The following is a 113,311-nucleotide window of genomic DNA, read 5'->3' as shown; positions in this document are numbered from 1 at the left end:
CCGATGACCCGGTCGACGTTGTTCGTCGTCCCGGGTTCGGTGGGGAGCCAGCCCTGGAGCTGCTCCTGCGAGCAGCCCGCGAGAACGAGGGCGAGGGCTCCTGCGACGGGGGCGGCTACCCACCTGCGGAGACGGCGATTCAAACGCACCGGTGACCTTTCGGAAGACTGGGGACCAGTTCACACGAAACTGTATTAGACCGTCGCTAGCCTACCTCGCCGTGTCCGGACCCCGATGCAACGACCCCGCTCTTGACGCCCGGGCCGCTCGGTGCCAAGGACGACGAACGGCGCCCGACGGCCCCTCGGGAGGGACAGTCGGGCGCCGGATCGGTGCGGTGCGCTGCTCCTAGTGGAAGCTGTCTCCGCAGGCGCAGCTGCCCTGCGCGTTGGGGTTGTCGATCGTGAAGCCCTGCTTCTGGATGGTGTCCTCGAAGTCGATCGAGGCGCCGTCGAGGTAGGGGACGCTCATCTTGTCGACCACGAGGCCGACGCCCTCGAACTCGACCACCGCGTCGGCGTCGAGCGTGCGCTCGTCGAAGTAGAGCTGGTAGATCAGGCCCGAGCAGCCGCCGGGCTGGACGGCGACGCGCAGACGCAGGTCGTCGCGGCCCTCCTGCTGCAGGAGGCTCTTGACCTTGGCGGCGGCCGTCGGGGTCATCGAGACGCCGTGCGCGCTGGTCGCGGTGGTCGTGTCGGCTGCGGCGGTCAGTGTCGTGTCGGACATGTCACTCCTCGGGGAACGGGCGGGATCGGACGCCGTGAGACTCCGATTCTACGAGAGCAACCTGGAGGCGGAGCAGGGTATTCCGGATCCGGCCCCGTCGGTCGCGAGAGGCGACCGCTCAGTCGCGGTGCGCGGCCGCCCGGAGCAGGAAGAGCGCCTCCGTCTGAGCCGCACGCTTGAAGACGCCGAGGTGCAGCGACTCGTTCGGGCTGTGCGCCCGGGAGTCGGGGTCCTCGACTCCCGTCACCAGGATCTGCGCGGCCGGGAACTCGCGGACGAGATCGGCGATGAACGGGATGCTGCCTCCCGCGCTGGTCTCGAGCGCGGCGCGGCCCCAGGCATCGGCCATGGCGTCCTTCACCAGGCCGACGGCCCAGCCGGAGGTGTCGACGAGGAACGGCTCCCCCGTGTCGACGTCGTCGATCTCGAGGTGCGCGCCGAACGGGGCGTGGGCGCGCAGGTGCCGCTCCACCGCCTCGAAGCCCTCGCGGGCGGCCTGACCGGGAGCGATCCGCGCGCTGATCTTGACCGTGATCGCGGGGCTGAGCGTGTTCGAGGCGTCGACGACGCTCGGGGCGTCGATGCCTGTCACCGTGATCGACGGCTTCGACCAGACCCGCGAGAGGATCGGCCCCTCCCCGATCAGGGAGACGCCGTCGAGAACGCCTGCGTCCCGGCGGAACTCGGCCTCGGCGACCTCTGGCACGACCCCGTCGTGCTCCTCGAGGCCGTCGACCGCGACGGCGCCGGACTCGGTCCAGAGCGTCGACAGCAGGCGGAGCGTGGCCAGCATCGCGTCGGGGACGGCGCCGCCGAGCATCCCGGAGTGCGACGCGTGGTCGAGGGTGCGGACGGTGAGCGTGAAGGTGACGTTGCCGCGCAGGCCCACGGTGAGAGAGGGAGTGTCGATGTCCCAGTTGTCGCTGTCGGCGACGACGATCACATCGGCGCGCAGCGCTTCGTGGTGCTCGCGGAGAAACGTGGGGAACGACCGCGAGCCGAACTCCTCCTCCCCCTCGATGAAGAGGACGAGGCCCAGATCGTGGTCGTCGCCCGCGACCTCGCGGAGTGCCCTGACCGCGGCGAGGTGCGAGACGACTCCCGCCTTGTCGTCGGCGGCGCCCCGGCCGTAGAGACGGTCCCCGCGCACGGTCGGCTCGAACGGAGGCGTGTCCCACGAGGACTCGGCGCCCTGCGGCTGCACGTCGTGGTGCGCGTAGAGCAGGACAGTGGGCGCGCCGTTCCGCGCGGCCCGCGTCGCGAGCACCGCCGGCTGACCGAGGACTCCGGAGTCGCCGATGGTCGACCGGCGGATCGAGACCTCCTCGAACGCCCCGGTCTCCCGCGCCAGCTCCGCGATGGCATCGGCGCTGGCGGCCACCCGGGTCGCGTCGAAGCCGTCCCACGAGACCGACGGGATGCGCACGAGCCGACCGAGCTCGCCGAGGGAGCGGGGCAGGTCGTCGCGGACGGCGGCGAGCACCGCCTCCTCATCGGCAGAGAGAGTGGACGGCGGAGTCGGAGCGTCGAGAGGCATGGAGGTAATCTTAGGAAACTCCCTCGATTCCAAGGACGTTCCCCGTGGCCAAGCCCCCGATCGCAACCGACACCCCCGACGACGCCACCCCCTCGGCGTCCGGCAAGGGGCGGCCGACGCCCACGCGGCGCGAGCAGGAGCTGGCCCGCAAGCGCCCCCTCGTCGTCACCGACCGCAAGCAGGCCGCCCGCGACGCGCGCGAGAAGGCTGCGCTCCAGCGCGAGCAGGCCCGGGTCGGCATGGCCGCCGGCGATCAGCGCTACCTGCCGCTGCGCGACAAGGGCCCGCAGCGCAAGTTCGTGCGCGACTGGGTCGACGCGCGCTTCAGCCTCGGCGAGTTCCTCATCCCGGTGATGGTCGTCGTGCTGCTGCTGAGCTTCTTCCCGCAGCCCGAGCTGCAGTACGCGACGCTCATCATCCTCTGGCTGTTCTTCCTCCTCGCCGTCATCGACTGCATCCTGCTCGGCCTCCGCCTGCGCAGGAAGCTGGCCGAGCGCTACGGAGCCGACAAGGTCGAGAAGGGCATCCGCTGGTACGCCGCGATGCGCGCCCTCCAGCTCCGCGTGATGCGCCTCCCCAAGCCCCAGGTCAAGCGCCGCGCGTACCCGAGCTGAGCGCGAAGCGCTCAGCCTGAGCCCGTCCTCGCCGGGCTCAGTGGACAGCTCCGCGGGCTCAGTGCGAGCGGAGCTCGCGGAGCTCGCGGAGCCCCCGGTTGATGGATCTGGCCCAGAGGGGGCCGAGGTAGATGAACGCGGTGTAGCCCTGGACGAGGGTGGCGCCGGCGTCGAGGCGGGCGCGGACGTCGTCCGCGGTCTCGACTCCGCCGACCGAGATCACGCAGAACGAGGCGGGGACGACGGCGCGGATGAGGCGCAGGACCTCCAGGGACCGGGCGGCGAGCGGAGCGCCCGAGAGTCCGCCGGCTCCGGCACCCTCGACGACGGCGCGGTCCGTCTGCAGGCCCTCCCGGGAGAGCGTCGTGTTGGTGGCGATGATGCCGTCGAGGCCGAGGCGCACGGCGAGCTCGGCGACGCGGGCGACCTCGTCGTCGGAGAGGTCGGGGGCGATCTTCACGAGCAGCGGAGTCGCGTCGGCCGCGTCCTTCATCGCCGCGAGCAGGGGCTCGAGCCGGTCGATCTCCTGCAGGCCGCGGAGCCCCGGGGTGTTGGGCGAGCTCACGTTGACGACGAGGTAGTCGGCGAGGGGGGCGAGCATCCGCGCGCTGACGAGGTAGTCCTCGACGGCGTCGTCGACGGAGACCACCCGGCTCTTGCCGATGTTCACGCCGATCACCGGACGACGGCGTGCAGTGCGGAGGCGCGCGAGGCGCCCCGCGGCCGCACGCGCCCCGTGGTTGTTGAATCCCATCCGGTTGACGACGGCGCGGTCGGCGATCAGGCGGAAGAGCCGGGGCCGGTCGTTGCCGGGCTGCGGCTGAGCGGTGAGGGTGCCGACCTCGACGTGCCCGAAGCCGAGGGCGCCGAGACCGAGAACGGCGGTCGCGTCCTTGTCGAAGCCCGCCGCGACTCCGAACGGCGTCTCGAAGCGCAGCCCGAGCGCCTCGACCGACAGATCGGCACGGGGAACCGTGAAGCGTCGCACGAGCGGAGCGGCGACGCCGAGAGCACGGATGACCGGGAACGCGAGATGGTGGGCGCGCTCGGGATCGATCCGGCGCAGGAGGGTCGAGAACAGCAGCGGGTACACGGCGCTCAGACCTCGTCGGCGCTCTGCGCGGCGCCCGCGCGCTCGGCGCGCAGCAGCAGGATGGCCGACTCGAAGTCGTCGAGCGAGTCGAACGCCTGGTAGACGCTCGCGAAGCGGAGGTAGGCGACCTCGTCGAGCTCGCGCAGCGGGGCGAGGATCGCGAGCCCGATGTCGTTCGCGTCGATCTGCGAGGCGCCCGTCGAGCGGATGTTCTCCTCGACGCGCTGGGCGAGCACCGCGAGATCCGAGTCGGTGACCGGGCGTCCCTGGCAGGCCTTGCGCACGCCGCTCACGATCTTCTCGCGGCTGAACGGCTCGACGACTCCGCTGCGCTTGATCACGACGAGGCTCGCGGTCTCGGTCGTCGAGAAGCGGCGCCCGCAGGCGGGGCACTGCCGACGCCTCCGGATCGAGAGGCCGTCGTCGCTGGTGCGCGAGTCGATGACGCGCGAGTCGGGGTGGCGGCAGAAGGGGCAGAACATCGGATGCCTCCCGAGGTCAGGCGAAGCGGGCGTCGACCGCGTCGCCGTGCGCGGGCAGCGCCTCGGCGTCGCTGAGCGCGCGGATGTGCGGGGCGACCCGCTCGAGTGCGGACCGGTCGTACGAGATCAGCTGCTGCGGGCGCAGGAAGGTGTACGCGCCGAGCCCGGAGGAGAAGCGCGCCTGACCGAGGGTCGGCAGCACGTGGTTCGAGCCGGCGAGGTAGTCGCCGAGGCTGACGGGTGAGGTCGGGCCGAGGAAGATCGCCCCGGCGTCGTGGATCCGCTCGGCGGTCGCCTCCGGGTCGACGGTGTGCAGCTCGAGGTGCTCGGGGCCGTAGGCGTCGCTGAAGGCGCACGCGATCTCGAGGTCGTCGACGATCACGAGCGCCGACTGGGGGCCGCCGAGGGCGATCGCGACGCGCTCGGAGTGGTGGGTCAGGGGCGCCATCGCCGCGAGCTCGCGCTCGACCGCACGGGCGAGGCCGATGTCGTCGGTGACGAGGACCGCCGAGGCCGACTCGTCGTGCTCGGCCTGGCTGATCAGATCGGCGGCGACCAGTCGCGCGTCGGCGCTCGAGTCGGCGATCACGAGGATCTCGGTGGGTCCGGCTTCGGAGTCGATGCCGACCTGTCCGAGGACCTGGCGCTTGGCGGTGGTCACCCAGATGTTGCCGGGGCCGGTGACGATGCTGACCGGCTCGAGGCCGATCGAGTCGACGCCGTAGGCGAGGGCGGCGACGGCGCCCGCTCCCCCGGCGGCGTAGACCTCGTCGATGCCGAGGAGCCCTGCGGCCGCGAGGATCGTGGGGTGCACGGCTCCGCCGAAGGCCTTCTGCGGAGGCGAGGTGATCGCGATGGAGGCGACTCCGGCCGCCTGCGCGGGGACGGCGTTCATGACGACGCTCGAGGGGTAGACGGCCTTGCCGCCGGGCACGTACAGCCCGGCGCGTGAGACCGGCTGCCAGCGCTGGGTGACGGTCGCTCCGTCGTCGAGGCGGGTGGTGCGGGCGGGCGGGATCTGCGCGGCGCTCGCCCGGCGGACCCGGTCGATCGCCTCCTCGAGGGCACGGCGGACGGCCGGATCGAGCTCGCGGACCGCGTCGGCGATCTGCACGGCCGGCACCCGCAGGTGGGGAGGGCGCACACCGTCGAGCCGTTCGGCCTGCTCGAGCAGCGCCTCGGCGCCGCGGGCCCGGACGTCGGCGATCAGCTCGGCGACCACCGGCCCCACGTTCGAGCTGGTGCCCGGATTGCGGGGCACGAGCGCGAGCAGTTCGGTCGCGGTCGGACGACGGCCCCGGAGGTCGAGAGTCTGGATCATGGCCGCCCCAGTCTACCGGCCCGCCCCCACCCCCTCCGGCCCTGCGCCGGCCCTGGCGGAGGCGGGCTCCGATCCGCCCCCGCTGGCCCGTCCAGAAGGTTCGCTGCGAGCACCCATCCTGCTGAAGCTGGTGGGTCTCGATACGCCCCTGCGGGGCTACTCGACCAGCATGCCGCGGACGCCCGCCCCCCGTCTCGGCGCAGCCGGACCTCCCCCGTCTCGGCGCAGCCGGACGCCCCCCACCAGCAGCCGACGGCGACCACCTGCGAGGCGAACGGCTGATTCGCGTCCCAGCGAATCGGCCCAGCCGTTCGCCCCCCGCTCCACCCGCGCGACCACCTCGAAGAGCCGACCGCGCGAAGCCGGGCAGGGACCGGCTTCGAATCCAACTCAATACAGGCAGTTCGGCCCGAGGAGGGACTTGAGCTCGCCGAACAGGTCCGGGGTGATCCGCACCGGGAAGGGCACCTCGAAGACGCGTGCGGTGTCGCCCTTGATGAGCTTGAGGCGCACCTCGGTGCGGCCGGAGTGCCGGATGAGCACGTCGCTGAGCTGCGAGACCGTGTCGGTCGTCGCGCGCGACTCGGGCATCGAGACGGTGAGGGGGCCCGAGTCGCCGTCCTGGTTGAGCTCGGGGGCGAAGAGGCTGAACGCGTGCAGGTTCATCCCGTCGTCGCGCATGCTCACGCGGCCCCTGACCACCACGATCGAGTCGTTCGTGAGGGCGGGGGCGAACTCCTGGTACGCCTTGCCCATGAACATGCAGGTGATCTCGCCGCCGAAGTCCTCGACCTGGATCATGCCGTACTGATTGCCCGAGGTCTTCGCCATCCGGTGCTGGACGCTGGTGACCAGCCCCGCGACGACCACGGTCTCGCCGTCGGCGATCGTGTCCGATCCGAGCAGGTCGACGATGGTCGTGCTGTAGTGCTTCGCCAGCTCGGTCTCGAGCCCCGCGAGCGGGTGGTCCGAGACGTAGAGGCCGAGCATGTCGCGCTCGAAGGCGAGCTTGTCGCGCTTGGCCCACTCGGGCCGCTCCGGCACCTGGATCGCCGCCTGCGGTTCGTCCCAGAGGCTGTCGAAGTCGAAGCCGACCTGCCCGTTCGCCTCGTTGCGCTTGTCGCCGACGGCGGCCTCGACGGCGGCCTCGTGCACCTCGACGAGGGCGCGGCGGGTCGATCCGAGCGAGTCGAACGCGCCGGCCTTGATCAGCGACTCGATCGTGCGCTTGTTCGCCACCGGCAGCGGAGCCTTGCGGAGGAAGTCGTGGAAGCTCTCGAAGCGCCCCTTCTCCTCGCGGGCCGCGCGGATCCCCTCGACCACGTTGGTGCCGACGTTCCGCACGGCGCCGAGGCCGAAGCGGATGTCGGTGCCGACGGCGGTGAAGAAGCCGATCGACTCGTTCACGTCCGGCGGGAGCACCTTGATGCCCATCCGCCGGCACTCGTTGAGGTAGGCGGCCATCTTGTCCTTGGAGTCGCCGACGCTGGTCAGCAGGGCCGCCATGTACTCGGCGGGGTAGTGCGCCTTGAGGTACGCGGTCCAGTACGAGATCACTCCGTAGGCCGCCGAGTGCGCTTTGTTGAAGGCGTAGTCGGAGAAGGGCAGCAGGATGTCCCAGAGCGTCTTCACCGCGGCCATCGAGTAGCCGTTGTCGGCCATGCCCCCCGAGAAGCCCTCGAACTGCTTGTCGAGCTCGGACTTCTTCTTCTTGCCCATCGCGCGGCGCAGCAGGTCGGCCTGCGCGAGTGTGAAGCCGGCGAGCTTCTGCGCGATCGACATCACCTGCTCCTGGTACACGATGAGGCCGTAGGTGCCGCCGAGCACCTCCGCCAGCGGCTCCTCGAGCTCCGGGTGGATCGGGGTGATCTGCTGGATGCCGTTCTTGCGCAGGGCGTAGTTGGTGTGGGAGTCGGCGCCCATCGGCCCCGGCCGGTACAGCGCGAGGACGGCCGAGATGTCCTCGAAGTTGTCGGGCTTCATCAGCCGCAGGAGGCCGCGCATCGGCCCGCCGTCGAGCTGGAACACGCCGAGCGTGTCGCCGCGGGCGAGCAGCTCGTAGGCGGCGGGGTCGTCGAGCTCGAGATCCTCGAGGACGAGGTCCTCGCCGCGGTTCGCGCGGATGTTGTCGAGCGCGTCGTCGATGATCGTGAGGTTGCGCAGCCCCAGGAAGTCCATCTTGATCAGGCCGAGCGACTCGCACGCGGGGTAGTCGAACTGCGTGACGATCTGGCCGTCCTGCTCCCGCTTCATGATCGGGATGATGTCCTTGAGCGGATCGCTCGACATGATGACGCCCGCGGCGTGCACGCCCCACTGGCGCTTGAGGTTCTCGAGCCCGAGCGCCGTGTCGAAGACGAGCTTCGCCTGCGGATCCTCGGCGATCACGTTCCGGACGTCGAGCGCCTCCTTGTAGCGGGGGTGCTCGGGGTCGTTGATCCCGGTCAGCGGGATGTCCTTGCCCATGATCGCCGGGGGCATGGCCTTGGTGAGCTTCTCGCCCATCCCGAAGGGGAAGCCGAGCACGCGCGAGGCGTCCTTGAGCGCCTGCTTCGCCTTGATCGTGCCGTAGGTGACGATCTGCGCGACGCGCTCGTCGCCGTACTTGTCGGTGACGTAGCGGATGACCTCGCCGCGGCGACGATCGTCGAAGTCGACGTCGAAGTCGGGCATCGAGACGCGGTCGGGGTTCAGGAACCGCTCGAAGATCAGGCCGTGGCGCAGCGGGTCGAGGTCGGTGATCTTCATCGCGTAGGCGGCCATCGAGCCGGCGCCCGAGCCGCGGCCCGGGCCCACCCGGATGCCGTTGCGCTTGGACCAGTTGATGAAGTCGGCGACGACGAGGAAGTAGCCGGGGAAGCCCATCTGCAGGATGACGCGAATCTCGTAGTCGGCGCGGTCGCGCACCTCCTGCGAGATGCCGTCCGGGTAGCGCTCGTTCAGCCCCGCCTCGACCTCCTTGACGAACCAGGTGTCCTCGGTCTCGCCCTCGGGCACCGGGAATCGCGGCATGTAGTTGGCGGAGGTGTCGAACTGCACGTCGCAGCGCTCGGCGATCAGCAGGGTGTTGTCGCACGCCTCCGGGTAGTCGCGGAACACCTGGCGCATCTCGCGCGGCGACTTGAGGTAGAACTCGTCCGCGTCGAACTTGAAGCGCTTCGGGTCGTCCAGCGTCGTACCCGACTGCACGCACAGCAGCGCGGCGTGCGAGGTGGCGTCGTGGGCGTGCGTGTAGTGGAGGTCGTTGGTGGCGACCAGCGGCAGGTCGAGGTCCTTCGCCAGGCGGATCACGTCGCCGATGACGCGACGCTCGATGTCGAGGCCGTGGTCCATGATCTCGGCGAAGAAGTTCTCCTTGCCGAAGATGTCGCGGTAGTCGGCGGCCGCCTGACGCGCCTCCTTGTACTGGCCCAGTCGGAGGCGCGTCTGCACCTCGCCGCTCGGGCAGCCGGTGGTCGCGATCAGGCCCTCGGAGTGCTCCGCGAGGATCTCGCGGTCCATGCGGGGCTTGAAGTAGTAGCCCTCGATCGACGCCCGCGACGAGAGCCGGAACAGGTTGTGCATCCCCGTCGTCGTCGAGCTGAGCAGCGTCATGTGGGTGTAGGCGCCCGAGCCCGAGACGTCGTCCTGGCCGCCGTCTCCCCAGCGGATGCGCGTCTTGTCCGACCGGTGCGTGCCGGGCGTCAGGTAGGCCTCGGTGCCGATGATCGGCTTGATCCCCGCGGCGGTCGCTGTGCGCCAGAAGTCGAAGGCGCCGAAGACGTTGCCGTGGTCGGTGACGGCGATCGCCGGCATGCTCTCCTCCACCGCCGCGTCGATGAGCGGCTTCACGCGGGCGGCACCGTCGAGCATCGAGTACTCGCTGTGCACGTGCAGGTGGACGAAGGAATCGTTACTCGGCAAGGATGCGCCTCCGACGGACTGCGGGCGGGGGGACCGGGGACCTGGGGAGGGTCGCGACCGGGGCGGCAGAAAGTCTAACCGCGCCGGCGGAGGCATCGGCCGGGTGCGCGGGATTCACTCCGCTCGCCCGATCGACGGGCGTGTCACTCGCCGCGCAGGACCTCGAGAGCGTGGACGAGGTCGTCGGGGTAGGACGCCTCGAACTGCACCCACTCCCCCGATCCGGGGTGCGTGAAGCCGAGCCGGACGGCGTCGAGCCACTGCCGCGTGAGGCCGAGGCGCTTCGAGAGGGTCGGGTCGGCGCCGTACATCGCGTCGCCGACGCACGGGTGGCGCTGCGCCGCCATGTGCACGCGGATCTGGTGGGTGCGCCCGGTCTCGAGGTGGATCTCGAGCAGGGAGGCGAAGGGGAACGCCTCGATCGTCTCGTAGTGGGTCACCGAGGGCTTTCCGTCGGCGCGCACCGCGAACTTCCAGTCGGAGGAGGGGTGCCGGCCGAGCGGGGCGTCGATGGTCCCCGCGAGCGGATCGGGGTGCCCCTGCACGACCGCGTGGTAGACCTTCTCGACCGTCCGGTCGTGGAAGGCGCGCTTCAGGTGCGTGTAGGCCCGCTCCGACTTGGCGACGACCATCAGCCCGCTCGTCCCGGCGTCGAGGCGGTGCACGATGCCCGCGCGCTCGGCGGCGCCGGACGTGGCGATCGTGAAGCCGGCCGCGGCGAGGGCGCCGAGGACGGTCGGGCCCTCCCAGCCGACGGCGGGGTGCGCCGCGACTCCGACCGGCTTGTCGATGACGACGATGTCGTCGTCGTCGTGCACGACCGTCAGATCGGGCACCGCGATCGGGATGATCCGCGGCTCCTCCCGCGGAGACCACTCGACGTTCAGCCACGAGCCGGCCGAGACGCGGTCGCTCTTGTCGAGGACGCGCCCGTCGGCGGTGACTCCCCCGGCCTCGGCGACCTCGGCGGCGAAGGTCCGCGAGAAGCCGAGCAGCTTGGCGACGGCGGCGTCCGCCCGGAGGCCCTCCAGCCCGTCGGGGACGGGCAGCGAGCGGGACTGGACCATCAGGCGCCGCCGCGGGGATCGGACTCGCGGGCGGGGTCCTCCTGCCCGGTCGGCTCTGCGGGGTCGTCATCGGGAGCGGAGGCCAAGGCGTCGCGGGTCGCCCGCGTGCCGTCGAGGCCGATGCCGCGCAGGCTCAGGACGACGAAGATCGCCATCGCCGAGCAGATCGCGATGTCGGCGACGTTGTAGATCGCCGGGAGCAGCCACGGAGTGAAGACGAAGTCGACGACGTGCCCGAGGCCGAACGACGGCTCGCGGAAGAGCCGGTCGAAGAGGTTGCCGAGCGTGCCGCCGAGCAGCAGCCCGAAGAAGACGGCCCAGGCGGTCGAGCGGATGCGCCGCGCGAACCAGACGAGGGCCACGACCACGCACGCGGCGATGATCGAGAAGATCCAGGTCGAGCCGCTGGCGAGCGAGAACGCGGCCCCGGGGTTCTTCACGTACTGGAAGATCAGGACGTCGCCCAGGATGTGGACGTCCTCGCCGAGGGCGAGGGTGGTCGTGACCAGGTGCTTCGCGGTCTGGTCGATCGCGAAGACCGCGAGCGCAACGAGGCCGAGGGTGACCAGCACCCTCGGCCTGACGTTCGCTGCGGTGGTGCTACGCCCCAAAACCGGGGAAGGAGGACGCCTCGGCCGACACCGGCTGGGTGTCGAGGTCGCGGAGCTGGCCCTCGATGTAGCTCTTCAGCTTCTGGCGGTACTCGCGCTCGAAGGTGCGGAGACCGTCGATGCGCTCCTCGACCGCGGCGCGCTCCTCGTCGAGCTTCGCGATCTGGGCGCGCTGCTTGGCCTCGGCCTCGGCGACGAGGCGGGCCGCCGTGGCGCGCCCCTCGGCGACCAGGGCGTCGCGCTTCTCGGCGCCCTCGCGGACGTGCTCCTCGTGGAGACGACGCGCGAGCTGAAGCAGTCCGCTGGAGCTCTCGGCCTCGTCGACCGGCGCCGCCTGCGAGGCGACGGGGGCGACGACCGGGGCGGGAGCCGGCTCGGGCTCGGGCTCGGGCTCGGGCTCCGGCGCGGGAGCCTCGTCGACGACCGGGGCCGGCGCTGCGGCTGCTCCGCCGTCGCGCTGGAGGTCGGAGAGGCGGGAGTCGCCGGCGGAGAGGCGCTGGCGCAGCTCCTCGTTCTCCTGGTTCAGGCGACGCAGCTCGACGACGACCTCGTCGAGGAAGTCGTCGACCTCGTCCTGGTCGTATCCCTCGCGGAACTTGGTCGGCTGGAACCGCTTATTGACAACATCTTCGGGAGTGAGCGCCATGGCTTTCCACCTTCGATTTCAAGTAGGTACACGTTGACAAACGTTCGACTAAAGCTAGCAACTTCGAGCGCGCGGCGCAGTGCGAGCCCCGCGGCAACGTCTGGTCGACGCCGACGTTTCCGCGCCGACGGTGCAGGGGTGCCCTGCACGACGATCGATCCTACCGGGGCGAGCGCACCAGGGGCGACACCGCCGCGGACGGCGAGGCGGAGGCGCTCCCCCGCCGGAGTGTCAGGCCGCCTGGAGCCAGGTGGCGATGTACATGCCCACGATGACGCAGAGCATGGTGAGGCTCCAGCCGAAGTCGAGCGCCACCGGTCCGATCGACACCGGCTTGATCAGGCGGCGGAAGAACGAGATCGGAGGGTCGGTGACCGTGTACACGGTCTCCGCGGCCACGAGTCCGACACCGCGGGGGCGCCAGTCGCGTCGGATCACGCGGACGAGGTCGAGGACGAACCGGGCCCACATCGCGAAGAAGTACAGCAGCAGGACGAAGTAGAGGACGCTCCCGAGGAGCGAGACGACGGAGTTCACCGCTGAACAGTGCTCCCCGGGGTCAGGACTTCGCGAAGAACGACGCGTCGGCGTCGCTCTCGGCGGAGGCCGAATCGCCGGCGACCGTGATGTGCGACGGCGAGAGCAGGAAGACCTTGCTCGTCACGCGCTCGATCCGGCCGTAGAGGCCCTGCGACAGGCCGCTCGCGAAGTCGATGAGGCGGCGGGCGTCCGCGTCGCTCATCTGCGAGAGGTTGATGATCACCGGGATGCCGTCGCGGAAGTTCTCGGCGATGACCTGGGCGTCGCGGTACTGCTTGGGGTGGACGGTGAGGATCTCGTTCATCTCGGCGTGTGCCGTCGCCTTCGGAGTCTGGGGGGTGGGCTTGCGGAGCGGGGTGACCGTCGCGCGGGGCTGGGGGGCCTGCTCGACCGGGGGGACGGGCTGGACCGGGGAGACCGGTGCGCGGTGGGCAGTGGCGGGGGCGGCCTCGACGGTCTCGGCGCGCTCGTACTCGATCTCCTCGTCGGCGAGTCCGAGGTAGACCATCGTCTTCTTGAGCGGGTTGGCCATGAGTGTCCTCCGTGTCGTCGTCACTCCCACGGGTGGATCGTGCACTGACGGTCCGTGCACAGGTGGGTCGTGACGAGATTACGTGCGAGCGGGGCGATTGCCGGTGATTGCGGAACCGATTCGCAGGTGTGTCGCGCCCTCGGCGATCGCCTCGGCGAAGTCGTTCGACATGCCGGCCGAGATGGCGGAGGCCGCCGGGTCGATGGCGCGGACGCGGTCCGAGAGCGCGCGCAGGCGCGCGAAGGCCGGTCGCGGCTCCTCGCCGAGCGGAGCGACGGCCATCACGCCGCGGAGGACCAGGCCCGGAGCCGCGACGATCGCCTCGGCGAGGGCCTCGACGTCCTCGGGAGCCGCTCCGCCCCGCCCCGGCTCACCGCTGAGGTCGACCTGCAGGAAGACGTCGAGAGGGTCGCCCTCGGCGTCGAGCAGCGGGACGAGCGCGGGACGGTCGACCGAGTGCACCGCGTCCGCGTAGCGCCTGACCTGGCGCGCCTTCTTGCTCTGCAGCTGACCGATGAAGTGCCAGCGCGCAGGAGTCTCCTCGAGGATCGCGGCCTTCTCCTGCGCCTCCTGGTGCCGGTTCTCGCCGAAGTCGACGACACCCAGCTCGAGGAGGTCGCGCAGCAGCCCGACGGGGTGGAACTTCGTGACCACGATCGTGGTGAGCTCGGCGGGATCGCGCCCAGCCGAGCGGGCCGCGTCGGCGACCCGCTCGGAGACGGCGCTCCAGCGCTCCGACAGAGCCTGGTCGACCACGGTGACTACTTGAGGAAGTCGGGGATGTCCAGGTCGCTCTCGTCGTCGTCGAACGACGGGTCGGCGACCGGGGCGGGGGCGGCGACCGGCGTGCTCGACCAGATCGAGCCGGCGGCCGGGGCGACGACCGGCGCCGGGGTGGGCTCCGCCGCGCTCTCGGCCGGCGCGCTGGCCTGCGCACGCGGTTGCGCGGTCAACGCCGGCGCCTGGGCGCCGGGCTCGCCGCCGTCGAAGCCCGCGGCGATCACCGTGACGCGCACCTCGTCGCCGAGGGTGTCGTCGATGACCGCGCCGAAGATGATGTTCGCCTCGGGGTGCACCGCCTCCTGGACCAGCCGAGCGGCGTCGTTGATCTCGAAGATGCCGAGGTTCGATCCGCCCTGGATCGAGAGGAGCACGCCGTGCGCTCCGTCGATGCTGGCCTCGAGCAGCGGTGACGCCACCGCGAGCTCGGCGGCCTTGATGGCGCGGTCGGCGCCGCGCGAGGAGCCGATGCCCATCAGCGCGGAGCCCGCGCCCTGCATGACCGACTTGACGTCGGCGAAGTCGAGGTTGATGAGGCCCGGCGTGGTGATCAGGTCGGTGATGCCCTGGACACCCGCGAGGAGGACCTGGTCGGCCGTCGCGAACGCCTCGAGCATCGAGATGCCGCGATCGCTGATCTCGAGGAGCCGGTCGTTCGGGACGACGATGAGCGTGTCGACCTCGTTCTTGAGCGTCGCGACCCCCGCCTCGGCCTGGGTCTGGCGACGGCGGCCCTCGAAGCCGAACGGCTTCGTGACCACACCGATCGTGAGGGCTCCGATCGACTTCGCGATGCGCGCGACGACCGGGGCACCGCCGGTGCCGGTTCCGCCGCCCTCGCCCGCGGTGACGAAGACCATGTCGGCGCCGGCGAGCACCTCCTCGATCTCCTCCGCGTGGTCCTCTGCGGCGCGACGGCCGACCTCGGGGTCGGCTCCCGCACCGAGGCCGCGGGTGAGCTCGCGTCCGACGTCGAGCTTCACGTCGGCGTCGCTGAGCAGGAGCGCCTGGGCGTCGGTGTTGATGGCGATGAATTCGACGCCGCGCAGGCCGAGCTCGATCATGCGGTTCACGGCGTTGACGCCGCCACCGCCGATGCCGACGACCTTGATCACGGCGAGATAGTTCTGGTTTGACGTCACGTCTCCGGCCTCCGGGCTGAACCTTAAACCTGTAGTCGAGGCTTAAAGTTATACTGAGTATGCATGTGGGGTTCGACTGACGGTAGGCGGAGTCCGGCGCAGCTCCCAGCAGACACGCCCGCATTCGGCAAAGAGCCGAGCGGATCCGCCCTCATCGGGGTGCGACGACCGCGGCCTGGGGCGACGAGACGTCGTACGTCGCGACGGCCGCCGGGTCGGTGGCCGCCATCAGCTTCTCGAGCACGACGGCCTTGAGGGCCGAGTCGTCCGACCCGCCCCACATCACGACCGAGCCGTTCGCGAGCGTCAGCGAGACGTCGTCGCCGGTCGTCGCGGAGGCCGCGGTGACCTGACCGGCGAGATTCGCGGGCACGGTGCGCAGCACCTGCGTGATCACGCGGAAGGCCGCGCCGGAGGCCCCTCCGGTCGGCGTGGTGACGATCGGGTACCCGGGCTGCGCGGCGTCGGCCGTCTCGATCACGACTCCGGCGGCGTCGACCAGGTCGAAGCGCCCGCCGTTCGCGAGGACGGCGAGCGGGGTCCGCTCGACGATCGTCACGACCAGTGTGCTCGGCGGCCGCGTCTGCACCGAGTAGCTCTGCACGAGCGGATAGGCGCCGAGGACGGCGCCGACCTCCGACCGGTCGACGAGGGTGAGCGGCACGCCGAGCTGATCGTCGAGCGAGGACTGGATCGCCTGGGCGCTCACGCGCTGCGTGCCGGCGATCTCGATCGTGCGGACCGCCATCAGCGGCGAGTAGGCCGCGATGGCGACCACGACGGCCAGCAGGACGAGCGATCCGGCCGTGACCAGCGCGATCGTGCGGCGTCGACGCGCCCGTCGGGTGAAGCGGCGCACCTCGCCGCGCTCGAACCGGCGGCGCTCCTTCGCGGCCCGGGCGATCTCCCGGCGGTCGGCGCCAGGCAGGCGGACCCGTCCGAGCCGCTCCTTCGTCCGGTCGACGAGCCCGATCGGCTCCGGCTGGCCGCGGGAGGGCTTCTGCTCCGACACCGACGGCGCCACGATGCTGATCGGCTCCGTCGGCTCGCCGCTCGACGCGGGCGGCGGCGCGACCGGAGCGCTGCGACCGGGCGGGCGAGCCGTCCGGGCGCCCTCGGGGCGCTTCACGCGCGACCCCCGAGCGCCCCGCCGAGCAGCATCGCCGTCATCGAGCGACCGCGGAGTCCTCGCTCGCGCCGAGGGACTCGAGCAGCTGCGGGATGATCCGGTAGACGTCGCCGCAGCCCAGGGTGATCACAAAGTCGCCCTCGCGCGCGATCTCGGCGGTGCGGCGGGCCGCCTCCTCCCAGTCGGCGATGAAGGACACGTGCGACGGGTCGGCGAACCTGCCGCTGACGAGCGCTCCGGTGACGCCTGGCTCCGGATCCTCGCGCGCGCCGTAGACGTCGAGCACGACGGTCTCGTCGGCGTAGCGCTCGAGCGTCTCGGCGAACTCGCGCGCGAAGAGCCGGGTGCGGCTGTAGAGGTGCGGCTGGTGGACGGCGATGATGCGCCCCTCCCCCACCACGGTGCGGGCGGCGGACAGCGCCGCCGCGACCTCGGTGGGGTGGTGCGCGTAGTCGTCGTAGACGCTCACGCCGCGCACCGAGCCGTGCAGCTCGAACCGGCGCTCCGTGCCTCCGAACTCCGCGACGGCCTCGAGCGAGGCGGCGGGCTCGAAGCCCAGCCCGACCAGCACCGCGAAGGCGCCGGCCGCGTTGATCGCGTTGTGGCGCCCCGGGATGCGCAGTCGCGCCGAGTAGCGGCGGCCCTCGTACTCGACCGAGAAGCCGACCGGGCCGACGAGCTCGAGGTCGACGACCCGGACGTCGGCGCCCTCCGCCTCGCCGAACGTGAGGACGCGCTTGCCCGAGAGTCTCTCGGTCACGCGGACCGCGCCGGGATCGTCGGACGAGACGACCACCAGTTCGCCCGCGTTCGACGCGAAGGTGACGAACGCCTCCTCGAACGCCTCGAGCGAGCCGTAGTGGTCGAGGTGGTCGGGGTCGACGTTGGTGATCAGCGTGACCGCCGCGTCGTAGAGCAGGAAGCTGCCGTCGGACTCGTCCGCCTCGACCACGAAGACCTCGCCGGAGCCGGCGGCGGAGGACGTGCCGAGGCTCTCGATGATGCCGCCGTTCACGAAGCTGGGGTCGGCGTCGACCCCGAGCAGCCCGGTCACGATCATGCCGGTGGAGGTGGTCTTGCCGTGCGCTCCGGCGACCGCGACGAGGCGGTGCCCGCGGACGAGCCAGGCGAGCGCCTGCGAGCGGTGCAGCACGGGCAGGCCGCGCTCCTTCGCGAGCACGTACTCGGGATTGTCCTGCCAGAGCGCCGAGGTGACCACGACCGCCTCCGCGTCGCCGAGGTGGGCGGCGTCGTGACCGATGGCGACCGGGATCCCGAGCTCGCGCAGCTGCTCGATGGGGTGCGACTCGCGCACGTCGGAGCCCGTGACGCGGTGGCCGGCGTGGTGGAAGAGGCGCGCGATCCCGCTCATCCCCGACCCGCCGATGCCGATGAAGTGGACCGAGCCGAGCTCGTCGGGGACGGTGATGCCGAGGTCGGGCTTGATCACGGGGCTCTCGCTTTCGGGTGGTCGACGGGGCGTGCGAGGTGCCGCGCGCCGGGCGCCGGATCAGTGTAGACGGTGGCCCGCGGTGAGTCCCCGAGCCGCGCGGAGGGACCTCAACGGCGCTGCTGCAGCGCGAGCCCGATGAGGTCGACGAGCCGCTCGGAGCCGTCGCGGACGCCGACCGTGGCCGCCCGGCGCCCCATCTCGTCGCGGCGGGAGGCGTCCTCCAGCAGCGGGAGGAGGGAGGCCTCGACCCAGGTCGGCAGGAACGCGGCATCCTCGACGAGCACGGCTCCCCCGGCGTCGACGACGCCGCGCGCGTTGAAGCGCTGCTCGCCGTTGCCGACGGGGTAGGGGATGTAGACGGCCGGGACACCCAGCGCGCTCAGCTCGCTGACGGTCGCCGCGCCGGCGCGCGAGACGGCGAGGTCGGCCGCCGAGAGGGCGAGGTCCATCCGGTCGCAGTACGGGAGGAGGTGGTAGCCCGCGATACCGGGATCGGAGATCTCGGCCTTCGACCCCGTGATGTGCAGGATCTGGAAGCCGGTCTCGACCACGGCGGCGGCCGCGGCGTGCACCGTGGCGTTGATCCGCCGAGCGCCGAGGGAGCCCCCCGTGACGAGCAGGGTAGGGCGGGCGGGATCGAGGCCGAACTCGCGCATCGCGTCGCCGCGTCGCGCCGCGCGGTCGAGATCGGCGATCTCGCGCCTGAGCGGCATGCCGACCGTCCGCGCGTGCGGGAGCGGCGTGCCGTCGAACGCGACGCCGACCCAGGGCGTGACGCGCGCGCCGAGCCGGTTGGCGAGCCCCGGTCGGGCGTTCGCCTCGTGGACCACGAAGGGGACGCGGGCACGGCGGGCCGCGAGGTACGCGGGCGCTGCCGCGTAGCCTCCGAAGCCGACCACCGCGTCGATCCGCCGCTCGCGGATCGTGCGGACGATGCCGTCGATCGTGGAGCGGAACGCGGACGGGAAGCGCAGGGCGGCGCCGTTCGGGCGGCGCGGGAAGGGCAGGCGCGGGATGACCGAGAGCTCGTAGCCCCGCAGTGGCACGAGGCGGGACTCGAGCCCCTCCGCGGTGCCGAGCACGAGGACCTCGTCGTCGGCACGACGGGCGCGGATCTCGTCGGCGGTCGCGAGCAGCGGGTTCACGTGGCCGGCGGTGCCTCCGCCGGCGAGCAGGAAGCGGGTCACTCCGCGACCGCCTCGTGGCTGCCGCGACCGGCGCCGAGCACGGGGAGGGGCGCCGTCTGCGTGCGCGCGAACGAGAGGACGACGCCGATGGCGATGAGCGAGCTGACCAGGGCGGTGCCTCCGGAGGAGATCAGCGGCAGGGGCACCCCGAGCACCGGGAGCACCCCCAGGACGACGCCGATGTTGACGAACGCCTGGCCGATCAGCCAGACCATCACCGCGCCGGTGGCGATCCGGACGAAGGGATCGGTCGACGAGTGGATCACGCGGAAGAAGGCGACGGCCAGGACGACGAAGAGGGCGAGCACCACGATCGCGCCGATCAGGCCGAGCTCCTCGCCGATGATGGCGAAGATGTAGTCGTTGTCGGCCGCGGGCAGCCACGACCACTTCGCCTTGGAGTTGCCGAGCCCGACGCCGAAGATGCCGCCGGACGCCATGGCCCAGGTGCCGTGCACGGGCTGCCAGCAGGAGTTCTGGTAGTCCTCGGTGTTCGAGCAGTCGCCGAGGAACGACATGATGCGGGTCAGCCGGTTCTCGCTCGAGATCGCGAACAGCACGGCGCCGACGGAGCCGACGACCACGATCGGGATGATCACCCGCATCCGCATGTTCGCGTAGAAGAGCGCCGCGAGCACGATGCCGGCCATGATGACCACGGTGCCGAGGTCACCGCCGAGCAGGACGAGGCCGATCGAGCCGCCGCCGACGATGCCCACCGGGATCAGCGCGTGCTTCCAGTCCTTCGGCCCTTTGTAGCGGCGCGCGAGGAGCAGGCCGAGCCAGAGCGCGAGACCGAGCTTGATGATCTCGGAGGGCTGCATCGTGAAGCCGCCGAGGCGGATCCAGTTGGTGTTGCCGCCGACCGACCAGCCCAGGGGCGTGAAGACCACCAGCACCTGGAAGAAGCAGCCGACACCGAGGATCATCGGCGTCGCCTTCTTCCAGAACGCGAGCGGCAGCCGCGAGACGACGAGCATCAGCGGCACGCCGAGCAGGGCGAACCCGCCCTGGCGGTAGAAGCCGCCGAACGAGTCGTCGCTGCTGACGTACGACGTGACCGACGACGACGACAGCACCATCGTGAGCCCGAAGAGGACGAGGAAGAGCGTCGTGCCGAAGAGCAGGTAGAAGTTGGGCGACTCGGAGGCGAAGACCCGCGAGAGGACGATCCGCGCGGTCCGCACGCGGTGGCGGTCACCCGTCTTCCGGGAGCCCTTCTCGGTGCCGGTCCTCGCGGCGTCAGTCCGGGAGCGACCCGGGAGCCTGCTCGTCGTCGGAGCGGTCATCGGCCCCTCCTCCCAGATACGTCGTCACCGCGGCCGCGAACGAACGGCCCCGTGCTGCGTAGTCGCGGAACTGGTCCATCGACGCCGCAGCGGGCGCGAGCAGCACGACATCGCCCGGCTGGGCGAGCGCCGCCGCAGCCTCGACGGCCGCCTGCATCACGGCCCCAGTCTCATCCGCGACCACCTCGGTCACGGGGAGTTCGGGCGCGTGTCGTCGGAATGCCTCGAGGACCGCGGCCCGGTCGACTCCGATGACCACGGCGCCCCGCAGACGGCCGACGTGACCGGCCACCAGGGAGCCCACGTCGACGCCCTTCAGCAGTCCGCCGACGAGCCAGACCACCGACGGGTAGGCGCGGAGGGAGGCATCGGCCGCGTGCGGATTGGTCGCCTTGGAGTCGTCGACCCAGGTCACTCCCGCCCGCTCGGCGACGACCTGGATGCGGTGGTCGTCGAGCTCGAAGCCGGCGAGGGCGCGGCGGATCGCGCCGGGCTCGATGCCGCACGCCCGCGAGAGCGCGGCGGCGGCGAGCACGTTCTGCACGATGTGCGGGGCCGCGAGGTGGCGGGCGGCCAGCTCGTCGACCGTGGTGATCTCGAGGGCGCTCGTCCGGCGGTCGTCGAGGAACGCGCGGTCGCAGAGGATGCCGTCGACGATGCCGAAGTCGCTGGGGCCGGGCACGCCGAGCCCGAAGCCGATGGCGCGCGCGCCCTCGATCACCTCGGCGTCGAGCACCATCTGCTCGGTCGCGGCGTCGGAGCGGTTGTAGACGCAGGCGACCCGGGTGTTCGCGTAGACCTTCGCCTTCGCCGCGCGGTACTCCTCGAACGAGCCGTGCCAGTCGAGGTGGTCCTCGGCGATGTTGAGGCAGGCGCTCGCGATCGGCTCGATCGCGCCCAGGTAGTGCAGCTGGTAGCTCGAGAGCTCGACGACCAGCACGTCGAAGCCCTGCGGGTCGCGGACCGCGTCGAGCACGGGCACTCCGATGTTGCCGCACGGCGCCGCACGCAGCCCGCCGGCGACCAGCATGCTCGCGGTGAGCCGGACGGTCGTGGTCTTGCCGTTCGTGCCCGTGACCGCCACCCACTCCGCGGGCGAGCCATCGGCACGGGTCACCTTGTCGCGCACGCGCCACGCCAGCTCGACGTCGCCCCACAGGGCGGTCCCCGACGCCACCGCCCACTCGACGATCGGATGCGTCGGCCGGAAGCCCGGCGACACGATCACCAGCTCGGGGTCGAACGCGGTCAGCTCCGCGGGGACGGAGTCGAGGTGCTCCGCGCGGTGCAGACGGGCGCCGATCACCTCGAGGAGGCGCTCGCGCTCCTCGTCGGCGCGGTCGGCGAGGACGAGCACGTCCGAGCCCAGCTCGGTCAGCGTGTCGGCGACCGAGAACCCGGTCACCCCGAGGCCGAGCACGGCGACGCGCAGACCGCGCCAGTCGGAGTGCCAGCTGCGGAGAGCATCGAGACGGGCGACGAGAGCGGGATCGGTCATGCCAGGGAGAGCCATTCGAGGTAGAAGAGCCCGACGCCTGCGGCGACGAGGATCCCGGCGATGATCCAGAAGCGGACCACCACCGTCACCTCGGCCCAGCCCTTGAGCTCGAAGTGGTGGTGGAGCGGACTCATCAGGAAGATCCGCTTGCCCCGGGTGATCTTGAAGTAGATCCGCTGCAGGATGACCGACCCGGTGACGATCACGAAGAGACCGCCGATCAGGATGACCAGCAGCTCGGTGCGGGTCAGGATCGCGAGGGCCGCGAGTGCGCCGCCCAGACCGAGCGAGCCGGTGTCGCCCATGAAGATCTGCGCCGGCGAGGTGTTCCACCAGAGGAAGCCGACGAGGGCCCCGGAGATCGCCGCGGCGATGATCGCGAGGTCGAAGGGATCGCTCACCTGGTAGCACTTGTCGGCCACCTCGGGGTTCAGCTGGAGGTCGTAGCACCACTGGTTGGACTGCCAGAAGCCGATGATCACGTACGAGCCGATCGCGAGGATCGACGAACCGGTCGCGAGGCCGTCGAGGCCGTCGGCGACGTTCACGCCGTTCGACGTGCTCGTGACGATCACGCAGATCCACAGCACGAAGAGCCCGATGCCGATCCAGCCGAGCGACGCGAAGTCGAGCGGGAGATCGCGGATGAACGAGATCGACGTGGACGCCGGTGTGAGGCCGTTGGAGTCGCGCACCATGATCGCGATGACGGCGAAGGCCGCCGCGACGATCACCTGGCCGGCGATCTTCGCCCAGCCGCCCAGGCCGAGACTGCGCTGGTTGCGGGTCTTGAGGAAGTCGTCGAGGAAGCCGACGAGGCCGAGCCCGACCATCATGAACAGCACGAGCAGCGCCGAGGGCGCGATCGCCCGGTTGCCGAAGAGCATCGCGAGGAAGTAGCCCGCGACCGTGGCGACGATGATGACGATGCCGCCCATCGTCGCCGTGCCGTGCTTGACGTGGTGCGACTGCGGTCCGTCCTCGCGGATGAACTGGCCCCACTTGAGGCGGTGGAAGAGCCGGATGAACAGCGGCGTCAGCAGCAGGGTGAAGGCGCCGGAGAAGGTTCCGGCCAGCAGGAGTGCTCTCATCGGTGGCGCTCCCCCAGTCGGTCGCCGAGGAATCGCAGGCCGGCGGAGTTGGACGACTTCACCAGCACGGTGTCTCCGCTCCGGAGGTAGTCCTCGAGGAGCGCGTAGGCGTCGTCGGCGGTCTCGACGAAGACGGACTCGCCGCTCCACGACCCCTCGCGCTCCGCCGCGACGTGGATGCGCCGGGCTCCGGCGCCGACCACGACGATCTGCGAGATGTTCAGGCGGACGGCCAGCAGACCCACCCGGTCGTGCTCCTCGTCGGCCCACTCCCCCAGCTCGCTCATCTCGCCGAGGACGGCGACGGTGCGCCCGCCCGGCTCGGCGATCTGGGCGAGGGTGCGCAGCGCCGCGGCCGTGGAGTCCGGGGACGCGTTGTACGCGTCGTTGATGACCTTGACGTCAGCGCCGCCGAGCACCTGCATCCGCCAGCGCTCGGCGAGCGTGACCGTGGACAGCGCCTCGACGATGCTCGCGAGCGGCACGCCCACCGAGAGCGCGGCCGCCGTCGCGGCGAGAGCGTTCATGACGTGGTGCTCTCCGAGGACGCGCAGGAGCATCTCGGCACGGGCGGCCTCGCGGCCCTCGCCCGCCGAGACCTCGATGGTGAAGCGCGTGCCGTCGGCGGACGTCTCGACGTCGACCGCGCGGACGTCGGCGCTCTCGCCTCGGCCGAACCAGAGCACGCGAGCGGCGGTGCGGCCCGCCATCGAGGCGACGCGGCCGTCGTCGACGTTGAGCACGGCGACGTCGTCGGACGTGAGGTCGGCGACCATCTCGGTCTTCGCCTCGAGGGTGCGCTCGATCCCGCCGAACTCGCCGGCGTGGGCCAGGCCCACCGCCAGGACGACGCCGACGTCGGGCTTGGCCATCCGCACGAGGCGGCGGATCTCGCCCACGGCGCTGGCGCCCATCTCGGCGACGAGGAACCTCGTCGACTCCGACACCTGGAGCATCGTGATCGGCGCCCCGACCTCGTTGTTGAACGAGCCGCGCGGAGCGACGGTCTCGCCGACCCGCTCCAGCACGGTGCGCAGCAGGTTCTTGGTCGTCGTCTTGCCGTTCGATCCGGTCACGCCGATGACGGTGAGACCGCCGAGCGCGCGCACCCGGCGGACGACCTCGGTCGCCAGGGCGCCCAGCGCCTGGACGGAGTCGTCGACGATCACCTGGGGGACGTCGAGGTCGAGCGGCCGCTCGACGATCAGCAGGGCCGCGCCGCGCTCGACCGCGACCGGCGCGAAGAGGTGGCCGTCGGTGTGCTCGCCGCGCTTGGCGACGAAGATCCCGCCGGGCGCGATCTCGCGCGAGTCGGTCTCTGTCGCGCCGTCGACGACGGTCGCGGCGTTCGAGGAGGCACCGGCGAGGTGGAGCCGGCCGGAGACGGCGGCGGCGATCTCGGTGAGGGTCATGGCGATCATCTAGAGCCAGCCCGCCTCACGCAGGGCCTGACGGACGTCGTCTCGGGCCGAATACGGCATGTGCACTCCTGCGATCTCCTGGTAGTCCTCGTGGCCCGGTCCGGCGTAGAGGATCGAATCGCCCTCGCGCGCGAGCGCGACGGCGGCGCGCACGGCGGCGCGCGGATCGGGGATCTCGTGGATCTCCCGCTCCGGGACGGCTGACGCCGCCGACTGGACGAGGACCGCGCGGATGGCGGCGGGGTCCTCCCAGCGCGGATGGAAGTCGGTCACGACGACGATGTCGGAGAGACGAGCGGCGATGGCGCCCATGTCGGCGCGCTTGGTGGCGTCGCGGTCGCCGTCGGCGCCGAACACCATGATCAGTCGGCCCGGGGTGAGGTCTCGGAGGGCCTCGAGCGCGTTCGTGAAGGCGTCGGGCGTGTGCCCGTAGTCGACGTAGACGCTCGGCCCGCGCTCTCCCGAGACCCGTTCGGCGCGCCCCGGGATGTAGACGTCGAGCCGGCTCTCCGCGAGGACATGCGCGATCGCCTCGAGGTCGAAGCCCGACTCGACGAGCATCACGATCGCCAGCGCGGCGTTCGCGGCCATGTACCAGCCGATCAGCGGGACGCTCACCTCGACCGAGCGGTTCTCGGGCCCCTCGAGGCGGAAGGTCGTGAGCTCGGACGTGCTGCGCAGCACGGTCATCGACCAGTCGGCGTCGTTCTCGGGAGCGACTCCGACGACCGGGGAGCTGGCGAGCGTCGTGACGGGGATGCGGCTGCGCTCGGCGAGCTGCCTCCCCCAGACGCTGTCGACGGTGACGACGCCGCGCCGCGCCCGCTCCGGCTGGAACAGGTCGGCCTTCGCCTCGAAGTAGTGCTCCATGTCGGCGTAGTCGTCGAGGTGGTCGTGGCTGAGGTTGGTGAAGCCGACGACGTCGAAGACCAGGCCGTCGATGCGGTGCCGGCTGAGGGCCTGCGCCGACACCTCGATCGAGACGGCGCGGACGGCCGACTCGCGCATGCGGGCGAGCAGACCGTGGAGCTCGCTGGCCTCGGGGGTGGTGAGGGAGCTGACGACGGCCACGTCACCGATGCGCCGCTCGGCGGTCGAGCTCAGGCCCGAGACGACACCGAGTCGGCGCAGCAGCGCATCGAGGAGGTAGACGACGCTGGTCTTGCCGTTCGTCCCGGTCACGCCGAAGAGGGTGGGCACGTCCTCCCCGGTCCGGTGGATCCACGAGGCGACGTCGCCGAGCGCGGCCCGCGGGTCGGGGGTCACGAGGACGGGGAGGCCGGAGGAGGCGGCAAGCGCAGCCCCCGCGGGATCGGTCAGGACGGCGACGGCTCCGGAGGCTGCGGCGTCGGCCGCGAACGCTGCCCCGTGCGCGGATCGCCCGACGACACCGACGTAGAGGTCGCCCGACTCGACGTGGCGCGAATCGAGCGTGATCCCGCTGACCTCGACGCCCTCGACACCGCGGACCGGACCGAGCGAGAACTCCGTCACCAGCTGCGACAGCGACCGGGGCACCGGGTGCTCGGGGCGGAGGGAGGTCTGCGGGCGAGTGTCGTGCAATGCCCGCTCTCTCTCTCGTTCTGGTGCGTGTGGTGCTTCTGGTGCGTGGCGTCCCGGCGCGATCACCACGTGGTGGGGTACTCCACCGGCGGCACCGTGGACGGCTCCACCCTGTTCGTCTTCAGCACCTGGGTCATGACCTGCTGGAACACGGGGGCCGTCGCCTGGGACGTGTTCATCTTAACCGGATCGGCGATCGTGACCGTCACGACGTACTCCGGGTCCTCGGCGGGCGCGAGGCCGGCGAGCGACACCGTGTAGCTCGAGGAGTAGCCGCCGTTGCCGTCGGGCTGCTGGGCCGTTCCGGTCTTCGTCGCGATGTTGTAGCCGTCGACGTGGATGTAGTCGGCGAGCCAGCCCTCGTTGTAGTGGGTCTGCAGCATGTCGACGACGTCCTTCGCGGCCGACGCAGAGACGACCTGGGTCCCCGTGGTGTCGGGCACGTCGACGACCGAGCCGTCGGCCGTCGTGCAGCCCTCGACGAGCTGTGCCGGCAGGCGGACCCCGCCGTTGCCGAGCGTCTGGTAGATCCCCGCCACCTGGACGGCGGTCGCCGAGACGCCCTGGCCGAACATCGTCGTGTAGTTCGTCTGGTTGTCCCAGTCCTGGTAGTCGGCGAGCTGGCCTCCGGTCTCGCCGGGGAAGCCGACGGCGGTCGGGCTGCCGAGCCCGAACCTCGTCATGTAGTCGTAGCGCTTCTCGGCCGAGAGCTGCGAGCCGAGCGTCGCGATGCCGACGTTCGAGGAGTCCTTGAGGATCCCCGTCAGGGTGTAGTTCGTCGGAGTGTGCGCGAAGTCGTCGCTGAACGACGCGCCGTCCTTCTCGAAGGTGTCGGGGATCACCGCATGGCTGGTCGGCGAGGCGAGGCCCTGGTCGATCAGCATAGCCGCGGTCATGGGCTTGAACGTGGATCCGGGCTCGAACGGGCTCTGGAACGCCCGCGAGCCGCGATCCTCGGCAGCGCTCGCGGACACGTTGTTCGGGTCGACCGTCGGCGTCTCGGCGACGGTGAGCAGCTTGCCGGTCTTGACCTCCTGCACGACGACGATCCCGTAGCTGCCGCCGACCTCGGCCACGCGGGCCGACAGCACCTGCTGGGCGTAGTACTGCAGGTCCGCGTCGATGGTGAGCTTCAGCTCGCCGCCGTCGACGGCCGGCGTCTCGGAGACGGTGCTGCCGGGGATCCGGACGTAGTCGGCGCTGCGCTCGTAGCTCTCGGAGCCGTTCGCGCCCGCCAGGCAGGTGTTCTCGGCGTACTCCATGCCCTCCTGGGCGGCGCCGTCGGCTCCGACGTAGCCGATCAGGTTGCCGCCGACCGCGCCGTTGGGATAGGTGCGACCCTGCTGGGTCTCGAAGTAGGTCCACGGGATGTCGAGCGCGATGAGCTTCTGGTACGCCTCGAGGTCGAGGCCCTCCGACAGGATCAGGTAGTTCGCCTTCGGGTCCTCGGCCAGCGCACCGCTCACGGCCGCCGTGATCTGCTCGACCGACTGGCCGGTGATCGCGCCGATCTCGGACGCCGCCTGCTCCACGCTGACGACGACCTCCTGGCCGTCGGGCATCTCGCGGAGGAACTCGGCGACGTTCTTCGGCGAGGTGGTCAGCCGGTAGCGGGTCGTCGTGTCGGCGAGCACGGTCCCGGAGCGGTCCACGATCGTGCCGCGGGTGCCGTAGGTGACGACGCTGTTCGACTGGTTCTGCGCCGCCTCGTCGGTCAGCTCGTTCGCCCGGACGATCTGGATGTCGACCAGCTTGCCGATGAAGAGCCCGACGATCGCGATGATGATGACGAAGGTGACGGCCGTGCGCCGCCTGCTTGACCGGTGGTGTCTCACTGCGGAGCTGTCCTTCTTCCTCCGGGCGGCTGCGCCGTCCTTCGTCGTGGCCGGATCTGGTCGCGGCGGATCGAGCGGGCGGTGGTCAGTGGGTGATCGGAGCGGGGAGCTCGCCCTGCAACGGTACGGCCGAGGTCGCCGAGGCGGCGGAGGACGCGCTCGCGTCGGCCGACGCGGGCGCGGGCTGGATCAGCGCGTTCGGCACGAGCGTAGACGCGGCCGCGGTGCCGACCTCGCTCGCCGCCGCCGAGGTCGGGTCGCCGAGCACAGCGCCGTCGGACAGCCGGAGGTAGACGGGAGCCGTGTTCGCGACCATCCCGAGGCCCTGCGCCGCCGTCGCGAGGTTCTGCGGCGAGCTGAGGGTGTCGACCGCGTCCTGCTTCTCGGCGTTGCTGCGGGTGAGCGTCTTCTGCTCGGTCTGCAGCGCCGAGATCTGGTAGGCGCCCTGCGAGAGGCCGACGCTCACGAGGAGCTGGACGACGATGATCGCGAAGAGGCCCGCGACGGCGACGATCCCGTAGACGAGCTTCGGGCGCGGGCTCCGCGCGACGGTCGGGACCGCCTCGATGCGCGGGCGCTCGGAGGGAGCACCGGGCCGGGCCGGCCGTGCGACGGTGTGCTCGGTGGCGATGACGGGTTCGATGACTGCGGTGGCGCTCATGCGGTCCTCCTGATCCTCTCGGCCGCGCGCAGGCGCACGGGTGCTGCTCGGGGGTTTCTGGCCAACTCGTCGTCGGAGGCGAGCTCTGCGCCGCGGAGGACGAGTCGGAACTCGGGTCGGTGCTCCGGCAGCTCCATCGGGAGCCCCTCCGGCGCCGTCGAGGAGGAGGCGGCCTGCAGGGCGCGCTTGACGATCCGGTCCTCGAGCGACTGGTAGGCCTCGACCACGATGCGTCCGCCGACGGCCACGCGATCGAGCGCCGCGGGGATGGCGCGCTCGAGCACCGACAGCTCCTGGTTGACCTCGATGCGCAGCGCCTGGAAGACCCGCTTCGCCGGGTGGCCGTTGCGCTGGATCGCGACCGGGGTCGCGGCCTGGATGATCTCGACGAGTCGGCCGGAGCGCTCGATCGGGGCGGCGGCCCGCGCCTCCACGATCCGCTTCGCGTAGCGCGCGGCGAGGCGCTCCTCGCCGTACTCGTGGAAGATCCGGCGGAGGGAGAGCTCGTCGTAGTCGGCGAGGATGCTCGCCGCCGTGAGCGGGGCGGTCGCGTCCATCCGCATGTCGAGCGGCGCATCCCTGGAGTAGGAGAAGCCGCGCTCGGACTCGTCCAGCTGGAGGGAGGAGACGCCGAGGTCGAAGAGAGCCCCGTCGATCTCGTCGATGCCGAGCTCGTCGAGCACGTCGGGGAGCTCGTCGTAGACGGCGTGCACGAGGTCGATGCGGGAGGCGTGCGCCGCCAGCCGCTCCCCCGCGAGCTCGAGGGCCTCGGGGTCGCGGTCGAGGCCGACGAGGTGGAGCCCCGGGAAGCGCTCGAGCAGGGCGAGCGAGTGGCCGCCCATGCCGAGGGTCGCGTCGACGAGGACGGCGCCGTCGCGCTCGATCGCCGGAGCGAGGAGCTCGATGCAGCGCTCGAGGAGCACCGGGATGTGGCGCTCCTCGGTGGGGCGCACGGTCTTGCGGTCGGAGTCTTCGGTCATGGTGGTCCCGTCGTCCTGTTCCTGCCGCCCGATCCCCATCCAGCTCACGACCGGACACCGGGGAAGGTGCGTCCGGGCGCCGAGTGGCTGGGAGTCGCGCGGCAGGAGCTAGAACAGGCCGGGGATCACCTCCTCCTGGGTGTCGGAGAACACGGACTCCTGCTCCTGCAGGTAGGTCTCCCAGGCGTCCTGGGCCCAGATCTCGGCGCGATTGCCCGCACCGATGACGGTGAGGTCGCGGTCGAGCCCCGCGTAGGCCCGCAGCGGTGCCGGGAGGGTCACGCGGTTCTGCTTGTCGGGAGTCTCGGCGCTGGCGCCGGAGAGGAAGACGCGCAGGAAGTCACGGGCCTGCTTGCTCGTGACGGGCGCCTGCCGGATCTTCTCGTGCATCACCTCGAACTCGCTCTGGCTGAACACGTAGAGGCACCGCTCCTGGCCGCGCGTGACGACGACTCCGGAGGAGAGCTCGTCGCGGAACTTGGCGGGGAGGATCACGCGGCCCTTCTCGTCGAGCTTGGGGGAATAGGTGCCGAGGAACACTGGCTGCCCCCCACTTCTTCCGGCCAAGGATGGTGTGGTCCCCACAGTACTCCACTTCCCCCCACTCACAACCCCGGCGCGGGGTGCGGCGCGCCGAAGACCGCCCCGTCATCCGCGGGATTCCGCGGAACGGCAGCGGTGGAGCGCAGTGGAGGGCGGAGTGCCTCCCGGGGAGGATCCGAGCATGGAAAAGGGGGTTTCTCGGCGAGGATCGACCCTGCTGGTGGTGCGGAGTGGGGACGGCCGCGTCCGGGCATGAAAAAAGGGCCGATCCGTGAGGATCGACCCTGTGGGTGGTGCGGAGTGGGGCTAGCTGCGACCGTCGCCGCGGTTGTCCCATCGCTCGTTCAGACGGTCCATGAACCCGGAGCCCTGGCGGTTGCCCGAGGAGCGGGGCTTCGCGGGGCGTCCGACGGTCGGCAGGCCGGGCTCGTCCGAGCCGCCCGCGGCGGGGCGCATGGCGACGACGACGCCCGCGAGCATCAGGGCGAAGCCGCCGACGCCGACGAGGGGCTGCCGGACGGCGACTCCGGTGACGAGGACGCCCAGGCCGACGATCGCGAGGAGGATGCCGAGCACGAGCGCCCGGTAGTTGGTGCCGCCGCGCCCCTTGCTGACCGCTGCCACGAAGTCGGCGTCGTTCTGATAGAGGTTGCGCTCCATCTCGTCGAGGAGCCGTTGCTCGTGTTCCGAAAGCGGCATCGGGACCCCTTCAGGGTGTGGCGTCGGCGGGTGGTGGTGTCGGCGCGGGCGGGACGGTGCCGCGGGTGACGGCGCTGTGGAGACGACCACGCGGGTAGCGCTTCACTCTAGACCGAGCGGTGCGCGGGCGCTAGGCGCCACCCGTGCGACGTCCGGTCGTGCATAGGCTGGTCGGGTGAACCACAGCACTCGTCTGGTCGATCGCGTCCAGTTCCGAATCGAAGACTTCCTCGCCGGGCGCACGCCAATTCTGCGCTCTCTCGGAGAGGACGTCCGGGCCCTCGGCGACCTTTCGCGGGACTTTCTCAGCGGGGGGAAGCGCTTCAGGGCGCGCTTCTGCGAGGCGGGCTGGACCGCCGTCTCGGCCGTCCCGAGCGAGGAGCACCCGAGCGGCTCCGACCCCGTCGCGCGGGTGGGCGCGAGCCTCGAGCTCTTCCATGCCGCCGCCCTCGTCCACGACGACGTGATCGACAACTCCGACACCCGCCGCGGAGCCCCCTCGGCGCACCGCCGGTTCGCGGCTCTGCACGGCGCCGGCGGCTGGACCGGCTCGGGGGACGAGTTCGGACGCTCCTCCGCGATCCTGCTCGGAGACCTGCTGCTGGTCTGGTCCGACGAGATCTTCGCCGACGCGGAGTGGTCCCTCGAGGACCGCCGGAGCGCCGAGCGGGCCCGTGCCGAGTTCAACCTGATGCGCACGGAGGTGACGCTCGGCCAGTACCTCGACATCCTCGAGGAGAACGCCTGGGTCGGGCATCCCGAGCACGAGCACCTCGCCCGCGCGGAGCGGGTCGTCGTCTACAAGAGCGCGAAGTACAGCATCGAGGCTCCGCTGGCGATCGGCGGCTCCCTCGGCGGAGGCGACGACGCGCAGCTCGACGCCCTGCGCCGCTTCGGCCTGCCGCTCGGCATCGCCTTCCAGCTCCGCGACGACGTGCTGGGCGTCTTCGGCGACCCGGCGGTGACCGGCAAGCCGGCCGGCGACGACCTGCGCGAGGGCAAGCGCACCATGCTGCTGGGGCTCGCGCGAGCGACGTCCTCCCCGGCCGGGAGGGACGAGCTCGACGCCGTCGTCGGCCGCGGCGACGCCTCGCCCGCCGACATCGCCCGCGCCCAGGAGATCGTCTCGACGAGCGGAGCGCTCGACCGGCTCGAGGAGCGGATCCTCCGCGAGGTCGACACCGCGCTCGGCGTGCTGCCCGACGCTCCGCTGCGCGAGGAGGGCGTGTCCGAGCTGCGCGAGCTCGCCGAGCGCGTCAGCGTGCGCGCGGCCTGATCGGAGGTTCGGTCGCGTCAGGGGGCGGTGATCAGGCGAGCGCCTGGGCGACGCGACGGACCTCGGCCTTGCGTCCCGCACGGAGTGCGAGGACGGGACTCGTGCCGAGGCTCTCCTCCGTCGAGAGCAGCCACTGCACGGCCTCGTCGTCGGAGAAGCCCGAGTCGGCGAGGAGGATGGCCGTGCCGCGGATCTCGCTCATCGGCTCGTCGTCGCGGAGGAACAGCGACGGCACCTTGAGGACGCCGTCGCGACGCGTCCCGATCAGGTGGCGCTCCTCGAGCAGCCGGCGGACCCGGCTCACGTTCAGCCCGGTCAGCTCGACGAGATCGGGGATCGTCAGCCACTCGGTGTCGGAGACGGGCGAGGAGGAGGCGGGGGCTGACGAGTCGGTCACCCGTCAAGACTGCCATGCTCCCCCGACCGCTCCAAGCGGGCGGAGCCGCTGCGGCGGGCGGTCGCGCGTTGCTCACGGGTTCGGCTGACGCTCTTGCCTAGACTCGTCGCGTGACCACCAGCCAGCTCGACCCCCTCCTCGGCCGTCTCGTCGACGGTCGGTACGAGGTGCGCTCGAGGATCGCCCGCGGCGGCATGGCGACGGTCTACCTCGCGAACGACCTGCGCCTCGATCGCCGCGTCGCGATCAAGGTCATGCACGGCCACCTCTCGGACGACCAGGTCTTCAAGAACCGGTTCGTCCAGGAGGCGCGATCGGCCGCGCGACTGGCGCACCCGAACGTCGTCAGCGTCTTCGACCAGGGCCAGGACTCCGACATGGCCTACCTGGTCATGGAGTACCTGCCCGGCATCACGCTGCGCGACCTGCTCAAGGAGCGCGGACGGCTGACCGCCCAGCAGGTCGTCGACATCATGCACTCCGTGCTGTCCGGGCTCGCCGCGGCGCACCGCGCCGGGATCCTGCACCGCGACCTCAAGCCCGAGAACGTCCTGCTCGCCGACGACGGCCGCATCAAGATCGGCGACTTCGGCCTCGCCCGCGCGGCCACCGCGAACACCGCCTCCGGCCAGGCGCTGCTCGGCACGATCGCCTACCTCTCCCCCGAGCTGGTCACCCGCGGCACCGCCGACACCCGCAGCGACATCTACGCCATCGGCATCATGATCTACGAGATGCTCACCGGCGAGCAGCCCTTCACGGGCGAGCAGCCGATGCAGATCGCCTACCAGCACGCGAACGACTCGGTGCCCTACCCCAGCGCCAAGGTGCCGTCGGTGCCCACCTCCCTCGACGAGCTCGTGCTCTGGGCGACGGAGCGCGACCCCGACATGCGCCCTCGCGACGCGGGCGTGATGCTCTCCCAGCTGCTCGAGGCCGAGCGGTTGATGGGCATCACTCCGACCGATCGGCGCGGCGACACCCAGGCCGTCACTCCGCTGCCGCCGCCCGCCACGGCCCCGGCGACTGCCGCCCTCTTCGATCCGGCCACCCCCGGGCAGACGACGGTCCTCGAGGGACCGCCCGCGGAGGAGGACGCGGACGACGAAGCCGTCGCCCGGCTCGCCGCCAAGCGACGGGTGCGTCGGCGACGCGGTGTCCTCCTCACGATCGTCATCCTCCTGCTGGCACTTCTCGGCGGAGGCACCGCCTACTGGTTCGGCGAGGGACCGGGCGCGATCAGGACCATCCCGACCGTCGTCGGGCTGAGCCAGGAGGACGCCACGGCGCTCCTCGAGGCCAGCGACCTGCAGGTCGAGCAGCAGCAGGCGCCGGACCTCACCGTGCCGATCGGGACGGTGATGAGCTCGGATCCCCCGCAGGACCAGAGCATCCACAAGGACTCGGTGGTGACCCTCGTCGTCTCGAGCGGACCGCGCCAGATGGAGGTGCCGGCGCTCACGGGCCTGACCCAGGAGGAGGCGACCGCCGCCCTCACCGGAGCGTCCCTCGTCGCCGGCGCCACCACGAGCGTGTTCGACGCCGACGTCGAGAGGGGCCGTGTGATCTCGGCGTCGCTCCCCGGCGGGGGCGAGCTGCCCGCCGTCCTGCCCGAGACCAGCGGCATCGACATGGTCGTCAGCCTCGGACCGATCCCGAACGTGGTCGGCCTCTCGCTCGAGGCCGCGACCGACGCGGCGGAGCAGGCCGGGCTCGCCCTCGACAGCAGCGGCGAGGACTGGAGCGACACCGTCCCCGCCGGCATCGTCCTCACCCAGGCCAACCCCGAGGCGCCCGCGACGACCGGCCAGACGATCAGCGTCGTGGTCTCGAAGGGACCGGAGCCCGTCGCCGTCCCGAACGTCGTCGGCATGACCCGCGACCAGGCGAAGGCGGCCCTCGACGCGGTCGACCTCACCTGGAGCTACTCGCTGTCGACGCTCGGACCCCTGATCGATGCAGCCCCCGACGAGCTCACGAAGGTCACCAACCAGTCCAACAAGGCAGGCGACCCCGTCCAGCGCGGCACCACCATCCAGCTGTCGATCACCATCACGACTTGAGCCGTTCTGTGCGGGGAGCACTTCGCGCTCCCTGCACCGCGGTCGGCTCCTCGAGGTGGTCGCGCCACGCAGAGCGTCCTGCGAACGGCGAAGGCGAATCGCTGAATCGCGATTCACCCGTTCGCCTTCACCTTCCGATCCGCTTGCTCGGATGGTCCACCTCGACCGACGGCGCGACGAGGCTCTCGGACGGCACTCGGAACGACCCATCCTCGCGGGATTCGTGCGTGTGGCCACGTCCTCGCTGGACTCCTGCGCGAGGTCCCGTCTTCCGGTACTCGTGCGGGTGGCACCGTCCTCGCTGATCGAGCCCGCAGCGCGCGGAGCGGGCGTATCGAGATCCACGTCCGTCAGAAGGCCGGGGCAGAAGCCTGATCTGTTGACGCTGGTGGGTCTCGATACGCCCCTGCGGGGCTGCGGGCTCGACCAGCATGGCGACGACAGCGGCGGGCGGCCGGCTTCTCGCCCGCGACAGGGATGCACGCTGGGCGGCAGGGCCTGACGCCCAGCGTCGGACGCGGCACGCGCCGGACGCCCCGCCGCCGGACCGGCCGGCCACATCCAAGGCGAACGGGCGAATCGCGTGCCAGCGATTCGTCCTAGCCGTTCCCACGACGCTCTGCGGATCGCGACCATCCCTGGATTCCGACCGCAGCGGAGGGGGCGCTCGCGCCGCCTCCGCGAGAGAGCGCTGCCGAACGGGCGAATCGCGTGCCAGCGATTCGTCCTAGCCGTTCCCACGACGCTCTGCGGATCGCGACCATCCCTGGATGCCGACCGCGGTGGAGGGAGCGCTCGCTCTCCCTCCACCAGACGGCACCCTCATCTCCTCGGAGCTGCGGCTGCGCCGCTCAGCGCTGCCGGAGCTCCTCGGCGACGAGGAAGGCGAGCTCCAGCGACTGCATGTGGTTGAGGCGGGGGTCGCAGACCGACTCGTAGCGGGTGGCGAGGTCGGCCTCGTCGATCTGCTCGGAGCCGCCCAGGCACTCGGTGACGTCGTCGCCGGTGAGCTCGACGTGAATGCCTCCGGGGTGCGTGCCGACGGCGCGGTGCGCCTCGAAGAAGCCCTTGACCTCGTCGACGACGTCGTCGAAGCGACGGGTCTTGTAGCCGGTGGGGGTCGTCAGGCCGTTGCCGTGCATCGGATCGGTGACCCAGAGCGGCAGGGCGTCGCTCCGCTTGACGGCCTCGAGCAGGGGCGGGAGGGCGTCGCGGATCTTCCCCGCGCCCATCCGGGTGATGAAGGTCAGGCGGCCGGGCTCGCGGTTCGGGTCGAGCTTCTCGATGAGCTCGAGCATCGTCTCGGGCGTCGTCGAGGGGCCGAGCTTCACGCCGATCGGGTTGCGGACGCGCGACAGGAAGTCGACGTGCGCGCCGTCGAGGTCGCGGGTGCGCTCGCCGATCCAGATGAAGTGGCTCGAGGTGTTGTACGGCGTGCCGGTGCGCGAGTCGATCCGCGTCATCGGGCGCTCGTAGTCCATGAGCAGGCCCTCGTGGCCCGTGTAGAACTCGGTGCGCTTCATGCCCTCGAAGTCGGCTCCGCACGCGACCATGAACTTCACCGCGCGGTCGATCTCGCGCGCGAGCTGCTCGTAGCGCTGGTTCTGCGGGTTCTCGGTGAAGCCCTTGTTCCAGTAGTGCACGAGCCGCAGGTCGGCGAAGCCGCCCTGCGTGAAGGCGCGGATGAGGTTCAGCGTCGAGGCGGCCGTGTGGTACGCCTGCACGATGCGGCGCGGGTCGGCCGCGCGCGACTCCGGAGTGAACTCGTAGCCGTTCACGATGTCGCCGCGGTAGGCGGGCAGCGTCACGTCGCCGCGGGTCTCGAGGTCGCTCGAGCGGGGCTTGGCGAACTGGCCGGCCATCCGCCCCATCTTGATGACGGGCATGCTCGCGCCGTAGGTCAGGACGACCGCCATCTGCAGCACCGTCTTGACGCGGTTGCGGATCTGGTCGGCGGTGGCGCCTGCGAAGGTCTCGGCGCAGTCGCCGCCCTGCAGGAGGAAAGCCTCGCCGCGGGCCGCGTTGCCGAGGCGCTCGCGCAGCTGGTCGACCTCGCCGGCGAAGACCAGCGGAGGCAGGCCGGCGACCTCGGCGGACGCGGCGCTCACCGCGTCGGCGTCGGGCCACTGCGGCTGCTGCTTGATCTCGAGCTCGCGCCAGTAGTCCAGGCCGGCGACCACGGAGGGGGCGGCTTGGACGTACGGTTCGTTCGGATCGATGACCACGAGGGTGTCCTGGTTCTGACGTGCGCGCCGTGCGCGCGAGCGGGCCACCGTCCGGACGGACGGCAGCGGTTGACGAGCCTATCGCCTCGGGAGGCCCTCCCCCGGGCCGGGGGCGGAGCGCTCGGCGCGCACTCAGCGGGTGAGCGCCGCGCGCTTCTCCTTGACCGAGGTGGCGTAGACGTCGAGGTACTCCTGGCCGCTCAGGGCCAGCAGCTCGTACATGATCTCGTCGGTGATCGAGCGGAGGATGAACCGGTCGCCCTCCATGCCCTCGAAGCGGCTGAAGTCGAGCGGCTCGCCGAAGACGATGCCGATGCGGCCGAGCCTGGGGAGGCGGCTGCCGATGGGCATGATCCGCGCGGTGTCGATCATCGCGACGGGGATGACGGGCACGCGCGCCTCGAGGACCATGCGCGCCACTCCGGTGCGGCCGCGGTACATGCGCCCGTCGGGGCTGCGGGTGCCCTCGGGATAGATGCCGAGGGCCTCGCCGCTGGCGAGGACCCGCAGGCCGGTGTTGAGCGACGCCTCCGACGCCTTGCCGCCCGACCGGTCGATCGGCAGCATGCCGGTCGCCGTGAAGAACAGCTTGGTCGCCCAGCCCTTCAGACCCTTGCCCGTGAAGTAGTCGCTCTTGGCGAGGAAGACCATGTTCCGCTCGATGACCAGCGGCAGGAAGACGGAGTCGATGAACGAGAGGTGGTTGCTGGCGAGGATCACGCCGCCCGTCGCCGGGACGCGGTCGGCCCCGACCACCCACGGGCGGAAGATCGTCTTGAGCAGCGGACCCGCGACGATGTGCTTCATGAACCAGTAGAACAACGGTCGACTCCTCGGCGAATCAGTGCAGGTCGGTGGATGAGCGTGGCAGCGTCTCGAGCGGCGCTCAGAGGGTGCTGGCGTGCAGGCGGGCCAGGTCGGCCGCCCCCACGACTCCCGCGTCGTTCACCAGCTCCGCGATGCGGAACTCCGGCTCGGGGTGGTAGCCCCGGGCCGGCAGGTTGTCGAGATAGGCCTGGCGGATCGGGTCGAGCAGCAGATCCCCGGCCTGGGCGACCCCGCCGCCGATCACGAACATCTGGGGGTCGAGCACGGCGCTCAGGCTGGCCGCGGCCTCGCCGAGCCAGTGGCCGAGCTGGCGCAGGGCCGCAAGGGCACCGAGGTCGCCGCTGGTGATCAGCTCCGAGATGATGCGCCCGTCGAGCGATCCGCCGTTGCGGGCGCGCGCGTCGGCGATGCCCTGGCCGATTCCGCCGGCGTCGGCGAGCTCGTTCGCGAAGCGCTGCAAGGCCCGGCCCGAGCCGTACTGCTCGATGCAGCCCCTGGCCCCGCAGCCGCACGGGAGGCCGCCCGGCACGACGCGCATGTGGCCGATCTCGGCGGCGGCTCCGAAGCCCCCGCGAAGGAGCCGGTCGTTGATCACGATGGCGCCGCCCACTCCGGTGCCGATGGTCAGCATCAGCATGTCGCTGACGAGACGACCGGAGCCGTAGCGGAACTCGGCCCAGCCCGCGGCGTTCGCGTCGTTCTCGATGATGATGGGCAGGTCGATCCGGGCCGAGAGCTTCTCGCGGAACGGCTCGTTGCGCCAGTTGATGTTGGGGGCGTAGTAGACGATCGACTGCGACGCGTCGATGAACCCTGCTGCGGCGACTCCGACCGCGGCGACGTCTCCCGCGGGCAGACCCTCGCGGAGGCGGGCGACCATCTCGACGACCACGTCGACGATGAGCTCGGGGTGACCGGCGGGAGTCGGCTGACGGTCCTCGCGGAGGATCCCGCCGAACTCGTCGACGAGCGCTCCCGCGATCTTCGTGCCGCCGATGTCGATACCGATCGCGTGCACGCGAACCGCCCTTCCCTCGCCGTCGGCGCCGGAGCGCCGTCGATCCGCCCTGTTCGGCGGCCACAACGAGTGTAGTGACCGGGTGGGCCTGCGAAGGGGTCGGGCGTCCGTGTCGGAGGAGCCTCCACGTCGGTCGCCGACCCGAGCGGACGGACCTTCCGAGTGGATCTACAGTCTGAGTGGATCTACAGCTTCGGCTCCTTCGGTAGGCTGGAGCCGACGTTCGTTCAGGTTACGAAGGAGTTGCCGTGGAACAGTTCGATTCGCCCCTCGTGGTGGCCGCAGACCCGCAAGCGAACACGACGGCACTGCTGCTCGACCGCGTGCGCGAGACTCCCGACCGCCCCCTCTTCGCCCTGCCGGACGGCGACGGCTGGCGCGACGTCACGGCGAAGGAGTTCCTCGACCAGGTGGTCGCGCTCGCCAAGGGACTGGTCGCCTCGGGCATCGAGCCCGGCGAGAAGGTCGGCCTGATCTGCAAGACGCGCTACGAGTGGACGCTGATCGACTTCGCCGTCTGGTTCGCGGGCGGCGTCCTCGTGCCGGTGTACGAGACCTCCTCCCCCGCCCAGGTGCAGTGGAACCTCGCCGACTCCGGTGCGCACGCGGTCATCGTCGAGACGGCGGACCATTTCGCCCGCTTCGACGAGATCCGCGCCGATCTACCCGACGTGCGCTCGGCCTGGCAGATCGGGCTCGGCGACCTCGAGAAGCTCGCCGCGCGAGGCGTCGACGTGCCGGACAGCGAGATCGAGCGCCGCCGCTCGCTCGCGACCGGCGCCGACATCGCGACGATCATCTACACGTCCGGATCGACCGGCCGCCCCAAGGGCTGCATCATCCGCCACTCGAACTTCGTCGAGCTGAGCCGCAACTCGGCCGTCGCGCTGACCGAGCTGATCCACCAGCCCGGCGCCTCGACGCTCCTCTTCATCACGACCGCCCACGTCTTCGCCCGCTTCATCGCGATCCTCTGCGTGCACGGCGGAGTGAAGGTCGGGCACCAGGCCGACACGAAGCAGCTGCTCCCCTCGCTCGGATCCTTCAAGCCGACGTTCCTCCTCGCGGTCCCCCGGGTCTTCGAGAAGGTCTACAACTCGGCCGAGCAGAAGGCCGAGGCCGGCGGCAAGGGCAAGATCTTCCGCAGGGCGGCCGACGTCGCCGTCGCCCACTCGATCGCCGTGGAGGCGGGATCGGTCCCGCTCGCGCTCAAGCTGCAGTTCCTGCTCTTCGACCGCCTCGTCTACTCGAAGCTGCGCACCGCCATGGGCGGCAACGTGCGCTTCGCGGTGTCCGGATCAGCTCCGCTGGGCGACAGGCTGGGGCACTTCTTCCACAGCCTCGGCATCAAGATCCTCGAGGGCTACGGGCTGACCGAGACCACCGCACCCGCGACCGTCAACCGCACCGAGCGCTTCAAGATCGGCACCGTCGGCCCTGCGATGCCCGGAGTCTCAGTCCGGATCGCGGACGACGGCGAGATCCAGGTGCGCGGGATCGACGTGTTCGGCGGCTACTGGAACAACGAGACGGCGACCGCCGAGGCGTTCGACGGCGAGTGGTTCCGCACCGGCGACCTGGGCACGCTGGACGAGGAGGGCTACCTGCGCGTCACCGGCCGCAAGAAGGAGATCATCGTCACCGCGGGCGGCAAGAACGTCGCCCCGGCCGCGCTCGAGGACCCGATCCGTGCGAACCCGCTCGTCGGCCAGGTCGTGGTCGTCGGCGACCAGCGTCCGTTCATCGCCGCACTCGTCACGCTCGACCCCGAGATGCTGCCGACCTGGCTGAAGAACAACGGCCAGAGCGCGAGCCTCTCGCTCGAGGACGCGGCGGTGAATCCGGCGGTCCTCGCCGAGGTGCAGCGGGCCGTCGACGCCGCCAATGCCACCGTGTCCCGCGCGGAGTCGATCCGCAAGTTCGTGATCCTGCCCACCGAGTTCACCGAGGCCAGCGGCCACCTCACCCCCAAGATGAGCATCAAGCGCAACGTGATCCTGGCGGACTACGCGGACACCATCGGGGCTGTGTATACAGCGGCGCCGGCTACTGAGGGCATCAGCCTGAGGTGAGCTGCGTGTCCGGCTGCTTCTGTCCGGGGTCAGCGCCGCTCTGAGCCGGTCCCTGCCCGGCTCAGCGCAGTCGGCTGCCGGTGCTCTTTCGTGAGCCGGGCCGAGCCCGACTCACCGCAGTCGGCTCCACGAATGGTCGGGTGGGGAGGAGCGTCCTGCGTTCGCCGACGTGAAAGCGCTAGGACGCGCTTTCCCGGATACGGCTCGGAGAGGTCGGCGATCTGCAGGCGCGCCTGCAGAGAAGGCCGGAGGCCGAGCGTTCTGGAGCCAGTGGATCTCGATACGCCCGCTGCGCGGGCTACTCGATCGGCGAGGCCGGCCTCAGCACCAGCACGAGGAGGCGACTCTCCCCCGCCTGCTGGTCGAGTAGCCCCGCAGGGGCGTATCGAGACCCACCACCGTCAACAGATGGCGCCATCGATCCCGCCTTCTGAAGCTGGTGGATCTCGATACGCCCGCTCCGCGGGCTACTCGATCAGCGAGGCCGGCCTCAGCACCAGCACGAGGAGGCGACTCTCCCCCGCCTGCTGGTCGAGTAGCCCCGCAGGGGCGTATCGAGACCCACCACCGTCAACAGATGGCGCCATCGATCCCGCCTTCTGGAGCTGGTGGATCTCGATACGCCCGCTCCGCGGGCTACTCGATCAGCAGGCTGCGAACCCCGCTCCTGCGACGGTCAGCCTGCAGATTCCCGGCGTCCTCGAGCCGTAGCCGGGAAAGCGCGTGTCAGCGCTTTCCCGTCGGCGAACGCCGGACGCTTTCTGGGACGCAACCATCCTCGGAAGCCGACTGCGCTGAGCCGGCCTCCGGCTCAGAAGGAGGAACCGCGTAGCCGGGAAAGCGCGTGTCAGCGCTTTCCCGTCGGCGAACGCCGGACGCTCTCTGGGACGCAACCATCCTCGGAAGCCGACCGCGCTGAGCCGCGCGGGGAGCGGCTCAGAGGTGGTTCAGAACCACGGTTGCTCTCGTACGGACTTCATCGCGCTCCGGCGGTCGTCCTTCGAGAGGCGGTCGAGGTAGAGGCGGCCGTCGAGGTGGTCGCACTCGTGCTGGAGGGCCTGGGCCATCAGCCCGTCGCCCTCGAGGACGACCTCGTTGCCGTCGAGGTCGGTGCCGCGCACCTTCGCGTGGGGGTAGCGGACCGCGGGGTACCAGAGGTTGGGGACCGAGAGGCAGCCCTCGTCGACGGGCTGGGGCTCGCCGCTGAGCTCGACGATCTCGGGGTTGAGGATGTAGCCGATGACGCCGTCCACGTTGTAGCTGAACGCACGGAGGTTCACGCCGATCTGGGGAGCCGCGACGCCGGCGCGGCCGTCGGGCCGGACGCTGTCGACGAGGTCCTCGACGAGACCGCGGATGCCGTCGTCGATCTCGCCGATCGGGTCGGACACGGTCTTCAGCACCGGGTCCCCGAAGAGTCGGATCTGGCGTTCGGTCATGTGGTGCGCTCCCTCAGGGCCTCCTCCGCCGACAGGAGGGCGTTCTCGATGACTTCGCTCGCCGCGGGGTGCGGCCAGTACTGGCTGCGGGCGAGTCCGCGGATGCCGACTCCGGCGCTGGCGGCCTGGACGAGCGGCTGAATGAGGATACTCGCCTGCGGACCCATCAGGTGGGCGCCGAGCAGCTCGCCGTCGAGTCCGACGACCAGGGTGCACACGCTCGAGTCGTCCTCGAGAGCCCAGCCGTACGCGGTCGAGCCGTACTCCTGCGTGACCGTCACGAACTCGACGCCCGTGTCCGACGCCTCCGCCGCCGTCATGCCGAAGTAGGCCAGCTGCGGATGCGCGAAGATCGCTGACGGCACCGGCGAGAGCGTGTTCGACAGCAGCTCGGCCGGGTGCAGGAGGTTGTGCGCGACGATCCGCGCCTCGTGGTTCGCGACGTGCTTCAACTGCCATTCGGACGAGATGTCGCCGAGCGCGAAGAGACCGGGCACCGGGCGACCGCCCGAGAGGACCCTCTGCTCGGTGTCGACCGCGACGCGGCCGTCGTCGTGCAGGTCGATCCCGACGGAGGCGGCCGCGATGGTGTCGCTGTTGGGCTCGCGCCCGAGGGCGACCAGCACGACGTCGGTCTCGACCTTCGAGTCGTCGTCGAAGGTCACGGTGAGGGAGTCGCCGGTCGCGTCGATGCCAGAGGTCGAGACCCCGGTCCGGACGTCCCAGCGCTCGCGCGCGAGGTCGGTGAAGCGCTGCGAGATCCCCTCGTCGAGTGCGCGGAGGAGGCGGTCGCTCCGGACGGCGACGGTCACCGCGGTGCCGAACGCCGAGAAGACGTGGGCGAACTCGACGGCGACGGCGCCGCCTCCGAGGATCACCATGCGCCGGGGCAGCTCGTCGATGCGCATGATCGACGACGAGTCGTGGATCCGCGGGTCGGGCTCGTACGCGGCCAGCAGCGGCCGCGGCCGGGACCCCGCGGCGATGACGACGGTCGGCGCGCTGATGCGCGTGCCGCTCGCGCTCGCCAGGACGTGGGGGCGGTCGCCGTCGCCGAGGGACTCGAAGCCGAAGCTCTCGCGGAAAAGGGTGACGTTCTCGGAGCGGTGCGCCCGGTAGTCGAGGCCGCCCTCGCTGATCGCGTCGGTCCGCCCGAAGACGCGGTCGCGCACCTCTGGCCAGCTCGGGCGAGCGACGGAGGAGTGCAGTCCGATCGGCGCGGCCTGGTCGACGTCGGTGACCACGTCGGCGACGTGCACGAACATCTTCGTCGGGATGCAGCCCGCGTTGAGGCACGTCCCGCCGAACCACTCGCCGTCGTCGAGCAGGGCGACGCGGGATCCGGCGAACTCGGGCCCGACGATGGAGTTGCCCGAACCTGCGCCGATGACGATCAGGTCGAACGCCTCAGGAGCGTCGATCACCTCGGCGTCGATCGGCTCTGCGACGACGGCCTCAGGCACGTCGAACCGGCATGCCCTCGACGACCAGCGCGGCGAGCCGGCGAGCGGCCTCCTTCGTCGCGGGGCGCAGCTGCTGCCACTTCACCACGGAGCCGGCGGCGAGCACCGGGTCGTAGGGGATGCGGACGATGTCGCGCACCCGCGACCGGAAGTGCGACTCGATCTCCTCGAGCTTCACCAGGCTGGCGCTGTCCGTCGCCGTGTTGAGCGCGACGACCGCGTTCTTGACCAGGTCGCCGTAGCCGTTGGCGTCGAGCCAGGTCAGCGTCTCGGAGGCGAGGCGAGCCTCGTCGATGCTGCCGCCGGAGACGATCACGACGGTGTCGGCGCGCTGCAGGGTCGGCCGCATGACCGAGTGCACGATGCCCGTGCCGCAGTCGGTGAGCATGATCGAGTAGAAGCGCTCGACGAGGTCGGCGACGACGTTGTAGTCGTCCTCGTCGAAGGCCTCGGACAGCTGCGGGTCGGTGTCGGAGGCGAGCACGTCGAGACGCGTCTCGTCACGCGACACCATCGTCGAGAAGTCGGTGAACCCGGTGACTCCGGAGGCGCGGTTGACGACGTCGCGGACGGTGGAGCGCGTCTGCTTCGGGACGCGCTCGGCGAGCGTGCCGCGGTCGGGGTTGGCGTCGACCGCGATGATGCGGTCCTCCCGCGCGTCGGCGAGGGCCATGCCGAGGAGGGTCGTCACGGTGGTCTTGCCGACGCCGCCCTTGCGGGTCATCACCGGGACGAAGCGCGTGCCGCCCTCGAACTGGCGTCCGATCCGCTCGTCCATCGCCTTCCAGGCCTGCACCTTGGCGGAGTCGCCGAGGTTGACCGTGTGGAAGGTCAGCCCGTAGACGAAGCGGTTCCAGCCTCCGGTCGGCGCGGGGCGCGTCTTGCGGTTGACCTCGAGCAGGCGGTCGGGAGTGAGCATCGACGACGACTCGGGAGCGCCGGCACCCGGACCGCCGTGCTCGGCGCGGAGGCGGTCGCGGCGGGTCTCGCCCCGGGCGGTCTCCGCCTCGGAGGGCTCGGGCTCGCGACTCTCGCCGCGGCCGCGCGGACGCTCACCCGTGTCCTCGGGGAGGACCGAGACGTCGTCGCGCGACGGGTAGCCGGCCGAGACGGGCCGGATCGCTCCCGGCACGTCCGCCGGAGCCGGCGCATCGACCGGAGCCGGGACGACGTCGACCGAGCGAGTCGTCGGGATGCCCAGCGTGCCGACGTCGATCGACTCGTCCTCGACGGGCGGGGGCGCACTCGAGCGGCGCATCGGCGGCGGATCGAGGCGGATACCGTCCGGGATGCGCGTCGGAGCCGTGTCGCTCGCCCGCGGCACGTACTGCGCCGACTCCCGAGCCGCGTCGAGCGCGGTGCGGGGCGTGGGGCCGGTGTCGGGCTGTTCGTCGTTGCGCTCATCCATGCGAACGAGCCTCCTTCCGCTTGCGGTCAGTCTACCGAGGGCCTCGTGGCGGCCCCCTGGGCTGGAGCCCGGTCGAGAAGTCCTGCTAGGACGGGTCCACGACGACGAGCAGGTCGCCCGCGTCGACCTGCTGCGTGGCGGGGACGGCCAGGCGCCGCACGACTCCGCCGACGGAGGAGGTGATCGCCGCCTCCATCTTCATCGCCTCGATCGTGGCGACCGCCGAGCCCGCCTCGATCCGGTCGCCCACCGCGACCTTGAGGGTCACGACTCCGGCGAACGGCGCCGCGACCTGCCCCGGATCGGAGCGGTCGGCCCGCTCGGCGCTGACGGTGTCGACGGTGATCGTCGCGTCCCGCACGAAGACGGGGCGGAGCTGACCGTTCAGCGTGGTCATCACGGTCCGCATGCCCCGGTCGTCGGCATCGCCGATCGCCTCCAGGCCCACGAACAGCCGCACGCCCCTGGCGATCTCGACGACGTGCTCCTCGCCCTGGCGGAGCCCGTAGAGGTAGTCGGCGGTGTCGAGCGCCGACACGTCGCCGTAGGTCTCGCGCACCTGCTCGAACTGCTTCGCCGGGCCGGGGAAGAGCAGCCGGTTGAGCGTCGCGCGACGGGCGGCGGAGTCGTCTCCGGCGAGCACGGCGGCGTCCTCGGCCGACACCTCTGTCACGCCGATCCGGATGTCGCGACCCTCGAGCACGCGCGAGCGGAACGGCTCGGGCCAGCCTCCGGGGAGCTCGCCCAGCTCGCCCGCCATGAAGCCGACGACGGAATCGGGGATGTCGTAGTTCTGCGGGTTCTCGGCGAAGGCGGCCGGGTCGGCGTCGACCGCAGCGAGGTGCAGCGCCAGGTCGCCGACGACCTTCGACGACGGAGTGACCTTCGGCACACGTCCCAGGATCCGGTCGGCCGCCGCGTAGAGGTCCTCGACGACCTCGAAGCGGTCGGCGAGCCCCAGCGCGATGGCCTGCTGACGCAGGTTCGAGAGCTGGCCGCCGGGGATCTCGTGCCGGTACACGCGGCCGGTGGGTCCGGGCAGCCCGGACTCGAACGGCCGGTACAGCGCCCGGACGGCCTCCCAGTAGGGCTCGAGGTCGGAGACGGCGGCGAGGCTCAGCCCGGTGTCGCGCGGGGTGTGCGCCAGGGCGGCCACGAGGGCCGACAGCGACGGCTGGCTGGTGGTGCCCGCCATCGGAGCGGAGGCGGCGTCGACCGCGTCGGCGCCGGCCTCGGCCGCGGCGAGGAGCGTCGCCAGCTGACCGCCGGGGGTGTCGTGCGTGTGCACGTGCACCGGGAGGTCGAAGCGCTCGCGCAGCGCCGAGACCAGCCTCGACGCGGCGTACGGCCGCAGGAGCCCCGCCATGTCCTTGACGGCGAGGACGTGCGCTCCCGCCTCGACGATCTGCTCGGCGAGCCGCAGGTAGTAGTCGAGGGTGTACAGGTCCTCGGCCGGATCGAGCAGGTCGCCCGTGTAGCAGACGGCGACCTCGGCGACCGTGCTCCCGGTCGCCAGGACGGCGTCGATGGCCGGCCGCATCTGCGACACGTCGTTGAGCGCGTCGAAGATGCGGAAGACGTCGACACCGGTCGCGGCGGCCTCGCGGACGAAGGCGTCGGTCACCTCCGTCGGGTACGGCGTGTAGCCGACCGTGTTGCGGCCGCGCAGCAGCATCTGGATCGCGACGTTCGGCAGCGCCTCGCGCAGGGAGGCCAGCCGCGCCCACGGGTCCTCGCCGAGGAAGCGCAGGGCGACGTCGTAGGTCGCGCCGCCCCAGGCCTCGACCGAGAGCAGCTCCGGCGTCAGGCGCGCGACCGCGGGTGCCACGGCGAGCAGGTCGCGCGAGCGCACCCGCGTCGCGAGCAGCGACTGGTGCGCGTCGCGGAACGTGGTGTCGGTCACCGCCAGAGCGGTCTGGGCGCGCAGCGCCGCGGCGAACCCGACCGGACCGAGCTCGAGGAGACGCTGCCGCGATCCCTCCGGAGCCGGCACCGCCGTGTCGATGAGCGGCAGCTTCTCGACCGGCGGGAGACCGTCGGGCCGCGGGCCGTTCGGCTGGTTGACCGTCACCTCGGCGAGCCAGGTGAGCAGCTTCGTCCCGCGGTCGCGCGACTCCCTGCCCGCGAGGAGCTGCGGGCGCTCGTCGATGAACGAGGTGCTCAGGTCGCCGGCGGCGAACGCAGGATCATCGAGCACGGCCTGCAGGAACGGGATGTTGGTCGACACTCCGCGGATCCGGAACTCGGCCAGTGCGCGCTTGGCACGGCCGACGGCGGCCGGGAAGTCGCGTCCGCGGCAGGTCAGCTTGGCCAGCATCGAGTCGAAGTGCGGGCTGATCTGCGCGCCCGGGTTGATCGTGCCGCCGTCGAGGCGGATGCCGCCGCCGCCGGGCGAGCGGTAGGTGGTGATCTTACCGGTGTCGGGCCGGAATCCGGCCGACGGGTCCTCGGTGGTGATGCGGCACTGCAGCGCCGCCCCGTGCAGGCGCAGCTCCCCCTGCGTCAGCCCGAGCTCGGCGAGGGTCTGACCCGAGGCGATGCGCATCTGGCTCGCGACCAGATCGACATCGGTGACCTCCTCCGTCACGGTGTGCTCGACCTGGATGCGCGGGTTCATCTCGATGAAGACGTGCTCGCCCGCCCGCTCCCCCGCGGTGTCGAGGAGGAACTCCACCGTTCCCGCGTTCTCGTAGCCGATCGAGCGGGCGAAGGCGATGGCGTCGCGGTGCATCGCCTGGCGCGTGGCCTCGTCGAGGTTCGGCGCCGGAGCGATCTCGACCACCTTCTGGTGCCGCCGCTGCACCGAGCAGTCGCGCTCGAAGAGATGAACGGTCTCGCCGGTCGCATCGGCGAGGATCTGCACCTCGATGTGGCGGGGCCGGACCACGGCCTGCTCGAGGAACATCGTCGGGTCGCCGAAGGCGCTGTCGGCCTCGCGCATGGCCGCCTCGAGCGCGGGACGCAGCTCCTCGGCCGTCGCGACCCTCCGCATGCCGCGACCGCCGCCGCCCGCGACCGCCTTGGCGAAGATCGGGAAGCCGATCGCCTCGGCGCCGGCGATCAGCTCGTCGACGTCGCGCGAGGCGGGGGTGGAGCGGAGGACGGGGACGCCGGCCGCGGTCGCATGCTCCTTCGCGGTGACCTTGTTGCCCGCCATCTCGAGCACCCGAGCGGGCGGACCGATGAAGGCGATGCCGGCCTCGGCGGCGGCGCGCGCGAGCTCGGGGTTCTCGGAGAGGAAGCCGTAGCCCGGGTAGATCGCGTCGGCGCCGCTCTCGCGGGCGACCCGGACGATCTCGGCCACATCGAGGTAGGCGCGCACCGGGTGGCCCCGCTCGCCGATCTGGTACGCCTCGTCGGCCTTCAGCCGGTGCATCGAGTTGCGGTCCTCGTAGGGGTACACGGCGACAGTGCGCGCACCCAGCTCGTACGCCGCGCGGAACGCCCGGATCGCGATCTCGCCGCGGTTGGCCACAAGGATCTTCGAGAACATGGCAGTCCTTCGGGTGGGTCCTCCGCGAGCGACGAGGGAGCCGGAGTCGCGACCGTGCGATTCCCGCCTCCGCATCCCGGGCCGGGCAGGCGCGCAGGGAACGGTTAGGTTCTCCACCCTAGTGAACGTAAAGTAGTCAGCCATGCATGTACTCAGCGTGAGCTCCCTCAAGGGCGGCGTCGGCAAGACGACGGTGACCCTCGGCCTCGCCTCCGCGGCGTTCTCGAAGGGTCTGCGAACGCTGGTCGTCGACCTCGATCCGCAGTCCGACGTCTCGACCGGCATGGACATCAACGTCGCCGGTCATCTCAACATCGCCGACGTCCTGACGTCGCCCAAGGAGAAGATCGTCCGCTCGGCGATCGCACCCTCCGGGTGGACGAAGGAGCACCACGGCACGATCGACGTCCTGATCGGCAGCCCGTCGGCGATCAACTTCGACGGCCCGCACCCCAGCATCCGCGACATCTGGAAGCTCGAGGAGGCGCTGGCGAGCGTCGAGGCCGACTACGACCTGGTGCTCATCGACTGCGCCCCGTCGCTCAACGCGCTCACCCGCACGGCCTGGGCCGCCAGCGACCGCGTCGCCGTCGTCACCGAGCCGGGACTCTTCTCGGTCGCCGCCGCCGACCGCGCGCTCCGCGCGATCGAGGAGATCCGCCGCGGACTCAGCCCGCGCCTCCAGCCGCTCGGCATCATCGTCAACCGCGCTCGCGTGCAGTCGCTCGAGCACCAGTTCCGGATCAAGGAGCTGCGCGACATGTTCGGGCCGCTCGTGCTCAGCCCGCAGCTGCCGGAGCGCACCTCACTGCAGCAGGCGCAGGGCGCTGCGAAGCCGGTGCACGTGTGGCCGGGTGAGAGCGCTCAGGAGATGGCGCATAACTTCGACCTGCTGCTCGACCGCGTCATCCGCACCGGCCGCATCGGCGAGCAGGTCCAGGCGGCGAAGTAGCCGCGGGACGGACCGAGGGAACCGCGGACCGTCGAGGCCGCCCGCAAGGGCTGGATCCCTCGACGGGCCGGGGTTCTCTCGTTGCCCATGAGGGGCTTGTGGGTGCCCGGAGTTCGTAGGGAGACGGGTCTCGATACGCCGCCTGCGGCGGCTACTCGACCAGCATGCTCGGCACGCTCGGGCCCCGCTGCAGAGGGGCTGGAGCATGCTCGGCATGCTCGAGTCCGCTGCAGAGGGGCAGGAGCATGCTCGACCCCGCTGCAGAGGGGCGGACGGTGCAGGCCGGACGGGCGGGTCAGCCGACCTTGCGGGAGGCGCGGCGCTGGGCCAGCTCGTCCAGGGGGTCGAGGGTCTGGGGGTCGAGGTCGACGAGGCTGGACTCGACCTCGCGGAGGACCTTGCCGACGGCGATGCCGAAGACGCCCTGGCCGCGGCTGAGGAGGTCGATGACCTCGTCGTTGGAGGTGCAGAGGTAGACGCTCGCTCCGTCGCTCATCAGCGTGGTCTGGGCGAGATCGTCGACGCCGGACTCGCGGAGCTGGTTGACCGCCGTGCGGATCTGCTGGAGCGAGATGCCGGTGTCGAGCAGGCGCTTGACCAGCTTGAGCACGAGGATGTCGCGGAAGCCGTAGAGGCGCTGCGTCCCCGAGCCCGAGGCACCGCGCACGGTCGGAGCGACGAGCTCGGTGCGGGCCCAGTAGTCGAGCTGGCGGTAGGTGATCCCGGCGGCCCGGGCGGCGACGGCGCCGCGGTAGCCGGCGTGCGCATCGAGATCGGGCAGCCCGTCGGTGAACAGGACGAGGTCGCGCTGGCCGCGTGAGTCGCGGCTGACTTCTCTCATTCTGTCGCCTCTCGGTTCCGATCGCCGGATCCTCCGAACGCGCTCCCTACGGTACCGACCGGGGGCTGCCGAGTAAACGACATCCGGCCGAGGGCGCAGGCGTGTCGCGTCCTTCGCGCGCATTCGCCGCTGGGCGACGGCCCGGCGCACGTCACGAGCGCGAGAGTCGGCCGAGGGCGCTGCGCACCATGGCGCCGCGGATCGTGCCGAGCTGCGAGGCGAGCGCCATCGCGTTCTCGGCGGCACCGACCGCTCCCGACGCGTCCTGGCGTCGAGCGCTCGAGGCCACGACGCTCTCGATGAGGGACATCTCGCGCTCCACCGCGACACGCAGGGGTCGGAGGTGCCGCGGCTCGATCCCCGAGCGGCCGAGCTCGACGAGCGCCTTGAGCGTCGTCACCGCCTCGTCGCCGAAGAACTCGCCGCCGCGCACGAGACCGACCGCGATCGCCTCCTGCACGAGGGCGCCGCTCGCACCCGACTCGGCCGCCAGCCGGTCGCGGGTGAGACGGGTGGCAGGGGCGAGCAGCGACGCGGGACCACCGCCGACACCGGCGGGCAGAGACGGCTCGCGACCGGCGTCGACGTCGTCGAGATAGCCGCGGATCACCTTGAGCGGCAGGTAGTGGTCGCGCTGCAGCGCGAGGATCATCCGCAGACGCTCGACGTCGGCCGAGGAGAACTTGCGGTAGCCGGAGTCGGTGCGCGCCGGGGAGACGAGGCCCTGCTCCTCGAGGAAGCGGAGCTTGGACGGCGTGACGTCGGGGAACTCGGACGTCAGCCGGGCCAGGACCTGACCGATGCCCAGCAGGGCGGTCGAGCCCGACGGGACGGCCCGCGCGGTGGAACGACCCACGGTCTACGCGTCCGGAGCGGCGACGAGGTCGGCGCGGGACGCGTAGAAGGTGAGGCGGAACTTGCCGACCTGGACCTCGGAGCCGTCGGTGAGGAGTGCGGACTCGATCCGCACTCCGTCGAAGTAGGTGCCGTTGAGCGAGCCGAGATCGCGGACCTCGAAGGACGTGCCGCGGCGGACGAACTCCGCGTGGCGGCGGGAGACGGTGACGTCGTCGAGGAAGATGCCCGCATCGGGGTGGCGGCCGACGGTCGTGGAGTCGGTGTCGAGAAGGAACCGCGCACCCGTGTTGGGACCGCGGCGGACGACCAGGAGCGCCGATCCCGAGGGCAGGGCGCCCACCGCCTCGGCCTCCTCGCGGGACGCGCGGTTGTCGAGCGCAGCGAGCTGCGCGCCGATGTCGTCGGTGAACGTGAGCGTCGTGTCGGTCGAGAGCTCGACGGACTCGGACTTCAGCGGTTCTGCGGATGACTCTCCGCGCACGGGCTCGACCAAGACGTACCTCCTACCTGTCCAGCGTATCCGAATCGGAGGGGGCGCCGGACGCCGGAATCGCTCGTCCCGCGCCGCGGACCAGATCCCGCGTCTGCACCGCGTAGACGATTCCCGCCCACCAGTAGAGGAACGCTCCCCACAGCGCGAACGCCCAGGCGATCGGCGCCGACGCGGACGCGATGGCGGGGAACGCCTGGCCGAGCATGATCAGCGGGAGGGCGTAGAAGAGGCAGAAGGTCGCGAACTTGCCCAGGTGGTGCACCGGCAGCGGTCCGTAGCCGTGGTTCGCGAGGATCACGGCGAGCACGACGAGCAGGAGGTCGCGCGCCACGAGGACCGCGACGAGCCACCAGGGCACGAGCTCGCGGAACGCCAGGCCGATGACGGTGGCGAAGATGTAGAGCCGATCGGCGGCGGGGTCGAGGATGCGGCCGAGGCGCGTCATCTGGTCGAAGCGGCGCGCGATCCAGCCGTCGAGGTAGTCGGTGAGGCTCGAGACGACGAGCGTCACCAGCGCCAGGGCGTCCTCGCCCTGCACGACGAGCACGAGGAACACCGGCACCAGTGCGAGACGCACCATGCTGAGGATGTTCGGGACCGTCCAGATGCGGTCCTCGCCCGTGCGCACCACGCCGCCTGCCCCGATCAGCGCTTGTCGCGCCAGACTCGCTCGAACGGGAGTCGCCAGGCGTGCGGGGCGATCAGCTGGTGGATGGCGTTCGGGCCCCAGGATCCGGGGGCGTAGAGGCGGACGGGCGGCGGATCCTGCAGCAGCGGCGCCGACACCTCCCAGAGGCGCTCGATGCCCTCGGCGGTGGTGAACAGCGTGTGGTCGCCGCGCATCGCATCGAGGATGAGACGCTCGTACGCCTCGAGCGCGTCGCCGGCCCGATCCGTCTCCTGCAGCGCGAACTGCATGCTCAGCTTGTCGAGGCGCATGCCCGGGCCCGGGCGCTTGCCGTAGAACGAGAGCGAGACCTTCGAGGCGTCGGCCAGGTCGAACGTGAGGTGGTCGGGGCCGTGGGCGCCGACTCCGGAGCCCTGCGGGAACATGCTCTTCGGCGGCTCGCGGAACGCGATCGAGATGATGCGCTGCCCCTCCGCCATGCGCTTGCCCGTGCGGAGGTAGAACGGCACGCCGGCCCAGCGCCAGTTGTCGATCTCGCACTTGAGCGCGACGAAGGTGTCGGTCTCGGAATCGGGGGCGACCCCCGGCTCCTCGCGGTAGCCGATGTACTGCCCGCGCACCACGTTCTCGGGGTTGAGCAGCCGCATCGAGCGGAAGACCTTGTTCTTCTCCTCGCTGATCGCCTTGGGCTCGAGGGCCGTCGGCGGCTCCATCGCCATGAAGGCGAGCACCTGGAAGAGGTGGGTGACGACCATGTCCTTGTAGGCGCCGGTCGACTCGTAGAACTCGGCACGGCGGTCGAGGGTGAGCTTCTCGGGGATGTCGATCTGCACGTGGTCGATGAAGTTGCGGTTCCAGATCGGCTCGAAGAGGCCGTTGGCGAAGCGGAAGGCGAGGATGTTCTGCGCCGGCTCCTTGCCGAGGAAGTGGTCGATCCGGAAGATCTGCTGCTCGTCGAAGGTCTCGTGCAGCTCGGCGTTGAGGATCACCGCGCTCTCGAGGTCGACGCCGAAGGGCTTCTCCATGATGATCCGAGAGCGCTCGACCAGGCCGGCCTCGGCGAGCATCCGCACCACCGAGAGCGCGGCCTTGGGCGGGACGCTGAGGTAGTGCAGCCGGCTGACGTCCGGGCCGAGCACCTTCTCGGCCTCGGTGACCGCCTCGGCCAGCGCCGCGGGGCCGGCCGACTGGGGCACGTAGCGCAGCTTCGAGGCGAACTCGTCCCACTGGGCCGGGGTCAGCGAGCGGCTGCCGAACTCGTCGTAGGCGAGCTTGGCGAACGCCCGGAACGACTCGTCGTCGTGCTCCTCGAGCGAGGTGCCGACGATCTGGAGGTCGGGCGCCAGGGACGAGAGCGCCAGATGCGCCATCCCCGGGATGAGCTTGCGCCGGGACAGATCGCCGACCGCGCCGAACAGGACGACCACGTGGGGGGCGGCCTGCTCGGTCTGGACGGTGGGTGCGGGAGGTGCAGGAGTCGCGGTCACCCCTCGATCATTCCAGGTCCGGTCTCGCGGGCGGGCGCTTCGCGGGACGGGGCGGATCATGACGCCCTCGTCATCCGCCCGATACACGGGATCGCTAAAGTCTGTCGGGTGCCTCCGATCTCCGACGCGCCAGACGCGACCGCAGCACCCGCCCCCTCCGCCGACGGAACCGTCGCGCCTGCGATGGACGACCGCATCCGCGGCGACGTCCACCTGCTGGGCGAGCTGCTCGGCCAGGTCCTCCGCGAGTCGGGTGACGCGACGCTCTACGACGACGTCGAGCACCTGCGCGCCCTGACGATCGGCGCGTACGACAGCGCGGCGCCCGAGGACATGGCGACGGCCGAGGAGTTCGTCGCCTCGCTCTCGCTCGAGCGCGCCGAGGAGGTGGCCCGCGCCTTCACCTGCTACTTCCACCTCGTGAACGTGGCCGAGGAGTTCCACCGCGTGCGGGTCCTCCGCCGCCGCGAGGCCGATGCGGGCGCCCAGTCGCCCGAGGACTCGATCACCGCCTCGATGGCGCGGCTCACCGAGGAGCTCGGCGAGGAGGAGGCGTTCGAGCGCCTCTCGCGCCTCGAGTTCCGCCCCGTCCTCACCGCGCACCCCACCGAGGCCCGCCGCCGCGCGGTCGCCTCGACGATCCGGCGCATCAGCGCCCTGCTCGAGCAGCGCGACGACCCGCGGACGGGAGGCGTGGTGCTCGTCGAGAACCGCCGCCGGCTCCTCGCCGAGGTCGACACGCTCTGGCGCACCGCGCCGCTGCGCGAGTCGAAGCCGTCGCCGCTGGACGAGGTGCGCACGGCGATGAGCGTGTTCGACGAGTCGCTCTTCTCGGTGCTGCCGCGGGTCTACCGCCGGCTCGACGACGCCCTGCTGGGCGACGCCTCCGGGACGCGCACGCCGATCGCCCCGGCGTTCGTGCGGCTGGGCACCTGGATCGGCGGCGATCGCGACGGCAACCCCTTCGTGACCGCCGCGACCACGCTCGAGGCCGTCGACATCGCCTCCGAGCACGTGCTGATCGGCCTCGAGCGCGTCGCCCGCCGAGTGGGCCGCGCGCTGACGCTGGACGCCTCGACCACTCCCCCCTCCGCCGACGCCCTGGCGCTGTGGGACGCGTGCACCGCGCTCGACGCCCGGCTCGCCTCCGTCATCGCGGAGCGCTCGCCGAGCGAGACCCACCGGCGCGTGCTGCTCTTCGCCGCCGACCGCCTCGCGGCGACCCGCTCGGGCGGCCCGCTCGCCTACGGATCGGCCGCCGAGCTGCTGGCCGATCTGCGCACGCTGCAGGAGTCGCTGGTCGCGGCGGGCGACGCTCGATCGGCGTTCGGCGAACTGCAGAACTTCATCTGGCAGGTCGAGACCTTCGGCTTCCACCTCGCCGAGATCGAGGTGCGCCAGCACTCGCAGGTGCACCGCGAGACGATCGCGGCCGTGCGGGCCGGAGGCGAGCTCGACGAGCGCAGCGTCGAGGTGCTCTCGGTGTACCGCGCGATCGCGACGGTGCAGGAGCGCTTCGGCACGGACGCGGCACGGCGCTACATCGTCTCGTTCACGCAGTCGGCCGACGATCTGCGCACGGTGTTCGAGCTGGCGGAGGCGGCCACGGACGGCCACCCGCCGATCATCGACGCGATCCCGCTCTTCGAGACGTTCGCCGACCTCGACGCCTCGGTCGACATCCTCTCCGAGATGATCCGCCTCCCCCAGGTGCGGGCGCGGCTGGAGGCGACCGGCAACCGCCTCGAGGTGATGCTCGGCTACTCCGACTCGTCGAAGGACGTCGGCCCGGTGTCGGCGACGCTGGCCCTCTACGACGCGCAGGCGCGCATCGCGAAGTGGGCCGATGACGAGGGCATCGTGCTGACGCTCTTCCACGGACGCGGCGGCGCGCTCGGCCGCGGCGGCGGACCGGCGAACCGCGCCGTGCTCGCTCAGCCGCCCGGATCGGTCGACGGCCGCTTCAAGCTCACCGAGCAGGGCGAGGTCATCTTCGCCCGCTACGGCAACCCCGACATCGCGACACGGCACATCGAGCAGGTCGCGGGGGCCACCCTGCTGGCGTCCTCGCCGTCGGTGGGCGAGCGGAACGCCTCGGCCGCCGACCGCTTCAGCGAGGTCGCGGTCACGATGGACCGGGAGTCGCGCCGCCGCTTCTTCGAGCTCGTCAAGGCGCCCGGCTTCGCACCGTGGTTCGCCCGCGTGACGCCGCAGGAGGAGGTGGGCCTGCTCGCGCTGGGCTCCCGTCCCGCCCGCCGCGGCCTCTCGGTCGAGTCGCTCGAGGATCTCCGGGCGATCCCGTGGGTCTTCGCGTGGACGCAGGCCCGGGTCAACCTGACGGGCTGGTTCGGTCTCGGCAGTGCGCTGGACGCCGTCGGCGACCTGGAGGTGCTGCGCGACGCGTACGCCTCGTGGCCGCTGTTCACGACGATGATCGACAACGTCGAGATGTCGCTCGCGAAGACCGACGAGGGCATCGCGCGCCGCTACCTCGCCCTCGACGAGCGTCGCGATCTCGCCGATCTCGTGCTGCAGGAGATGGAGCTCACCCGCCGCTGGGTGCTCTCGATCACCGGCGAGGAGAGCCTGCTGACCGGGCACCGCGTGCTCGGCCGGGCCGTGCGCCTCCGGACTCCGTACGTCAACGCGCTCTCGCTGCTGCAGCTGCGCGCCCTCCGCGCGCTGCGCACCGACCCGGGCGGATCGGGCACCGAGCAGAACCAGCGGCTGCTGCTGCTCGCCGTCAACGGCGTCGCGGCGGGGCTGCAGAACACGGGCTGATCGACGCCCCTCGAACGACGGAACCCCCGGCGGCCACTGCGGCTGCCGGGGGTTCGCTCGTTCGTGGTGCGGTGCGTCAGATCTGGGCGCCGTGGTCGAACGTCTGGGGCTCGCCCGCCTCCTGGGCGGCCTTCGCCTCGTCGTACTGCTTGCGGACCTCGACCATGTCGAGGCCGCGGACCTGCTCGATGAGGCTGTCGAGGGCCGGAGCGGGGAGCGCGCCGGGCTGCGCCATCAGCGGGATGCCGTCGCGGTAGACCACGAGGGTCGGGATCGACGAGATGCCGTAGCTCGCGGCGAGCTGCTGCTGATCCTCCGTGTCGACCTTGGCGAAGGTGACGTCGGCGTTCTTGTCGCTCGACGCCTCGAAGACGGGGGCGAACTGACGACACGGACCGCACCAGGCGGCCCAGAAGTCGATCAGGACGATGCCGTCGGAGACGGTCTGGTCGTGGGTGTCGAGAGTCATCGTGGTCGTGGCCATGGAGGATGCAACCGAGCCGCGACGCGGGCTATTCCCCGCGGTCGAGCAGGTCGAGCAGGGTGCGGGGGCCGATCGCCGAGGCGCCGATCGCCTCGATCCGCGCGATGAGGCCGCGGTCGGCGGTGACCACCCGGCAGACGGAGCCGAGAGCGGCGACCGCGGCGACGATCGCGTCGTCGCCCGATCCCTCCGCCTGCTCGACGACGAGTCGGGATCGCGGTGCGGACGCCAGCGCCCGGCCGGCGTCGGCCGCGCGGGCCTCGCCCTCGAGGACCACGACGATGCGGGGCCAGGCGGTGTCGGCGCCGAGGCCCACCGCGTCGCCGGGGAGACCCAGGGCGGCGAGGCGGCCGAGGCTCTCGAGGAGGCGCTGCGCGGCTCCGGCACGATCGCGCCACCAGCCGTCGGGCCGGGAGCCGACGACGTTCGCCGCGTCGACGACGAGCACCGGCATCTCGGAGTCGAGGTCGCGGAGCCCGGACCAGGAGGCGCCGAAGCCCGGGTGCAGCGGCAGGGAGTCGACCTCGTCGGGTGCGACCCAGCGCAGCTCGTTGCTCTCGAGGTCCATGATCCGCGGCTCGAAGTGCTCGACGGCCGAGGCGACGACGGTGGTGTAGCTCCACGGGCCGACGGTGACGACGCTGGCCAGGACGGGCAGGACCAGTTCGGGTGGGACGCCGGCCTCCTCCGCCGACTCGCGCAGGGCGGCCTCGAAGGCGGTCTCGTCGGGGTGCCTGGCGCCGCCCGGGAGACCCCAGGTATCGCCGAAGTGGCTCCAGCTGACACGGTGCTGGAGGAGGATCCGGCCGTCGGGATCGCGCAGCAGCAGTCCCGCCGCGCCGAAGCGGCCCCAGAAGCGCCGCCCGTCGCCGATCTCGACCCAGCCGTCGCCGAGGGCGGGGTCGAAGTGCGGGCGCGGAGGCACGGCGTCGCCGCCGATGTCGTCGCCCGTCATGCCCTCCAGCCTCCCACACCGGGCGGGGCGCGCCCGACGGGAGAGGCCCGTCCGGATGGCACAATCGGACGATGCGCCGCTCGAGAGTCCTCCCCCTCGCGACGCTCGCCTGGCTCGGCGTCATCGCGCTGATCACGCTGACTCCGAACCCGCGGCCGCCGGGCGAGTCCTCCGATCTGGTCCGCGCGATCATCGCGTTCCTCGGGTCCACTCCGCTGACGGCGTGGTTCGACTACGACGTCGCCGAATTCACGGCGAACGTGCTGATGTTCGTGCCGCTCGGAGCCCTGCTCGCCGCGCAGCTGCCTCCGCGCCGCCGCCTCCTCGCCGCGCTGATCGGCCTCGCCGTCTCGGTGCTGGTCGAGACGGCCCAGCTGCTGTGGCTGCCCTCGCGGGTCGCCGACGTCCGCGACCTCGTCTCGAACGGCACCGGATCGCTCCTCGGGTCACTGCTGATCGTGGTCCTGCTCCCCCGCCGCCCCCTCCGGAAGGACCGCACCGCCCATGCCCGCTGAGACCCTCGTCCGCCTCGCTCGTCCCTCCCTCGAGACCGGCGACGCACGCACCGGTGCCACCCTCGACCCGAGTGGGACCGGTGGCATCGACGCGACCGACCTCGGCTTCACCCGCGGCGACGGGGTCTTCGAGACGATCAACCTCGTCGACGGCCGCCTGCAGGCGCTCGATGCGCACCTCGACCGGTTCGCGCGATCGGCGCGGATGCTGGACCTGCCGACTCCGGACCGCGACGCCTGGCTCGAGGCGATCGCGCTCGCGGTGGCCGAGCACCCGCGGGTCCCGGAGGCGATGGTCAAGACGATCCTCACCCACGGGATCGAGGGCGAGGGGCGGCCGACAGGCCTGGTCTTCGTGCAGACGAGTCCCGACTTCGGGCCTGCTCGCCGCGACGGAGTGCGAGTCGTGCTGCTCGACCGGGGGCTGCGCTCGGACGTGCAGGAGACGTCGCCGTGGCTGCTCGCGGGAGCGAAGACGCTCTCGTACGCGGTCAACCGGGCGGCCTCGCGGGAGGCGGTGCGGCGCAGGGCGGACGACGCGCTCTTCGTCTCGAGCGACGGGTTCCTTCTCGAGGGGCCGACCTCGAACCTGGTGGTTCTGACTGCGGGGACACTGGTGACGCCCCCGCCGACCCTCGGACTGCTGCCCGGCACGACGCAGGCCGACCTGTTCGGCCTCGCCGGCGGCCTCGGGCTCGAGACGGCCTACCGGGCCCTCCGGGCCGAGGACCTCGAGGGCGCCGACGCCGCCTGGCTGGTCTCGAGCGCGCGCAACGCCGCTCCGATCCGTGCCGTCGACGGGAGGGAGCTCCGCATCGACGCGGAGCTCACCTCCCGGATCAACGCCGCTCTGCTCGCCCGCTGAGAGCGCTGGGGCCTGTTGAACACGAGACCGCCGTCGCGAGCACGGTCTGATCGTGCGAGCTGCAAGGAGCGGATCGAAGGCCAATGCGGGGCATTGGACGAGAGTCGCGACGCCGCAGATCGTGCGATCAGACCGAGCGGAGCACGCGGGATCGTGTTCAACAGGCCCTAGCGGTCAGGAGAGGCCGTCGACGTCGGCCGGGCCGCGACCGATCAGACCGCCGCGGACGTGCTCGACGGTGGGGTCGAGCTGCACGGGATCGCGCTGATCTGCGGCCTCGTCGTTGATGACGGCCGCGACGATTCCCCGCCAGTCCGTCCCCTCGGCGACGGCGTCGTCGGAGCCGACGCGACGGGTGACGAACACCGCCTCCGACTCCTCGCCCGCGTGCGAGATGACGGCGAGGAGCCCGACGGTGCGTCCGTCGGGGTGCCGGATCTGCCACTCCTCGTGCCCGGACGGCACGAGCGCGTACTCGCGGGCCGAGTGCTCGAAGGCGGTGTCGTGCATCTCGGCCGGGATGCCGCTGTGCGCGGGGGCACCGCGAGTGGGGACTCCGGGGGTGCCGTCGTCGCTCGTGCCGCTGGCGACGCTCATGCCGACGTCACCGCGGGTGCCGCCCGCGGTGCTGCCGGTGCCGTTCGCCGCGAGCATGCGGTCGTCGTCGTCGGCGCCCGTGTAGGAGCTGCCGCTGGTGATGTGGTCGTCGTTCATGGTGGACCTCCGTGCTGGGCGGCCCGGGTCGGACCGCGTGGTGGGCTTCTCGGGACCATGTCGGCGCCGGGAAGGGATTCGTAGACTGAGCGGATGCAGATTCCGGTGACCGGCTCCGTGCGAGTGGACGCGTGGCTGTGGGCGATCCGGATCTACAAGACCCGGTCGGCGGCGACCGCGGCCGCCCGGGCCGGTCACATCCGCGTGAACGGGGAGCGGGCGAAGGCCGCGCAGACCGTCCGGGTCGGTGACGAGGTGCGAGCCCGCATCGGCGGCTTCGACCGCGAGCTGGTGGTCCGCGGACTGGTCGTGAAGCGGGTCGGCGCCCCGGTGGCCGTGGAGTGCTTCGAGGACCGCACACCGCCGCCCCCGCCGCGCGAGGCCGCCCCCGCGGTCATCGTGCGCGACCGCGGGGCCGGCCGGCCGACCAAGCGCGACCGGCGCGACATCGAGCGGCTGCGCGGGTTCTGAGGCCAGGTCAGGGAGCGAGCGCGCGGACCCGCGAGAGCAGATCCTCCGCCACCTCTTCGAGGAAGCGCTGCTGGAGCGCGTCGCCGACCTGCACCAGGGCGATGTCGGTGAACCCCGCCTCGACGAAGGGCAGGACGCTCTCGGCGAGCTCGTCGAGATCGGGGCCGCACGCGATCGAGTCGGCGACGTCCTCCGGCCGGACGAACTGGCTGGCGCCGGCGAACCCGGCGGTGGTCGGGAGGTCGGCGTTGACCGACCAGCCGCCGGCGAACCAGCGGAACTGCTCGTGCGCGAGGGCGACGGCCTGCTCCTTGTCGGGAGCCCAGCAGATCGGGATCTGGCCGATCGAGCGCGAGGGGGCGGCACCGGGGCCGCGTGCGTCACTCCACTGCGTGATCAGCTCGGCCTCGGGCTCGGTGGTGATCAGGTGGTCGCCCAGGGGTGCGAAACGCTCGACGGACTTCGCGCCCGAGACGGCGAGGCCGATCTCGAGCGGCTTCCCGGGGAGATCCCAGAGGCGGGCGGAGTCGACGCGGAAGTACGCGCCCTCCCAGGTGACCAGCTCACCGGTGTGCAGTGCGCGGATGATGTGCACCGCCTCCTCGAGCATGTCCTGCCGCACCGAGACGGTCGGCCAGCCCTCGCCGACGGTGTGCTCGTTGAGGTTCTCGCCCGAGCCGAGGCCGAGGACGAAGCGGTCGTCGGACAGGATCGCCAGCGTCGCCGCCTTCTGCGCCACGACGGCGGGGTGATAGCGGATGGTCGGTGCCGTCACGTAGGTCATCAGGTCGATGGTCGAGGTGGCCTGCGCGACCGCTCCGAGCAGCGTCCAGGCGTAGGAGGCGTGACCCTGCTCGGTCAGCCAGGGCGAGTAGTGATCGCTCGAGACGGCGAAGTCGAAGCCGAGCCTCTCGGCGTCGACCGCGTAGCCCACCAGCTGCTTGGGTCCGCTCTGCTCGGTCATCAGGGTGTAGCCGAATCGCACCATGGTCCGTCCTCTGTTCCGCTCGTCGTTGGGGTACGTGCTCCATCGTGAGCTGAGTCCCGGCGGGCGGGTAGCCCCTTGCTCGGTGTGCGGGGGCGGGGTAACGCGGACGTTCCGGGGTCCGAGGCAGGGCGGGAGAGGGCCCGCAGACGTTCGAAATGAGATGGGTCTCTCAGGAGAAGTGACTTCCTGCGTGCGGTCCCCTCCTCGCTGATCGAGCCCGCAGCCCGCGCAGCGGGCGTATCGAGCGGAGGGGCGCCTTCGGCACCAGCGCAGGACGTGGAGGAGACCGCCGTTCGTAGGGAGATGGGTCTCGATACGCCCCTGCGGGGCTACTCGACCAGCATGCTTGCGGATGTCTCTTCCCACTAGATTCACCAGCATCAGAAGTACAGGTCAGAAGCACGATCTGCTGACGCTGGCGGGTCTCGATACGCCCCTGCGGGGCTACTCGACCAGCATGGAGGGGCCGGACGCCGATTTCTCCCTCCCCAGCGAGACGCGAAGCGGCGTCGCCGCTCCCCTCCTCGCTGATCGAGTAGACCGCGCAGCGGGCGTATCGAGATCCACCAGCGTCGGAGTGCACATCAGAAGCCCGACCTGCTGACGCCGGCGGGTCTCGATACGCCCCTCCGGGGCTACTCGACCAGCATGCCGGGGCGACGGGCGCCCTCTTTCCCCCATCACGGAGACGCGAAGCGGCGTCGCCGTCCATCCGCCGCCTGCGGGCTCGACCAGCAGGCCTTGGGGCGGCTGCGCGCCGTGGGTCAGACGAAGCGGACGCGGTTCTGGACGCGGGTGCGGACCTCGAAGGACTCGCCGTAGCCGCCGAGGCGGGGGTCGTCGGTGCCGGAGCGCAGCAGCTGCGGCAGGAGGGAGCGCCGGATGACGACCGCACCCTGGTGGCGGCCCCGCTCGACCTGCTCGAAGGGCTGCTCCAGGGCGTCGTCGGGCACCACGACGACGCTCGCCGAGAAGCGGACGCCGAGCTCGCGGCCGAGACGGCGGGCCGCCTTGGTGAGCGAGGCGAAGGGCTTCTCGTCCTCGGCGATGCCGGCGCCCTCGAGCTCACCCTTGCGCAGGCGGACCGGGTCGCCCCAGTCGGCCGAGGTCAGCGCGAGCAGGCCGGAGGGGCCGAGGACGAGGTGGTCGACCTTAAGCCCGCCGTCGCCCACGGCGACGTCGTTCCAGATCGTGTAGGCGATGCCGAGGGCTCCGACGAGGGAGGCGGTGGCCTCCTCGGCCTGCGCCTTCGCCAGCCACGAGCGCACCTCGCGGGGGGCCGAGCGCACGAGCGCGGGGTCGAACGGGTCGTCGATCTCGACGCCGCGACCCACCCACTCGCGAACGAGCCGCAGGTAGTACTCGCGGGCGGCGCCTCCGGGGTGCCCGTACGACCTCGCGCGGACGGCGGAGGCGCTCTGCGGGCGCGGCGAGCCGGTGTAGGGCTGCTGGGGCGACGCGTGACCCGTCGCGGGCGCGCCCCGGTCGTAGTCGCTGCGCGCGGAGGCGCTCCCGATGCGCTCCCACGCGAGCTGGACGGCGTGGAACGAGGAGGCGTCGCCTCCGGTGTCGGGATGCGTCTCGCGCAGGAGTCGCCGGTAGGCCCGGCGGAGCTCGTCGTCGGAGGCGGAGGGGGCGACGCCCAGCACCTCGTAGGGGGTGCGGGCGGCGTGGCTGTCGGGCATGGTCTCTCGGAGTGTCGGGGGCGGTGCGGACACCGGGTCCTCGAGCATATCGGCGCCCGCCGAGCGCCCGGTGGGAGCGCGCACGACGAACACTCGGAACGAGCAGGGAGCCGCGACCCGCAGGCCGCGACTCCCGAGCGGCTCAGCGAGCGGCGAGCAGCTCCCGCACGCGCGGGACGACCTGCGTGCCGTACAGCTCGAGGTTGTGCATGATCGCGGAGTGCGGCAGGGTTCCGGCGCTGTACTTCAGGTCGATGCGCTCGAGGCCGAGAGCGTCGACGGTCTTCGCGATCTTCTGCGCGACCGTCTCGGGAGAGCCGAGGTGCAGCGCGCCGTCGGGCGCCACCTCCTCCTCGAAGCGGTCCCGCGTCATCGGCGACCAGCCGCGCTCGCGGCCGATCGCGTCCATCATCGCCTTGTGGTGCGGGAAGAAGAGATCGCGAGCCTCCTCGTCGGTGTCGGCGATGAAGCCCGGCACGTGCACGGCGACGGGCAGGCGGGGCTGCTCGAGCTGGTCGAGGGCGCGGCCGAAGAGATCGACGTAGGGGCGGAAGCGCGAGGGCGAGCCCCCGAGGATCGCCAGGACCAGGGGGAAGCCGAAGCGGGCGGCGCGGACGACGGACTCGGGGCTGCCTCCGACGCCGATCCAGGTGCGCAGCGGGCCGTTCTCGACCGTGGGGAAGACGCTCTGCTGGTTCAGGGCCGGGCGGGTCTTGCCCTGCCATGTCACCGGACCGCCCTGGACGAGGGCGTGGAAGAGCTCGAGCTTCTCCTCGAACAGCAGCTCGTACTGCGTGAGGTCGTAGCCGAAGAGGGGGAACGACTCCGTGAAGGAGCCGCGGCCGAGGATGACCTCGGCGCGACCGCCCGAGATGCCGTCGAGAGTGGCGAAGCGCTGGTAGACGCGCACCGGGTCGTCGGAGGAGAGGACGGTCACGGCAGAGCCGACATGGATGCGCTCGGTGCGCGCGGCGATGGCGGCCAGCACGACGTCGGGGGCGCTCACGGCGAAGTCGGCGCGGTGGTGCTCGCCGACGCCGAAGAAGTCGAGGCCGACCTGGTCGGCGAAGACCCCCTCCTCGACCACGTCGCGCAGGACCTGGCCGTGGGAGAGCGGAGTGCCGTCGGGCCCCGCCGTCACATCTCCGAAGGTGTCGACACCGAACTTGACTTCATGCGTACTCATGGAATTCTGCAACCTCTCGCCTGCGCGGACTATTCCTGGGGCACGAGTCCGGCGGCGACGGCCGGCTCGCGGTAGGCCCGACCGAGCGACTCCACGGTGTCGTGGGCGTTGAGTCCGCTGGGGTTGGGGAGCACCCAGAGCGGGACGCCGGCGATCGGCTCCTCCTGGCGCCCCTGCCTGGCCTTGGCCCGGCCGAAGGCGGCGCGGTAGGCGGTGATGCCGACCATCGCGACGGCGCGGGGGTGGACGCGCTCGACGGTGCGGACCAGGCGGTCGGCACCCGCCCGCAACTCCTCCGGCGTCAGCTCGTCGGCTCGCGCGGTCGCCCGAGCGGCCAGGTTGGTGATGCCGACGCCGCGGTCGACCAGGGTGCGGCGGTCGTCGTCGCTCATCCCCTCGGAGACCCGCATCGGGTGCTCGAGGATGCCCGCGGCGAGGAGGGCCGGGTAGAAGCGGTTGCCCGGGTGCGCGAAGTGCGCGCCGGTCGCCGCCGTCCACAGGCCGGGGTTGATGCCCACGAAGAGGAGGCGGACGTCGTCGCCCAGGAGGTCCTCGACGGTGCGGTCGCGGTACGAGGCGAGCTCGGCGCGGGTGAACGGCATGGCTCCATCCTGCCCGCAAGGTCTCTCGGGCGTGCGGCGCGGGTGTCAGCATGGAGTCATGACGAACGCATCCCAGGACCACCCGATCCAGCACGGCAGCGACGACGCGGTGCTCGACGAGAAGCTGCGCGGCGTGCTGCTGCAGGTCGCCGGCGACTCGCAGCTGCGTCCGGAGGAGGACGTCGAGGCGCTGCTGCGGCAGCGGCTGCGCGACACGCGGATCGAGATCCCGGAGGCGAGCATCCCGGGTCTCGCGAAGCGGATCCCCGGACTGACGCAGCGCGGCGGCGGGGATCTGAGCCCCGGAGCGCACTGAGCCGGGGCGCCGCGGGCGGAGCGACCCGAGGAGGGACCTTCGCCTCTGTCCGGTCGAGGAGGGGTGCCGGAGTCTGGCCCTGAGGCCGCACTCCGTGGTCTCGAACCGAGAGGCTCTCCGATGACCGCACCCACCGACCTCGATCAGCGCCCGAGCACTCTGCGCGGCTCAGAACCACTCGCCACCGGCACCCCGGTCTCCAGCAGCCTCGGGCGACGCGTCCTCGCCGTGCTCCGCCTGGCGACCGGCTTCATCTTCCTCTGGGCTTTCCTCGACAAGACGTTCGGCCTCGGCTTCTCGACGCCCGCCGAGCGCGCGTGGGTCGCCGGCGGCACGCCGAGTCAGGGCTTCCTCCTCGGCGACGGCGTCGTCGGGCCGCTGAAGCCGTTCTTCACGGCGATCGCGAGCCCCGCGACCGACGTGCTCTTCCAGCTGGGCATGCTCGGCGTCGGAGTCGCGGTGATGCTCGGCATCGGCCTGCGCGTCAGCGCCGTGGTCGGAAGCTACATGATGATGCTGATGTACCTCGCGGAGTGGCCGTTCGGCGCGAACGCCGCGTCGACGAATCCGCTGGTCGACTACCACATCGTCTACGCGCTGGCCCTGATCGCGGTCGCTGTGCTCTCGGCCGGCGACACCTGGGGCCTCGGGGACCGCTGGAAGAAGCTGCCCCTCGTCCAGCGCCTCCCCTGGCTCGTCTGATGGCCTCGCTCTCGCTCGCACCCCCTGCCTGGGAGACCGCGGCCCACGCCCGGACCGCCGAGGAGGTGCTGACCGAGCTGGGTGCGAGCGAGGGCGGCCTGAGTGCGACCGACGCCGCGCAGCGGCTGACCGAGCACGGCCCGAACGCGCTGCCCGCCCAGCGCCGCCCGAACGCGGTCCTGACGTTCCTGCGGCAGTTCCACGACATCCTGATCTACGTCCTGCTCGCCTCGGCGATCGTCACCTTCGTCGTCGGCGACGGGATCGACGCGATCGTGATCCTCTCGGTGACGGTGATCAACGCGATCGTCGGAGTCGTTCAGGACGGGCGCACGCAACGGGCGCTCGACGGGATCCGGGCGATGCTCTCGCTCTCGGCGAAGGCGAAACGCCAGGGTGCGTGGGTCAACATCGACGCGGCCGACCTCGTCACCGGTGATGTCGTCCGGGTCGAACCGGGCGACAGGATCCCCGCCGACGCCCGACTGCTGGGTGCGAGCACCCTCCGCGTCGACGAGTCCGCCCTCACCGGGGAATCGCTGCCGACCGAGAAGAGCACCGCGCCCGTCCCAGCGGCCAGCGGGATCGGCGACCGCACCGACATGGTCTTCTCGGGCACCCACGTCACGGCGGGCGACGGCACCGCCGTCATCACCGCCACAGGTCTGGACACCGAGATCGGGCGCATCCACGCCCTCGTCACCGGCACGAAGAGCACCACCACCCCCCTGACCCGCCAGCTCGACTCCTTCAGCAGGCGGATCTCGCTGCTGATCATCGCCGTCGCCGGCGTGATGCTGCTCGTCGGCCGGCTCCTGCACGACCGCGAACTCGCCGAGCTTGTCCCGGCGACCATCGGCTTCGCCGTCGCCGCGATCCCCGAGGGGCTCCCCGCGCTCATCACGATCACCCTCGCGCTGGGCGTGCGGCAGATGGCCTCGCACCACGCGATAGTCCGCAAGCTGACGGCCGTGGAGACCCTCGGCTCCGTGACCACGATCTGCACCGACAAGACCGGCACCCTGACCCGCAACGAGATGACGGTACGCACGGTCGTCACCGGCTCCGGCAGCCACCACGTCGCCGGCACGGGCTACGCGCCCGAGGGCGCGATCACGCCCGCGGGCGAGAGCGAGCTGGACGCCCTGATCGAGGCGTTCGCCCTCTGCAACGACGCGCACCTCGTCGACGGCGAGGGCGGCTGGCAGATCGTCGGCGACCCGACCGAGGGGGCGCTGCGCACCCTCGCTCGCAAGGGCGGATTCGACGACGACGGCGCCGAGCGCCTCGCCGTCGTCCCGTTCGCGGCCGAGACGAAGTACATGGCCACCCGGACACGGGTCGCGGAGGGGACGACCCGCATCCTCCTCAAGGGCGCTCCCGGAGTCGTCCTCGAGCACTGCAGTCACGAGCTGCGGGCCGACGGCGGCACCGCACCGCTCGACCGGGCCCGCTGGGCGCGGATCGTCGACGAGCTCGGCGCCCGGGGCCTGCGCGTCCTCGCCGCCGCCCGCTCGCACGCGACCGCCGAGCCGACCACGCTCGGCGAGTCGGAGTTCGACTCCGGCCTGGTGTTCCTCGGGGTCGCCGGGATCCTCGACCCGCCGCGCCCCGAGGCCGTCGCAGCGATCGCACGCATGCACGCCGCGGGCATCCGCGTGAAGATGATCACCGGCGACCACGCCGGCACCGCGCTCGCCATCGCGCGCGAGATGGGGATCGCCGAGGCCGACTCCGCCGTGCTCACCGGGGACGCCGTCGAGGCGATGACCGACGAGCAGCTCGCCGAGGCGGCACCGATCGTCGACGTGTACGCCCGCACGAGCCCCGAGCACAAGCTGCGCATCGTCGCCGCGCTGCAGTCGCGCGGCGAGGTCGTGGCGATGACCGGCGACGGGGTCAACGACGCACCCGCCCTCCGCCGGGCCGACATCGGCGTCGCGATGGGGATCAAGGGGACCGAGACGACGAAGGAGGCGGCCGACATCGTCCTCGCGGACGACGACTTCGCGACCATCGGGCACGCGGTGAAGGAGGGGCGCCGCATCCGCGACAACCTGCAGAAGTCGATCCTCTTCCTGCTGCCGACGACCTCCGCGCAGGCGCTCGTCCTGCTGCTCGCGGTCCTGATCGGGTTCACCCTGCCGCTCCAGGCGACGCAGATCCTCTGGGTCAACCTGATCACCGCGATCACCCTGTCGCTGGCCCTCGCGACCGAGCCGGCCGAGCCCGGGATCATGCGGCGGCCGCCCACGCGACCCGGTCGCGGGATCCTCGACCGCAGCTACGTCGGACGGATCGTCTGGGTGACCGCGCTGATCACCGCGGCGACCATCGGCGTCTTCTTCTTCGAGATCGGCGCCGGGGCGAGCAGCGCCCAGGCGCAGACCACGGCCGTCACGATGCTCACCCTCGGCCAGCTCGCGTTCCTGTTCAGCTGCCGGTTCCTGCGGGCGTCGAGCCTCCGGCTCGCGGTGCTGCGCGGCAACCGGGCGGTCTGGATCTCGGGTGCGACCCTCCTGCTGCTGCAGCTGGTGTTCGTGTACGCGCCGTTCATGCACCCGTGGTTCCATTCGGCGCCGCTGGGCGTGCGCGAGTGGGCGTACACCGCGGTGATCGCCGCGGCGATCCTCCTCTTGACCGAGGCGGGGAAGGCTGTCGAGCGCGGGCTGCTGGCGCGGCGAGCGGTCGGCCCCGCCTGACGGGAGCCGGCCGTTCGGCGTGCAGAACCGAGGGTGAGAGCGAGGATCCCTGCCTCACGGCGGGGATCGGTCGTCTCACCCTCGGTTGCGAACGACTCGTGTCGCTACTCCGCGGTGCGCAGGCTGGTCGGGCTCGGGCGGCGGGCGCGCATGGTGCGCAGGGCCCGGCGTAGCCGGTACACGGGCCAGCGGTAGAACGACCGGCCGGTGATGGACTCGACGTCGATGCGGACGAAGTTGTTCTTGTCGTCGTCGTGGAACGCCTCGAGCTGCTGGATGCCGGCGTTCTCGATGTCGATGTCGGAGTGCAGACGGTGGGCGTCGCCGTGGACGATGACGCTCCAGTGACGGCGGCCCCGGTGCCCGTCGAACTCGAACGCGACCCTCGGGTGCTGGGTGAGATCGATCATCTTGCTGCCCGACCCGCTGCGGAAGAAGAGCGCTCCGTCGTGCACGAGGAAGTTGACGGGCACGATCGCGGCGCTCGGGCCACGCGTGGAGGGGCGGTGATCGATGACGGCGAGGCGGCCGATGTCGGTGGTGCGCGCCAGCCGCCAGCACTCCTCGGTGGTGATCTCGCGGAGGGTCGTGTTGCCAGCGGTGGGCATGAGGTCCTTCTGACGTGATCGGGTGGGGGCCATCAGGCGGCGGCGGGGACGGGGACGACGATCACGGGGCGGAGGCGCCGCGGAGGGTGTCGGGGGCGACGGAGCCGAGGAGCAGTGTGGGCGGTGCTGATGCTGGTGATCATGAGGTCTCCTGACCGTCCGACGTCGCTCGTATCTCGACCGCCGCGACAGCTACGCTGCCCGACCTGGTGATCCGAATCGAGTGCCGAAGGTCCCGACTACCCGCCTCCGTGCGGAAGCGTCCCCTCCGCTGCCGAACGAATCGATGCCCGCGCAGACGAGTGCGACTGCGATGAAGCCGATGACGGACCGCCGGCTTCCCGTCGAGTTGCGGAGGACGTCGGCAGCGCGTTCTCCGGGTGTGGCTCCGTCGGCCTGCGGGGCGAGCGATGGTCGTCGTCAGAAGAGGTCGAACCCGCTGTCGAAGACGCGCGCGTTCTCCGCGTCCAGCCTCGACTCCTCCGCCGTGGCGGCGAGCACGTTCGGGGGTGAGTTCCGGGCGTCTGTCCGGTGATCGAGGTCCTGCCCGGTCTCGCCGTGCTCGGAGCTGTCGGCGGTGCGTCGGGCGGTCCGGACCGACAGCGGGACCCCAGAGCCCACGACGAGGATCACCTGAGACCTGGGCGCAGGGGTCGCCGCGTCATCGAGCGTGACGGTTCCCATCTCGTGGTGCTGCGCCAGAGTCATCGAGTACCGCACCACGGCGGAAGCGGTCGCGTCCTCGAGCTGGAGCGAGCCGCCGGTGTAAGACAGGGTCATCATCAAGTCGTCCTTCGGTCAGGGCCCCACGAACGTCGTTCAGGGCACCGGGGACCGGAATGCGATCCGTCGACCCTACGTCGCGCTCCTGCACGACCTGCCAGCCGAACGGGATACCACCCGGGCTGAGCAGTCGTCCGTGACGGGCGCCCCTCGTCGAGTGCTCCGAGAGGGGATCTTCCGACCCGCGAGCGAACGAGTCGTACGACGGAGGTGACGCTGCCCTCTGCGCGCCGTTCCCAGCACTCAGAGGACTGCCGGGGGGAAGAGCCGCGGACGGAGCAGGTCGAACCCGTCCGCTCGCGGGAGCATCCACGTGGGCAGGCGTCGGCGCCTGGCGTCAGCGACCGCTGCCTCCGCCGAGCGGAGAAGCTCCGCAGCCTCCGCGACGACGTGCGCAGCATGGCCGGGATGGACGTCACCCGGTGGCGAGAGAGCGGCGATCAGATCGCGAAGCACTCGGATGACGTCCTGCTGACTCTGATCCTGGGGGGACATGACGGCTCGACTCGATAGGAGGAGGCCCTCTCGGCCAGCGGTGACAGTCGATCTTGAACGAGAAGGTTCGTGCACCTCCGCGAAGCGGCCGGCGGCAGCCACGGTACGCGCACGCCTCACCTCATGGGGATTCAGCAGCGAACTCCATCCGGACCAGGGAATCAGCGTGTGGTCGCTGCGCTCTCCCCCTGCTGCCCGTCGGACCTTCACGATGCCCGAGACGGCACGACGTCGTCGGAGCAGAGGCTAGTCTCAGAGCCCCATCCGAACCCTTCGCATGGCGAACAGCACCCTTCTCGGGTGCAGGCATCGGCGGGACGCCCCATGGGCAAGCTGCACTACAACTCCGGCACAGGTGCCGAGTTCAACGACCGTCTGCTCGCGCACCTTCAGCTGGTGATCGGCACCAAGCTCAGCAAGGGCGAGTCCTTCTACCTCTCGTGGAAGAACGGGATCGAGGTGGGAAGCGGACGATGCTCCATCTGGCTGCACCCCGCGATTCCCCTGGAGTTCGCCTTCGCGGGCAACCGGTCGCCCAGTATCAACCCCGCTTGGATCCATCAGCTCGTGCAGGATTCCTACACCGTCAACGGGCTCCGTATCAGCCCGGAACCCGAGAACCGCACCGCCGGGCTCGCGACCGCACCGGCACCGACGACACCCCTCCGCTAGCCGCGCCCACCCTGACGACCGCTGCGGGACCGCAGCACCTCTTCGGCGCGTCGGATCAGCTCGATGCCGAACCCGATGTCGTCGTCGTCGTGCGCGCGCGCGACGTCTCGACCTCTCACCGGGTCAGGACCCGGTCGATCGGAAGCAGGGGAAGAAGTTCCCTGCGAACGCGCCGCGCGTGCGTCGGTCACACGACGCCGGAGGTCCCCAGCAGCGATCCGATGGCGAAGGTCGCCGCGAGAGCGAGCGCGCCGCCGACAACCACCCGCACCGTGGGACGCAGCGGCGGGCTGCTGCCGATGCGGGCGCTGACGTACCCCGTGAGCGCGAGGGCGACAAGCACGACGGCGAAGGTGACGGGGACGCGCCACTCGGCAGGCGGCAGCAGGATCGCCAGGAGCGGGAGCAGTGCGCCGATCGTGAAGGCGAGTGCTGACGCGCCGGCTGCTTGGAGCGGGCTGGCGACGGTCTCCTCGGAGAGCCCGAGCTCGGTCTCGAGATGCGCAGCGAGACCATCGTGCTCGGTCAGCTCCGACGCGACCTGTCGTGCCGTCGTCGCGCTGAGGCCCTCGGCTTCGTAGAGCCCGGCGAGTTCCTCCAGTTCTGCGACAGGATCCTCCGCGAGCTCGCGGCGCTCCATCGCGATCAGGGCGCGCTGGCTGTCGCTCTGGCTGCTCACGGAGACGTACTCTCCGAGGCCCATGGAGATCGCGCCACCGACGAGTCCGGCGACTCCGGCCGTTAGAAGAACAGGGGTCTGCGTGGTCGCTCCGGCGACTCCGACGACGAGCGATGCGACAGACACGATGCCGTCGTTCGCGCCGAGAACGCCGGCGCGCAGCCGGTTCAGCCGCGCCTGGATCGCGCCGCCGTGAGGTTCGTCGCGATGCGCGCCGGGAGTCGGATCCGTGGTCGAGGTCATCCTGGATCCTCTCGACGAGTTCAGACCGCTGACGAGACGGCGGGGTCGGGGACGACGATCACGGGACGGGAGGCGCCGCGGAGAATGTCGTGGGCGACGGAGCCGAGCAGCAGGCGCCGGAGGCCGTGGCGCGAGGTGGCGCCGACGACGATCTCGAGGGCGTCCTTCCCGAGGCGGGTGAGGACGGCCGCGGGGTCGCCGGTCTCGGAGCTGCTGCGCACCGTGAGCTCGGGGAACCGCTCACGAGCGGCCGCGACTTCGAGAGCGAGCATGTCGAGGCTGGCGGTGCGGAGCAGGTCGTAGAAGCCCTGGTCCGGCACGAAGCCGGGGACCCACGCCTGCAGCGGTGTCCAGACGTTCACCACAGTGAGCGGCTCGTCGAGCTCCGCTGCGTCGCGGGCGGCGAAGAGGACAGCGGCGTGCGCGGCCGGCGACCCGTCGATGCCGACGAGGACGCCGCCGTGATGACCGGACTCGGGGAGCGGGACGACTGCGACAGGGGCAGTGGAGCGGGCGGCGAGATCCACGGCGGGCGAGTGCCGGGTGCTCGTCTCGGATCCGTCGCGGTGGTCGTGGGTGCCGACGACGATCATCCGGGCACCGCGGGCGTCCTCGGTCAGCACGTCGACCGGGCGGCCGCGTCGGAGGGCGGTGGTGACGGCGATGTCGGGCGCCTTCGACGCGGAGCCGAACGCGTCGCGGGCGAGGACGACCTCGCCGTGCGCGGCCTGGATCGTGGCCGCGCCGGGGTGGCCGGCGGCGGCGTCCGTGTCGGACACGAACACGGCGAGGACGGGGGTGCCGGAGAGCTTCGCGCGGTGCAGCGCCCAGTCGAGGGCGGCGCGGCTGTGGGAGGAGTCGGAGAGCCCGACGACGATGGGCGCGTTCATGACGCTCGATTCCGCCCCGGTGCCGCGCGGTGCGGCGATGGAGCTCCGCGACCGAGTCTGCGCGGGCGGTGGTGCCGGAGGTAGAGGCGAACGTCCCGGGACCTTCGGCCCTGGGACCGCTCCGGCGGGATGCCTAGCGTCGGAGGCAGGAGCGGCGGCACGAGCGCATCCGCACGATCGTGAGCCGTCTCCGCGATGCCCGATCGCGGGCGGAGAAGAACCCGACCGCCATGACTTCCGAAGCCCCCGCACGCACCGACCAGATGATCCAGATCGCCGTCCAGGATGAGCTGAACTGGACCTCCGGTGTCCACGCCGCGCAGATCGGCGTCGCCGTGGAGCACGGAGCCGTGACTCTCTCCGGCGAGGTCAGGACCTACGTCGAACGGCTCTCCGCCTGCCGCGCCGCGTTGCGCGTGCACGGCGTCCGCACCCTGGTGGACGAGCTGGCGGTGCGCTCCGAGCGGTCCCTCACGATCAACGAGACCGACTTCACCGAGAGCGTCCAGGGCGCTCTGACGAGTGAGGTGTTCGTCCCCGAGACGGTGAAGGCCGAGATCCACGGCCGCTCCGTGGTCCTGATGGGTGAGGTGCACTGGGACTACGAACGCGAGAGCGCACGCAAGGCCGTCGCCCGGGTGAACGGCGTCGAGGACGTCACCTCGGTGATCACGCTGCGCGCACGGCCGTCCGCGACCGACGCCCTGCAGCGCTTCAGCGAGGCTCTCGTGCGCGACGCGACGGTCGACGCCGGGCGGATCGAAGCCCGTCTCGACGGCACCCGCCTCACCCTCAGCGGGACCGTGAGCAGCTGGCCCGAGCGCCGCGCCGCCGAGCGCGCGGCCTGGTCCTCCCCCAGCATCACCCACCTCCAGAACGACCTCGTCGTCACCTCCTACTGAGCCCGCCTCCACCCCCACGAACCGAATCGAGAACCCCATGAGAGCCGCACGCTTCCACGGCCCGCACGACATCCGCATCGACGACATCGCCGAGCCCGCTCTGCGCCCCGGAGCGGTCGCCATCGACGTCGCCTGGTGCGGCATCTGCGGCACCGACCTGCACGAGTACCTCGAGGGCCCGATCTTCATCCCGCCCGCCGGGCACCCCCACCCGCTGACGCACGAGCAGGTGCCGGTCACGATGGGACACGAGTTCAGCGGCACCGTCACCGCCCTGGGCGACGGGGTCACCGACCTCGAGATCGGCGCGAACGTCGTCGTCGAGCCCTACTTCGTCTGCGGGCACTGCGCTCCGTGTCTCGCCGGGCACTACAAGCTCTGCACCAGCATGGGCTTCATCGGACTCGCAGGAGGCGGGGGTGGGCTCAGCGAGAAGGTCGTCGTCGACCGGCGCTGGGTGCATCCGATCGGGGACATTCCGCTCGACCAGGCCGCCCTGATCGAGCCGCTCGCGGTCGGGCACCACGCCTTCACCCGCAGTGGCGCCCAGCGCGGCGACACGGCGCTCATCGGAGGGGCGGGGCCCATCGGGCTCCTGCTCGCCGCGGTGCTCACCGCCGAGGGCGTCCGGGTGATCATCTCCGAGCCCGGCGCCGCCCGGCAGGAGAAGGCGCGCGAGACCGGAGTCGCCGACGTCGTCATCGACCCGATGACCGAGGACCTCCTGGCCCGCGTCCACGAGCTCACCGACGGGAACGGCGTGGACGTCGCCTTCGAGTGCTCGAGCATCAACGCCGTCCTCGACCAGCTCATCGACGCCGTCAAGCCCGCCGGAGTGGTCGTCAACGTCTCGATCTGGGGCACCCGGGCGAGCATCGACATGCAGAAGCTGGTGCTGAAGGAGATCGACCTCCGCGGCACGATCGCCTACGTCGACGACCACCCGGCGACGATCGCCCTCGTCCAGTCGGGCAAGGTCGACCTGGAGCCCTTCATCACCGCCCGCATCCCGCTGGACCGCCTGATCGACGGAGGCTTCGACACCCTCATCGAGCACAAGGAGACCGCGGTGAAGATCCTCGTGCGGCCGCAGATCGGCGACGCGCCCTGACGGCGGCGTCACTCTCCCGAGGGACGGGACCGATCCGTCGCGGACGGCGTGTGCATCCGCCTCAGGACGAACTGTCCGTCGCGGATCGATCGCGGCGGGGACGCTCGGATCAGCTGGACGCGGGCGGGCGCAGCTCCGTCTGCAGCACCGCCGCCTGGGTGCGCCGCTCGAGGCCGAGCTTGCTCAGGACGCTCGAGACGTAGTTCTTGATGGTCTTCTCGGCGAGGGAGAGCTCGACTCCGATCTGCCGGTTGGTCAGGCCGTCGGCGATCAGCGCGAGGATCTGCCGCTCGCGCTCGCTGAGGCCCGCGAGGCGCGGGTCGACGGCGTGCTCTCCGCGCAGGCGTGCCGTGACGGCGGCGACGACCGCCGGTTCGAGGAGGATGTCGCCTGCGGCGGCGGAACGGACGGCATCGATGAGGCCCTTGCCGCGGATGTCCTTCAGCACGTAGCCGGAGGCGCCGGCGATGACGGCGGCGTAGAGCGCCTTGTCGTCGTCGTACGCGGTGAGGATCAGGCAGCGGATGCGCGGGTCGCGCGAGCGCACGTCGCGGCACACGTCGATCCCGCTGCCGTCGGGCAGCCGGACGTCGAGCACGGCGACATCGGGCCGCAGCGTGAGGATCTCGCGGAGCCCCGACGCGGCGGTACCGGTCTGGCCGACGATCTCGAGGTCGGGCTCGGAGCCGAGGAGCTCCGCCAGACCGCGGCGGACGATCTCGTGGTCGTCGAGGAGGAAGACGCGGGTCACGGGGTCTCCGATGCGGACTGAGGGGGGAAGGGGACACTCCAGCGCACGCGGGTGTCACCGGGGACGCTCGTGATCGTGAAGGTGCCTCCGCGCGCCTCCGCTCGCTGCTGGAGGTTGGCGAGGCCGCTGCGCCGACCGGTGCCGCCGGTGAACCCGCGACCGTCGTCGCTGATCTCGAGGACGATCACGCCGTCGGCGGCGGTGAGGTGCAGCGTGACGATGTTGGCCTCGGCGTGCCGCGCGATGTTGGTGAGCGCCTCGCGGGCGACGGCGACCACGTCGTCCGCGAGCTCGTCCACGACGAGCAGGTCGACCGCGCCCGCGAAGCTGATGTTCGGGGTGCGCACGAGGACGGAGGAGAGCTCGTTGGCCAGGTCGAGGATCCGGTGCCGGACCGTCGAGGTGTCGTCGCTGCTCGCGTTCAGGGCGAAGATGACGGTGCGGATGTGGGAGATGCTCTCGTCGAGGCTCTCGACGGCGCGCTCGATCCTCGACGCCGCGCGTCCCGGCGGCAGCGCTCCGGCGGCCTGGTGCAGGTCGAGTCCGGTGGCGAAGAGCTCTTGGATGACGTGGTCGTGCAGGTCGCGCGCGATGCGACCGCGGTCCTCGAGGAGCGCCATCCGCTGCTGATCGGCACGCGCCGACGAGAGCTCCATCGCGACGCTGATGTACGAGGCGAAGTCGGACACCATCTCGACGTCGGCCGCCGTGAAGACCGGCCTGCCCGTGCGCCGGGTGACGACGAGCACGCCGAGCGATCGGGAGGCGGCGATCAGGGGCACGGCGAGCACGGGACCGCCGGAGGTCGGCATCCCTCCGCTCGTGAACGTCGACAGGTGGTCGAGCACGCGCGGCTGTCCGCCCGTGAAGACGCTGCCCGAGACGGAGGAGCGTGCCGGGATCAGCCGGCCCTGGAACGCCTCGGCCCCGTCGCCGCGGGCGACGCCGACGCGCAGCTGCTCGGGATCCTCGGTCGGGAAGACGACGCCGACGAGATCGGCGTCGGCGAGGTCGAGGATGCGGGCGGCGACCAGGCCGATGACGTCGTCACCGTCCGAGGCGAGGACCGCCGCGGTCATCTCGGCGGCGGCCTGCGCCCAGCGCTGCCGCATCCGGGTCTCGGCGAAGAGGCGGGCGTTGTCGATCGCGACTCCGGCCGTCGCGGCGAGCGCGATGACGAGGTGCTCGTCGTTCGAGGTGAATGCGCCGGCGCGGGCGTCGGTGAGGTAGAGGTTGCCGAACACCTGGTCACGCACGCGGATCGGCACCCCGAGGAAGGACCGCATCGGGGGGTGCGCCGCCGGGAATCCGTGAGCGCGGGCGTCGGCGCCGAGATCGGCGACCCGGATCGGGTGCGGATCGCTGATGACCGCGCCGAGGAGGCCGTGGCCCTCGGGCAGATGCCCGATCGCCTCCACCCGCTCGGGATCCATGCCGACGTGGATGAACTCGTCCAGGGATCCGTCACTCCCGATGACGCCGATCGCTCCGTAGCGGGCGTCGACGAGCTCGACGGCGGCGTCGACGATGCGGCGCAGGACCGCGGGGAGATCGATGTCCTCGACGACAGCGCGGTTGGCGCGGAGGAGGGCGCGGAGTCGGCCGGAGGTCCCGTCGGCCCACGGGATCCCGTCCTGTCCGGGGAGGGACGAGGGGTCGAGATGGGGCATGACTGCTCCGCTCCGCCTTCGGTCGGCTGACCTGACTCCTCCCCACCCTCCTCGCATCAGGCGCGATCCACTAATGGAAGTGGCACATCGACGGCTGACCGACATCTGGGCGGGACGTTCGGCACTGGGCAGAGCCGCGCGCTCCGTCCAGGCTCGAGGCAGGAGGTGACGCGATGTCACAGACGGTTCTCGTCGGGGTCGACGGGTCTGGGCCGAGCGATGCGGCGACGCACTGGGCGATCGAGCGCGCCGCGCGTCTCGGCCTGCGGATGGAGCTCCTGCACGTGTCGAAGAGTGGCGATGCGTCCCGCGGCGCCTTCCTCCTCGACCGTGCGGTGATGACCGCCCGATCCCACCCCGGCGTCGCGGCGGTGCGCGGGCTCGGGGTCGACGGTGACGCGATGGAGGAGCTGATCACCGCCTCCGCCGGCGCCGCGATCGTCGTCGTCGGCAGCCACAAGACCGGATTCCTCCGCGGGCGCGTGTTCGGGTCGCAGAGCCTGCGCCTCGTCGCCGGTGCGCTCTGCCCGGTCGCCATCATCCCGGAGTCGTCGGGCCGGGCGCGGCACGGCGTGACGGTCGGGGTCGGCGCAGCGCCCTCGAGCGACCGGGCGGTCCGGTTCGCCGCGGCGGAGGCCGAGGCGCTCGATGAGGAGTTGATCCTCGTGCACGGGGACGAGAGCGCGGCGGTGTCCGGCCTCGATGTCGACGCGGCGAATCGCTCGGACCTCCTCCTCTCCGCCGCTCGGGATCTCGCGATCGCGACGGCACCGGGCCTGAGCGTCCGCCTGCGCTCGGTGCGGCTGCCGGCCGCCGTAGCGCTCGCCGACGCCTCCCCCACGAGTGCTCTCGTGGTCCTCGCCGCGTCGAGCGGGCAGGGCGCCGACGGGGCGGTCGGACGGACGACGCACGACGTTCTGATGAACCTCGCCGGGCCGACTGTCGTCGTCCCCGCCTAGGGCCGCGACGGTCGGCGGTCGGGACCTCGTTCCGGGTGCGGGCGCCCGGGCATCACCGGCGATCAGTCACGGGGCCCCGAGGCTCCTCCACAGGCGCTGATCGCGGGCGGGTCGTCCGGTTCCGGCCGTGAGGGCGGTTCCGTGTCGGAGGTCCCTGGTTCAATACTCGTATGAATGACGAAGACAAGAGCTCGCCGGAGGTGGCGGAGCGGCTCGGTGCGATCGAGTCGCTCACCGAGCTCGCAGCACGTGCGGGGTTCACGTCCGCGCAGATGCTGTACGCGCGGGCGGCGGCGCTGCACCTCGCCTACGGTGTGGCGTCGGAGATCCCGGAGGCGTTCGCCCGGGGCGGCTGCCTGTCGCGCAACGAGTCGCACGAGCTGTTCGAGCGGTCGATCCGCGCCGAGCTAGCGGTCGGCCAGGGGATGACGGAGCGCGCCGTGACGCGCACCCTCGAGCTCGCGCAGCTGCTGTTCGAGGACCTGCCCCGCACGCGGGCGGCGCTCGCCGAGGGCCGGCTGCTGTGGGAGGCGGTCGAGGTGATCTGCGACGCCGCGGCCTCTCTTCCGGCCGCATCCCGCGGCGCGCTGGACGAGCGTGCGGTCGAGATGGCGCTCACGAGGACTCCGACCCAGCTGCGCCGCGCGGTGGCGCGGATGAGGGACGCCCTTCACGACGAGCCTCTCGCCGTGCGGCACGTCCGCGCCCGGCAGGATCGAGCGGTGTGGGTAAGCCCGGAGATCGACGGGATGGCGACGCTCTGCGCACTGCTGCCCGCGCCTGAAGCGATGGGCGCGTACAACCGCCTCGACCGGATCGCCCGGTCGCTCCGCGACGGCGAGAGCTCGGGCGATGACCGCACGCTCGCCCAGCTGCGCGCCGACGCGCTCGCCGACCTGCTCTGCGACGGCGACATCGCCGGCACCACCCCGAACGCCGACGGGCCGACGGCCTCGCCGACGTTCGTACCGGGCGTGCGGGCCGAGGTGCGGCTCACGCTCGCCGCGAGCACCGCCTCCGGAGCCGATGACGCCCCGGCCGACCTCGACGGGTACGGCCTCGTTCCCGCAGGCATCGCCCGAGAGCTGGTCGGCGTCGGCGCCTCCTTCACCCGGATCCTGACCGACCCGGACACCGGCACCGTGGCCTCCGTGGGACGGACGCACCGCGTCCCACCGCCGCGGATGCGCCTCCACCTGCAGCTGCGGGACCGGACCTGCCGGTTCCCCGGCTGCACTCGGCCCGCCTCCACCAGCGAGGCCGACCCCACGGTCGAGTGGCGGAACGGGGGCGAGACAGCCCTCGACAACCTGGCTTCCCTCTGCATGGCCCACCATCACGTCCGCCACGGCGACCGCTGGACCTACCGCCTCCATCCCGACGGCACCGCGGAGTGGACCACGCCGACGGGCCGCCGGGTCACCACTCGACCCGCCGTCGTCCTCCCGGGCCCACCGGATCCTCCCCCGCGACCCCGCTTCGTCGACGCACCGCCACCGTTCTGACACTCGAGCGCGCCTTCAGCGAGCCGTACCGCCGACTCCCCGAGCCGCACCCGAGCGAGGAGTCTCGCCGCACCGGATCACTGCAGTTGTGCCGCGCGCTCCGCCGCCTCGTGCTCGTGCGGGAGCACGTCGGCGCGATGGTACGTCGCGCCCTGCGGTCCGCTCCCCGTCCAGCTCCACTGGGCGACGGAGGGGATGTCCTCGCCGTGCGCGCGGGTGTAGGCGCGGGCCTCGAGGCGCGCGTCCTGCATCCGCTGGCGGAACACGGCCTCGCGCGCGGCGAGACCGGGGACGCGGTCGAGCACATCGAGGACGAGTCGATAGCGGTCGAGGTCGTTCAGCATCACCATGTCGAACGGCGTGGTCGTGGTGCCCTCCTCGATGAAGCCGCGCACGTGCAGGTTCGCGTGCCCGTGGCGGCGGTAGGTGAGCCGGTGGATCAGCCACGGATAGCCGTGGTACGCGAAGACCACCGGCTTGTCGGTCGTGAACACGGCGTCGTAGTCGGCGTCGCTCAGCCCGTGCGGGTGCTCGCCCTCGCTCTGCAGGCGCATCAGGTCGACGACGTTCACGACCCGCACCTTCAGCGTCGGCACCTCGGCGCGCAGCAGGGCCACCGCGGCGAGCACCTCGAGGGTCGGGACGTCGCCGGCACAGGCGAGAACCACATCCGGCTCCTCCCCCGCGACCTCGGAGCCGGCCCAGGCGAAGATGCCCAGGCCCCGCGTGCAGTGCTCGATCGCCTCGGGCATCGACAGCCAATTCGCCTCCTGCTGCTTCCCGGCGACGACCACGTTGATGTAGTCGACCGAGCGGAGGCAGTGGTCGTAGGTCGAGAGCAGCGTGTTCGCGTCGAACGGCAGGTAGACCCGCACGATGCCGGACTTCTTGTTCATCACGTGGTCGATGAAGCCCGGGTCCTGGTGCGAGGTGCCGTTGTGATCCTGCCGCCAGACGTGCGAGCTGAGCAGGTAGTTCAGCGACGAGACGGGCCGCCGCCACGCGATCTCGCGCGAGGACTTCAGCCACTTCGCGTGCTGGTTGACCATCGAGTCGACGATGTGCACGAACGCCTCGTAGGAGTTGATCAGCCCGTGGCGGCCGGTGAGCAGGTAGCCCTCGAGCCAGCCCTGGCACTGGTGCTCGCTCAGCATCTCGACGACCCGGCCGGAGCGGGCGAGGTGGTTGTCGAAGTCGGCGACCCGCACCTCGGCGTCCCACTGCTTGTCGGTGACCTCGAAGACGGCCTGCAGCCGGTTCGACGCGGTCTCGTCCGGTCCGAAGATGCGGAAGTCGTGCGGGTTGGCGACGATGACGTCGCGCAGCCACGTCCCGAGCACGGTGGTCGCCGAGCTGGTCGTCGCTCCGGGCGAGGGCACGTCGACGGCGTAGTCGCGGAAGTCGGGCAGGTGCAGCGGCTTCCGCAGCAGTCCGCCGTTGGCGACGGGGTTCGCGCTCATCCGGCGCTCACCGACCGGCGCGAGGGCGGTGACGAGCGGCATCGGGGCGCCGGCCTCGTCGAAGAGCTCCTCGGGCCGGTAGGAGCGCAGCCACCCCTCGAGAACGGCGATGTGCTCGGGCCGCTCGCGCACGTTCGCCAGCGGCACCTGGTGCGAGCGCCAGCTGTCCTCGGCGGGCAGACCGTCGATCACCGGCGGGCACGTCCAGCCCTTCGGCGTGCGGAGGATGATCATCGGCCACGCGGGCCGACCGTCGAGGCGACCCGACAGGGCATCCGCCTTGATCTCGGCTATCTGGTTGAGCGCCAGGTCCATCGCGGTGGCGAGGCGGCGGTGGACGGCGCGCGGATCCTCGCCGTCGAAGCCTCCGGAGACGAGGTACGGCGTATGGCCGTAACCGCGCATCAGCTGCTCGAGCTCGCGCTCGGGGATGCGGGCGAGGACGGTCGGGTTGGCGATCTTGTACCCGTTGAGGTGCAGGATCGGCAGGACCACGCCGTCGTGCAGCGGGTCGATGAACTTGTTCGAGTGCCAGCTCGTCGCCAGCGGTCCGGTCTCGGCCTCGCCGTCGCCGACGACCGCCGCGACCAGCAGGTCGGGGTTGTCGAACACGGCGCCGTAGGCGTGCGAGAGCGAGTAGCCGAGCTCGCCGCCCTCGTGGATCGAGCCCGGTGTCTCGGGGGCGACGTGGCTGGGGATGCCGCCGGGGAACGAGAACTGCCGGAACAGCTTCCGGACACCGTCGACACTCCGGTCGATGTCGTCGTACACCTCGCTGTAGGTGCCGTCGAGGTAGGTGCTGGCGACCATCCCCGGGCCGCCGTGTCCCGGCCCGGTGACGAAGATCGCGTTCAGATCGCGCTCGCGGATCACCCGGTTGAGGTGCGCGTAGACGAAGGTGAGCCCCGGAGTCGTCCCCCAGTGCCCGAGCAGGCGCGGCTTGATGTGCTCCGCCGCGAGCGGTTCGCGCAGGAGCGGGTTGTCGAGCAGGTAGATCTGCCCGATCGAGAGGTAGTTCGCGGCCCGCCACCACGCGTCCAGCTCATCGAGCGTGCGCTCGGACAGGGGCTCGGGAGTGCGGGACGGCCAGGTGATCGACGGGAGGTCGAGGACGCTCATGCGGACACCGCCCGGTCGCGGACGAGGCTGCTGATCGACCGAGCGGCCTCCGGATGCCGTACCACGATGAGGGGGGCGTCGAGATTCAGGATCAGGTCGCGGCTGACCGATCCGAGCAGGAGGCGGCGCCATCCCGTGAGCCCGCGGGTACCGATCACGATCATCGCCGCTCTGATCTCGGCGAGGGCGTGGGCCGGGTCGCCGCCGACCAGATGGGTCTCGATCCGCACGTCGCTCAGCAGGGCCACCTGCTCCGCCGCGTGCAGGATCGCGCAGTGGTCGGCCTCGAGCGAGCGGATGAACTCGCCGTCGAGGAGGAACGTGCTGTCGTAGAGGGCCGGCTCCGTCCACGCGTGCACCAGGTGCAGGGTCTCGTCGCGGCGCGCGGCCTCGGCGGCCGCCACCACGATCGCCGCGTTCGACGCCGCCGAGCCGTCGACTCCGACCGCGACTCCGCGCAGCGACGAGTCGACCGTGCGCGGGACGATCGCGATCGGTCCTCGGGCGAGAGCGGGCAGGTGCGCGCCGACCGAGAGGCCGAAGCGGAGGCGCGGACCCTCGCGGTCCTCGGTGCCGACGACCAGGAGGGTGTCGGAATCCGTCAGACCGGCGAGGGTGTGCAGCACGGAGCCGCGCACCACGCGGCCGTGCAGGACGACGTCCGTGCTCCCGACCTGCTCGATCAGGCGGTCGACGGCGCGCTCGTCGAGTGCGACGACCTCGGCGGCGGCGGCCGGGTCGGGGACGCCGGCCGACTCGTCTGCGATCATGACCACCTCGACGCTGCCGGAGGCCTGGCGGGCCAGGGCCCACTCGACGGCGGTCCGGGACGGCTCGTCGCCGCCCCACGCGACGATCGTCCTGGTCGGCGCCGTCAGCGGCGCGGGCGCCGCGGCGACGGGCTTCGGCTTCGGAGCGCGGGTCTTCCGCCCGATAATCACGGTGGGAACCGCGAGATTCACGAGGATGTCGTGACCGACGGAGCCGATCAGCATCCGCTCGAGGCGCGAGACTCCTCCGTCGCCGACGACGAGCAGCGCGCGACCGGGAGCGGCCTCGAGGAGCGTGCGGGCGGCGACTCCGTCGACCTCGATGCCCTCGACGACGAGCCCGGGGTGCAGCCTCCGCGCCTCGGCGACCGCGTCGGCGAGGAGCTCGGCGTGCTGCGCCGCCACCTCCTCGACGAGGATCGCGTGCGGGACCCTGTCGTTCCAGAGGAACGGGGTGCGCCAGGCGTGCAGCACGTGCAGCGTCTGCCGGGTGCGCGCGGCCCAGCCGGCCGCGAACTCGAGGGCGGCGCGAGCGTCGTCGGAGTCGTCGATCCCGACGAGGACGCCGGTCCCGTCGCTCGGCGCGTCGTGGGTGATGATCGCGACGGGCCCTGCGGCGCGAGCGGCGAGCCGGGCGCCGACGCTCCAGGCGCCCCGCATCGGGAGCACGGTGCGCCGGCGGTCTCCGACGACGAGGAGGGTGTCCGGTCCGGCGAGACGCGCGAGCTGCTCGACCGGGTCGCCGGTGAGGAGGCGGGTGTCGATCCGCGAGCCGGGATGCGCGCGCTCGGCGTCGGCGGCCGCGGTCTCGAGCGAGACGGCCTCGGCGGCCCGCGGATCAGCGCTGAAGTCGGTGCCGCTGAAGCGATCGAGGCCGTCGACGACCTCGACGAGGAGGAGTCCCCGGGCCTGCGCCTCCTCAGAGGTCTGCGCCAGAGCCCACGCGAGCGCGTGTCGCGCCGAAGCGGAGCCGTCCCATCCGACGACGAGCTGTGCATTCATCAGGCATCCCTTGCTGGCAGCCGGATCCGGCTCACTCCAGCGTCACCCGCGCGGGGTGACGCTGACAGGGCCGAACGTCCCGCGGTCGTGCCGAACCGCGCACCGGAGGCTCGACGCACGTCGGTGCACGGCCCCGGACGGGCTTCGATCTCGGGACCAACGGCCCTGGTCCGGGGGCTGGGACGCGCGCACGGTGGAGTCGACGGCCCTCCCCGCCCCTCCGAGCTCGACCGGGCCCGCGCGCGGGGTGCGCTGCTCGGGCACACTGCGCGCGTCACCGTGGCGATCGACGCGCTCTCCACCGACTGATCCGCCGACCACGAAGGAGACCGCCATGACCACCCTCGTCGCCTGGACCGGCACCGCCGCCGCCCGCACCGCCCTCGACTGGGCCATCATCCGCGAGTACCTGCTCGACCGCCACGTGATCCTCTGCCACGTCGCGGGGCCGTCCGACGAGCGCCCTCTCTCGAAGGCCGCACTCGACGACCTCGCCGCGACGCTCCAGCAGGACCGCTCCGGCATCCGCTTCACCGCCGAGCTGCTGCACGGCGACCCCGTCGAGCAGCTCGAACGACGCGGCCGGGACGGCTCGCTCCTGGTGGTCGGAACCGACACCCGCAACGAGCACCCCGGCCGCTTCGAGCACTCGCTCGGCATGGCGCTGAGCCAGCGCGGCGTCGTCCCGGTCGTCATCGTGCCGATCGACGCTCGTCACGGCGCCCCCGGCTTCGTCATCGGGTTCGACGGGTCGCCCGCGTCGCAGGCCGCGCTCGAGTTCGCCGCCGCCGAGGCCGATCGCCGCTCCGAATCGCTCGTCGTCGCGCGGAGCTGGCGGCTGCACCCGGTCGAGGAGGACGCGGCCGACGCTCCCGCGGGCCGGTTCGACGAGGAGCTCGACGGCAGGCGACTCGAGGCCGCCGGCGTCATCGCGCCCCTCCGAGAGCGGTATCCCGGCCTCGCGGTCACCCTCCGGTTCGCGCACGGTGAGACGGTGCAGGGTCTCCTCGCGACCGCCGGCGGCGCCGGCCTCCTCGTGCTGGGCACGGACGATCTCTCCCGCACCAGCGCCGGTGAGAGCACCGACCACGCGGTGGTGATGCGGATGCACACCGCCGTCGCCATCATCCCGGCGGGCTGTACCGTGCGCGTCGCGGCTCCCGATGCCGTGGTCGGGGCGATCAGGCCGTGAAGCTCGCCTCCGCCGTGATGTTCGTGACCGACCTCGACGCCAGCGTCCACTTCTACGAGCAGCTGCTCACCGCACGGACCTCCGTGCGGACCCCGTCAGCGGCGCTGCTCGTCGGACCGGAGAAGGACCAGCTCTACCTCCGCGCCGTCGGCGATCGCGACCAGCACCCGCTCGGCGCCGTCGGCATCCAGTACCTGATCTGGACCGCATCCGACCCGGCCGAGCTCGATCGCTGCGAGGAGCTGCTGCGCGAGAGGTCGACTCGGGTCTCGCGCCGAGAGCTCGACGGCTTCACCCTGGTCGAGGGCGAAGGACCGGACGGCCTGCCCGTCGTCATCAGCTTCCCGGGGCCGTCTCAGCACCCTCGACCCGAGATCATCTCCCGGATCTACGCCTGGTGACCCGGCCCTACTCCGGGACGGCAGGCCCCTTGCGGTGATGGTCGAACACGATGCTCGTGCGCGTCGAGGCGACCGCCGGGTGCGCCGACAGGTTCGACACGACGAAGTCGCGCACGTCGTTCGAGTCGCGGACGGCCACATGGATGATGAAGTCCTCGGAGCCGCCCAGGAAGAACAGCTGCACGACCTCGGGGAGCGCCCGGATCTCGTCGGCGAACCGCGTGATCGCCTGGCGCTGACCGACCCGGATGCCGACACTGATCAGCGCCTGCAGCGTGAGCCCGAGGGCCGCCGGGTCGAGCTCGGCGGTGAAGCCCGTGATGATCCCGCGGTCGACCAGGGATCGGACGCGCGAGACGCAGGTCGACGGGGCGATGCCCGCCTGCTCGGCGAGACGGCTGTTCGGCGTGCGCGCGTCGGCGCGGAGCAGGCGCACCAGCGCGCGGTCGACCGTGTCGAGGTCGCCGAGGTCGTGCAGATCCTTCGCTCGCACGCGGGTCTCCTGCCTCTGCATCGGCGATCCTGCGGAAGAGGAGACCGAATCGAACGATCCTGCGGAACGTCACGCGCAGGAAACACGATCTTCGCACGATAGGGGCAGTGCCGGCGCAGGATCGGCGCCGACCGCCGCCCGGCGGTTCGACTGGACAGGAGTCGTCATGCGCATCGGCATCCCCACCGAGATCAAGAACAACGAGAACCGCGTCGCCGCGACACCGGCCGGCGTGCACGAGCTGGTGCGTCGCGGGCACGAGGTGCTCGTGCAGTCGGGTGCGGGCCTCGGCTCCCGGCTGTCCGACGAGGACTTCGTCGCGGCGGGCGCGCGGATCGCCGCCGACGCCGACGAGGTCTGGGGCGAGGCCGACCTCGTGCTGAAGGTCAAGGAGCCGATCGAGACCGAGTACCCGCGGATGCGCTCGGGCCAGGTGCTCTTCACCTACCTGCACCTCGCCGCCTCCCGCGCGTGCACGGAGGCGCTGCTCGCCGCCGGCACCACCGCGATCGCCTACGAGACCGTCCAGCTGCCGAACCGCCAGCTCCCCCTCCTCTCGCCGATGAGCGAGGTCGCCGGACGCCTGTCGATCACCGTCGGCGCCTACCACCTCATGCGCGCCGCGGGCGGGCGCGGCACCCTCCTCGGCGGGGTGCCCGGCACGCCCAAGGCGAAGGTCGTCGTCATCGGCGGAGGCGTCGCGGGCGAGCACGCCGCGGCGAACGCGCTCGGGATGGGCGCCGACGTGACGATCGTCGACCTCTCGCTCCCCCGCCTCCGCGAGCTCGAGAACCGCTTCGACGGGCGCATCCAGACCCGCGCCTCCTCGACCTACGAGATCGCCGCGCAGATCAGGGAGGCCGACCTCGTGATCGGCTCCGTCCTCATCCCCGGGGCCAAGGCACCGAAGCTCGTGACCGACGAGATGGTCGCGACGATGAAGGCCGGCTCGGTGCTGGTCGACATCGCGATCGACCAGGGCGGCTGCTTCGAGGGCTCGCGCCCGACCACGCACGACGACCCGGTCTTCGCCGTGCACGACAGCGTCTACTACTGCGTGGCGAACATGCCCGGCGCGGTGCCGGAGACCTCGACCCGCGCCCTGACCAACGCGACGCTCCCCTACGTCGTCGCGCTCGCGGACCGCGGCTGGAAGGGCGCCCTGGCGGCGGATCCGGCACTGGCGAAGGGGCTCAGCACGCACGACGGACGCGTGGTCAACGAGGCCGTCGCCGCGGCGTTCGACCTGCCGGTCGCCGACCTCGCCGAGCTGCTCGCCTAGGGCCTGTTGAACACGATCCCGCGTGCTCCGCTCGGCCTGATCGCACGATCTGCGGCGTCGCGAATCTCGTCCCATGCCCCGCATGGGCCTTCGATCCGCTCCTTGCAGCTCGCACGATCAGACCGTGCTCGCGACGGCGGTCTCGTGTTCAACAGGCCCTAGCGGCGCTCAGCGCAGGCCGAGCGTCTCGACGATCTCGGCGACCTCCTCCTCCGGGGGGCGACCGACGTCGACGGTCAGGTGCCGCTCATCGTCACCGAGCGGCTCGAGGGTGCCGAACTGCGAGTCGAGCAGCGTGCTCGGCATGAAGTGGTCGAGGCGCGAGGCGAGCCGGCCGGCGACGACGTCGCGCGAGCCCGACAGGTGCACGAAGACCAGGTCGGGTCGGCGCAGGACGTCGCGGTACCGCCGGCGCAGCGCCGAGCAGGTGATCACGACGGAGCCGCCCGCCTCGATCCGCTCGTCGACGGTCCGGGCGATCTCGGCGAGCCACGGCGCGCGGTCGTCGTCGGTGAGCGGAGTGCCGGCCGCCATCTTGTCGACGTTGGCCTGGGGGTGCAGGTCGTCGCCCTCGAGGAAGCTCCAGCCGAGCTGCCCCGCGAGGAGCGCGGCGACGGTCGACTTGCCGCTGCCGGAGACGCCCATCACGACGATCGCGCGGACGGTGCCTGCGCTGTCGCGGGCCATCACAGACCCCCCACGAACAGCCCGATGATCAGGACCCCGGCGAGACCGGTCACCGACACGAGGCACTCCATCACGGTCCATGTCTTCAGTGTCTGCCCGATGCTGAGGCCCAGGTACTCCTTGACGAGCCAGAAGCCGGCGTCGTTGACGTGCGAGAGGAACACGGAGCCGGCGCCGATCGCCAGCACCATCAGGGCGACCATCGGGCCGTCCATCGACTCGGTCAGGGGCTGCAGGATGCCCGCGGCGGTCACCGTGGCGACGGTCGCGGAGCCGGTCGCGACGCGGATGACGACCGCGACCAGCCAGGCGAGCAGCAGGGCCGAGGCGCCGCTGCCCTCGGCGAGCTGGGCGACCACGCTGCCGATGCCGGTGTCGACGAGGACCTGCTTGAAGCCTCCGCCCGCACCGACGATCAGCAGGATGCCCGCGATCGGCGGGAGTGCGCTCGAGAGCGAGGTCTGCAGCTCGGCGCGGTCCATCCGCCCGCCGCGGCCGAGCAGGACGAAGCCGGCGAGCAGGGCGATGGCGAGGGCGATGGTCGGGGTGCCGAGGAAGTCGAGGAGCGCCTTCCAGGCGTCGGTCGAGCCGGGCGCCGCGATGTCGGCGACGGCCTTCCCGAGCATCAGCACGACGGGGAGCAGGATGCTCGCGACGGCCGCGACGAAGCCGGGGCGGTGCGCGCGGGCGTCTCCCGCACCCTCGCCGAAGAGCGGAGGAGTCTCGACCGGCGCCCACTTCGCGGCGAGGCGGCCGAAGAGGGGGCCTGCGACGACGACCGTCGGGATCGCGACGAGGACGCCGAACGCGAGCGTCACGCCGAGGTTGGCGCCGAGCGCGTCGATCGCGACCAGCGGGCCCGGGTGCGGCGGCACGAGGCCGTGCATGACCGACAGGCCGGCGAGGGTCGGGATGGCGATCGTCATCAGCGGAAGTCCGCTGCGGCGGGCGACCAGGATGACGACCGGGATGAGGAGGACGAGTCCGACCTCGAAGAACATCGGCAGGCCGATCAGCGCGCCGACGAAGCCCATCATCCAGGGCAGCGCCCGCGTGCTCGCGCGGGCGACCAGGGTGTCGACGATGCGGTCGGCGCCGCCCGAGTCGGCGAGGAGCTTGCCGTACATCGCGCCGAGGCCGATCAGGATGCCGACGCCGCCCATCGTGTTGCCGAAGCCGAGCGCGAAGCTCGCGACGGCGTCGGCGGCCGGCATCGCGGCGACGAGTCCCGTGGTCAGCGCGCCGATCAGCAGGGCGACGAACGGGTGCAGCTTGAGCCAGGTGATCAGCACGACGATCACCGCGATGCCGAGGATCGCGGCGGCGATGCGCTGCCCCTGCGGTGCCGTGGTCGCGGCCTCGGTCTCGCCCGCGGCGCGGAGCAGAGTGGGAAGAGTCGGTGTCATGAGCGTCCTTGGTCGGTCCGACGATTCGCGGACAATATGTCCGACATAACCAGATTGCTGCTCGATTATGTCGGACGATTAGGCGGATCGCCACCCTCCGTCCGGAATACTGATCGCATGACCGCGCCGTCGCCCTCCCTGCACTCCTCGATCCTCGACGAGCTGGGGTCGCAGATCGTGCGCGGCGAGCTGGCGCCCGGCACCGCGTTCAGCGCCGACGATCGCGCCGAGCGCAGCGGAGTCTCGCGCTCGGTGATGCGCGAGGCGGTCCGCGTCCTCGAGTCGCTCGGGCTGATCGTCTCGCGGCGGCGGGCCGGGACGTGCGTGCAGCCCCGGGAGTGCTGGAACGCCCTCGACCCGCGGGTGATCGCGTGGAGTCTCGACGGCCCCGACCGGCAGCTGCAGCTGCACCGCCTCAGCGAGCTGCGCCTCGGAGTCGAGCCGCTGGCGGCACGGCTCGCGGCCGTCAACGCCACTCCCGAGCACCGGTCGACGCTGGTCGAGGCGGTCCGCGCGATGGCGGCGGAGGCGCACTCGGCCGACCAGGCCGCCTACCTCGCGGCCGACACGCTCTTCCACCGGACGCTGCTCGGCGCCTCCGGGAACCCGCTGCTCGCGCAGCTCGCCGATCTGGTGTCGGAGGTCCTGGCGGGGCGCACGCGCAATGCGCTCATGCCGCGCGAGGCCGACTCGGAGGCGGTGCGCCTGCACCGCGCGGTCGCGACGGCGGTCGCCGAGGGCGACGCCGCCGCCGCGGAGCGGGCGATGCGGTCGATCGTCGAGGAGGCGGACCGCGCGGTCCAGGAGTCGTGACGGCGGATGCCCCCTCCTCCCGCGCCCCGCACCCCTCGCTGATCGAGCCCGCAGCCGGCTGAGCGGGCGTCTCGAGATCCACGTCCGTCAGAAGACAAGAGCCGAAGCCTGATCTGCTGACGCTGGTGGGTCTCGATACGCCGCCTACGGCGGCTACTCGACCAGCAGGGATGGCGATGGGCGCCCTCTTGTCCCTCCCCACCCTGACGCGAAGCGGCTTCGCCGCTCGATACGCCGCCTGCTCGACCAGCGTGCGGGTTGCTGAACCGGCGACGGAGGCCGACACTGGGTCGATGGCCGAGGGATACTCCTCCGCGCAGGTGCGGGCCGCCGAGGCGCCGCATCTGGCGCGGCGCGAACCGCTGATGCAGAGGGCGGCGGGCGGGCTGGCGCGCGAGCTGCGGGCGGTTCTCGCCGCCCGGCCCGAGAGGCGCGGCGCGGGCAGTGTGCTCGTGCTGGTCGGGCCAGGCAACAACGGCGGGGACGCGCTCTACGCGGCCGCCGAGATCGCCGCCTCCGGGAGCGACGTGACCCTCGTGCTGACCGGCGAGAAGGCCCACCCGCGCGGGTTCGCCATCGCGCTCGACGAGGGCTGCGCCACCGTGAGCGCCGGCGATGCCAACGCGCTCGCCGCCGCGGTCGCCCGGGCCGACGTCATCGTGGACGGGATCCTCGGCATCGGGACGGCCGCTCCGGCCCTCCGCGGTCGGGCTCGCGAGGTCGTCGCCGTCGTCATCGACTACGTCTCCCGGCGCGAGTCACCGCCGACCGTCGTGGCGGTCGACCTGCCGAGCGGGATCGGGCCGGACGACGGGGCGGTGCCCGATCCGACGGTGCTGCGCGCCGACCTGACGGTGACGTTCGGGGCGATCAAGGCGGGCCTGCTGCTGCCGCCCGGCTCTTCCTACGCGGGCCGGATCCACCTTGTCGACATAGGTCTCGGGCCGGACCTCGCCGACGTGGAGCCGATCGTCACGACCTGACGCTCAGGCCGTGGTGCCGCGACTCAGGAGCCCGGACTTCTCGGGGTGCTCGTCGAACCACTGCCCGACGTACCAGCACATCGGCACGACCGAGCGCTCGCCGGAGGACTCGATGTCGTCGACCGCGAAGGCCACGAGCTCGCCCGCCAGCCCGCGCCCGCGGAACGGCGGCGAGGTGAACGAGCGCACCAGCGACACGCTCTCGTCGTTCTCGCGGTAGTCGAGGACGCCCACCAGCGTCCCGTCGAGGTGCAGCTCGTAGCGCGACGCGTCGTCCGCCCGGCGGAACTCCTTGGCCATGACTCCAGGGTAGGACGGTCCTGGCCGCATCACACGCCGTCGAGCAGATCGCCGTCGACGTAGTACCAGCGACCGTCCTCGCGGAGGAAGCGGCTGCGCTCGTGCACGAGACCGGCGCCCTGGGCCGAGCGGTAGGACGCGCGGAACTCGACCAGTCCCTCCTCGTCGTCCTCGCCTCCGAACGACGTGTCGACGATCTGCAGCCGCCGCCAGCGCACGTCGTCGGCGAGGTCGACCCGCGGCGGCCGGGTCGAGGGGTGCCAGCTCGCGAGGAGGTAGGCGGCGCTGCCGAGCACGTTGGCGCTGTAGCGGCTGCGCATCAGGCGCTCCGCGGTCGGCGACGGAGTCTCGCCGAGGTGCGCGGGCCGGCAGCAGTCGGCGTAATGGCGGCGGCTTCCGCAGGGGCAGGCGTCGGCGGGGTGCATCCGGTCAGTGTGGCAGGCACCGCGGCGCCTTGCAGCGAGGTGTGCATCGCCTCCGCGTCGGGGAGCGCGCCTTGAGATGCGGTCGGGACCTCGGCATCGTGGCTCCCTCATCGATCCCGGACGGAAGGAACGACACGATGCTCACCCTCACCGACAGTGCCAGCTCGATCGTCACGACCATCACCAGCCAGACCGAGGTGCCCGCGGAGGGCGGTCTCCGCATCAGCGGCGACGACCTCGACGCCCGCAACCTCGCCGTCACCGTCGCGGCGGCCCCCGAGACGACCGACGCCGTCGTCGAGCAGGACGGCGCGCGCGTGTTCCTCGACGTCGTCGCCTCGGCCGCGCTCGACGACAAGGTGCTCGACGCCCAGGTCGACGAGTCGGGCTCCGTCAGCTTCGGCGTCGCACCCCAGGCCTGACGCCCGATCGACCACCGAGGCCGCCCTCACCGCCGACGCGGGAGGGCGGCCTCGGTGGTGGAGCCCTCAGGACAGGACGTCGCGCGTCGTGAAGCGCCCGATGGCCAGCGAGCCGAACACCGCGACGTACGCGAGCTGCAGGAGCGCGTTCTCGCCGAGGGAGCCCCAGGCGATCGGGTCGCGCAGCAGATCGGCGAAGTCGAACCAGCGGTCCGTGAACAGGAAGGGGTGCAGCGCGTCGAGCTGCGAGAGCGAGCCGACGATCTGCGCGGCGATCGAGACGACCACGGTGGCCGCCATCGCCCCGACCGGCACATCGGTCAGCGTCGAGATGAAGAGTCCGATCGCGGCGAGGCCGACCAGCGAGAGCGCCGCGTAGACCGCGATGGCGATTGCGCGCCCGATCGCATCGCCGAGCGGGACGGTGCTGCCCGAGAGCAGCGTGACGGGGCCGGCCGGGAACAGGGCGAGGCCGATCACGATGCCCACGACCATGACGGTCAGGGCCGCGGCGAGACAGAACGCCACCGACGCCGCGAACTTCACCGCGAGCAGTCGGACCCGCCCGACCGGGGTGACGAGCAGGTAGCGGAGCGTGCCGAGCGACGCCTCCCCCGCGATCGCGTCGCCGGCGACGACGCCGATGGTCAGCGGGAGGAACAGCGGGACCGCGACGGTGATCGCCGCGAAGCCGACGAAGAGCCCGTTGCCCGCGATCGCACCGACGAAGGAGGGTCCACCGCCCTCGCTGCCCGACAGGCGCACCGCGACGGCGAGCAGGATGGGGATGGCCGCGAGAGCTGCCAGGAGTGCCCACGTGCGTCGGCGGCGGAAGAGCAGGGCGAGCTCGGAGACGAGCAGCGAGCCGACGCCACCGCGCCGGCGCGCGACGTCAGCGTTCGACATCGAAGCCCTCCCCCGTCAGCTCGACGAAGCGCTCCTCGAGGGAGGGCCGGCGGACCGCGAAGCCGCGCACGCGGACGTCGGCGGCGACCAGACCGGCGACGAGCGCCTCCGGTGCCGTGCCCGCGGGGAGCCCGGCGACCACGAGCGGCGGATCGATGGGGTGCGCGGCGGGCGTGACCCGCGGCTGCAGCCCTCGCGCGGCGAGCTCGCCGACAGCGCGCTCGGGGTCGGGAGTGAGCAGCTCGATCGATGCGGCGTCGCCGCGGAGCTCGTCGAGCCCGCCCTGCGCGACGAGGCGACCGGTGCGCATCACGGCGGCGTGCGTGCAGAGCTGCTCGATCTCGGCGAGCAGGTGGCTCGAGACGAGGACCGTGGTGCCGTCCTCGTTCAGTCCGCGCACCAGCGAGCGGACCTCGCGCGTGCCCTGCGGGTCGAGTCCGTTCGTCGGCTCGTCGAGCACGATGAGATCGCGCGGTGACAGCAGGGCGACGGCGATGCCGAGGCGCTGCTTCATGCCGAGCGAGTACGAGCCGACCTTCTTGCGGGCCGCGGCCGAGAGGCCGACGCGGGCGAGCGCCTCCTTCGCGCGGACATCACGGGTGCGCGACGACGTGCCGGGCTCGGCCGCGTCGAAGCGGCGGAGGTTCGCGGCGCCCGAGAGGAACGGGTAGAAGCCCGGGCCCTCGACCAGGGCGCCGACGCGGGGAAGGACGTCGGCCGCGCGTCGCGGCATGGCCGAGCCGAGCACCGTGATGCTCCCCTCCGTCGGCGACGCGAGGGCGAGGAGCATCCGGATCGTCGTGGTCTTGCCCGAGCCGTTCGGGCCGAGGAAGCCGAAGACGGCTCCTCGCGGCACTGCCAGATCGAGACCCGACACCGCCTCCTGTCGCCCGAAGCGCTTGGTGAGACCGCGGGTCTCGACCGCGAGCTCGCCGGTCGTCACCGCCCGGCGGCAGCGTCGAGCAGGGCGTCGGTCGGGACCGCTCCGGCGAGGACGCGGCCGTCGTCGGTGACCAGCACGCTCAGCAGGGCCGAGGAGAGCACCCGGCCGCCGTCGACGGCGGTGGTGACGGAGTCGAGGGCGCCGAGCGACTCGGCGTCGCCGGCGGGGAGCTCGACGACGGTGGCCCAGCCGGTGCCGGTGGTCGTGACATCGGAGTCCGTGGGAGCGCTCGCGTCGGGCGCCGCGGTCTCGGGAGCGGCGGAGGTGTCGTGGCCGGGGGCCGTCTCCTCCGTCACGGTCGCGCCCTCGGGGGCCGAGAAGCTGAACATGGCGGCGTCCGGAGCGTCGAAGTCGATGCTCGAGTACGCGACGCTGAAGGCCGGGGCCGTGCCGCCGACAGCGGTCACCGCGACACCGAGGGGCAGCCCGGTCTCGCCGTCGACCGAGATGGTGACCGAGCCGACCAGGGTGCCGGGCTCGCGCGGGGTGAGCACGAGCTCGTAGGCGTCGCGACCGGCGACGCTGACGTCGGAGCCGACCGCGACGCTCGTCGTCGGGTCGATCGACGCCAGGATCTGCTCAGCGGTACTGGACGGGGTGGGCACCTCGGCGGCGGGCGCCGACTCCTCGGCCGTCGCGTCGCCGGAGGGCAGGATGTGGGTGGCCGTGTTCTCGGCGGAGTCGTAGATCCAGACGCCGTCGCCCTTGGACGCGACGATGTCGCGCTCGGCGAGGCGGTCGAGGATCTGCAGCCGCGCGCCCTGCTCGGCGTCGACGAAGACGCGGGCCTGGTGCGACGCGGTCGCGAGCTCGAGGAGGGAGTCGGTCGGCGATGCGGTGTCGGAGCCGGTCGATCCGCCGAGGGCGGAGAGGTCGGGGAGCCCGAGGTCGGAGGTCTGCTCGATCTCGCCCGAGAACGCGGTCACGTCGTTCTCGGCGACGAACGCCAGCAGCTCGGAGGCGGACTTCTCGGGGAGGTCCCCGGCGGCGCTCGCCGACAGGGGAAGGGCGACGGCCGCGGCGACGACGACCAGGGGTACGGCGGCGAACGGGGTCCAGCGCTTCCAGGAGGTGCTCATACCCCCGGAGGGTACGCGCCGAAACGCCGAGACGGCTGCGAGTCGCCGGAACCCGCTCCTCACGGAACGCGCACGGCCGAGACCACCACGTTGTCGACGTAGTGGCCGTAGGAGTCGTCGAAGACGCCTCCGCAGGTGATCAACCGCAGCTGCGCGGTCGGGGTCGGACCGTAGACGTCCTCGGTCGGGAAGTCCTCCTTCGGGACCGTCACCGATCCGGTGACCGAGAAGGTGCGCGTGCTCCCGTCCGAGAGGACGACGTCGACCGTGTCGCCGGGGGCGAGCTCGGACAGGCGCAGGAACACGCCGGGCCCGATCCGCGAGTCGACGTGACCCGCGATGACGGACGGGCCGATGTCGCCCGGCACCACGCCGTCGCGGTACCAGCCGGCCTCGTCGACGAGCTCGGGCGGCTGGATCCAGCCGGTCTCGTCGCGGGTCAGTGATTCGAGGCTCGAGTCGACGCCCAGGGCGGGGATGATCACGCGCTCGGGCACGAGACTCGAGCGCACGGTGGCGGAGCCGGCGACCGGATCCTGCAGACCCCCCGCGTCGGCCGGACCGGGGGTCGCACTCGGAGCGACGGCGGCCGTCGTCTCGCGGGGCTCGGCGGGAGGCGCGGCCGGAGGCGCCGCCGCGCAGCCCGCGAGCAGCAGCATCAGGGCGGCGGTCGCGACCGCCGGTGTCCGGCGCATCAGCGTCCGCTCGCCGCGCTCCGCCGCGAGAGGACGACGACGGCGGCGGCGATCAGGGCGAGGACCGCGCCGATGCCGAGGACGCCCGTCATGACCGGGGGCTGGGCGGACGAGACGTGGACGGCCGTGGCGCCGCCTCCGGTCTGGATGCCGCCGGTGGGCAGGTCGCCGACCGCGGCGGAGTCGAGCACCGGCGAGACGACGAGACCGCCGGTGGCGTCGTCGAGGACGAACAGCGAGGCGACCGAGCCGGGCGCGAGGTCGAGATCGGCCTTCGCCGTGGCCGAGGTGGTGCTGAGGTCGAGGCTCCAGGGCCCCGCGGGGACGTTCTTGTACGGCGTCGCCGTGCCCTGCTGCGCATCGCTCGCGAGGATCGCTCCGGTGGTGGTGACGACGTCGACCTGCGAGGCGGTGGTCGAGGCCTGGATGACGCGCACCCGCGCCTGACCGTCGGCCGGCGCGGTCAGGTCGTCGGTGAAGACGGTGGTGCTGAGGACGGCGTTCCGGCCGAGAGCGGCGACGGTGAGCGGGGTGCCGGCCGAGACGTCGACGGACTGCTGGATCACCGGGGCGGACCCGTCGGGAGCGTCGGAGGGGACCATCGACACGACGTAGGTGCCCGGCTGCAGCGTCCAGTAGGGCGAGACCGCGCCGTACGCGACGTTGTCGAGCTCGAAGGCCGCGCCTCCGCCTGCGAGGGCGGTCAGGGTGACGTCGACCGACTTCGTGTCGGGTGACAGATGAGCCACGCGCACCCAGCCCGTGCCCGGCGCCGCCTCCGCCGCGGACGCCGGCGCCGCACCCAGTGCAGCGAGCGCGGCCGCCGCGACCAACCCGACGGCCATCCGCGAGAAGCGGCGGGGCGAGCGGGCGGAGCGGGCGAGCGTGTGCATGGGGTGTCCTTCGGGTGGGGTGGCGCTACGGGGCGTTCGGGAGGAGTCCGGCGGGCTCGCCGACGTCCAGGGTGACGAGCAGTCCCGTTGCACTGGAGTCGACGGAGCGGGGGACGAAGTCGCCGGTCTGGCTGCCGAGCCACGTCGTGGCGTCGGCGGTCGCAGTGGCGTCGGCCGGGATGCCGGCGCCGTTGTAGCCGGAGAGGAGCAGGCGGTGACGGACTCCCTCCGTCTCGTTCGCGCCGGAGGGGAAGTCGGCGACCGAGAGCGGGGAGGCGGCCAGCTGCTGACCGAGGAGCAGGAGCAGCCGGGAGTCGACGCGCCCCTCCTCGAGCAGGGCGCGGGCGGCCGGGGTCGTGGTGAGGGCGGGGTTCGCGGCGAGCTGAGCACCGGCGGACGCCCGCGCCGCGGTCAGGACGGCCGCATCGGCGGCCGCCGCCTCCAGACCCTCGTCGAGGACGCGCCGGACCTCGACGGTGGAGTCTCCGCCGCCGAACTGCGCGACGGGCTCCGAATTCTCGAGGGCGGTCGAGACCTCTCCGGTCGCCGTCGCGGTCAGCGCGGGCGTGGCCAGGACGTAGTCGGCCGCCCGCCACGCCGAGTCGGGCGCCGCGGCGGCGAGGGTGGACTCGGAGACGATCGTGTCGGAGGAGAACCCTCCGTCGCTGACCTGGTCGACGAGGTCGTCCTGGACCAGCAGCACCGCCGACGGGTCGAGCGAGGAGGCGATCCAGTCGACGGCGGCGGCCGTGGTGCCGGGGTCGGCGGCGGGGGCGGGGTCGGCGGAACCGCCCTGCGAGAGCAGCGGAACGGCGACGAGCGCACCTCCGACGACGAGGACCGCGGCTCCGATGCCGATCCCGACCGCGAGCAGACCGCGACGCGAGCGCGGGGCGCGCTCCTCGGCAGCGGGCTCGTCGTTCTGATTGTCCGGAGCGTCGGCGAGGTTCAGCAGATGCTCGGGATACGTCGGCGGCGCGGGAGGTCGGTCGTCGAGGAGGACGGAGTCGAAGGGGTCTTGCGGAGTCTCGGCGAGCGCGGCAGAAGCGGCCGCATCCTTCCGGGACACGAAGGATCGCGAGGGCTCGGAGGGCCGGTGGTGGATGGTCGCCGGCACGAAGGACGCGACGGCCGGGTGGGGGAACTCGATCGCGTCGGGGTCGAGGGCGCAGACCTCGCCGATGGCGGGCGCCACTCCGAACGTCGACACGGCGGCGAGGGAGGGGGCGCTCAGCGGGACGGTCGGGGCGGGGCGCTCGAAGGCGGAGGGGGCGGAGGCGTCGAGTGGCTCGTCGTCTCGGGCGCGCGCGGCGGCGGCGCGCTCGAGCTCGGCTGCGCTCGCGAGGTCGGCGGTGCGCGCGGCATCGGCGGTGCGCGCGGCCTCGGCGAGACGCGCGGCCTCGGCGAGACGCTCAGCCTCCGCGAGACGCGCGGCCTCCGCGGCACGCTCAGCCTCCGCGAGACGCTCAGCTTCGGCGAGACGCTCAGCCTCCGCGAGACGCTCGGCCTCCGCGAGACGCTCGGCCTCCGCGGCACGCTCAGCCTCCGCGAGACGCTCAGCCTCCGCGACACGCTCAGCCTCCGCGACACGCTCAGCTTCCGCGACACGCTCAGCCTCCGCGACACGCTCAGCCTCCGCAAGACGCTCAGCCTCCGCAAGACGCTCAGCCTCCGCAAGACGCTCAGCCTCCGCAAGACGCTCAGCCTCCGCAAGACGCTCAGCCTCCGCGACATGCTCGGCCTCCGCGACACGCTCAGCCTCCGCGACACGCTCGGCCTCGACGAGACGCCCGGCTTCCGCGAGACGTTCGGCTTCCGCGGCACGCGCGGCCTCGGTGAGACGCTCGGCCTCCGCGGCTCGGTCGGCCTCCGCGACACGCTCAGCCTCCGCGACACGCTCAGCCTCCGCGACACGCTCGGCCTCTGCAGAGCGCTCGGTATCGGCGACGTGCCCCGCCACGGCGAGAGGCTGCGCCTCCCCCGCGCGCTCGGCCTCGGCGGCGCGCTTGGATTCGGCCAGTCGCTCGGCGATGCGCTGCACCACGGCGGCGCGCTCGGCGGCCGCGGCCTCCTCCTGCGCCGACACGGCGGACAGCGCCGACCGGGGCGCGGGCGGCGCTGTGCTCGAGAGCGGCGCGGGCGGCGCGAAGCTCGAGAGCGGTGCGGGAGCGGGCGGCGCCTCCGAGCGAGGAGCGGCATCGGGAGCGGCCACCGGCGCCGCGCCTCCGGACGAGGCATGGCGCGACAGGTCGGGAACGAAGTCGGCGACAGCCGGGTGCGGGAACTCGATGGCGTCGGGGTCGAGCTCGCAGTAGCGGCCGATCGAGGGTGCCGACACGTCGAAGGTGAGCAGACCGGAGGACTGTGCGGACACGGCGCGCGACGGAGGGCGCGGGACGGTCTGCTCCGGGCCGGGCGCCTCGTGGTGCTCGACGAGGGCGTCGTCCCGGCGGATGCGTCCGAACAGTCGTCGTGCGACGCCGGTGGTCTCGCGCGGCATCAGCGCGAGTCCCGTCCGAGCGCGCGCCGACTGGAGGAGGTCATACCTGCTCTTCGGAGCCCCCCGGCTGTCCGGTCTGGTCCACCCTGCGATCCGGATCGTCGTCCCCACCTGTGCATCGCCCCAGTCTCCCGGGTGTGATGGCGCGAAACGAACCCACTTCACCACTCGATACGGCGTGTCGCCTCCGGCCACGTCGCCCAACAGGGGGGTGCGGGCGTCGCATCCGCCCGCCATGATCGGGAGATGGACCTCCCTCTCGCCCTCCCGATCGCCCCGATGCTGGCGAAGGCGGTGCCCGTGGTCCCCGCCCAGGACAGCGTGCCGGGCGGCTTCTCCTACGAGCCGAAGTGGGACGGGTTCCGGGCGATCGTCTCGCGAGCCGACGGCGGCTGCGAGATCGGCAGCCGCGGCTCGAAGCCGCTGACCCGCTACTTCCCCGAGCTGGTGGCCGCGTTCCTCGACCTCCTGCCCGACGGCTGCGTGCTCGACGGCGAGATCGTGCTCGCGACCGGTGACCGCGGCGCGCAGCGGCTCGACTGGGAGCTGCTCTCGCAGCGCATCCACCCCGCCGCCAGCCGGGTCGCCACCCTCGCGGCAGAGACTCCGGCGATGCTCGTCGCGTTCGACCTGCTCGCCGTCGACGGCCGGAGCCTGCTCGAGGAGCCCTACTCGGCGCGGCGTGCGGCGCTCGCCGGCCTGCTCGACGGCGTGGCGCCTCCGTTGCACCTCGGACGCACCACCGCCGACGAGGCTCTCGCGCGGGACTGGCTCGACCGCTTCGAGGGGGCGGGGCTCGACGGAGTCGTCGCGAAGGCCCTCGACGCGCCTTACGCCCCCGGCAAGCGGTCGATGCTGAAGGTGAAGCACCACCGCACGGCCGACGTCATCGCGATCGGCTACCGCGAGCACACGTCGAAGCCGGGACTCGGCTCGCTGCTGCTCGGCCTCCACGACGCCGACGGGAACCTCCGGCAGGTGGGCGGCGCCTCCGCCTTCACCGACGCTCGACGGGTGGAGCTGGTGGAGGAGCTCGCGGACGTCGTCGAGCGGGACGAGGCGGGCGATCCGGTGCGCGGCGACGGCGAGCGGAGCCGCTTCTCGGGCAGTCGCGACACGACGTTCGTCAGGCTGCGGCCGACCCGGGTGCTCGAGGTGCGCTACGACCAGATGGAGGGCGAGCGGTTCCGCCACACGGTGCAGTTCGAGCGCTGGCGTCCCGACCGCGAGGCCGCCTCCTGCACCTTCGAGCAGCTCGAGCGGCCGACGGCCTACGACCTCGACGACGTGCTCGGCTGAGCCGACGTTCCGGCGCGTCAGTCGGCCGCGGGCTTCTTCGCGCGGCTCGGCTGGACGCGCGGCGGCTCGCCGGGCATCTTCGGGAAGTCGGGCGGGAAGGGCAGCTCGCCGAAGCCGTTCCCGACATCGCGCTCCCACCATTCGAGCAGTGTCCCGAGCCGGCCGGGAGAGTCGTGCATCCGCGCCCACGGGTCGCCCTGCGACGCGAGGCGCTCGGGGACGGTGCGGACGGTGAACTTCCGCGGGTCGACTCCATCGAGCTCGTCCCACTCGAGCGGGCAGGACACCGGGGCGTGCGCGAGGGGGCGCGGGCTGTAGGCGCCGGCCATGGTGCGGTCGCGGTTCGCCTGGTTGAAGTCGACGAAGATGCGCTCGCCGCGCTCCTCCTTCCACCACGCCGTGGTGACCTGCTCGGGCATCCGGCGCTCGAGCTCGCGCGCCGCGGCGATGACGGCGTGTCGCACCTCGAGGAACTCGTGCTCGGGCTCGATCGGCGCGAACACGTGCAGGCCGCGGTTGCCCGAGGTCTTGACGAACGGCTCCAGCTCGGCCTCGCGCAGCACCTCGCGGAGGACGTGCGCCGCGCGGACGGCGTCGGCCGCATCGGTCCCGGGCTGGGGATCGAGGTCGATGCGGAGCTGATCGGGGTGGTCGGAGTCGCCGGCCTTCGAGGCCCAGGGGTGGAACGTGATCGTGTTCATCTGCGCGGCCCAGACGGCGACGGCCGGCTCGTCGATGACGAGCTGCGGGTGCACGCGGCCGCTCGGGTAGGTGACGGGGACGGAGCGGACGTACTCGGGAGCGCCCTTGGGCGGGTTCTTCGAGAAGAACTGGTCGCCGTCGATCCCGGAGGAGAAGCGCTGCAGCGACACGGGACGATCGCCGTTCGCGGCGAGGAAGGCGTCGCCGACCGCGATCAGGTACTCCGCCACCTCGCGCTTGGTGATGCCGGGCTCGGGGAAGAGGACTCGCCCGGGGCTCGAGAGGCGGACCTCGCGGTCGCCGTGCGATCCGGGGACGGTGAGGACGACGGCGTCGCTGCTGGGCATCTGCTCACGCTAACCGGCGGAGCCGCCGGGCGACAGGGGCCCGCCGGGGCGGCGGCGGAGGCGGATCGGGCCCTTCGCGCGCGACGGGTCGACGATCTGGCCGCCCTGCACGATGTCGATCTCGCCACGGTCGACGAGCCGGCGGGCGGCGCGGCGGACGGGCTCCATCAGCGGGCGCCAGTCCTCGCCGCCCACCTTGCGCGCGACTTCGGAGGGGCAGGCGGTCGAGGAGGCGGCCCTGGCGAGGAGGAGGTGGCGGATCTCGTCCTCGAGGCGCGCCTCCTCGGGGCCGACGCCGCGGCGACGGCAGGCGTCGGAGCAGTAGCGGACGTTCTCCCAGTCGCGCGCCCACTTCGCGCGCCACTCGATCTCGCGGCCGCAGGAGGCGCAGGTCTTGCTCTCGGGGCGGGCGGAGGACTCGCGGACGCGGTGGGCCATGCCTCGAGTGTGCGCGCGCGGGGTGCGGGGCGCGACGGGTTGCGCTGAGGGCGTGCGTGCGGTGAGACGGAGGTGGTCCGGTCTGCAGGAGAGCGTGCGGTCTGCAGGAGAGCGTGCGGTCTGCAGGAGGTCCGGTCTGAAGTCCGGGCGCGACGCGGCGGAGAGCGCTCTTCGGACCGCGAGTCCTGCAGATCGCACCTCCGCCTCCTGCAGACCGCGCGAACGGCGGCCCGGAGGATCACGGACCACCGGCAGGCTGCGGTGTCATACTCCGCAATGCGGCGAGGGCTCCCCCAGCAGTGCGACAGGCTGGAGGGGCAGTGCTGCGGCGCGAAGGCGAGCCGACCCGCGCCGCATCCCCGATCGATCAGGAGCCTCCGATGAGCCGTGAGAACCTCGCCACCACCGCGGGCGCCGACGAGCCGAGCAAGCGTGCCGCCTTCGCGGGGCTGTCGTCGGACGAGTTCAAGCTCGCGTTCCGCAACCACGCCGCCGGCGTCGCCCTCATCACCGCCGACCCCGGGACCGGTCCCGTCGCGCTGACCGCGACGTCCGTCTTCTCCGTGAGCGCCGAGCCTCCGCTGTTCGTGTTCTCGCTGTCGTCGGCGTCGTCGAGCTCGCCCGCGATCCAGGCGTCCGAGACGCTCGTCGTCCACCTCCTCGGCGCGGGACAGCTGGACCTCGCGCGCCTCGGCTCGACCAGCGGGATCGACCGCTTCGCCGACACCTCGATCTGGTCGCGGCTGCCGACCGGCGAGCCGTACTTCCCGACGGCGGCCGCCTGGATCCGCGGCACCGTCATCAACCGCATGGAGGCGGGATCGTCGACGATCGTGGCCGTGCACGCCCTCGAGGCGCACGTCCCCGAGGACTCGGACACGACCGCTCCCCTCGTCTACCACAACCGCACCTGGCACCACCTCGGCGAGCACTCCCGCCTGGGCTGAGGCGCGCACCTCCTCCGAGCTGCCTCCCTCGCCGGCGCGAGACTCCAGAAGTCGTCGTACTCGAGCGTCGAGTACGACGACTTCTGCGTACTCGAATGCGACGTGAAGGCTGAGGCCGGGCGGGCGGGTCTGAGCGCCCTCGACTCTCCAGAAGTTGCGGTAGTGGCGCGCGACTACCGCAACTTCTGAGGAATGGGCGGGCTGCGGATCGACTCCGCAGGAGTTGTCGTCGTCGAGCGTCGAGTACGACAACTCCTGCGTAGTCGAACGCGACCCTGAGGCTGAAGCCGGGCGGGCGGATCTGGGCGTTCCCGACCCTCCAGAAGTTGCGGTAGTGGCGCGCCACTACCGCAACTTCTGAGGAATGAGTGGGCCGTGGATCCACTCCGCAGAAGTTGTCGTACTGGAGCGTCGAGTACGACAACTCCTGCGTACTCGAGCGCGACCCGGAGGCAGAGGCTGGGCGGGCGGATCCGGGAGCCCCCACACTCCAGAAGTTGCGGTAGTCGGACGCGACTACCGCAACTTCTGAGGAATCGGGGGCGTCGCGCCTACGCGGACGAACCCGTCGCGACCGGGCGGCCGGGGGTGTTCGACCACTGCGACCAGGAGCCGGGGTACAGGCGCGGTGCGAAGCCGGCGAGGGTCAGCGCGACGGCGTCGGCGGCGGCCGTCACTCCGGAGCCGCAGTAGACGCCGACGGGGGCGTCGGACCGCACGCCGATCGCCTCGAAGCGGGCGCGCAGCTCCGACGACGGCAGGAAGCGCCCGTCGGAGTCGACGTTGTCGGTCGCCGGGGCGTTCAGCGCTCCCGGGATGTGCCCGGCTCGCGGGTCGATCGGCTCGACGTCGCCGCGGTAGCGCTCGGGCGCACGGGCGTCGAGCAGCACGCCGTCGGACGGCAGCGCGGCCGCCGCGTCGATGTCGAGCACCGGCAGCGCGCCGTAGGCGAGCTCCGCATCGCCGGGCGCGAGCGGCACCACGGGGCCGGCCTCCAGCGGGCGACCCGAGCCCGTCCACGCGCGCAGCGATCCGTCGAGCAGGCGCACGTCGGCGACTCCGGCGGCGCGCAGCAGCCACCAGGCGCGGGCCGACGAGAGGTTCTTGAGGTCGTCGTAGACCACGACCGCCTGGCCGCGGCGGAGCCCCCAGCGGCGCGCCGCCTCCTGCAGCGCCTCGATCGGAGGCAGCGGGTGCCGCCCGTCGCCGGGCTCGCCGTGCGCCGCGAGCTCGTGGTCGAGGTCGACGTAGACCGCGCCGGGAATGTGACCCTCGAGGTACGCGGGCCGGCCTTCGGGGCGGTCGAGGCGCCAGCGCACGTCGAGGACCAGCGGCGGCTCGGGCGACGCGAGGGCCGCCTCCAGCTCATCGGGCGTCACGAGGACGGCTGTGCGGTCGGGGATGTCGGTGTCGGTCATGGCCGTCCTTTCGAGTGCGCTCACAGCGCGGTTCCGGGATTCAGGATGCCCTGCGGATCGAACAGCCGCCGCACCGCGCGCTGCAGGGCGACGACGTCGGGTCCGAGCTCGCGCCGGGCCCACTCGCGCTTGAGCCCGCCGACGCCGTGCTCGCCGCTCACGGTGCCGCCGAGCTCGAGGGCCAGCGCGAAGACGGCCTCGGCCGCGGCGTCGGCCTGCGCGCGCGCCTCCTCCGACTCGTCGCGCAGGCGGATGATCGGGTGCAGGTTGCCGTCGCCCGCGTGGGCGAAGACGTAGACGTCGGCACCGGTGTCGGCGGCGATCGCGTGGATCCGTCGGATCGCCTCGGCGAGGCGCGAGCGGGGCACCGCGATGTCCTCGATCAGCACCCGGCCGCGCGCCTCGATCGCGGGCAGGGCGTCGCGGCGGGCGGCGGCCAGTGCGAGGCCCTCCTCGGCGTCGAGCGTGGTCTCGACGCCGGTCGCGGTCGGTGCGAGCACGGCGCGCACCGCCTCGATCTCCTCCGCCGCGCCGAAGCCGTCGGTCTGCACGAGGAGGAACGCACCACCGCGTGTGGCGAGAGCGGAGCCGCGCAGCGCGTCGATCGCCTCGAGGGTGCTTGCATCGACGAGCTCCAGCACGCTCGGTCGGAGGCCCGCGAGGGCGAGGGCGACGGCCGCCTCGGCTCCGGCGGCGACATCGGTGAAGAACGCGGCGGCGGTCGCGGTCAGCCGAGGGCGCGGCAGGAGGCGGAGGGTCGCGCCGACGACCACGCCGAGACTCCCCTGCGACCCGACCAGCAGGGCGGTCAGGTCGAGGCCGACGACGCCCTTCACCGTGTCGCGGCCGAGGTGCACCAGGGAGCCGTCGGCCAGCACGACGTCGAGGGCGAGGACGGCGTCGCGCGTCACTCCGTACTTGGCACCGCGCAGCCCGCCCGCATTGGTGGCGATGTTGCCGCCGATGGTCGAGATCTCGACGCTGCCCGGATCGGGGGCGTAGAGCAGGCCGTGGCGGGCCGCCGCGCGGTCGAGATCGGCGGTGATCACTCCGGGCTCGACTCGCGCGATGCCGTCGACCGGGTCGATCGAGAGGATGCGGTCGAGGCCGGAGACGTCGAGGACGATCGCGCCCTCCCCCGCGCTCGCGGCGCCCGCGAGTCCGGAGGCGGCGCCACGGGTCACCACGGGGATCCCGTGGGCGGAGGCGTGGGCGAGCGTCGCGCGGACCTCGTCGACGTCGCGGGCGCGGACGACCCCGACGGGATCGCCGGGGGGCGACCAGCCCGAGCGGTCGGCGCGGGCGACGGACGGGTCGAAGACCGGCGCAGCGATGCTCACGCGTCCACCCGCGTGATGATCTCCGCCGTGGCCGCGGAGGCCTTCACCCGCTCGAGGAACAGCACCACGGTCGCGGCGGCGGAGCGGTGGGTCGCGTCGTTCAGCGCATCGTGCCGGCCGCCCGCGAGGAGGTGGACCTCGGCGCGCGGGGCGGTGCGGTACACGGCCACCGCCTCCTCGGCGGGACTGATCGCATCGGCCTCGCCGTGCAGCGCGAGCAGTGGGGCTCGCACGGCGCTCGCCGCGACGGCCAGCAGCTCGGGAGGCAGCACCGCGTCGCGCGCACCGGCGTCGGCCTCGCGCTCGAGCACCCCGGCGTGGTTGGGGCAGGAAGTCCGCTCGGCGATGCCCTCGCCGCCCTCGGCCCGGACCGGTAGACCGGCGACGATCACCGCGTCGACCGCGTCGGGAAGGGTGGCGGCGATCTCGAGGGCGACCGCGGCTCCCGCATCGGAGCCGACGAGCACCACGGGCGAGACCGCCGCGGGGTCGCCCAGGAGGGCGAGCGCCTCCTCGCGGACGCCCGGTGCCGTGGCGTCGCCGAGGGCGCGCACGCGGTAGGCGTCGCGGGCGATCCGTGTGCCGAACCTCTCGTAGACGGCGGGGGTCTCGCCGCGACCGCCGAGGACGATCAGCGTGCCGCGGGCGGCGATCCCCTCCGGCTCGTCGAAGTGCCGGGCGGTGCGCGCGGAGGTGGGGACGGTGAGGGTCATGCGGGGACTCCTTCGGAGAGGGGGACGAGGAGCTCGGCGAGCGGGAGCGGCGCGACGGCCGCCTCCCGCCCGCGGAGCCCGAGGAGGGACTGCAGCCGCTCGCTCACGGGCACGGCGACGCCCGCCCGGCGGGCGAGCAGCACGACTTCGCCGGTCAGGTGGTCGACCTCGCTCCCGGCGCCGCGGGCGAAGCTCTGCCAGGTCGAGAGGCGGCCGGGGGTGTGACCGGGCACGGCGTCGACGCGGAGGCGGGTGCCGTCGTCCTCCGCGATCGCGCGGCCGTTCGCGGTGAGCGCGAGGCGCGCCTCCGCCACGAGGGCCTCGCGGGCGGCGGCGCGCTCGGTGTCGGAGCCGGTGAAGAGGTCGAGGCCGTTCACGGCGTTGGCGAGCAGCTTGCGAGCCTTCCACGCGCCGATGTCGGCCACCGCGCGGGCCGCGAAGCCCGCGTCGCGGAAGGTCGCGGCGAGCGCCTCGGCCCGGACGTCGTCGGCGTCGGGGTGGCGCCCGATCCACAGCACGCCGACGGTCGGGAACGACGGCGACACGACCTCTCCGGGAGTCAGGAAGCTGGCCGCGATGCCGATCGAGACGCCGAGCACGCTGGAGAAGCGGCGGAGCGCCAGGTCCTCGGCGGCGAGCCCGTTCTGGAAGGTGAGCACCGGCAGGGTGCCGCCCGCTCCCCCGCCGATCAGCGGCGTCCACGCCCACTCGGCGAGCGCCGCCTCGGCGTCCTGCGCCTTCACGGTCAGGACGAGGACGTCCCCGCGCCGCGGTGCCGCCTCCGCCGGCCCGCTCGCGACCGGCACGCGCACGGTCTCGTCGCCCGCCGGCCGTCGGAGGCGCAGCCCGCGCTCGCGGATCACGCGGAGGTGCTCACCGCGCGCTATCAGGACGACGTCCTGCCCCGCCAGGTGCAGCTGCGCCGCGACCACCGAGCCGACGGCGCCTCCGCCGATCACGAGGAAGCGCGCGCTCACGAGACCACCGCCGCAGCCCCGGGGATGGCCGCGAGCAGCGTCCTGGTGTACTCCGCCTCGGGCGAGCCGAAGACGCGGGAGGTGCTGCCCGCCTCCTCGACCCGGCCGCGGTTCAGCACCACGATCTCGTGGGAGACCTCGGCGACCACGGCGAGGTCGTGCGAGATGAAGAGGTAGGCGACGCCGAGGTCGCGCTGCAGCTCGACCAGCAGCTCGAGGATCTGCGCCTGCACCGACACGTCGAGCGCCGACACCGGCTCGTCGAGCAGCACGAGGTCGGGGCCGAGCGCGAGCGCCCGGGCGATCGCCACCCGCTGCCGCTGACCGCCCGAGAGCTCGGCGGGCAGGCGGGAGAGGAAGGAGCCGGGGAGCCCGACCCGGTCGAGCAGCTCGTGCGCGCGGCCGAGGCGGGTGACGCGGTCGCCCACTCCGAAGGACACGAGCGGCTCGATCACCGACTCGAGCACTGTGAAGCGCGGGTCGAGCGCCGCGAACGGATTCTGGTGCACCAGCTGGATGCGGCGCCGGAGCGGCCGCCACTGCTTCTCGCGCGCAGTGGTCAGGTCGGCGCCCTCGACGAGGACCCGACCGCTCGACGCGCGCTCGAGTCCGAGGGCGATCCGCAGCGCCGTCGTCTTGCCCGATCCCGACTCCCCCACCAGAGCGAGCGTCTGCCCGGCACGCACCGAGAACGAGACGTCGTCGAGCGCGCGGAAGCCGCCGCGCCTCCCCGGGAGCGGGAAGTCCTTCACCACGTTCTCGATCCGCAGGATCTCGGGAGCCGGCTCCACCTGCTCGAAGCGCGGCACGATCCTCCCGCCGTGCCCGAGACCGGGAGCGGCGGCGATCAGGGCGCGCGTGTACTCCTCCCGCGGCGCCACGAGGATCTCAGCGGGCGGCCCCTGCTCGATGACCCGGCCTCCGCGCATCACGAGCACGCGGTCGGCCCGATCGGCCGCGACGGCGAGATCGTGCGTGATGATCAGCAGCGCGATGCCCTGCTCGCGGACGAGCGACTGCAGATGGTCGAGGATCCGCTTCTGCACCGTGACGTCGAGGGCGGAGGTGGGCTCGTCGGCGATGATCAGCCGCGGCTTCCCCGCGAGGGCGATCGCGATCAGCGCACGCTGGCGCAGGCCCCCGGAGAGCTCGTGCGGGTACTGCCTCGCCCGCAGCTCGGGATCGTCGATCCCCGCCTGCCCGAGCGCCTCGAGCACCTCGGCATCGACGGATCGGCGGTCGACACCGCGCAGGCGCACGGCCTCTGCGACCTGCGCGCCGATCCGGAGGGTCGGATCGAGCCCGACCATCGGGTCCTGCGGCACGAGCCCCACGACCCGGCCGCGGAGGCGGCGCAGCTCCTTCTCGGAGGCGTGCGTCACGTCGTCCCCCGCGATCTCGATCGAGCCGCCGGTGATCCGGCCGTTCGCCGGCAGCAGCCCGAGCACGGCGTTCGCGGTCGTCGACTTGCCCGACCCCGACTCGCCGACCACGGCCACGATCTCGCCCGGTGCGATCTCGAGCGAGACCTCGTGCACGACGGTCTGCTCGCCGTAGGCGACCGAGAGGCCCTCGAGCCGCACGAGCGCGCTCACGACCGCACCTCCTCGACGGTCTTCGCCACGTGATTCAGCGAGAAGACCAGGAGTCCGACGAACAGTCCCGGGAGCAGCGAGAGCCACGGACTGGTCACGAGGTAGTTGCGGCCGCTCGAGATGAGCGTGCCCCACTCCGCCGCGGGAGGCGCCGCGCCGAAGCCGAGGAAGCTCAGCGCGGCCACCGCGATGATCGCGGTGCCGAGATCGAGCACCGCCAGCACGGCGACCGGACCCCACGAGTTCGGCAGCACGTGCCGCACGAGGATGCGGAGCCGGGTGGCGCCTCCGGTGCGCGCGGCCTCGACGTAGGGCAGCGTCTTCACCCGCAGCACCTCGGCGCGGGTGGTCCGCGCGAATCCCGGGAGGATCCCGATGCCCACGGCGAGCGCCACGGGCAGCGTGCCGAAGCCGATCGCGGTGACGATGGCGAGCGCCAGCAGCAGACCGGGGATGGCGAGCAGCACGTCGACGATCCGCATGATGACGGCGTCGACGACTCCGCCCGCGTAGCCAGAGACGACGCCGAGTGCGAGACCGCCGACCAGGGCGATCGCGATAGCGATCACCGTGGCCTGGATGGTCAGCGCCCCGCCGTGCAGGACCCGCGCGAACAGATCGCGGCCGAGCTCATCGGTGCCGAAGAGGTGCGCGGCGCTCGGCGCCTGCAGCTTGTCGACCGGAGCCGTTGCGTACGGGTCGTAGCCGGTGAAGAGCGCCGGGGCGATCGCCGACGCCAGCACGAAGACGACGAAGGCGAGCGCGATGACGAATCCGGGGCGGCGGAGGAGGAGCCGGAGCGTCCGGAGGCGCCGGGCGCTCCTCCCGTGGGCGGCGCGCTCGCGGGGTTCGGAGGCGACCTGGACGGCGGTCTCGGGTCGGGTCAGTTCGAGCGTCATGGCCGGCTCGCCTTCGCTGTCGTGGTGATGCGCGGATCGAGGAGGGGGTAGAGCAGGTCGACGAGGAGGTTGATCCCGACGAAGACGGCCGCGGCCAGCACCACGATCGCCTGGACCACCGGCACGTCCTGGGTGAGCACCGACTCCTGGGCGAGCGTGCCGATGCCCTGCCGGGCGAAGATCGTCTCGGCGACGATCGCGCCGGTGACGGTGTTGCCGGCCAGGATGCCGAGGATCGTCAGCGTCGGCAGCGAGGCGTTGCGGAACGCGTGCCGCCACTGCACCGCCGCGCGGGAGAGCCCGGTGGCGCGCGCGGTCGTGATGTACGCCTCCCGCTCGACGTCGGCGAAGCTGCGGGTCAGCACCTGGGCGAGCATCGCGGAGGTGGGGATCGCCATCGTCACCGCCGGCAGGATCAGGGACGCCGGAGTCGCGCTGCCCGTGGAGGGCAGCAGGTGCAGGGTGAAGGCGAAGAACTGGATGAGCAGCAGGCCGATCCAGAACCCGGGGAACGCGACTCCCGCGGACGGCAGGCGGCTGAGCACCACCTTGAGCGGCTTCCACTGGACGTACGCCGCCAGGTAGGCGAGCGCCGTGCCGCCGACCAGCGCGAGCCCGATGGCGAGGGCGCTGAGCTGCAGCGTGCCGGGCAGCTTCTCGCCGATCAGCTGCGTGACCGGGATCCCCTTCGTGATGGAGGTGCCGAAGTCGCCGCGGAGCGCGTTGCCGAGCATGTGCAGGTACTGCTGCCAGACCGGCTGGTCGAGTCCGTAGCGCGCCTGCGCCTCGGCGAGCTGCTGCGGAGTGAGGGAGTCGAGCTCGACGTTGTTGGCCGAGAGGAGCAGCGCCAGCGGGTCGCTCGGCAGCAGCCACAGCACCGCGAAGGTCACGGTGTAGGCGGCCCACAGCACGAGGACCGCCTGGCCGAGCCGGCCTGCGAGGTAGCGGCCGAGGCCCGAGGGGGTCGAGCGGGTGCCCGACCTCCCCGGTGCGGCGGAAGCGATGACGGTGGTCACGGCTGGATCCAGGTCCCGGCGAAGTCGCCGAACGCCTCCGAGGTGAAGCGGAAGCCGTGCACCGCCGACGAGACTCCGGCGAGCTGCACCCGCTCGGCGAAGGGGAACACCAGGGCGTTCTCGAGCAGGTAGTCCTGGAGCTCGGCGTAGACGGCGGCCCGGGCCGCGGTGTCGACGGTCTGCACACCGCGGTCGAGCAGCGCCTGGACCTCGGTCGCCTGCTCTGCGGTGAAGTTGTTCACCGCCTGGGCCTTCGATCCGGCGTAGCGGGAGTCGATGATCCACTGGATCACTCCCGGGTCGGCGCGGGTGTAGTAGGTCGAGATCAGGTCGTAGTCACCGCTGTTCAGCACGTCCGCGCGCTGCGCGTTCGTGATCACGTTCAGCTCGAGATCGATGCCGACCTGCTTGAGCTGGTCCTGGATCAGCTGATCGCCCGCTCCGAACTGCGTCACGATCGGCACCGAGAGGGCGAGCTTCCGCCCGTCCCGGTAGCGGTAGCCGTCATCGCCCAGCGCCCAGCCGGCCTCGTCGAGGAGCTCGCCCGCGCCGTCGGCGTCGAAGGCCAGCTCCGACGACTCGTCCTGATGGAACGGCGTGGTCGTGTTGTAGACGCTCGTGACGGCCGGATAGTCGGCACCGAAGATCGTCGACGCGTACGTCTCGCGGTCGATCGCCTTCTGCACGGCCTGCCGCACCTTCTGGTCCGAGAGGATCCTCCCCTCCGCGACGTTGGGGTAGTAGTTGCTCGCGGGGCCCGGCAGCGATCGGCTCTCGACGGTGTCGCCGTTGCCGGTGATCACCGCCTGGTCGTTCTCCGAGATCGGGTTCCGCGGCCAGGCGATGTCGATCTCGTCGCTCGTGAGCTGGCCGACGCGCACGCTGTCCTCGGCGACGTAGCTGACGTCGATCCCGTCGAGGTACGCCTCGCCGGTGTTCTCACGGAGCGACGAGCCCCAGGCGTAGCCGGCGCGCTTGTCGAGGGTGATGCCGGTGCCCGGCGTGTAGTCGGAGAGGGTGAAGGGCCCGGAGCCGACCACGGCTCCGAGGCAGCGCTCCTCGGGCGTCCGCTCGTACGACGAGGCGGCGAGGATCGCGAGGTTCGTGGTCGAGGTGCCCTGCAGGAACGCGGCGTTGGGAGTCGCGAAGGCGACCTTCACGGTGTCGGCGTCGACCACCTCCGTGCCCGAGTAGCCGGCGAGGTAGACGCCGCCGTAGGCCCCTGGCAGCTGCGCGAGGGTCGCCGCGTCGCTGTCGAAGGCCGTCTTCACGCTGTCGGCGCTGAACACGGTGCCGTCCGAGAAGGTGACGTCGGTGCGCAGGTCGAAGGTGTACTCCGTGCCGGCGTCGTTCACGCTCCAGCCGGTCGCGAGCCACGGCTCGATCTCGCCCGTCTCCGGGTCCTGGTCGGTGAGGGAGTCGGCGACGTTGCGGATGACGGTGCGGTGCTCGATCCAGTAGGTCTGGAACGGGTCGACGCACGAGAACGCGGCGTTGTCGGGGAAGAACGCGAGCGAGAGGCGGCCCCCGGAGACGGGAGTCGCGTCGTCGGAGGCGGTGCCGGCCTCGGAGGAGCCGGAGCAGGCGGTCAGGGCGAGGGCGGCGGCGAGGGTGAGCGCGGCAGCGCCGGCCCAGCGGGATCGTCGGTGAGTCATGGCTGTGGGGGTCCTAAGGAGAGAGGGTCAGCGCGCGGCGAGGGTGCGCGTGCCGGCGATCAGGAGGGCGGCGTCGTCCTGCGGGGGGTGCACCCGCGAGGCCAGGACGTCGCGGAGGTGGCGCTCGAGCGGGTGGTGCCGCGTGAGCCCCGGGTTGCCGAGGGCGGCGACGGCGGTCTCGACGGCGGTGATCGCCGAGCGGGTGGCGAGCAGCTTCCCGACGACGACGCGGTCGGCGGCCCTCGGATCACCCGCGTCGACGCGGGCGGCGAGGGAGAGCAGCACCTCCTCGGCCTGGACGAGCTGCGCCTCGATCTCGCCGGCGACCGAGCGGATCCGCTCCGTCGTCGCGATCGGGCGACCGAGCGAGGTCGGGACCCGCTCGTTCGCGAACCGGACGAAGAAGCTCTGCGCCGCCCGCCCGATGCCCACGTAGAGCGCGGCGACCGCGAGGCCGAAGCCTCCGCCCGCCCCCGCCTCGGGAGCGAGCTGCGAGCGCGGGGTGCCGCGGAAGTGCTCGAGCGGCAGGCGGACCTGCTCGTACGCGACGTCGTGCGTGCTCGAGGCGCGCTGGCCGAGGTGATCCCAGGTCTTCTCGATCCGCACGCCCGGAGCGTCGCCGGGCACGATCGCGTGGCCGAGCTCGGGCTCGCCCGAGGCGCCCTGCAGGTCGACC

General features: G+C 72.0%; 102 protein-coding genes (2 of these 102 only partly in view). 25 read left to right on the top strand and 77 right to left on the bottom strand.

The features are described 5' to 3' along the window. The 3 genes from ctaC to GRS96_RS10490 all read right to left on the bottom strand — a co-directional run. Nucleotides 1–149: the start of an aa3-type cytochrome oxidase subunit II gene (gene ctaC / locus GRS96_RS10500; protein ID WP_159857195.1), read on the bottom strand. The gene continues 739 nt to the left of window position 1, outside the view; 149 of the gene's 888 nt are visible here — the first part of the coding sequence; it begins with the start codon at nt 147–149; its stop codon lies beyond the left edge, outside the window. 199 nt (nt 150–348) lie between these two features. Then, entirely contained in the window at nt 349–726 is a 378-nt protein-coding gene (gene erpA, locus GRS96_RS10495; RefSeq protein WP_159857193.1) for an iron-sulfur cluster insertion protein ErpA, read from the bottom strand. Between the two features lie 118 nt (nt 727–844). Next, on the bottom strand, nt 845–2,263 hold the full coding sequence (locus GRS96_RS10490) for a dipeptidase (RefSeq protein WP_159988441.1): 1,419 nt from the start codon (nt 2,261–2,263) through the stop codon (nt 845–847). A gap of 44 nt (nt 2,264–2,307) precedes the next feature. Here GRS96_RS10490 and GRS96_RS10485 point away from each other — a divergent pair, with 44 nt between their 5' ends. Continuing rightward, the gene (locus tag GRS96_RS10485) at nt 2,308–2,877 is read left to right on the top strand and encodes a DUF3043 domain-containing protein (RefSeq protein WP_204162071.1); all 570 of its coding nucleotides are present in this window, start codon (nt 2,308–2,310) and stop codon (nt 2,875–2,877) included. A gap of 58 nt (nt 2,878–2,935) precedes the next feature. Here the strand turns inward: GRS96_RS10485 and GRS96_RS10480 are convergent, their stop codons facing one another. The 24 genes from GRS96_RS10480 to GRS96_RS10365 all read right to left on the bottom strand — a co-directional run bounded on the left by GRS96_RS10480 (nt 2,936) and on the right by GRS96_RS10365 (nt 30,343). Then, nucleotides 2,936–3,970 (bottom strand): quinone-dependent dihydroorotate dehydrogenase, encoded by a 1,035-nt coding sequence (locus tag GRS96_RS10480; RefSeq protein WP_159988440.1) that lies wholly within the window; start codon nt 3,968–3,970, stop codon nt 2,936–2,938. A 5-nt stretch (nt 3,971–3,975) separates the two neighbouring features. Beyond that, nucleotides 3,976–4,452, bottom strand: a complete 477-nt coding sequence (nrdR, locus tag GRS96_RS10475) for a transcriptional regulator NrdR (RefSeq protein ID WP_159857187.1) — start codon at nt 4,450–4,452, stop codon at nt 3,976–3,978. A gap of 16 nt (nt 4,453–4,468) precedes the next feature. Beyond that, nucleotides 4,469–5,773, bottom strand: a complete 1,305-nt coding sequence (hisD, locus tag GRS96_RS10470; RefSeq protein ID WP_159988439.1) for a histidinol dehydrogenase — start codon at nt 5,771–5,773, stop codon at nt 4,469–4,471. A gap of 390 nt (nt 5,774–6,163) precedes the next feature. After that, nucleotides 6,164–9,625 (bottom strand): DNA polymerase III subunit alpha, encoded by a 3,462-nt coding sequence (gene dnaE, locus GRS96_RS10465; protein ID WP_236553687.1) that lies wholly within the window; start codon nt 9,623–9,625, stop codon nt 6,164–6,166. Between the two features lie 194 nt (nt 9,626–9,819). After that, a complete protein-coding gene (locus GRS96_RS10460; RefSeq protein ID WP_159857181.1) occupies nt 9,820–10,743 on the bottom strand; it encodes an RluA family pseudouridine synthase in 924 nt (307 codons plus the stop codon). Further along, nucleotides 10,743–11,315, bottom strand: coding sequence for a signal peptidase II (gene lspA, locus GRS96_RS10455; protein ID WP_236553614.1), 573 nt, complete (start codon nt 11,313–11,315; stop codon nt 10,743–10,745). Before lspA ends, GRS96_RS10460 begins: the two co-directional genes overlap by 1 nt. Before the next feature lie 28 nt (nt 11,316–11,343). Next, nucleotides 11,344–12,000 (bottom strand): DivIVA domain-containing protein, encoded by a 657-nt coding sequence (locus GRS96_RS10450; RefSeq protein WP_159857179.1) that lies wholly within the window; start codon nt 11,998–12,000, stop codon nt 11,344–11,346. A 231-nt stretch (nt 12,001–12,231) separates the two neighbouring features. Next, a complete protein-coding gene (locus tag GRS96_RS10445) occupies nt 12,232–12,537 on the bottom strand; it encodes a YggT family protein (protein ID WP_268893226.1) in 306 nt (101 codons plus the stop codon). 22 nt (nt 12,538–12,559) lie between these two features. Then, entirely contained in the window at nt 12,560–13,072 is a 513-nt protein-coding gene (locus tag GRS96_RS10440) for a cell division protein SepF (protein WP_159988437.1), read from the bottom strand. A gap of 78 nt (nt 13,073–13,150) precedes the next feature. After that, complete coding sequence (locus GRS96_RS10435) at nt 13,151–13,828, bottom strand: YggS family pyridoxal phosphate-dependent enzyme (RefSeq protein ID WP_159988436.1); 678 nt, start codon at nt 13,826–13,828, stop codon at nt 13,151–13,153. Between the two features lie 5 nt (nt 13,829–13,833). Next, nucleotides 13,834–14,994: a cell division protein FtsZ gene (gene ftsZ, locus GRS96_RS10430; RefSeq protein WP_159857173.1), complete on the bottom strand. Its 1,161-nt coding sequence runs from the start codon at nt 14,992–14,994 to the stop codon at nt 13,834–13,836. 151 nt (nt 14,995–15,145) lie between these two features. Continuing rightward, nucleotides 15,146–16,123, bottom strand: coding sequence for an FtsQ-type POTRA domain-containing protein (locus GRS96_RS10425; RefSeq protein WP_159988435.1), 978 nt, complete (start codon nt 16,121–16,123; stop codon nt 15,146–15,148). A gap of 37 nt (nt 16,124–16,160) precedes the next feature. Further along, nucleotides 16,161–17,573 (bottom strand): UDP-N-acetylmuramate--L-alanine ligase, encoded by a 1,413-nt coding sequence (gene murC, locus GRS96_RS10420; protein ID WP_159988434.1) that lies wholly within the window; start codon nt 17,571–17,573, stop codon nt 16,161–16,163. Nucleotides 17,574–17,683: 110 nt separating this feature from the next. Next, on the bottom strand, nt 17,684–18,763 hold the full coding sequence (gene murG, locus GRS96_RS10415) for an undecaprenyldiphospho-muramoylpentapeptide beta-N-acetylglucosaminyltransferase (RefSeq protein ID WP_159857167.1): 1,080 nt from the start codon (nt 18,761–18,763) through the stop codon (nt 17,684–17,686). Next, nucleotides 18,760–20,052 carry a putative lipid II flippase FtsW gene (gene ftsW, locus GRS96_RS10410; RefSeq protein WP_159857165.1) on the bottom strand — a complete coding sequence of 431 codons (1,293 nt, stop codon included), beginning with the start codon at nt 20,050–20,052 and terminating at the stop codon, nt 18,760–18,762. Before ftsW ends, murG begins: the two co-directional genes overlap by 4 nt. Beyond that, a complete protein-coding gene (gene murD / locus GRS96_RS10405) occupies nt 20,006–21,550 on the bottom strand; it encodes a UDP-N-acetylmuramoyl-L-alanine--D-glutamate ligase (protein WP_159857163.1) in 1,545 nt (514 codons plus the stop codon). The genes ftsW and murD overlap by 47 nt, the downstream gene beginning before the upstream one ends. Continuing rightward, nucleotides 21,547–22,641 (bottom strand): phospho-N-acetylmuramoyl-pentapeptide-transferase, encoded by a 1,095-nt coding sequence (gene mraY / locus GRS96_RS10400; protein ID WP_159857161.1) that lies wholly within the window; start codon nt 22,639–22,641, stop codon nt 21,547–21,549. Before mraY ends, murD begins: the two co-directional genes overlap by 4 nt. Further along, a complete protein-coding gene (locus tag GRS96_RS10395) occupies nt 22,638–24,062 on the bottom strand; it encodes a UDP-N-acetylmuramoyl-tripeptide--D-alanyl-D-alanine ligase (protein WP_159988433.1) in 1,425 nt (474 codons plus the stop codon). The genes mraY and GRS96_RS10395 overlap by 4 nt, the downstream gene beginning before the upstream one ends. Then, a complete protein-coding gene (locus tag GRS96_RS10390; protein ID WP_159857157.1) occupies nt 24,063–25,625 on the bottom strand; it encodes a Mur ligase family protein in 1,563 nt (520 codons plus the stop codon). Nucleotides 25,626–25,687: 62 nt separating this feature from the next. After that, nucleotides 25,688–27,460: a peptidoglycan D,D-transpeptidase FtsI family protein gene (locus GRS96_RS10385; protein WP_235022025.1), complete on the bottom strand. Its 1,773-nt coding sequence runs from the start codon at nt 27,458–27,460 to the stop codon at nt 25,688–25,690. An 85-nt stretch (nt 27,461–27,545) separates the two neighbouring features. Beyond that, a complete protein-coding gene (locus GRS96_RS10380; protein WP_159857155.1) occupies nt 27,546–28,121 on the bottom strand; it encodes a hypothetical protein in 576 nt (191 codons plus the stop codon). After that, nucleotides 28,118–29,101, bottom strand: a complete 984-nt coding sequence (rsmH, locus tag GRS96_RS10375) for a 16S rRNA (cytosine(1402)-N(4))-methyltransferase RsmH (protein ID WP_235022024.1) — start codon at nt 29,099–29,101, stop codon at nt 28,118–28,120. Before rsmH ends, GRS96_RS10380 begins: the two co-directional genes overlap by 4 nt. 108 nt (nt 29,102–29,209) lie before the next feature. Continuing rightward, the gene (gene mraZ, locus GRS96_RS10370; RefSeq protein ID WP_159857153.1) at nt 29,210–29,641 is read right to left on the bottom strand and encodes a division/cell wall cluster transcriptional repressor MraZ; all 432 of its coding nucleotides are present in this window, start codon (nt 29,639–29,641) and stop codon (nt 29,210–29,212) included. Between the two features lie 309 nt (nt 29,642–29,950). Beyond that, on the bottom strand, nt 29,951–30,343 hold the full coding sequence (locus tag GRS96_RS10365) for a DUF3040 domain-containing protein (protein ID WP_159857151.1): 393 nt from the start codon (nt 30,341–30,343) through the stop codon (nt 29,951–29,953). Between the two features lie 175 nt (nt 30,344–30,518). Here GRS96_RS10365 and GRS96_RS10360 point away from each other — a divergent pair, with 175 nt between their 5' ends. Continuing rightward, nucleotides 30,519–31,619 carry a polyprenyl synthetase family protein gene (locus GRS96_RS10360; RefSeq protein ID WP_159857150.1) on the top strand — a complete coding sequence of 367 codons (1,101 nt, stop codon included), beginning with the start codon at nt 30,519–30,521 and terminating at the stop codon, nt 31,617–31,619. Nucleotides 31,620–31,650: 31 nt separating this feature from the next. Here GRS96_RS10360 and GRS96_RS10355 read toward each other — a convergent pair whose 3' ends face one another. Further along, nucleotides 31,651–32,016, bottom strand: coding sequence for an Rv2175c family DNA-binding protein (locus GRS96_RS10355; RefSeq protein WP_236553613.1), 366 nt, complete (start codon nt 32,014–32,016; stop codon nt 31,651–31,653). A gap of 110 nt (nt 32,017–32,126) precedes the next feature. Between GRS96_RS10355 and pknB the strand changes: the two genes are divergently transcribed. Next, nucleotides 32,127–34,079 carry a Stk1 family PASTA domain-containing Ser/Thr kinase gene (gene pknB, locus GRS96_RS10350; RefSeq protein WP_159988432.1) on the top strand — a complete coding sequence of 651 codons (1,953 nt, stop codon included), beginning with the start codon at nt 32,127–32,129 and terminating at the stop codon, nt 34,077–34,079. 851 nt (nt 34,080–34,930) lie between these two features. Here pknB and GRS96_RS10345 read toward each other — a convergent pair. The 3 genes from GRS96_RS10345 to GRS96_RS10335 form a co-directional block, all read right to left on the bottom strand. Continuing rightward, complete coding sequence (locus GRS96_RS10345; protein ID WP_159857297.1) at nt 34,931–36,259, bottom strand: class II 3-deoxy-7-phosphoheptulonate synthase; 1,329 nt, start codon at nt 36,257–36,259, stop codon at nt 34,931–34,933. 177 nt (nt 36,260–36,436) lie between these two features. Continuing rightward, nucleotides 36,437–37,126 (bottom strand): lysophospholipid acyltransferase family protein, encoded by a 690-nt coding sequence (locus tag GRS96_RS10340; protein ID WP_159857146.1) that lies wholly within the window; start codon nt 37,124–37,126, stop codon nt 36,437–36,439. A gap of 64 nt (nt 37,127–37,190) precedes the next feature. Continuing rightward, nucleotides 37,191–38,150, bottom strand: coding sequence for an ROK family glucokinase (locus GRS96_RS10335; RefSeq protein ID WP_159857144.1), 960 nt, complete (start codon nt 38,148–38,150; stop codon nt 37,191–37,193). Nucleotides 38,151–38,398: 248 nt separating this feature from the next. On the opposite strand from GRS96_RS10335, the gene GRS96_RS10330 reads away from it, so the two are divergent. Continuing rightward, on the top strand, nt 38,399–40,222 hold the full coding sequence (locus GRS96_RS10330) for an AMP-dependent synthetase/ligase (protein WP_159857135.1): 1,824 nt from the start codon (nt 38,399–38,401) through the stop codon (nt 40,220–40,222). Between the two features lie 947 nt (nt 40,223–41,169). Here the strand turns inward: GRS96_RS10330 and def are convergent. The 4 genes from def to GRS96_RS10310 form a co-directional block, all read right to left on the bottom strand. Continuing rightward, on the bottom strand, nt 41,170–41,661 hold the full coding sequence (gene def / locus GRS96_RS10325; protein WP_159857133.1) for a peptide deformylase: 492 nt from the start codon (nt 41,659–41,661) through the stop codon (nt 41,170–41,172). Then, nucleotides 41,658–43,124: a mycothione reductase gene (locus tag GRS96_RS10320; RefSeq protein ID WP_236553612.1), complete on the bottom strand. Its 1,467-nt coding sequence runs from the start codon at nt 43,122–43,124 to the stop codon at nt 41,658–41,660. Before GRS96_RS10320 ends, def begins: the two co-directional genes overlap by 4 nt. Beyond that, nucleotides 43,117–44,532, bottom strand: coding sequence for a MinD/ParA family ATP-binding protein (locus GRS96_RS10315; protein WP_236553611.1), 1,416 nt, complete (start codon nt 44,530–44,532; stop codon nt 43,117–43,119). Before GRS96_RS10315 ends, GRS96_RS10320 begins: the two co-directional genes overlap by 8 nt. An 85-nt stretch (nt 44,533–44,617) precedes the next feature. Next, complete coding sequence (locus GRS96_RS10310; RefSeq protein ID WP_159988431.1) at nt 44,618–48,025, bottom strand: pyruvate carboxylase; 3,408 nt, start codon at nt 48,023–48,025, stop codon at nt 44,618–44,620. Nucleotides 48,026–48,167: 142 nt separating this feature from the next. Between GRS96_RS10310 and GRS96_RS10305 the strand changes: the two genes are divergently transcribed. Continuing rightward, entirely contained in the window at nt 48,168–48,977 is an 810-nt protein-coding gene (locus tag GRS96_RS10305) for a ParA family protein (protein ID WP_159988430.1), read from the top strand. Nucleotides 48,978–49,272: 295 nt separating this feature from the next. On the opposite strand, the gene GRS96_RS10300 is transcribed toward GRS96_RS10305, so the two are convergent. The 5 genes from GRS96_RS10300 to zwf all read right to left on the bottom strand — a co-directional run bounded on the left by GRS96_RS10300 (nt 49,273) and on the right by zwf (nt 53,284). Beyond that, nucleotides 49,273–49,818: a MerR family transcriptional regulator gene (locus GRS96_RS10300; protein ID WP_159857129.1), complete on the bottom strand. Its 546-nt coding sequence runs from the start codon at nt 49,816–49,818 to the stop codon at nt 49,273–49,275. Between the two features lie 151 nt (nt 49,819–49,969). Continuing rightward, complete coding sequence (gene ftsR / locus GRS96_RS10295; protein WP_159988429.1) at nt 49,970–50,674, bottom strand: transcriptional regulator FtsR; 705 nt, start codon at nt 50,672–50,674, stop codon at nt 49,970–49,972. A gap of 3 nt (nt 50,675–50,677) precedes the next feature. Next, nucleotides 50,678–51,157, bottom strand: a complete 480-nt coding sequence (locus GRS96_RS10290) for an FHA domain-containing protein (protein WP_159857291.1) — start codon at nt 51,155–51,157, stop codon at nt 50,678–50,680. 22 nt (nt 51,158–51,179) lie between these two features. Next, a complete protein-coding gene (locus tag GRS96_RS10285; RefSeq protein ID WP_268893225.1) occupies nt 51,180–51,800 on the bottom strand; it encodes a CDP-alcohol phosphatidyltransferase family protein in 621 nt (206 codons plus the stop codon). Between the two features lie 14 nt (nt 51,801–51,814). Continuing rightward, nucleotides 51,815–53,284, bottom strand: a complete 1,470-nt coding sequence (gene zwf, locus GRS96_RS10280; RefSeq protein WP_235022020.1) for a glucose-6-phosphate dehydrogenase — start codon at nt 53,282–53,284, stop codon at nt 51,815–51,817. A gap of 183 nt (nt 53,285–53,467) precedes the next feature. On the opposite strand from zwf, the gene GRS96_RS10275 reads away from it, so the two are divergent. Further along, entirely contained in the window at nt 53,468–56,065 is a 2,598-nt protein-coding gene (locus GRS96_RS10275; RefSeq protein ID WP_159989305.1) for a phosphoenolpyruvate carboxylase, read from the top strand. Between the two features lie 76 nt (nt 56,066–56,141). Here the strand turns inward: GRS96_RS10275 and trxA are convergent, their stop codons facing one another. Then, complete coding sequence (trxA, locus tag GRS96_RS10270) at nt 56,142–56,549, bottom strand: thioredoxin (protein WP_159857123.1); 408 nt, start codon at nt 56,547–56,549, stop codon at nt 56,142–56,144. Nucleotides 56,550–56,577: 28 nt separating this feature from the next. Continuing rightward, nucleotides 56,578–57,504, bottom strand: coding sequence for an NUDIX domain-containing protein (locus GRS96_RS10265; protein ID WP_159988427.1), 927 nt, complete (start codon nt 57,502–57,504; stop codon nt 56,578–56,580). Between the two features lie 71 nt (nt 57,505–57,575). On the opposite strand from GRS96_RS10265, the gene GRS96_RS10260 reads away from it, so the two are divergent. Both GRS96_RS10260 and GRS96_RS10255 read left to right on the top strand, forming a co-directional pair. Continuing rightward, complete coding sequence (locus tag GRS96_RS10260; protein ID WP_159857119.1) at nt 57,576–58,019, top strand: VanZ family protein; 444 nt, start codon at nt 57,576–57,578, stop codon at nt 58,017–58,019. Beyond that, a complete protein-coding gene (locus GRS96_RS10255) occupies nt 58,009–58,884 on the top strand; it encodes an aminotransferase class IV (protein ID WP_159988426.1) in 876 nt (291 codons plus the stop codon). Before GRS96_RS10260 ends, GRS96_RS10255 begins: the two co-directional genes overlap by 11 nt. Before the next feature lie 174 nt (nt 58,885–59,058). Here GRS96_RS10255 and GRS96_RS10250 read toward each other — a convergent pair whose 3' ends face one another. Continuing rightward, a complete protein-coding gene (locus GRS96_RS10250; RefSeq protein ID WP_159988425.1) occupies nt 59,059–59,598 on the bottom strand; it encodes a hypothetical protein in 540 nt (179 codons plus the stop codon). A 93-nt stretch (nt 59,599–59,691) separates the two neighbouring features. Between GRS96_RS10250 and GRS96_RS10245 the strand changes: the two genes are divergently transcribed. Beyond that, complete coding sequence (locus tag GRS96_RS10245) at nt 59,692–60,069, top strand: RNA-binding S4 domain-containing protein (RefSeq protein WP_159857114.1); 378 nt, start codon at nt 59,692–59,694, stop codon at nt 60,067–60,069. Between the two features lie 7 nt (nt 60,070–60,076). Here GRS96_RS10245 and GRS96_RS10240 read toward each other — a convergent pair whose 3' ends face one another. The 4 genes from GRS96_RS10240 to GRS96_RS10225 form a co-directional block, all read right to left on the bottom strand. Continuing rightward, nucleotides 60,077–61,057, bottom strand: a complete 981-nt coding sequence (locus GRS96_RS10240) for a TIGR03557 family F420-dependent LLM class oxidoreductase (RefSeq protein WP_159988424.1) — start codon at nt 61,055–61,057, stop codon at nt 60,077–60,079. A 764-nt stretch (nt 61,058–61,821) separates the two neighbouring features. Continuing rightward, nucleotides 61,822–62,742, bottom strand: a complete 921-nt coding sequence (locus GRS96_RS10235) for a J domain-containing protein (protein ID WP_159988423.1) — start codon at nt 62,740–62,742, stop codon at nt 61,822–61,824. 142 nt (nt 62,743–62,884) lie between these two features. Next, nucleotides 62,885–63,928, bottom strand: coding sequence for an LLM class flavin-dependent oxidoreductase (locus tag GRS96_RS10230; protein WP_159857108.1), 1,044 nt, complete (start codon nt 63,926–63,928; stop codon nt 62,885–62,887). Nucleotides 63,929–63,957: 29 nt separating this feature from the next. Further along, nucleotides 63,958–64,530 carry a mismatch-specific DNA-glycosylase gene (locus GRS96_RS10225; protein ID WP_159988422.1) on the bottom strand — a complete coding sequence of 191 codons (573 nt, stop codon included), beginning with the start codon at nt 64,528–64,530 and terminating at the stop codon, nt 63,958–63,960. Nucleotides 64,531–64,588: 58 nt separating this feature from the next. On the opposite strand from GRS96_RS10225, the gene GRS96_RS10220 reads away from it, so the two are divergent. From GRS96_RS10220 to GRS96_RS10210, 3 genes are all read left to right on the top strand, one after another. Continuing rightward, nucleotides 64,589–64,846, top strand: a complete 258-nt coding sequence (locus GRS96_RS10220) for a hypothetical protein (protein ID WP_159857104.1) — start codon at nt 64,589–64,591, stop codon at nt 64,844–64,846. A gap of 120 nt (nt 64,847–64,966) precedes the next feature. Beyond that, entirely contained in the window at nt 64,967–65,548 is a 582-nt protein-coding gene (locus tag GRS96_RS10215; RefSeq protein WP_235022019.1) for a DoxX family protein, read from the top strand. After that, on the top strand, nt 65,548–68,250 hold the full coding sequence (locus GRS96_RS10210) for a cation-translocating P-type ATPase (RefSeq protein WP_159857102.1): 2,703 nt from the start codon (nt 65,548–65,550) through the stop codon (nt 68,248–68,250). The genes GRS96_RS10215 and GRS96_RS10210 overlap by 1 nt, the downstream gene beginning before the upstream one ends. Nucleotides 68,251–68,354: 104 nt before the next feature. Here GRS96_RS10210 and GRS96_RS10205 read toward each other — a convergent pair whose 3' ends face one another. Both GRS96_RS10205 and GRS96_RS10200 read right to left on the bottom strand, forming a co-directional pair. Next, entirely contained in the window at nt 68,355–68,858 is a 504-nt protein-coding gene (locus GRS96_RS10205; RefSeq protein WP_159857100.1) for a pyridoxamine 5'-phosphate oxidase family protein, read from the bottom strand. A 420-nt stretch (nt 68,859–69,278) separates the two neighbouring features. After that, the gene (locus GRS96_RS10200; RefSeq protein WP_159857098.1) at nt 69,279–69,641 is read right to left on the bottom strand and encodes a hypothetical protein; all 363 of its coding nucleotides are present in this window, start codon (nt 69,639–69,641) and stop codon (nt 69,279–69,281) included. A 795-nt stretch (nt 69,642–70,436) separates the two neighbouring features. Here GRS96_RS10200 and GRS96_RS10195 point away from each other — a divergent pair. Next, nucleotides 70,437–70,808, top strand: a complete 372-nt coding sequence (locus tag GRS96_RS10195; RefSeq protein ID WP_236553610.1) for a DUF7882 family protein — start codon at nt 70,437–70,439, stop codon at nt 70,806–70,808. A gap of 187 nt (nt 70,809–70,995) precedes the next feature. On the opposite strand, the gene GRS96_RS10190 is transcribed toward GRS96_RS10195, so the two are convergent. Together GRS96_RS10190 and GRS96_RS10185 are read right to left on the bottom strand one after the other, a co-directional pair. Continuing rightward, the gene (locus GRS96_RS10190; protein ID WP_159988421.1) at nt 70,996–71,730 is read right to left on the bottom strand and encodes a VIT1/CCC1 transporter family protein; all 735 of its coding nucleotides are present in this window, start codon (nt 71,728–71,730) and stop codon (nt 70,996–70,998) included. 20 nt (nt 71,731–71,750) lie between these two features. Then, nucleotides 71,751–72,620: a universal stress protein gene (locus GRS96_RS10185; RefSeq protein ID WP_159988420.1), complete on the bottom strand. Its 870-nt coding sequence runs from the start codon at nt 72,618–72,620 to the stop codon at nt 71,751–71,753. A gap of 230 nt (nt 72,621–72,850) precedes the next feature. Here GRS96_RS10185 and GRS96_RS10180 point away from each other — a divergent pair, with 230 nt between their 5' ends. Both GRS96_RS10180 and GRS96_RS10175 read left to right on the top strand, forming a co-directional pair. Continuing rightward, on the top strand, nt 72,851–73,522 hold the full coding sequence (locus GRS96_RS10180; protein WP_159988419.1) for a BON domain-containing protein: 672 nt from the start codon (nt 72,851–72,853) through the stop codon (nt 73,520–73,522). Between the two features lie 37 nt (nt 73,523–73,559). Continuing rightward, on the top strand, nt 73,560–74,633 hold the full coding sequence (locus tag GRS96_RS10175) for a 2,3-butanediol dehydrogenase (protein ID WP_159988418.1): 1,074 nt from the start codon (nt 73,560–73,562) through the stop codon (nt 74,631–74,633). 109 nt (nt 74,634–74,742) lie between these two features. Here GRS96_RS10175 and GRS96_RS10170 read toward each other — a convergent pair whose 3' ends face one another. After that, a complete protein-coding gene (locus tag GRS96_RS10170) occupies nt 74,743–75,384 on the bottom strand; it encodes a response regulator (RefSeq protein ID WP_159988417.1) in 642 nt (213 codons plus the stop codon). Then, entirely contained in the window at nt 75,381–77,054 is a 1,674-nt protein-coding gene (locus tag GRS96_RS10165) for a sensor histidine kinase (RefSeq protein ID WP_159988416.1), read from the bottom strand. The genes GRS96_RS10170 and GRS96_RS10165 overlap by 4 nt, the downstream gene beginning before the upstream one ends. 173 nt (nt 77,055–77,227) lie before the next feature. Here GRS96_RS10165 and GRS96_RS10160 point away from each other — a divergent pair, with 173 nt between their 5' ends. After that, the gene (locus GRS96_RS10160) at nt 77,228–78,013 is read left to right on the top strand and encodes a universal stress protein (RefSeq protein ID WP_159988415.1); all 786 of its coding nucleotides are present in this window, start codon (nt 77,228–77,230) and stop codon (nt 78,011–78,013) included. A gap of 170 nt (nt 78,014–78,183) precedes the next feature. Then, a complete protein-coding gene (locus GRS96_RS10155) occupies nt 78,184–79,518 on the top strand; it encodes an HNH endonuclease signature motif containing protein (protein ID WP_159857085.1) in 1,335 nt (444 codons plus the stop codon). Between the two features lie 77 nt (nt 79,519–79,595). Here the strand turns inward: GRS96_RS10155 and GRS96_RS10150 are convergent, their stop codons facing one another. Next, the gene (locus tag GRS96_RS10150) at nt 79,596–82,097 is read right to left on the bottom strand and encodes a phosphoketolase family protein (protein WP_159988414.1); all 2,502 of its coding nucleotides are present in this window, start codon (nt 82,095–82,097) and stop codon (nt 79,596–79,598) included. Beyond that, nucleotides 82,094–83,869, bottom strand: coding sequence for a universal stress protein (locus tag GRS96_RS10145; protein ID WP_159857083.1), 1,776 nt, complete (start codon nt 83,867–83,869; stop codon nt 82,094–82,096). The genes GRS96_RS10150 and GRS96_RS10145 overlap by 4 nt, the downstream gene beginning before the upstream one ends. A gap of 334 nt (nt 83,870–84,203) precedes the next feature. On the opposite strand from GRS96_RS10145, the gene GRS96_RS10140 reads away from it, so the two are divergent. Then, complete coding sequence (locus tag GRS96_RS10140; RefSeq protein WP_159857082.1) at nt 84,204–85,061, top strand: universal stress protein; 858 nt, start codon at nt 84,204–84,206, stop codon at nt 85,059–85,061. Next, nucleotides 85,058–85,462 (top strand): VOC family protein, encoded by a 405-nt coding sequence (locus GRS96_RS10135; protein WP_159857081.1) that lies wholly within the window; start codon nt 85,058–85,060, stop codon nt 85,460–85,462. The genes GRS96_RS10140 and GRS96_RS10135 overlap by 4 nt, the downstream gene beginning before the upstream one ends. Before the next feature lie 7 nt (nt 85,463–85,469). Here GRS96_RS10135 and GRS96_RS10130 read toward each other — a convergent pair whose 3' ends face one another. Beyond that, nucleotides 85,470–85,976 (bottom strand): Lrp/AsnC family transcriptional regulator, encoded by a 507-nt coding sequence (locus tag GRS96_RS10130; protein WP_159857080.1) that lies wholly within the window; start codon nt 85,974–85,976, stop codon nt 85,470–85,472. Nucleotides 85,977–86,121: 145 nt separating this feature from the next. On the opposite strand from GRS96_RS10130, the gene ald reads away from it, so the two are divergent. After that, nucleotides 86,122–87,237 (top strand): alanine dehydrogenase, encoded by a 1,116-nt coding sequence (gene ald, locus GRS96_RS10125; protein WP_159988413.1) that lies wholly within the window; start codon nt 86,122–86,124, stop codon nt 87,235–87,237. Between the two features lie 168 nt (nt 87,238–87,405). Here the strand turns inward: ald and GRS96_RS10120 are convergent, their stop codons facing one another. Both GRS96_RS10120 and GRS96_RS10115 read right to left on the bottom strand, forming a co-directional pair. After that, nucleotides 87,406–87,924, bottom strand: coding sequence for a gluconokinase (locus GRS96_RS10120; protein WP_159857078.1), 519 nt, complete (start codon nt 87,922–87,924; stop codon nt 87,406–87,408). After that, on the bottom strand, nt 87,924–89,330 hold the full coding sequence (locus tag GRS96_RS10115) for a GntP family permease (RefSeq protein ID WP_159988412.1): 1,407 nt from the start codon (nt 89,328–89,330) through the stop codon (nt 87,924–87,926). The genes GRS96_RS10120 and GRS96_RS10115 overlap by 1 nt, the downstream gene beginning before the upstream one ends. A gap of 117 nt (nt 89,331–89,447) precedes the next feature. Here GRS96_RS10115 and GRS96_RS10110 point away from each other — a divergent pair, with 117 nt between their 5' ends. Then, the gene (locus GRS96_RS10110) at nt 89,448–90,143 is read left to right on the top strand and encodes a FadR/GntR family transcriptional regulator (protein ID WP_159988411.1); all 696 of its coding nucleotides are present in this window, start codon (nt 89,448–89,450) and stop codon (nt 90,141–90,143) included. A gap of 293 nt (nt 90,144–90,436) precedes the next feature. Next, nucleotides 90,437–91,126: an NAD(P)H-hydrate epimerase gene (locus GRS96_RS10105; protein ID WP_159857075.1), complete on the top strand. Its 690-nt coding sequence runs from the start codon at nt 90,437–90,439 to the stop codon at nt 91,124–91,126. A 3-nt stretch (nt 91,127–91,129) separates the two neighbouring features. On the opposite strand, the gene GRS96_RS10100 is transcribed toward GRS96_RS10105, so the two are convergent. Both GRS96_RS10100 and GRS96_RS10095 read right to left on the bottom strand, forming a co-directional pair. Then, complete coding sequence (locus GRS96_RS10100; RefSeq protein WP_159857074.1) at nt 91,130–91,426, bottom strand: GNAT family N-acetyltransferase; 297 nt, start codon at nt 91,424–91,426, stop codon at nt 91,130–91,132. A gap of 29 nt (nt 91,427–91,455) precedes the next feature. Next, on the bottom strand, nt 91,456–91,851 hold the full coding sequence (locus GRS96_RS10095; RefSeq protein WP_159857073.1) for a YchJ family protein: 396 nt from the start codon (nt 91,849–91,851) through the stop codon (nt 91,456–91,458). A 137-nt stretch (nt 91,852–91,988) separates the two neighbouring features. On the opposite strand from GRS96_RS10095, the gene GRS96_RS10090 reads away from it, so the two are divergent. After that, nucleotides 91,989–92,273, top strand: coding sequence for a hypothetical protein (locus GRS96_RS10090; protein WP_159857072.1), 285 nt, complete (start codon nt 91,989–91,991; stop codon nt 92,271–92,273). A 66-nt stretch (nt 92,274–92,339) separates the two neighbouring features. On the opposite strand, the gene GRS96_RS10085 is transcribed toward GRS96_RS10090, so the two are convergent. From GRS96_RS10085 to GRS96_RS10060, 6 genes are read right to left on the bottom strand one after another with little or no spacing between them, the layout of a single operon-like run. Further along, the gene (locus GRS96_RS10085; RefSeq protein ID WP_159988410.1) at nt 92,340–93,179 is read right to left on the bottom strand and encodes an ABC transporter permease; all 840 of its coding nucleotides are present in this window, start codon (nt 93,177–93,179) and stop codon (nt 92,340–92,342) included. Further along, nucleotides 93,166–94,122 carry an ABC transporter ATP-binding protein gene (locus GRS96_RS10080; RefSeq protein WP_159988409.1) on the bottom strand — a complete coding sequence of 319 codons (957 nt, stop codon included), beginning with the start codon at nt 94,120–94,122 and terminating at the stop codon, nt 93,166–93,168. Before GRS96_RS10080 ends, GRS96_RS10085 begins: the two co-directional genes overlap by 14 nt. Further along, on the bottom strand, nt 94,119–95,201 hold the full coding sequence (locus GRS96_RS10075; RefSeq protein WP_159988408.1) for a LolA family protein: 1,083 nt from the start codon (nt 95,199–95,201) through the stop codon (nt 94,119–94,121). Before GRS96_RS10075 ends, GRS96_RS10080 begins: the two co-directional genes overlap by 4 nt. 59 nt (nt 95,202–95,260) lie before the next feature. Beyond that, nucleotides 95,261–95,896 carry a class F sortase gene (locus tag GRS96_RS10070; protein WP_159988407.1) on the bottom strand — a complete coding sequence of 212 codons (636 nt, stop codon included), beginning with the start codon at nt 95,894–95,896 and terminating at the stop codon, nt 95,261–95,263. After that, nucleotides 95,896–96,789 (bottom strand): DUF4397 domain-containing protein, encoded by an 894-nt coding sequence (locus tag GRS96_RS10065; protein ID WP_159857067.1) that lies wholly within the window; start codon nt 96,787–96,789, stop codon nt 95,896–95,898. The genes GRS96_RS10070 and GRS96_RS10065 overlap by 1 nt, the downstream gene beginning before the upstream one ends. A 25-nt stretch (nt 96,790–96,814) precedes the next feature. Next, the gene (locus GRS96_RS10060) at nt 96,815–99,289 is read right to left on the bottom strand and encodes a hypothetical protein (protein ID WP_159988406.1); all 2,475 of its coding nucleotides are present in this window, start codon (nt 99,287–99,289) and stop codon (nt 96,815–96,817) included. 246 nt (nt 99,290–99,535) lie between these two features. On the opposite strand from GRS96_RS10060, the gene GRS96_RS10055 reads away from it, so the two are divergent. Beyond that, nucleotides 99,536–100,588: an ATP-dependent DNA ligase gene (locus GRS96_RS10055; RefSeq protein WP_159988405.1), complete on the top strand. Its 1,053-nt coding sequence runs from the start codon at nt 99,536–99,538 to the stop codon at nt 100,586–100,588. Between the two features lie 17 nt (nt 100,589–100,605). Here the strand turns inward: GRS96_RS10055 and ligD are convergent, their stop codons facing one another. Both ligD and GRS96_RS10045 read right to left on the bottom strand, forming a co-directional pair. Next, nucleotides 100,606–101,637, bottom strand: a complete 1,032-nt coding sequence (gene ligD / locus GRS96_RS10050) for a non-homologous end-joining DNA ligase (RefSeq protein WP_159988404.1) — start codon at nt 101,635–101,637, stop codon at nt 100,606–100,608. A gap of 9 nt (nt 101,638–101,646) precedes the next feature. Continuing rightward, entirely contained in the window at nt 101,647–102,075 is a 429-nt protein-coding gene (locus tag GRS96_RS10045) for a DUF2256 and DUF3253 domain-containing protein (RefSeq protein WP_159857064.1), read from the bottom strand. Between the two features lie 380 nt (nt 102,076–102,455). On the opposite strand from GRS96_RS10045, the gene GRS96_RS10040 reads away from it, so the two are divergent. Beyond that, on the top strand, nt 102,456–103,022 hold the full coding sequence (locus tag GRS96_RS10040) for a flavin reductase family protein (RefSeq protein ID WP_159857063.1): 567 nt from the start codon (nt 102,456–102,458) through the stop codon (nt 103,020–103,022). A gap of 551 nt (nt 103,023–103,573) precedes the next feature. Here GRS96_RS10040 and GRS96_RS10035 read toward each other — a convergent pair. The 9 genes in view from GRS96_RS10035 to GRS96_RS09995 are tightly spaced (at most 27 nt apart) and all read right to left on the bottom strand, a layout consistent with a single transcriptional unit that may run on beyond the window. Continuing rightward, on the bottom strand, nt 103,574–104,440 hold the full coding sequence (locus GRS96_RS10035) for a sulfurtransferase (protein WP_159988403.1): 867 nt from the start codon (nt 104,438–104,440) through the stop codon (nt 103,574–103,576). 20 nt (nt 104,441–104,460) lie between these two features. Continuing rightward, a complete protein-coding gene (locus GRS96_RS10030) occupies nt 104,461–105,780 on the bottom strand; it encodes an FAD-binding oxidoreductase (RefSeq protein ID WP_159988402.1) in 1,320 nt (439 codons plus the stop codon). Beyond that, on the bottom strand, nt 105,777–106,493 hold the full coding sequence (locus GRS96_RS10025; protein WP_159988401.1) for an alpha/beta hydrolase: 717 nt from the start codon (nt 106,491–106,493) through the stop codon (nt 105,777–105,779). Before GRS96_RS10025 ends, GRS96_RS10030 begins: the two co-directional genes overlap by 4 nt. Continuing rightward, nucleotides 106,490–107,470 (bottom strand): ketopantoate reductase family protein, encoded by a 981-nt coding sequence (locus tag GRS96_RS10020; RefSeq protein WP_159988400.1) that lies wholly within the window; start codon nt 107,468–107,470, stop codon nt 106,490–106,492. The genes GRS96_RS10025 and GRS96_RS10020 overlap by 4 nt, the downstream gene beginning before the upstream one ends. After that, nucleotides 107,467–109,065 (bottom strand): dipeptide ABC transporter ATP-binding protein, encoded by a 1,599-nt coding sequence (locus GRS96_RS10015; RefSeq protein ID WP_159988399.1) that lies wholly within the window; start codon nt 109,063–109,065, stop codon nt 107,467–107,469. The genes GRS96_RS10020 and GRS96_RS10015 overlap by 4 nt, the downstream gene beginning before the upstream one ends. Further along, nucleotides 109,062–109,964: an ABC transporter permease gene (locus GRS96_RS10010; protein ID WP_159857057.1), complete on the bottom strand. Its 903-nt coding sequence runs from the start codon at nt 109,962–109,964 to the stop codon at nt 109,062–109,064. The genes GRS96_RS10015 and GRS96_RS10010 overlap by 4 nt, the downstream gene beginning before the upstream one ends. After that, nucleotides 109,961–110,980 (bottom strand): ABC transporter permease, encoded by a 1,020-nt coding sequence (locus GRS96_RS10005; RefSeq protein WP_236553609.1) that lies wholly within the window; start codon nt 110,978–110,980, stop codon nt 109,961–109,963. Before GRS96_RS10005 ends, GRS96_RS10010 begins: the two co-directional genes overlap by 4 nt. Beyond that, nucleotides 110,977–112,635 carry an ABC transporter substrate-binding protein gene (locus GRS96_RS10000; protein ID WP_159988398.1) on the bottom strand — a complete coding sequence of 553 codons (1,659 nt, stop codon included), beginning with the start codon at nt 112,633–112,635 and terminating at the stop codon, nt 110,977–110,979. Before GRS96_RS10000 ends, GRS96_RS10005 begins: the two co-directional genes overlap by 4 nt. 27 nt (nt 112,636–112,662) lie before the next feature. Continuing rightward, a protein-coding gene (locus tag GRS96_RS09995; protein WP_159988397.1) for an acyl-CoA dehydrogenase family protein crosses the window boundary here: on the bottom strand, nt 112,663–113,311 show its 3' portion. Its footprint extends 524 nt past the window's final position; only the last 649 of its 1,173 coding nucleotides appear in the window; the start codon falls outside the window, past its right edge; its stop codon occupies nt 112,663–112,665.

The organism is Rathayibacter sp. VKM Ac-2803, from assembly GCF_009807175.1.
In the GTDB taxonomy this organism is placed as follows: domain Bacteria; phylum Actinomycetota; class Actinomycetes; order Actinomycetales; family Microbacteriaceae; genus Rathayibacter.
This window is presented reverse-complemented; position numbering and strand designations above follow the sequence as displayed.

Bases quoted from the DNA above. Each gene is read 5' to 3' on its own strand.
- GRS96_RS10075 (WP_159988408.1), bottom strand. From the start codon at position 95,201: ATGAGCACCTCCTGGAAGCGCTGGACCCCGTTCGCCGCCGTACCCCTG.
- GRS96_RS10365 (WP_159857151.1), bottom strand. From the start codon at position 30,343: ATGCCGCTTTCGGAACACGAGCAACGGCTCCTCGACGAGATGGAGCGC.
- GRS96_RS10245 (WP_159857114.1), top strand. From the start codon at position 59,692: ATGCAGATTCCGGTGACCGGCTCCGTGCGAGTGGACGCGTGGCTGTGG.
- ald (WP_159988413.1), top strand. From the start codon at position 86,122: ATGCGCATCGGCATCCCCACCGAGATCAAGAACAACGAGAACCGCGTC.
- GRS96_RS10205 (WP_159857100.1), bottom strand. From the start codon at position 68,858: ATGCCCACCGCTGGCAACACGACCCTCCGCGAGATCACCACCGAGGAG.
- GRS96_RS10160 (WP_159988415.1), top strand. From the start codon at position 77,228: ATGTCACAGACGGTTCTCGTCGGGGTCGACGGGTCTGGGCCGAGCGAT.
- GRS96_RS10055 (WP_159988405.1), top strand. From the start codon at position 99,536: ATGGACCTCCCTCTCGCCCTCCCGATCGCCCCGATGCTGGCGAAGGCG.
- GRS96_RS10045 (WP_159857064.1), bottom strand. From the start codon at position 102,075: ATGGCCCACCGCGTCCGCGAGTCCTCCGCCCGCCCCGAGAGCAAGACC.
- GRS96_RS10315 (WP_236553611.1), bottom strand. From the start codon at position 44,532: ATGGATGAGCGCAACGACGAACAGCCCGACACCGGCCCCACGCCCCGC.
- GRS96_RS10250 (WP_159988425.1), bottom strand. From the start codon at position 59,598: ATGAACGACGACCACATCACCAGCGGCAGCTCCTACACGGGCGCCGAC.
- GRS96_RS10440 (WP_159988437.1), bottom strand. From the start codon at position 13,072: ATGGCCAACCCGCTCAAGAAGACGATGGTCTACCTCGGACTCGCCGAC.
- GRS96_RS10000 (WP_159988398.1), bottom strand. From the start codon at position 112,635: ATGACTCACCGACGATCCCGCTGGGCCGGCGCTGCCGCGCTCACCCTC.
- GRS96_RS10060 (WP_159988406.1), bottom strand. From the start codon at position 99,289: ATGCCGCGCGAGACCACCGGCGTCGCACGACGACTGTTCGGACGCATC.
- GRS96_RS10155 (WP_159857085.1), top strand. From the start codon at position 78,184: ATGAATGACGAAGACAAGAGCTCGCCGGAGGTGGCGGAGCGGCTCGGT.
- GRS96_RS10085 (WP_159988410.1), bottom strand. From the start codon at position 93,179: ATGTCGAACGCTGACGTCGCGCGCCGGCGCGGTGGCGTCGGCTCGCTG.
- GRS96_RS10220 (WP_159857104.1), top strand. From the start codon at position 64,589: ATGACGAACGCATCCCAGGACCACCCGATCCAGCACGGCAGCGACGAC.
- GRS96_RS10310 (WP_159988431.1), bottom strand. From the start codon at position 48,025: ATGTTCTCGAAGATCCTTGTGGCCAACCGCGGCGAGATCGCGATCCGG.
- GRS96_RS10265 (WP_159988427.1), bottom strand. From the start codon at position 57,504: ATGACGGGCGACGACATCGGCGGCGACGCCGTGCCTCCGCGCCCGCAC.
- erpA (WP_159857193.1), bottom strand. From the start codon at position 726: ATGTCCGACACGACACTGACCGCCGCAGCCGACACGACCACCGCGACC.
- GRS96_RS10165 (WP_159988416.1), bottom strand. From the start codon at position 77,054: ATGCCCCATCTCGACCCCTCGTCCCTCCCCGGACAGGACGGGATCCCG.
- trxA (WP_159857123.1), bottom strand. From the start codon at position 56,549: ATGGCCACGACCACGATGACTCTCGACACCCACGACCAGACCGTCTCC.
- GRS96_RS10490 (WP_159988441.1), bottom strand. From the start codon at position 2,263: ATGCCTCTCGACGCTCCGACTCCGCCGTCCACTCTCTCTGCCGATGAG.
- GRS96_RS10120 (WP_159857078.1), bottom strand. From the start codon at position 87,924: ATGGCCCGCGACAGCGCAGGCACCGTCCGCGCGATCGTCGTGATGGGC.
- GRS96_RS10090 (WP_159857072.1), top strand. From the start codon at position 91,989: ATGCTCACCCTCACCGACAGTGCCAGCTCGATCGTCACGACCATCACC.
- GRS96_RS10025 (WP_159988401.1), bottom strand. From the start codon at position 106,493: ATGACCCTCACCGTCCCCACCTCCGCGCGCACCGCCCGGCACTTCGAC.
- mraY (WP_159857161.1), bottom strand. From the start codon at position 22,641: ATGAGAGCACTCCTGCTGGCCGGAACCTTCTCCGGCGCCTTCACCCTG.
- GRS96_RS10255 (WP_159988426.1), top strand. From the start codon at position 58,009: ATGCCCGCTGAGACCCTCGTCCGCCTCGCTCGTCCCTCCCTCGAGACC.
- hisD (WP_159988439.1), bottom strand. From the start codon at position 5,773: ATGATCCAGACTCTCGACCTCCGGGGCCGTCGTCCGACCGCGACCGAA.
- GRS96_RS10105 (WP_159857075.1), top strand. From the start codon at position 90,437: ATGGCCGAGGGATACTCCTCCGCGCAGGTGCGGGCCGCCGAGGCGCCG.
- GRS96_RS10175 (WP_159988418.1), top strand. From the start codon at position 73,560: ATGAGAGCCGCACGCTTCCACGGCCCGCACGACATCCGCATCGACGAC.
- GRS96_RS10395 (WP_159988433.1), bottom strand. From the start codon at position 24,062: ATGATCGCCATGACCCTCACCGAGATCGCCGCCGCCGTCTCCGGCCGG.
- GRS96_RS10185 (WP_159988420.1), bottom strand. From the start codon at position 72,620: ATGAACGCGCCCATCGTCGTCGGGCTCTCCGACTCCTCCCACAGCCGC.
- GRS96_RS10200 (WP_159857098.1), bottom strand. From the start codon at position 69,641: ATGATGACCCTGTCTTACACCGGCGGCTCGCTCCAGCTCGAGGACGCG.
- dnaE (WP_236553687.1), bottom strand. From the start codon at position 9,625: ATGCTCGACGGTGCCGCCCGCGTGAAGCCGCTCATCGACGCGGCGGTG.
- GRS96_RS10145 (WP_159857083.1), bottom strand. From the start codon at position 83,869: ATGAATGCACAGCTCGTCGTCGGATGGGACGGCTCCGCTTCGGCGCGA.
- GRS96_RS10035 (WP_159988403.1), bottom strand. From the start codon at position 104,440: ATGACCGACACCGACATCCCCGACCGCACAGCCGTCCTCGTGACGCCC.
- GRS96_RS10460 (WP_159857181.1), bottom strand. From the start codon at position 10,743: ATGGTCCAGTCCCGCTCGCTGCCCGTCCCCGACGGGCTGGAGGGCCTC.
- GRS96_RS10070 (WP_159988407.1), bottom strand. From the start codon at position 95,896: ATGCGCCGGACACCGGCGGTCGCGACCGCCGCCCTGATGCTGCTGCTC.
- GRS96_RS10150 (WP_159988414.1), bottom strand. From the start codon at position 82,097: ATGAGCGTCCTCGACCTCCCGTCGATCACCTGGCCGTCCCGCACTCCC.
- GRS96_RS10305 (WP_159988430.1), top strand. From the start codon at position 48,168: ATGCATGTACTCAGCGTGAGCTCCCTCAAGGGCGGCGTCGGCAAGACG.
- GRS96_RS10300 (WP_159857129.1), bottom strand. From the start codon at position 49,818: ATGAGAGAAGTCAGCCGCGACTCACGCGGCCAGCGCGACCTCGTCCTG.
- GRS96_RS10380 (WP_159857155.1), bottom strand. From the start codon at position 28,121: ATGAGCGCCACCGCAGTCATCGAACCCGTCATCGCCACCGAGCACACC.
- GRS96_RS10100 (WP_159857074.1), bottom strand. From the start codon at position 91,426: ATGGCCAAGGAGTTCCGCCGGGCGGACGACGCGTCGCGCTACGAGCTG.
- ftsW (WP_159857165.1), bottom strand. From the start codon at position 20,052: ATGACCGCTCCGACGACGAGCAGGCTCCCGGGTCGCTCCCGGACTGAC.
- GRS96_RS10180 (WP_159988419.1), top strand. From the start codon at position 72,851: ATGACTTCCGAAGCCCCCGCACGCACCGACCAGATGATCCAGATCGCC.
- GRS96_RS10275 (WP_159989305.1), top strand. From the start codon at position 53,468: ATGGACGACCGCATCCGCGGCGACGTCCACCTGCTGGGCGAGCTGCTC.
- nrdR (WP_159857187.1), bottom strand. From the start codon at position 4,452: ATGTTCTGCCCCTTCTGCCGCCACCCCGACTCGCGCGTCATCGACTCG.
- GRS96_RS10235 (WP_159988423.1), bottom strand. From the start codon at position 62,742: ATGCCCGACAGCCACGCCGCCCGCACCCCCTACGAGGTGCTGGGCGTC.
- GRS96_RS10230 (WP_159857108.1), bottom strand. From the start codon at position 63,928: ATGAGTACGCATGAAGTCAAGTTCGGTGTCGACACCTTCGGAGATGTG.
- GRS96_RS10115 (WP_159988412.1), bottom strand. From the start codon at position 89,330: ATGACACCGACTCTTCCCACTCTGCTCCGCGCCGCGGGCGAGACCGAG.
- def (WP_159857133.1), bottom strand. From the start codon at position 41,661: ATGACCGAACGCCAGATCCGACTCTTCGGGGACCCGGTGCTGAAGACC.
- GRS96_RS10095 (WP_159857073.1), bottom strand. From the start codon at position 91,851: ATGCACCCCGCCGACGCCTGCCCCTGCGGAAGCCGCCGCCATTACGCC.
- GRS96_RS10215 (WP_235022019.1), top strand. From the start codon at position 64,967: ATGACCGCACCCACCGACCTCGATCAGCGCCCGAGCACTCTGCGCGGC.
- GRS96_RS10240 (WP_159988424.1), bottom strand. From the start codon at position 61,057: ATGGTGCGATTCGGCTACACCCTGATGACCGAGCAGAGCGGACCCAAG.
- GRS96_RS10140 (WP_159857082.1), top strand. From the start codon at position 84,204: ATGACCACCCTCGTCGCCTGGACCGGCACCGCCGCCGCCCGCACCGCC.
- GRS96_RS10450 (WP_159857179.1), bottom strand. From the start codon at position 12,000: ATGGCGCTCACTCCCGAAGATGTTGTCAATAAGCGGTTCCAGCCGACC.
- GRS96_RS10110 (WP_159988411.1), top strand. From the start codon at position 89,448: ATGACCGCGCCGTCGCCCTCCCTGCACTCCTCGATCCTCGACGAGCTG.
- GRS96_RS10190 (WP_159988421.1), bottom strand. From the start codon at position 71,730: ATGACCTCGACCACGGATCCGACTCCCGGCGCGCATCGCGACGAACCT.
- GRS96_RS10210 (WP_159857102.1), top strand. From the start codon at position 65,548: ATGGCCTCGCTCTCGCTCGCACCCCCTGCCTGGGAGACCGCGGCCCAC.
- murD (WP_159857163.1), bottom strand. From the start codon at position 21,550: ATGACCGATCCCGCTCTCGTCGCCCGTCTCGATGCTCTCCGCAGCTGG.
- GRS96_RS10065 (WP_159857067.1), bottom strand. From the start codon at position 96,789: ATGCACACGCTCGCCCGCTCCGCCCGCTCGCCCCGCCGCTTCTCGCGG.
- rsmH (WP_235022024.1), bottom strand. From the start codon at position 29,101: ATGACCGAAGACTCCGACCGCAAGACCGTGCGCCCCACCGAGGAGCGC.
- GRS96_RS10040 (WP_159857063.1), top strand. From the start codon at position 102,456: ATGAGCCGTGAGAACCTCGCCACCACCGCGGGCGCCGACGAGCCGAGC.
- GRS96_RS10010 (WP_159857057.1), bottom strand. From the start codon at position 109,964: ATGACGCTCGAACTGACCCGACCCGAGACCGCCGTCCAGGTCGCCTCC.
- ligD (WP_159988404.1), bottom strand. From the start codon at position 101,637: ATGCCCAGCAGCGACGCCGTCGTCCTCACCGTCCCCGGATCGCACGGC.
- GRS96_RS10225 (WP_159988422.1), bottom strand. From the start codon at position 64,530: ATGCCGTTCACCCGCGCCGAGCTCGCCTCGTACCGCGACCGCACCGTC.
- GRS96_RS10260 (WP_159857119.1), top strand. From the start codon at position 57,576: ATGCGCCGCTCGAGAGTCCTCCCCCTCGCGACGCTCGCCTGGCTCGGC.
- GRS96_RS10130 (WP_159857080.1), bottom strand. From the start codon at position 85,976: ATGCAGAGGCAGGAGACCCGCGTGCGAGCGAAGGATCTGCACGACCTC.